Raw genomic sequence first — 99,385 nt, 5'->3', positions numbered from 1 at the left:
GTATTATGATGTGCCAAGGCTTGAATCTCCCGAGTTTTACAGTGTTTGTTCGCACTTCCATTGTACCAACTTGTTGAGATTCAAGCCTTTTTTATGTCTGATTTATGGGACAGCAGTGACCGGGTTTAGTGAATATCGGCCCATCCCCCCTTAATGGGGGAGAGCCGGGTTTTGTGCAAGATGGCCCGCCCGAGAGGATTCGAACCTCTGACCTCTGCCTCCGGAGGGCAGCGCTCTATCCAGCTGAGCTACGGGCGGGGGATGACCTTTTTTGAGGACCGGCATCATACCCCTATGCACCGATGCCGTCTACCCGTCAGCGAGGGCCGGGGAGCGGGCGTGGCGGGGCGCGACGCGCTGCCCTGAGAACTGCTACAGTCCATAGCACAGCAATGAGTGCCCCCCAAAGCGCGACTGTCGACATGTGCCTGTCCCGGCCAGGCGGTTGAGCGGTCCCGGTGGCACAGCAGAAGGCAATCTGGAGGTAATTTGAATGATCAAACTGACCGTGAACGGTGTCTCGCAGCAATTTGATGGGGATGCCTCAATGCCCCTCCTCTGGTATTTGCGCGATGTGTTGCAGTTGACCGGCACCAAGTACGGCTGCGGCATGGCCCAGTGCGGGGCCTGCACGATTCATGTCGACGGCAGGGCCCAGCGCTCCTGTGTGCTGCCGCTCTCGGAAATGGATGGCGCCACCATTACCACCATTGAGGGCTTGCACCCCGAGGGCGAGCATCCCCTGCAGCAGGCCTGGATGGAGAACCGGGTGCCGCAGTGTGGCTACTGCCAGGCCGGGCAGATCATGCAGGCCGCCAGTCTGCTGGATGAGAACCCCTCGCCGGGGGACCAGGAGATTATCGACGCCATGGCGGGCAATCTTTGCCGCTGCGGTACCTACCCCCGCATCCACCAGGCGATCAAGTCAGTGGCCCAAAAAGTGGCTGCGGTCCAGCGGTTCACGCCTGTTGGCGCCGGCAACGGAGGTGAGGCATGAGTCGCTATTTCGATATGGGCCGTCGCCGTTTCCTGCAAAAGAGCGCTACAGCAACGGCGTCGCTGGTTATCGGCACCTGCTTTGTGGGCGCGCCTGCAAGAGCCTCCGCCGGGGTCCTCGACCAGCCGTCCGGCGGCGCCCGGGAGGCTAACCTGTTCGTGGCCCTGCGTGCCAATGGCGACGTGGAGGTTACCTGTCATCGCTCCGAGATGGGCCAGCAGATACGCACCGCGGTGGCCCAGATCGTCGCCGATGAGATGGAGGCCTCCTGGGATCGGGTGCACGTGATCCAGGCCCCCGGTGACCCGCGCTACGGTGACCAGAATACCGATGGCTCGCGCAGTATCCGCTACAACATGCAGCGGCTGCGGGAGATGGGGGCCAGCGTGCGCTACATGTTCGAGCACGCCGCCGCGCGGCGCTGGAATGTGGCGGCCTCCACCTGCCGGGCGGAACAGCACAAGGTCATCCACAGCTCCGGCAAGACCCTGGATTTTGCCGAGCTGATCGACGGCGCGCTGGCGGTGACACCGCCGGAAAAGAGTCAGTTGCCGCTCAAAAGCCGCGAGGATTGGCGCTATATCAACCGGGATATGGCCCATATCGACCTGCGCGATATCGTCACCGGAAAGGCCCATTACGCCGCCGACGTGCGCGTGCCGAAGGCAAAAGTGGCGGTGATCAGGCGTCCTCCGGTGGTGGGCGGCACGGTGAAAAAGCTGGATGACAAGGCGGCAAGAGCGGTTGCGGGGGTCATTGATGTGATCCAGATACCGCCCCCAGAGGGGGCGACCGAATTCAAGCCCAAGGGCGGGGTGGCGGTTATCGCCGAGACTACCTGGGCGGCGATGCAGGCGGGCAAGAAGCTCGAGATCGAGTGGGACGACGGTCCCAACGGCAGCTACAATTCGGCAGCCTTCAAGCAATCCCTGTTGGACACGGTCCGGCAGCCGCAGGCACATGTTCGCAAGATCGGCGATGCCAATGCGGTATTGGCAAAGGCGGATAACACCCACAGCGCCGACTACTACATGCCCCACCTGAGCCAGTCACCGATTGAGCCCCCCTGTGCCACGGCGATGTACCACCAGGATCATGTTGAAGTGTGGGCCGCAACCCAGAATCCCCAGGCGGACATGCAGACGGTCGGGGCCATGGTCGGCATGGATAAATCCCGAATAAAGGTCCATGTCACCCTGCTGGGGGGCGCCTTTGGCCGCAAGTCAAAGCCCGATTTTTCCGCCGAGGCGGCCTACCTGTCGAAGCAGAGCGGGCACCCGATCCGGGTGCAATGGACGCGTGAGGACGACATCCAGCACGGCTTCTACCACGCCGCCTCCGCCCAGCATCTGGCGGCGGCCCTGGATGATAAGGGCCAGATTGATGCCTTTCTCCATCGCACCGCATTCACACCGATCGCCTCATTGTTTGAGCAGAACGCGGATACGCCGGACAGTTTCGAGCTGGACCTGGGCTTCACCGACACGCCTGTCTATACGCCGAACCTCACGCTCGAGCGGGGTGAGGCTGAGGCCATGGCGCGTATCGGCTGGATGCGCTCGGTGTCCAATAACTTCCACGCCTTCGCGGTGCAGTCATTTATCGCAGAACTGGCGGATGCTGCCGGCAGGGACCAGAAAGACTTCCTGCTGCAGGCCATCGGCCCGGCTCGCATCATCGACCTGGGCGAGCAGGAGGCCGTTTATGGCAACTACGGTGGCGATGAGGCGGTCTACCCGCTGGATGTGGGCCGCCTGCGCACGGTGATCGAGAAAGTCGCGGAAATCAGTGGCTGGGGCCGCAGTGTGGGCAAGGGGCGGGGCCTGGGGATTGCCGCCCATCGCAGTTTTCTCACCTATGTCGCTACCGTGGTCGAGGTCGCGGTGTCCGGGGAGGGCGAACTGGACATCATCAAGTCCTGGGTGGCGATTGACGCCGGCACGGTCGTCAATCCCGACACCGTCAGGAACCAGACCGAGGGCGGCTCCATTTTCGGTATCAGCAATGCCATCAGCGGGGGCATTACCTTTGACCAGGGCCGGGTCCAGCAGAGCAATTACCACGACTACAGGGTGGCGCGAATGAGTGAGGTGCCGCTGGATATCGAGGCGGCCATTATTGCCAGCGATGCACCTCCCGCCGGTGTCGGGGAGCCCGCAACACCGGTGTATGCCCCGGCACTGTGCAATGCCATTTTTGCCGCCTGCGGCAAGCGTATTCGGCACCTGCCCATTGGTGATCAGCTCAAAGGCTGACGAGACTTGCATTTCGTCGTCCCGCGCCGGCTACCGCTTGCGCGGGAATGGCTGATGGGCCCCATAGCCAGCATTTCCATTAAAATTATTAATAGAACTATAAATACGTAAGTGGCCGTTTTCTGCAATTTTAAGGGAATATAGGCGCTTTTTTGGCTGACTGGCGGCAAATGCCCTGTCTGCCTCTGGCCATAATGCTTAGTACACTATATAGTTCCGGGCATGACTATCTACCGCAGAGCTGTGCGCGCGCCGAGCATTATGCATCTCCCTGACCCGGTTTCCGCCGGCGGTCGGCGCCCCTGAGTCTGGTTCCCAGCCTCTCACTCGATCAACGCACAGTCTCAATCACACGCTAACCGGAGACCCCTATGGAAAAGAATAGTGACAAGGGCTACATCGCGATACTCGGCTGGAGCCTTGGCGCGATCGAAGCCGCCGAGAATTTCGACCGCCGCTATGTCGTCGTTGCCCCGGCCTGGGCGGAAGACTACGCCCGCGAAAACGGCATTCCCTTCATCCCCTGGAATTTCGAGCGCCTGAACGAGCGCTCGATGGAAATTGCCGAGACCCTGCAGGAACGCGGGGTGGACATCTCGGTGCCACTGTTTGAGGAAACGGTGGAGTGGGCCGGGGCGATCAACTCCGTCCTGCAGAAAAACCCGCGCCTGCACGGCCAGGCCGTGCTGTTCCGTGACAAGTCGCTGATGAAGCGACGCGCCCAGCTGGGGGGGATCCGGGTCGGCATTTTCGAGGAAGCCCACGACCGGGCGGACATCGTGCGCTTTCTCAAGCGCGTCAACCAGACCCTGCTCAAGCTTGAGGGCGACACCAACGACCCGATACACCTGAAAGCCTTCGACAAGGCGGGCTGCCTCGGTCACCGGGTGGTGCGCAATGCCGAGGATGTCGACTCGATCGCCGACGAGGAGTTTCCCATCCTCATGGAGAGCCACCTGGACGGCTGGGAATTCGCCGTCGAGGCCTGGGTGCACGATGGCAAGATCGCCTTCCTGAACATTTCCGAGTACGTCACCCTCGGCTACTCGGTATTCGTTCCGGCGACCCAGGAGCTGGAAAAATGGCGTCCGCGGATCACCGAGGAGGTGGAGAAGCTGATCGAAACCTTCGACATCCAGTTCGGTCAAATCCACCCCGAGTACTTCGTCACCAACGATGGCACGCTGTATTTCGGCGAGGTGGCCTACCGGCCGCCGGGCTTCAAGTGCTTCGAGCTTATTGAGCGCGCCTATGGCTTTAACGCCTACCAGGCGTCCATGTTAGTATTCGATCCGAAGGCGACCGCGGAAGAAGTCAGCGAGTTTTTCCCGGAGCCGGTAACCGGCGCAACGGGGTGCGCAGGCTGCTTCGGGGTGTATCCGCGCCAGCGCGTGGTAAGCGAATTGCAGGTGCCACCGGAGACCCAGCAGCACCCGTACTTCGAGTACCATGAGCTGCCCTCGCCGCTGGAAACCAAGGTCACCAAGCGTACCGCCTTCGGCACGCACTGGGGCCTGGTGTTCTTCTGCGGCGAAAAGCCGGAGGAAATGCGGGACCTGCTCAAAGCGCAGGAGGCCCTCGACTTTTACGTGTAATCGACCGCAGGCAGGCAACAGGACCGTGGAATCAGTATGAACAGCGCGGATATCGCCAGCGCGGCTCCCTGCGCGGAAGTTGAGGCATTCGAGTCGGCGCTGCTGCGCCTGGAGCGGGCGCCGGGTTTCGCCAAGGCCAGCCACGTCAATCGCGCGCTCTACGCCGCGAAACGGCTGTTGCAACAACCGGGGGGCGTGGCGCAGGTAGCCGCCCGTGCCCACCGCTTTGATGCCGCCGGTGTCTTTGTCGGCACCGACTGGGCCGCTCCCGATCGCCTGCAGTCCAAACTGGTGCCGGTGACAATCAAGTCCGCCGCCGAGCTGACGGTTGTTCTCGAATTCCTGAGCCAGCTGCGCCTGCTGGCCTGCGCGCGACAGCAGTGCTTCATCCCTGGAATGAGCGCCGAACTGGCCGAGCACTTTCTCAAGGACGTGCTGGCACTGTGCCTCGAGTACCTCATGGGCCAGCAGACCGAGGAGGCGCGCGCCGCCCGGGAACGTTACCAACTGGCGAGCAACGTGCTCCGCTTCATTGCCGACGAGCTGGGCTACGAGGACCTCATGGCCCAGCTCGTCGACGAGATCTGGCGCCTGTTGCGCCAGCGCCCGGTGCAGGTAGACGGAGCCCGGGAAATGATCACCCGCCTGGCAACGTACTGCTTCCCGTCCGGCGAGCGGGCGGTAGCAGTCCCGGCTGGCGCGGAGAGCCTGATCAGCGCCCTGTTCGGCCCGACCCCCGCGTGTCGCGAGGATCCGGGTCTCGCCGTTTACGAGGAACGTCTCGCGACCATGCACGCCCAGCATCTCGGCGAGGAGGCCAGTGCCGCTGCCCGCTCGATGTGGGATACCGGCCTGGTCTCGGTGTATCACGCGGCGCTGGTCCGCTACCTCGCCCGCCAGCAACCGGACCTTGTCTCGCAGGCCCTGGGGCTGTCAGCGACTGGCCTGGACAGCCTGCTGTCGTATCGCGACCTGGTCTATGCCCTGATCGAGGCGGCAGTGTTTCCGGCAACCAGCCAGAGCGTGTTCGGCCTCGCCTCGACCCTGGAGCGGGCGGTATTGCACCAGCCGGGCGTGGCCCCCTCGCTGTGGCGACAGTTACAGTTGCCCCTGTCGGCGCCTGCGCGCCAGCGCATCCAGCTGGCCTACGGCGAGGCCGTCGCCGCGGAGGCCTACCTCACCGCGGGCGTGCTCTCGGTGCTCGGCCTGCCGCTGGGCATCGGCCAGGGCGATAACCCCACCTGCCAGGCCGCGCGCGCGCTGTCCCTGTGGTCCTGCTCGGACCCCGACTATCTGCTGCAATTGCTGGCCTGGGCGGCTCGCGACGACAACATCCAGATGAAATTCCACGGCCGCGAAATTGACTCCGGCGGCCTGCCCGCGGGCGGTGCCGGCAGCGTCGGGCTGGACCTCGATCCGGTGTCACTGGTGCTGGCACCGCACCTGGACCGGGTCTACGCGGAAATGTCGCGGCTGGCGCAGGGGCAGGGGGAGGACCCCCACGAATACGTCAATCCGGAGTTCCACGGTTGGCGGGTCGGCAAGGGCTTTGCCCTCGCGGTCGATGTGGCGACCGGTCTGTTGCAGTCCCACGAGGAGTTCGTGCGCCTGTTCTACGCCTGTTTCCATCCCGGCTGCAACGGCGGTGTCCCGGTGCTGCATCCGCAGCTCGTCGGTATCGCCGCGACCGACTCTCTCGCCCGTTTCATCGGCTGGCACGCCATCACGGTGATGCGGGTGGCGCTGGACCAGCTGGGAGAGATGCGCGTGTATTTTTACAACCCCAACAACGACAAGGGCCAGGACTGGGGCAACGATGTGGTTGTCTCCACCGAGGGCCACGGCGAGTTCTATGGCGAGTCCTCACTGCCCTTTGCGCACTTCGTCTCGCGCGTGTACCTGTTTCACTACGACTCGGCCGAAGTGGGCGACACCCGTCAGGCGCCCGCAGACGAGGTGGCGGCGGTCGCCGCAATGGCACAGGGGAGTTGGGCCCGGGAGCGCTGCTAGCGTTAACTACAGCCGGGCGGTGACCACCGCGTGGTCAGGAAAGTGTTTCGTACGCGTGTTGGCATCGTCGCCGGGGCCGGTGTCTAGCACCGCCCCCGGCGGGATCCGGCTGTCAGAAGTGGTAGCGCAGGCCAACGTTCCAGATGTCGGTATCGGCGTCATTGGCGCTGGAATAACCGCCGTCAACCGAGAACATGGGGGTGATGAAGTAGCGGGCGCCCACGCTGATGGCGGTGTCGTCCTCGTCTTCGACGTCGGCGTAGCCGAGGAATATGTTGGCCTCAAACTGGGGAGTGATCAGCCAGCGTACGCCGGCGTCGGCGCCCCAGCCATTGCCGTCCTCGGAGGCGCAGAAGGGGCCCACGCAGGCCTCAACATCGGCGCGCAGCCAGGATGCACCAATCACCAGATCGGCGGTGGGGGTAATGGGGGCGTGAAAACCCAATCCCAGTGAGTACTGGTCTGCCTCGGCGTTGATGTCGTCTGCTTCCAGCCGGGAGTAGCTGCCGTCGATGAAGAAGGAGTCACTGATGGCAATGCTGGCATCGAGTGCATAGCCGTCGGCATCCAGGTTGGCCAGATCGCCGTCGAGATAGCTTACGCCGACGTTGGAGTAGGACAGGTCGGAGGCCTGTGCAGCCAGTGACAGTGAGGCCAGGCCCAGTGCGAGCGCGAGTTTTTTCATGATTCTTTCCCTTGAATTCCATTTGTTGAGCCCGGTCTTGCGGAACCGGACAGGGAAAGTATGAAGCCCCCCCGGGTGAATTCCCACGGGTCAGCCTGTTAAATAGTGCCGGGGAAAGCGCTTCACTATGGGCCCGGCACCGGGGCGCGTTAGAGTTTGCGGCCCTGCTTGTTCACCGCGTTGAGCTGGTGGCCGTCCGGGGCCTCCCGGGGTGACGGGATCCACAGCGACAGGCAACTGCGCTTTTCGATGCAGGGGTCGGTGAGGGTCCTGAGGAACGCCACCATCTGGTCGATTTCGACCTCGGTGAAGTCGATCAGGGGGATGCCGTTGGCCACTTCATTGTCTTTCAGGGTTTTGGCGACCGCTTTTGCGGTGTTGCTCTCGGCCTGGGTGTACAGGCCGGCACAGTTGTTCATGTCCTTGAACTGGTCCAGGTTGCACCAGCCGCCGCTGGCAAAGTACTCATCCACCCGTTCATCCAGCAGATCGTAGTGGGCCACCACCCGCCTCAGGCTGCCGTAGGCGCCGGCATGGCCCCAGGGGCCGGTATTGGCCACATTCAGCAGGCTGGGTACCCGGAACCGGTAGTCCTGGGTGTCGCTGCTGTAGAGGTTGCCGCGGCCGCGGTCATCGCCGCTGGCGCCGCCCTTGTCCCCGCGGCCGGGCCCGATCTGGGGAAAGCCGCTGGCCTGGAAATCCTCGTTGGTGAAGCGGTCGCCACTGTGGCAGTCGCTACAGGCAGCGGTGGCATTGATGCCGATAATCGGCTTCTGCTGGAAGAATACCAGTGCGCCCCGCTTGGCCTGGTTGCTGATCGCCTCGTAGTCGCCCTCCAGGAAGGCCTTCCAGGGGGTGTCGACGAAGACCTGGGAACGCTGGTAGGCCGCCAGGGCGAGAGCAATATTGTCGTAGGTGACCAGCTTCTCGGCGGATTGCTTGCTGTTGAAGGCGGTGCGGAATTCGGCCAGCCAGCGGTTATTCTCGATTTCACCCGCGCCGGGCCCGTAATCACCGATGCGCTGGGCGATGCGGGTGCGTATGGCTTCAGTCTCAGCGCCCAGCAGGAAGTCGTGTCCGCGCATTTCCTCCTCGGCCACCACCGGGAACCGCGACTGGGCGGCAATCAGGTCATCGCCCGCCAGCGGGTCGGATTTCCAGGGTGCCTCCGAGTCCGGGGTGGAGATGCCGGAGCTGAGTTGCGACACGCGGCCATCCCAGAACAGCGCTTCCTGGTATACCCAGGCGTTGAAGGTGGAGGGGGAGTTGCGCGGCACCGTGGGCCTGCCGCCCCGGCGCTCGCGGCCCGGTCCCAGCAGGTTTGGCTTGCGGGCTTCCACGCCCACCGGCAGGGAGAGCTTGTCGCCGCCCGCCAGGGTCGGGTGGTGGCAGCTGGCACAGGCGACATCGAAGTCGGCGCTCAGGCTTTTGGAGAAAAACAGCTTCTTGCCCAGTTGCGCCAGCGGATGGCGAATGGAAAACTCATCGCCGCGGCGCGGGTCGCCGTCCAGTTCATCGGCGGACACGGCGCGGAAAACCTGCAGGTCCAGGCCCTCGGGCTCTGGGGTGTTGTCGCGGACAAACACGGCAATGGTGGCCGCGACTTCCAGGCCATCGGGATTTTCCGCGTGGGCCTTGTCGATGCCGCTCTTCGGCACGTCGAATTCGCAGTAGTCCCCCACTGAGTCCTCGGCACAGGGCAGGCCTTCCCAGTGGGAGAATTTCCAGCCGGGCTCGGGAATGGCCTCGTAGGAGACCAGGTAGCGCTCGCCCTTCACATTGTTCTCGGTGCAGCGGATGTCGCCGGCCTGGAATTCCTCCCAGCTGCAGCCGCGCTCGCCGTAGATCCGCTCGACAATGCTGCCCTGGCCCTTGATCTCGAGGGGGTGTTTGCAGGCGAACAAACCCATTACCAGGCACAAGGCCAGTATTACCCTGGGCATCAACGACTCCTCAACACCCCGGTCGGGGCAGTTTGCTGGTTGTTTTAACTTCAAGTTTAGCCACGGCTGGCGAGAGCGCAATAGCAGTCGCTAACGGGCCCCGGGCGCGCTGGTGTATGCTGTCGCAGGGTGGCTGCGTCGGCAGGTGGCCGGAGCTCTCCTAATTCATGGTGGTTTGCCTATCTGAACCACCCGTGCAGGCAAACTGACTCTGCTGGCGTAGTCTTAGGGAGACTAGCGCTGCGCTGTGGTCTCGCGCATTCGCCAGCGTGGTGCCAGTAACTGACAATAATTACAAGTAACAAGGTGGACTCAATATGCGTAAGCCTATGCAACAGCTGCACTCTGTTCTGCTCTCCGGTGCCTGCCTGGCGGCAACGGCCACGGCGGCCTCGCTGGCCAGCCCCGGCCTGGCTGCCCAGGTGCTGGAAGAAGTCATTGTCACCGCGCGCAAACGCACCGAGGCGATGCAGGATGTGCCGGTCTCGGTCACGGCCTTCAGCGGCAACCAGTTGCGCAACGCCGGGGTCACCAACCTCAAGGAACTGGGCCTGCAAACGCCGGGCCTGCAGATCGACCAGACCAGCGCCGCCCAGATCTGGATTCGGGGCATCGGCCAGCGCGATGACGGCTCGCGGGTGGACGCACCGGTGGGGGTGTATATCGACGGCCTGTATATTCCGCGCAAGGACGGCCAGCTACTGGACCTGCTGGACGTACAGAGCGTGCAGGTCTTGCGCGGTCCCCAGGGCACCCTGTTCGGCAAGAACACCACGGCGGGGGCGATTGTGCTGACCACCAACGGCCCGGAGACGGAGTTCGGCGGCTTTGTCGACTCCCGGCTGGGCAACTACGACCGCCAGGACCTCAAGGCCACGGTGAACGTGCCGCTGGTGGGCGACACCCTGCTGTCCAAGCTGACCCTGGGTTCGATCACCCGCGACGGTTACCAGAAAAATGTCACCACCGGCCAGCGCTCGGCCTCGGAGGACCGCAAGTCCGCCGCCCTGCAGCTGCGCTGGCTGCCGGCCGACAACTTCAGCCTGGACGCGCTGGCCTACTACGGCGACACCGACGAGGTGCAGCCGGCCACCAACTGCCGCTTCATGGTGGCCAGCAGTTACCAGGGCGAGGATTCGCTGTTCGGCAACCGGATTTTCCCCGGCGATGTCATCCCGGTGGACGCCTACAACAACGATGCCACCCCGGTGCGCGAGGGCTTTATCGCCCAGAGCAAGGTGTTCGGGGACGCCTGCAACCGCTCCCGGTCGCTGAACGACGATTACCGCACCAGCTCGGAGCACCGGATCAACTTCAAGCTGGACAACCTGCTGCTGGGCCTGACCCTGGAATGGGAGATCAGCGACGCCCTCAGCCTGAAGAGCATTACTGGCTACGGCGACCAGGAGAAGTCCGCCAACTCCGGTAACCCCGACAACGACGTGACCGGGGAAGTGATTTCCTCCCGCTACCGCGCCGGCAATACCGCTAGTGAGCGCAAGCATGTCAGCCAGGAATTGCAGCTCAACGGCACCGCCTTTGATGATCGCTTTACCTACACCGCCGGCCTGTTCGCGATGCAGGAGGATATCGACGATGGCACCGACACCTCCTCCAGTTCGCCCTCCGGCTCCATCCTGTTCGTGCCCAACCCGATCATGCTGTTCAACGACCCCTCCGCCGAGCGCCAGACCTACGAGCTGGAAAACACCACCTTCGCGGCCTTCTTCCAGGGCAGTTACGACCTCACCGACAACCTGGAACTGACCGCGGGTATCCGCTGGACCAGTGAAAAGCGCGAGCAGACCGTGGACCTGGAATTCCTCGATGTCGACGCCTACCGCGACATCGCCTTCGGCGCCATTGCCGGCGTGCCCGGCATCCTCCCCCTGCAGGACCTGGGTATCGGCATTATCACCGACCTCGATGCGCTGATGGCGGCGGATGTGTTTTCGCTGATCGCCGACCAGCTGCCCCGGGACGCCAACGGCCAGTTCGTCTACGACCTGGTGTCGGCACAGCAGCTGGTGCCGGATATCGAGGACGACGCCGAGGAAACCTGGACCAGGGCCACGCCCATGGCCAGCCTGGCCTACCAGCTGCCGGACAGTCTGCTGGCGGATTCCGGTCTCGATTCGGCCATGATCTATTTCAGCTATGGCGAGGGCTTCAAGTCCGGCACCTTCGAGCCTATCGGCGTGGACGGCCAGGCCACGGTGGAGCCGGAGGTGGTGGCCAACTATGAGCTGGGCTTCAAACTCGACCTGCTGGCGGCGCGGATGCGCATCAACGGCGCCGTGTTCCGCACCAACTTCGACGACATGCAGCTGCGCCAGGTATTGCTGGACAGCGGTGGCACCCCGCGGGTGGTGCTGAACAACGCCTCGAAAACCCGGATTATCGGCGGCGAGCTGGAGTGGTCCTGGGCGGCGACCGATAGGCTGCTGTTGCTCGCCACCGCCAGTTACAACGACTACAAGTACCTGGACTTCGAGGAAACCCAGTTCAGCTCGCGGGCCCTGTTTGCCCAGCAGCCGCTGCCGGTGGTGGACCGCAGTGACGAGCCCTTCGCCGAGGTGCCGGAGCTAACCTACACCCTGGGTATCCAGTACACCGTGGACAGCGCCTGGGGCACCTTCATACCGCGGGCCGATTACAGCTATGTGGACGAGATATTCATGGGCCTGGACGCCGGCGCCGGGCAGAACCGGGACCAGTCCACCTTCGATGATTTCGGGCTGTTGAACCTGCGCCTGGGCTGGCGGAGCCCGCAGAGCCGCTTCGAGGGCGCGCTGTATGTCACTAACGCCACCGACGAGTTTTACTACCTGGGCGCGGCGGCGGTGGCGGATTCCACTGGCGCCTTCCAGACCACCTCGGCACCGCCGCGCATGTACGGCCTGGAGTTCCGCTACAATTTTTTCTAGCGCGCCACCCGCTCGATGTCGGCGCCCAGGCCGGCCAGCTTTTCTTCCAGGTGCTCGTAGCCGCGGTCCAGGTGGTAAATGCGGCTGATCTCGGTTTCACCGGCGGCCACCAGGCCGGCCAGCACCAGGCAGGCGCTGGCCCGCAGGTCGGTGGCCATCACCGGGGCGGCGCCCAGCGTGTTGCGTTTGCCGCGCACCACCGCCACCTGGGTCATGGGCGTGATATCGGCCCCCAGGCGCACCAGTTCCTGCACGTGCATGAAGCGGTTCTCGAAAATGTGTTCGGTGACCACCGCGGTGCCCCCGGCCTGGGTCATCAGGGCCATGAACTGGGCCTGCAGGTCGGTGGGAAAACCGGGGTAGGGCGCGGTGGCGATATCCACGCTGCGCCAGTTGTCGGTGGCCTGCACGGTCAACGAGGTTTCGCCGAGGTCGATGCGGAAGCCGGCATCGCGCATTTTTTCCACCAGTGACTGCAGGTGTTCCGGCACGCAGTCGGTCACGGTCACGGTGCCGCCGGTAATCGCGCCGGCAAGCAGCAGGGTGCCCGCCTCGATGCGGTCGGGTACCACCCGGTGACTGGCCGGGGTCAGCTCGTCCACCCCCTCCACGGTAATCACGCTGGTGCCGGCGCCGGTGATGCGCGCGCCCATGGCGATCAGGTAATTGGCCAGGTCCACCACCTCGGGTTCCTTGGCCGCGTTTTCGATCACGGTGGTGCCGCGGGCGAGGCTGGCCGCCATCAGCGCGTTCTCGGTGCCGCCCACGGTCACTTTCTCGAACAGGATGCGGTCGCCCACCAGGCGCTGGGCGCGGGCGATCACGTAACCGCCCTCGCTGGAGATATCCGCGCCCAGGCGGCGCATGGTTTCTATGTGCAGGTCGATGGGCCGGGAGCCGATCGCGCAGCCGCCGGGCAGGCTCACCCTGGCCTCGAGGTAGCGGGCCAGCAGCGGGCCCAGGCAGAGAATGCCGGCGCGCATCTTGCGCACCATCTCGTAGTCGGCCACATGGGCCCCGGGTGAACTGACGTTTACCACCAGGGTATCGCCCTCCCGGTGGCTTTGGGCGCCCAGGGAGGCCAGCAGGGTCTGGGTGGACTCGATGTCACGCAGGTAGGGCACGTTGTCGAAACGGTGTTCCCCGTCCGCCAGCAGCGAGGCGAACAGGATGGGCAGGGCGGCGTTTTTGGAACCGCTGGTGCTGACGGTGCCGTTGAGTCGGTGGCCGCCGCGAACGATGATGGAATCCAAGTGTAGCTCCGGTGTTGGCGCCGGCGCGGGGCCGGTGGTTGTGGCGAGAGGGGATGAAAAGGGCGCTAGGGTAGCAGGTCATCCGGGCGGGATAAACTACCCGCAGACCTCGTGCGAAGGTTCCACTGCCATGCTGCAGCGGGTATGGTTGCCGCAGCAGCGAGTACAGCCCCTGATGGAAGTCCCGATGAACAGCAGCCAGCCCCCCAGCCTGAGACAGTGCATTGCCCTCAAGCTGATGCCCGATATCCGCTTTTACGACAGCGGCGCCGGCCCGGCCCCGGTGCTGGAACTGCCGCCGGCACTGGCCAGCGCTTTGCGGACGCTCAGTCCCGGCGGGCTTATCCTGTTCCGGGAAAATCTGGCTTCGGTGGCGCAAATCCGCCGCCTGACGGCCCAGCTGCGCGACTGCCTGGGGCCCCGGGCGCTGATCGGCGTCGACCAGGAGGGCGGTCGGGTGACCCGTCTGCCGCGAGCGCAGTGCACCAGCTTCAGCGGCAACATGGCGCTGGCCGCCTGCCCCGACGCCGAACAGCTGGCGCGCCAGGTGGGCGCCGCCCAGGCGGCGGAGCTGCGGGCGCTGGGGATCAACCTCAATTTTGTGCCCGCCCTGGACGTCAACAGCAATCCCCATAACCCGGTGATCGGCGCCCGCTCCTTCGGTGATGACCCGGAGCGGGTGGCTGTCCTGGGCGCGGCGCTGCTCGAAGGGCTGCAGGGCGGCGGCGTGGCCGGCTCGCTGAAACACTTTCCCGGCCACGGCGATACCAGCCAGGACAGCCACACCGACCTGCCCTCGGTCAGCCGCGGGGCGGAGCAGGCGTTGGCGATTGACCTGGCACCCTTCGCCCGGGTCATTGGCCAGTCGGCCCCGGCCATGGTGATGACGGCCCATATCCAGTACCCGGCCCTGGATGCCAGCACCATCCCCGGTACCGATGTGGTGCTGCCGGCCACCCTGTCGCGGGCGATACTCACCGGGCTGTTGCGGGAACAGCTGGGCTACCGCGGCGTCATCATCACCGACGCCCTGGACATGCGCGCCATCAGCGCCAGGTTGACCCCGGCCGCGGCGGTTGTCGCCTGCTTCCGGGCGGGGGTGGATATCGCCCTCATGCCCCTGTTGCTGCGCTCGACCGCCAGCTTCGAGGCTTATGAAGCGATTATCGCGGCAGTCACCGCCGCGGTGGCCAGCGGCGAGCTTGACGAGGATGAACTGCGTGCCTCCGCCGCCCGGGTGCAGGCGCTGCAGGCGCAATTCCCCGGCGCCGCCGACGACGGTGCGGCGGCGCAGATTGGTTGCGAGCAGCACCTGGCCCTGGAGCGGCGCATCGCTGCGTCCAGCCTGACCCTGGTGGCGGGCAAGTTGCCGGCGCTGGCCGCCGATGCCGCGGTGCACCTGCTGATGCCGGATGGCGCCAGCGCCGACGCCCTGCGCAGGGCCCTGCTGGCGCAGCAGTCGTCGCTGCGGGTCAGTTGCCAGGGGCTGGACAATTTCGATGTCAGTCGCGAGCGGCAGTGCCTGCAGCAGGCGGACCTGTACCTGGTGGGCGTCAGCGAGCCGGCCAACAGCGCGGTGGTCGCCGGCGGCGCCGAGGACCTGGCCCGGCTGCCGGACCGGAAACCCGCCACCGTGCAACGGGCGATGCTGGCCGCCGCTGCCGGTGTTCCCCGGGTGGCGATTATGCTCAACTCCCCCTATGCCGTGTCCCGCTTCGAGGGCGTCGCGGAGGCGATCCTGGCCAGCTACGATGGCGCCCCCGAGGGCGTCGGCGGCCGGCCGGGGCCGGCCTACCAGGCGCTGGCAGCGCTGCTGTGCGGTCTTGCAGCGGCTCGCGGCACCTTGCCGGTCAGGCTGCCAGCCGCGGCGGGGCCCTGAGTGCGGGCATAAAAAAACCCGGCCGGGGCCGGGTTGCTTGCTGCGCTATTGCCGTTTTCGGGATCGGGCTCAGGGAGGCGGGAAACTGCCCAGCACCCGGGCCGCGGCCTCGTTGATTTCTCCCACCTCGTCTTCATCGCGCTTACCCTTGAGCTTGGACTGGGTCACGCTGCGCCACACGCTCTTTTTCAGCGCGGGGTCGATCATGTCGATAATGAAGGTGCCCTCGGTGTAATTGCTGACCCGGACGTCGGTATTGGTGCAGCTCCAGCAGCTGTACATGCTGTAGCGGTTGTAGCCGCCGTAGTGGCCGTAGCCGACCCCGTAGCTGGGCGTCTGGTAGGTGCGAACGTCAGTCTTGTGCTGGGTGCCCAGGTGCCAGCTGAGCAGCAGGTCGGCGTGCTCCGGGTCATCGACCACGGTCAGGCCGCGCTTTTGCAGTTCCTGCGCCAGGGCATTATCAATGCGGTCTTTCTGGAAATCGCTCAGGGTCATGGGGTCGTCGCCGGTAACCTCACCGGAGTGCTTGTAGAAGCCTATTTTATTGACGCCGCTGAAGTCGTAATCGTGCTTGAAGTCCACGGTGGGGGTGGGAGCGCTGGCGCAGGCGCCCAGCAAGAGGACGGTGGCGAGCAGACCCAGGGTCGTGGTCAGGCGCTTCAGGATAGGGTTCATCGGAATCTCCAGTGTTGAGTCAGGGGCGTAGTGTACGCCAGTTTTTCGACCGGCGGCAGCATCAGGGGTTCCCCTCGCAGCTGGCCAGCAACTGCTGCAAGGCGGTCACGTGCTGCCGGGGCCGCTGGGCGAGGCTTGCCATGGCCTCATCGCGGGTTTGCCGCCACTGGCGGTAGGCCGGGGGCAGGGTAGTGCCCAGCAGTGCCTCCAGGTCCGTCACCGGCGGCAGCAGCTGGTGATAGCGGCGGCCCAGGGCGGCGGCCCGGGTCTGGATGCCGTCAATAAAAAAGCGGCTGATCACATTGGGCAGGATGTCGGCCGCCTGCGGCCGCCGCTTGGGAGGGCACAGCGGGCCCCGCTGCAGTCGCTGCGCCACCGCGGCGTCGGCCTGCGCAAGCCACTGGCCCTGGTGGGCCAGGGCCTGCCACAGCTGGCCGCCGTCGCCCCGGGCCACGGTGCTGAGCTGTAATTCCAGTTCCAGGTTGTCGGCCCTGTAGTCGCCGGCCAGCCAGCGCCGGGCAGCTGCGTTGATGGCTTCCAGCGCGGTAATCACCGCGCTGGAGGTGTTTTGCGGGTACTGCGGCTGCAGGCTGCCAGGGCGCCACAGCGTCGCGTATTCCGCCGAGCCCAGGGTGGCGTTGAACACGATCGCTGGCAGCTGTTGCTGCTTGAGGGCCAGCGCGCTGGCCAGGGTGGCCGCCAGCGCCTGCTCGCCCCCGGCTTCCAGCATGGCGATGCAGTCCGGCGCCAGGCGCAGGTACTCCAGCGCCAGCAGCAGTCTCTGGGAGTCCCGGGCCAGCCGGCCCAGGCTGCTGTTGATCTTGCCAATGGTGGTCTGCAGGGCGCAGCCGCGCAGGTCGAGAAAGTCCAGCGTGCCCAGGCTGTCGCTGGTAATGGCGATGCGCAGCTGTCCCGGGCGCTCAAGGCGCGGCAGGGCGGGGCTGGCGGCGGGCGCGGCGGTGGTCACGTCCAGGGTCCGGCCCAGTCGCTGCAGGTACTGCTCAAAGGGGGCGTCAACGCTGTCGCTGGTGCAGCCGGCCAGCAGCGGCAGCAGCATCAGCAGGATGGGAAATCGCGCAGTCATCCTCTGCTTATACACAAGTCACGGGGCAAAGGGTTCATCATCTGCCTGCGGCGCTGCTGGTCAGAAGTAGAACGCAAGCTGGGCAAACAGCGACGGGCCGCTGGCCAGCTGCAGGTCATCCACCCCGGTGTCGAGGCCGCCGAATTCGGTGCCGCTGGCGCCAAAGGGGATGTTGCCCGCCACTAACAGCTGCCAGTCCTGGGCCAGGTCGTATTGCGCCACCAGCTGCACCAGGCCGGAACTGTCGCCGAGATTGTAGAACAGGTTGGGGGTGGCCATGAACAGGGGGCTGAGCTCGATGCTGACGCCGCCGGCGAGGTAGTGCCGGCCGATAGTGAACAGCTCGCCCCGCGCCAGGCGCGCCACCAGGTCCTGCTGCTGCGGCAGCTGCCGGTAGTCATCCTGGCGCAGGCCCATGCCGTTGAAGAAGTACTCCACCACGCCGCTCATGTTCCTGCCGAAACCGATCCAGGAGTAGCTCAGGTTGATGACTGCGGCAGCGTAGGTATCCAGCTCGGTGTCGGTGAGCAGGACATCGCCGCGGAGGATGGCGCCGCGCATGATGGCGCCGCCCAGGTCGGTCAGCCCGCCGACGCTGACGATGTTGTCCCGGTAGTGGCGGGCGGCCACCAGGTCCAGTTCGCCGGCGCCGACAAAAGCGTGGTACTTGAGGGTCTGGGTGTTGACGTCACTGCCGGTATTGCCGTCTGCATCGCGGCGCCACACCGCCACCAGCTCGATATCGTTGCCGTTGTCCTGCAGGTACTGGCCGTAGAGCATGTCGTCGCCGCTCTTGTATTCCTTGTCGACGGCGGCGGGGTCGAAAGGGTTGAAGAAGTCCACCGGATTGTACATCAGGCCGTTGCCCCAGCTGATCGCCTGGCGGCCAATGCGCAGGACCGCCTGGTCGCCGGTGTAGCCGGCGTGCAGCCGGTCCAGGCGCTGCACCAGGCTGTAGTCGTCACCGTCAGAGATGGTGTCGGTGAGGTCCAGCAGGCGACGGTCGTCAGAGAGCTCGCCGGCGGGGGCGAACAGGGTTCCCTGCAGGGCCCGGTTGAGTTCCAGGCTGTCGCCACTGCGGGCAATCAGCTGGTAGTCCGCCTGCCAGCTGAAGCGCTCCCTGGCGCCGTCGACCAGCAGCCGCAGGTCGCCGTTGACATCGTGGCCGGGGGTGCCGATCAGCTCGCGCAGCAGGCTGTCGTCGGGGTAGCTGCCTGCCTGGTACTGGGCCTTGGCGTGGCCGCTGCGGAACTGCAGCAGCTCCGCGCTGGCGGCGCTGCAGGCGGCCAGCAACAGGGCGCCGCACAGCCGCTTCATGGCGTCGCCGCCAGGGGCTCCCCGGGAATGCCCGATTGCTGTTCATCGCGGATGATCCGGCCGTCCTCCATGCGAATCAGCCGCGGGCAGTAGGCCATGACCCGGGTGTCGTGGGTGGCGATAACAAAGGTGATGCCGCGCTCGGCGTTGAGCCGGCGAAACAGTTCGATCAGCTGGGTGGCACTGGCGGAATCCAGGTTGGCGGTGGGCTCGTCGGCGAGCACCAGGGTGGGCTTGCTGACGATGGCCCGGGCCACCGCCACCCGCTGCTGCTGGCCCCCGGAGAGCTGGGACGGCAGGCGGTCCTGGTGGTCGGCCAGCCCGACCTCCTCGAGTATGGCCATGGCCCTTGCCCGGCGCTCGGCGGCGGGCAGGCCCTGGACCTGCATCACGAATTCGATATTCTCGCGGGCGGTCAGCACCGGGATCAGGTTGTAGGCCTGGAACACGAAGCCGATGTTATGCAGGCGCATGTCCGCCAGCGCGCCCTTGCCCAGCTGGTCGACCCGGTGCTCGCCGACCAGGATCTCGCCGCTGTCGGGCTGGTCCAGCCCGCCCATGGCGTTGAGCAGGGTGGTCTTGCCGGAGCCGGAGGGGCCCGAGAGGCAGACAAAGGAACCTTCCGGGATTTCGATACAGACATCGTCCAGGCCGCGAATCACCTGGTCGCCCTGGGTGAAGGTCTTGTTGAGATGGGTGCAGCGTATGGCAGTCATAAACCGGCTCCGTGTCAGTTCCTGGCCAGCGCCTGGATGGGATTGTAACGGGAGGCGCGCCAGGCGGGTATCAGGCTTGCCAGCAGGCCCAGCACCATGACCACGGCGGTCGACATCAGCATATGCTCCAGTTCCAGCACCGGATACAGGGTCGTCCCCATGCCCGCCATCTCCAGCCCGGCGGCAACGCCGGAGATATCGATGCCCTCTTCCAGCGGTAATATGGTCGCCAGCGCCAGCAGGTTGCCCAGCACCAGCCCCAGGGCCAGCAGTATCAGGCTCTCCAGCAGCACCTGGTACATGATCCAGGCGGGGCGCATGCCCAGGGCCATCATCAGGCCGATTTCCCGCACCCGCTCGAACACCGCCATCACCAGGGTGTTGACCAGGCCGAAGGACAGGGCGAGGAAGATCACCACCATGATGATCAGGTTGTAGCTGGTTTGCAGGTCCATCATTGACTCCAGGTAGCCGTCCAGCTCCATCCAGGGCAGGGTTTCCAGCTGCGGCCCGGCGGCCTCGGCGATGTCGCGCCACCAGCGGTCGACAGCGCGGAAGTTGTCGCCGGTGATGGCGATTTCCGAGACCCGGGTGCCCAGCTGCAGCAGCGCCTGGACCGTCTCCCGGCCGACGTAGACGTTCAGTTCCTCGGTGGCCTGCAGCCGCGCCCGGTAAATGCCCACCACGCGGATGCCGCGGTCGGCGACGTTGTTGTCCGGGTCCTGGGACATGATGACCACCCGCTTGCCCAGCCCTGTTTTCAGCTGTTCCGCCAGCTTGCGGCCGATCACCAGGCCGGTGTCGTCGGGACCCCGGAGGAAGCGTCCCTGGACGATGTCCGCCGGGTCGAAGCCGAGGCTGATTTCCGCGGCCGGGTCCACCCCCAGCAGCTGGATGGCGCGACTGTCGCGTTCACTGGAAATCATCGCCGGTACCCTGACCCGCGAGGCCCAGCCGGTCACCGGCGGCTGCTCCAGCCGGCCCAGCAGGGCACCCGCCGGCGCCTCGATGCTGTTGTTGACGCTGGGATCGTCGCGGTAGTTCAGGTGATGCACCTGGACTTCCCCGGGCAGCGTGCGCAGGCCGCCGCGGACCATTTCATCGACCATGCCGGAGATCAGCGCGCTGAACAGGATCATCGCCCACACCCCGACCACGATGGCGACCAGCATGATGGTGGTGCGGCGGTAGTTGCGCCACAGGTTGCGCCAGGCGAGGGTGAACAGGACGCCCACAGCGCGCCGGGAGGCGGCCATTTACACTGCCCTCATGGCGTCCACCGGCTGCAGGGTGTGCAGGCGCAGGGCCGGGTAAATGGCGGCCAGCATGCCGCCGAGAAAAACCACTAGCGGCCCGCCGAACAGGCTGGCCAGTGACAGCTGGGGATAAATGCGCCCCTCCAGGTTGTAGCGCTCCATCGCTTCCTCCATGCCCTCCAGGGTAAAGCCCACCTGGCCCAGCCAGGCCACCAGGAGGCCCCCCGCCAGGCAGCCCAGCAGCAGGCCCAGCAGCGACATGATGGCGGTTTCCAGCAGTACCAGCCGGGCGAGCTGGCCGGGGCGCACGCCCAGGGCGGTCATCACCCCGAATTCCCGGGTCCGCTCCAGCACCGACATAAGCTGGGTGTTGAGCACGCTGAAGGCCACCAGCACGATCAGTACCGCGTACATCACGAAGGCGCTGAACAGGTCCGCCTGTATGGCCTGGCGCAGGCCGGGTTGCAGCTGGTCCCAGTCCCGCACGGTGGTGCTGGCCGCCGGCAGCAGTCCGGCGATGGCGGTTTTCAGTGGCGCCACGTGGTCGAGGTCATTGACCTTGATCACGAGCGCATGGACATCCGTGTCCATGGCGAAGGTGGCCTGGAAATAGCCCAGCGGGATTTCCGCCACCGAGCGATCCAGTTCGGTCATGCCGGAATCGATAATGCCGACCACGGTGGCAATGCCGGCGGCGAAGGAATCGTCCCGGCCGGAGCCGAGCAGGGTGATTTCATCGCCGACATCAATTTTCAGGTTGCGCGCCAGCACCGCGCCCACCACGATCTCGGCGGCATCGCTGTCATCGAGGTAACGGCCCCGGCTGAGCAGCCCCGGCAGGGTGGACACCCGGTGCTCGTAAGCGGGTTGCACCCCGAGCACCTGGATGCCGAAGGAACGCTCCTCGCTGGAGGCCAGGGCGAAGGCGCTGCCCCGGGCGGCGATGGCTGACACCCCGGTGGCGTGCCGCAGTTGCCGGGCCAGGGCCTCGCCATCGGGCACGGTGTAGCGCATACGCGGCTCGTCCAGAAAGCGCTGGTCCTGCACCTGCAGGTGGCCGGTGAGTACGCTCAGGGTGCCGTCAATCATCAGCGCATAGCTGCCCAGCTGCATGGAAATCATGAACACCAGCAGGGCGTTGCAGAACACCATGCCCGCCACGGTCAGCCAGGTGCGCCGGCCGTGGCGCCACAAATTGCGCCAGGCCAGGCGCTGGGTCACGCTCACTGGCGGGGGTTTCTCAGGTTGGACAGGGTGAACAGGTTGGCGGGCAGGTCGACGTTGAAGCGGGTGCTGTCGACGCGCAGCTCGGTCCATTCATCCGGCTTGTCCACTTCCTGCATGCGCATTTTCGTCGCCACCGTGCGCCCGCCCATGACCGCGATCTCCAGGGTGGTGAAGGTTTTCACCAGTACCCCGTCCTGGTCCCAGAACTGTTGCTCCAGCAGCACGAAGTCATCGCGAATGGTCCAGACTTCCCGGCCCCAGACCACCGCGGCCTCCTCGTGGGGAATGGACTGGATCACCCAGGCCTGGTGGCCGTCCACCTTGCGGCTGTCGAGCAGGGTATGGTCGTACTGGTCGATGATGTCGGTGGATTTGCTGATGTCCTTGTTGGACAGGTCGGAGCCCATCCAGCTCTGGTTCATCATCGACGAGGGCACCTTGATCACCCGGTTGATCTTCGGCGAGTAGGTCCACATGTCGTTGTCCAGCACCAGGGTGCCGTTGCCGGCGTCACGGACCGGTGCGGTGACCCGCACCAGGGAGCGCTTGTCGCCCTCGGTCCAGGCCTCCATGGACATGGAGCGCTCCCAGTCCGGGCGGTGGATGACCATGGTCATCTGGCCGTGGGAGGTAAGGCCGCGCCAGTGATCCATGGCCTGGCGGATGATGTCCTCCGGGGTGATCTCTGCCGCCGGCGCCGCCGCGGACAGGGCCAGCGCCAGCATGGCCGTGATCGTGCTCAGCAGCCGCATGGCATCAGCCGATTTCTCCCCGGGCCCGGGCCAGGTAGGCGTGTAGGTTGGCCAGGTTTTCCGGGGGGGTGCACTTGACCCAGCCGGAGAAGCCGGCGCTGACCACCAGGTCGATGTCGGCAAAAGAGAAGCTGTCGCCGGCAATCCAGGGGCTGTCGGCCAGCCGCTGGTCGAGTTGCTCCCAGGCCCAGGCCAGGCGCTTTTTGCCGCGCTCCGCCAGTGCCGGGATTTGCTCCAGGTCCAGGGGGCCGGGCAGGGCGCGACCCTTGAAGCCGGGGCTGCTGTTGCGCAGGGCCTCGGCGATGGACATGAAGATCATGCTGTAGATTTTCGAGTCCCAGCTGGTGACCAGCCCCTTTTCCAGCGGGCTGCTGCCGAGCAGTGGCCGGTCCGGGTAGAGGGCCTCCAGGTAGTGCACAATGCCGATAACTTCGGTCAAAACGGTGCCATCATCCAGGATCAGGGCCGGTACTGTCTGGTCGGGAACCATTGCCCGGTAGGCCTCGCCCAGGTGCTCCCCCGCCGCCATGTCCACCTGCTCGGTGTCGATTTCAATGCCCTTGCAGCGCATGTACAGGGCCAGGCGCTGGGGGCTGGGAGCGGGGTCGTAGGTGTACAGTTTCATGGTGGGCGGGTCCTCGATAATTGCGGGTTCAGGTGACAATACTAGGTGGAGCGAGCTGTCGCTGCCAGGTTTGGGTCCCGATTTCCCGCCCGCCATGAGTTTTCCCCCACCCGATAAGTGGCTATAATGCGCGCCGGACTGACAGAGGATCCCAATGTGATTATTCGATATGCCCTCGGCCTTGCGGCCGTGATCCTGGCCTTTGGTGCCATCGCCGACAACCTCAGCGATGCCCAGCGGGCCGAAATTGAAGAGCGCCTGAAGCCGGTGGGTGAAGTCTGCCTGCAGGGCGACAGCAGCTGCGGTGGCGCGGCTGCCACCGCCAGCGCCGGCCCCCGTTCCGGCGAGGATGTTTACAACAGCGCCTGCATGGCCTGCCACACCACCGGTGCCGGCGGCGCGCCCATTTACGGTGACGCCGCTGCCTGGGCGGACCGCATCGCCAAGGGCACCGAGGCCCTGTACGCCAGTGGCGTTAACGGCGTACCCGGTACCGGCATGATTGCCAAGGGCGGCTGCATGAGCTGTTCCGACGAGGAAATCCATGCCGCCGTGGACTATATTGTCGCCGGCAGCCAGTAAGCGCCGCGCATCCTTCAAAGGCCGCGCCATGGTTATGGCGCGGCCTTTTTTTGCCCGGCCCGATCACTGGCCGTCAAAGAAACTTGCTAGAGTGATTCTATCGCTTTCGGAGTATGCCCCATGATGCGCATTGTTCTGGCCACTGTGCTCGTTGTTACCCTGGTTGTCGCCTGTGTCGAGGAAGCCCCCGAGCGACCGTTGGTGGAAGTGGTTATCGAGCCCGTGGCGCTCGAGCCCTACCAGCCCGAGCGGGAATATGTCGGCCGCCTGGAGGCCCGGGACGATGTGGCCATCCAGGCCAAGGTAACCGGTTACCTGCTGACCCGGGATTTCCGCGAGGGCGACCGGGTCGAGGCCGGAGATATTCTCTACACCCTGGATGCCTCCGAGTTCCAGGCCGCGCTGGCCCGGGCCGAGGCGGACCTGGCCTCGGCCGTGGCCACCCAGGTGAACGCCGAGCGCAACTACAAACGGGGCCTGGAGCTGCTGCCAAAGGGGGCCATTTCCCAGTCGGAAATGGACTCACTGACCGCCAAGACCCTGGAGGCCAACGCCCGGCTGGAGTCCGCCCAGGCCCAGGTGACCAGCGCCCAGGTCAACCTGAGCTTCACCACCATTACCGCGCCGATTTCAGGGCGCATTGGCCGCAGCCTGGCCAGCGTCGGCGACCTGGTGGGGCCCAACACCGGCAATCTCACCACCCTGGTGTCCATCGACCCCATCGAGGCCCTGTTCTCGGTCAGTGAGGCGACCTACGTGGCGGCCATCAAAACCCGCATGACCGACCGCCTGGACGTGAGCGACCTGCGCTCGCTGGAAGTCACCCTCGAGCTGACCAACGGCGCAATTTACCCGGAAGTGGGGCGCATCGACTATTTTTCCAACCGGGTGGACCAGACCACCGGCACCCTGGAAGCCAGGGCTTCCATACCCAACCCCCATTCCCTGCTGGTGCCAGGGCAGTACGTGCGCGTGCTGCTGCATGACACCAACCTGCTGGAGGGGCTGTTCCTGCCCCAGGCGGCGGTGCAGGCAGACCAGCAGGGCAGCTTTGTCCTGGTGGTGGATGCCGGCTCCACCGTGGTGCGCCGCAACGTCAGCCTCGGCGAGCGCTTCGACGACAAGGTGCTGGTGCTGGATGGCGTCAGCGCGGGCGACATGGTGATAACCCGCGGGTTGCAGCAGGTGAGGCCCGGCATGCCGGTCAGCACCCGCATCCTCACGGACGCTGAATAGGGGGCGGGTCGATGTTCAGTGCCTTTTTTATCGAACGGCCCAAGTTCGCGATGGTGATCGCCATCGTGCTCAGCCTGGCGGGCATGTTGTCTATTTATATGCTGCCGGTGAATGAATACCCGGCCATTTCGCCCCCCAATATCGTGGTGTCGGCGTACTATCCCGGTGCCTCGGCCGAGGTGGTGGAGGCCACCGTGGGTACGCCCATCGAGGATGCGGTGAATGGCGTGGAGGACATGATTTACATGTCCTCCAAGAGCGCCAACGACGGCAGTTACAGCCTGACGGTGACCTTCGAGGTGGGCGCGGACCCGGACATGGCCCTGGTGCGGGTACAGAACCGGGTCAAGCTGGCGGAACCGGCGCTGCCCGCGGAAGTGACCCAGCGCGGCCTGAACATCGACGAGCGCTCTCCGGATATCCTCAAGCTGGTCAGCTTTACCTCGCCGGACGAGTCGCTGGATTACAAATTCATCTCCAACTACGTCAAGATCAACCTGCAGAACGCCATCGCCCGGCTGGAGGGCGTCTCCGAGGCATCGATTCTCGGCGAGGCCGACTATTCCATGCGCCTGTGGCTGAACCCGGACAAGATGGCCGCTTACCGCCTGTCGGTCAACGACGTGTACAGCGCCCTGCGCGAGCAGAACGTGCAGGTGGCCGCGGGCAAGATCGGCGCGCCGCCCTTCGATGGGTCGCTGCAGACCGAGTACTCCCTGCGCACCAAGGGCCGGCTGGAGGATGTGGCCGAGTTTGAGAACATCGTGCTGCGCGCCCAGGCCGATGGCTCCGCGATTTACCTGCGCGATGTCGCCCGGGTGGAACTGGGCCAGTCCAGCTACAACTTCCACGGTGAGACCAATGGCGTACCGGCGGTCAACCTGGCCGTATACCAGATGGCCGACGCCAACGCCCTCGCGGTGGGTGAGGCGGTGGATACACTGGTGGCGCAGCTGGCGGAGCAATTCCCCGAGGGTATGGACTACGTCATCAGTTACGACACCACCCGCTATGTGAGCACCGCCGTGCGCCAGGTGGTGATCTCCCTGCTGCAGGCGGTGGTGCTGGTAATCGCGGTGACCTTCCTGTTCCTGGGCAGCTGGCGGGCGACGCTGGTGCCGGCGATTGCCATACCGGTGTCCCTGCTGGCGGCGTTCGCGGTGCTGATGGCTCTGGGTATGACCATCAACACGGTGACCCTGTTCGCCCTGATCCTGGCCATTGGTATTGTGGTGGACGATGCCATCCTGGTGATCGAAAACTGCGACCGGCATTTGCGCGAGGATCCGCAGATGTCGCCGAAAGAGGCGGCGACCATCACCATGCGGGAAGTGGGCGGCGCCATTATCGCCACCACCCTGGTGTTGCTGGCGGTGTTTGTACCGGTGGCAATGCTGCCCGGTATTACCGGCGTGATGTATCGCCAGTTCGCCGTCACCATTTGCGTGGCGGTGGTGTTTTCCTCGGTCAACGCCCTTACTCTCAGCCCGGCGCTGTGCAGCCTGTTGCTCAAGCGCGGGGCACAGAAGCACGCCCGCTGGTATGCGGCATTCCTGACCGGTTTTGGCCGTTTGACCCGCACCTACGACCGGGGGGTGGGCTTTCTGCTGGCCCGGCTGCGGCTGGTGGCGGTGCTGTTCCTGGTGTGGAGCGGGGCGCTGTTGTTCGGCTTTATCTCTACCCCCACCGGCTTTGTGCCCAGCGAGGACAAGGGCGCCCTGCTGGTCAGCGTGCAGCTGCCGGACGCTTCCTCCCTGAGCCGCACCAAGGCCGCCATGGACAAGATGGCGGCGATTATCGCCGAGGATCCGGCGGTGGAAACGGTCACCGCGATCACCGGATTCTCCGTGCTGACGGGGGCCATGGCCAGCAATGGCGGTACCCTGTTCGTGGTGCTCCGGCACTGGGATGAGCGCAAGGAGGCACAGAATATCGTGTTCAAGGTGGCCGAGCGGATCAACGCCCGGGGCTTTGTGCAGGTGCCCGAGGCCCAGGTATTCGCGCTGACGCCGCCGGCGGTCCCTGGCATGGGCGTGGCCGGCGGCCTTGAGCTGGTGCTGCAGGACACCCTGTCGCGCTCGCCCCAGGAACTGGCGGCGACCCTGAATCACCTGGTGGTTGACGGCAACCAGGCCCCGGGCCTGACCGATGTGTTCAGCTCCTACCGCGCCAACGTGCCCCAGTACTATGTCGATGTGGACCGGATCAAGGCCAAGAACCTCGGCGTCAGCCTGGACGAGATTTTTGCCACCCTGCAGGCCCAGATGGGCTCGCTGTACATCAATGACTTCAACAAGTTTGGCCAGACCTACCGGGTGATCATGCAGGCCGAGTCCGAGTTTCGCGCCGACCTCGGCGACCTGGACCACTTCTACCTGAAATCGGCCAGCGGCAACATGGTGCCGCTGAGCACCCTGGTGACCACCGAGCCGGTGCTCGGCCCCGACGTGTCCAGCCGCTACAACATGTTCCGCTCGGCAACCGTCAGGGCCACCGCCATGCCCGGCTACAGCTCGGGGCAGGCCATGGCCATTTTCGAGGAGCTGGCGGAGCGCAGCCTGCCGGCCGGCTACACCTACGAGTGGACGGGCATGTCCTACCAGGAACGGGAAGCCGGGCAGACCGCAATTTACGCCTACCTGCTGGCGCTGATCTTCGTCTACCTGTTCCTGGTGGCACAGTATGAGAGCTGGTCCATTCCGGCGGCGATCATCCTGGTGGTGCCGATGGCAATTGGCGGCGCGCTGCTCGCCCTGATACTCAGTGATGTCGCCCTCAACCTGTATGCCCAGGTGGGTATTGTGCTGCTGATCGGCATGGCCGCCAAAACCGCCATCCTGGTGGTGGAGTTTGCCCGCCAGCGGCGGGAACAGGGCGGGGAGGACATCCTGGTGGCGGCCCGGGAGGCGGCGCGGCTGCGTTTCCGTGCGGTCTGTATGACCGGGGTGTCGTTTATCCTCGGTATTCTGCCCCTGGCCCTGGCCACCGGTGCCGGTGCTTTCGGCCAGCGCTCACTGGGCCTGACCGTACTGGGTGGCATGCTGGCGGCGATGCTGGTGGGGGTTTACTTCGTGCCCGGCTTCTATGCCATCGTCCAGGGCCTGCGGGAGAAACTCAAGGGCGGGGTCAAACATCAGCGGCCGGAGCAGCCCGACAGCGCCGGCTGAACGGTAGCGAGGCTCAGGCGAACAGTTCCTTGAGGCCCGCCAGGGTGGCCTGGCCGCGGGCCTCGTTGGCCTCGCCGTCGTCCACGCCGGCACCCTGCCAGCTGAGGTCGTCCTGGGGCAGTTCGTCGAGAAAACGGCTGGGTTCGCAGTTGATGGTTTCCCCGAACTGGCGGCGCTTCGCCGCCATGGTCATGGCCAGGGTTTGCTGGGCGCGGGTAATGCCCACATAGGCCAGGCGCCGCTCTTCCTCGATATTGCCGTCTTCCACGCTGGCCCGGTGGGGGAGCAGGTTTTCTTCCATGCCGATAATGAACACGTGGGGAAATTCCAGCCCCTTGGAGGCGTGCATGGTCATCAGCTGCACGTTGTCCGGGCTGGCGTCTTCTTCCTCCTGCTGCTCCATCAGGTCGCGCAGAATCAGCCGGGAAATGGCCTCGTCCAGCGCCACGCCCTCGTCGGTCATTACCCTGTTGAGGCTGTCGATGAGGAAGTGCACGTTGCCCATGCGCCGTTCGGCCACGTCTTCGCTGGAGCTCAGCTGGTTGAGCCACTGCTCGTAATCCATGTCGCGGATCATCTGCCGCACCGCGGAAATGCCCGCGCCGCCCTCGCACTGGCGGCGGATGCGGTCCATCCACAGGCGGAATTCCTGCAGCCGGTGGCGACCGGCCTCCGGCAGTACACCGCTGCCGACCCGGCCGATGGCCTGGCTCAGACTGCAGTGCTGCTCGTTGGCGAAATTGCCCAGCGCTTCCAGGGTGGAGGCGCCCAGCTTGCGCCGCGGCACGTTGGCGATGCGCAGGAAGGCGTTGTCGTCATTCTCGTTAACGATGAGCCGCAGGTAGGCCATGATGTCCTTGACCTCGTTGCGGGCAAAGAAGGAGGTACCGCCGGACAGGTGGTAGGGCACCTGCTGCTGTTGCAGCGCCAGTTCCAGCAGGCGGGACTGGTGGTTGCCGCGGTAGAGAATCGCATAGTCGCCAAAGCGGGTGCGCTTGCGCAGCTTGTGGTCGAGGATTTCCGCCACTACCTGCTCCGCCTCGTGGTTCTCGTCGCTGCAGCGGATCACCCGCAGCGGTTCGCCATAGCCCAGTTCGCTCCACAGCTGCTTTTCAAACACGTGATCGTTATTGGCGATGAGGGTATTGGCTGCCTTGAGGATGCGCGAGGTGGAGCGGTAGTTCTGCTCCAGCTTGACCAGTTTCAGGCCGGGAAAGTCGTCCTGCAGCTGGGCCAGGTTCTCCGGCCGGGCGCCGCGCCAGGCGTAGATTGACTGGTCGTCATCGCCGACCACGGTCAGCGCGCCGCGTACCCCCACCAGCTGTTTCACCAGCAGGTACTGGCTGGAGTTGGTGTCCTGGTACTCGTCGACCAGCAGGTAGTGGATGCTGTTCTGCCACTTTTCGAGGATGTCCGGGTTGTGCTCGAAGAGGATGGTGGGCAGCAGGATCAGGTCGTCGAAGTCGAGGGCGTTGTAGGCTTTCAGGGCCCGCTGGTAGCGACGATAGGCCTGGGCGCAGAGCATCTGGGCCGGCCCTTTGGCAGTGGCCAGGGCCTGCTCCGGCAGGATGCGGTCATTTTTCCAGCTGGATATCTGGTGCCCGATGGTGGCTGCCCGGTCACCGTCGGAGCCATGCTCCTGGATCAGCAGGTCCTTGATCAGGCTCTGGCTGTCCTGGCCGTCGAATATGGAAAAGCCACTCTTCAGGCCCAGCAGCTGGCGCTCGTGGCGGATGATCTTCAGCCCCAACTGGTGGAAGGTGCTCACCGTCAGTCCCTCGGCGGCGTTGCCGCCGAGCAGCTTGCCGACCCGCTCCTTCATTTCCCGCGCGGCCTTGTTGGTAAAGGTCACCGCGGCAATCCGGCTGGCGCGGATACCGCAGGTCTGGACCAGGTAGGCGATCTTGCGGGTGATCACGCTGGTCTTGCCCGAGCCGGCGCCGGCGAGCACCAGCAGGGGGCCGTCTATATAGCGCACGGCCTCGCGCTGTCGGGGGTTTAACTGAGCCACAGAAATTTAACAACCGGGAGGTGTAACAGGCCCTACAGTCTAGCAGAGTGGAGCCGCATCCCGGTATCTGCGCGGGACAAATTCCTCCTCATCCCTGTCCCGAAGCCCCGGTGGGCAGTGTCATTTCTGTCTGGCCGAGCAAGCCGGTCGTTGGGGCGCCGCAGTTTAATTCCGCATACGGCGCCTCTTAATTACCCCGGCAGCGCTTGTGACGGGCCTTTCATCGGGTATGTTAGCCGCTCGCAAAAAACGCAGCACATGGGGAAATTCATGACGCAAGAGGCCTTTATTTACGACGCCATTCGCACACCGCGTGGCAAGGGCAAGCCGGGTGGCGGGCTTTACGAAGTCAAGCCCATCGATCTCATCACCAACCTGTTGGAGGAGATGAAATCCCGCCATGCGCTGGACACCACCCAGGTGGAAGATTTTATTTGCGCCACTGGTGAACCAGTGAACGAACAGGGCCAGAATATCGCCAAGACCGCCCTGGTTTATTCCAGCTGGGATGACATTACCACCGGTGCCCAGCTGCACCGCTACTGCGCAGGTGGACTCGACGCGGTCAACAACATCGCCATGAAGATCATGTCGGGCATGGAGTCCCTGGGCGTGGCCGGTGGCGTGGAGAGCATGTCACGTCTGGGTATCGGGGCCGGCGGTGCAGCGGCCGGTGACGCCTGGGTGGCGATGAAGAGCTACGGAATCTCCCAGGGCCTGGGCGCTGACCTGATGGCGGGCCTGGATGGCTTCAGCCGCGAGGATGTGGATCGCTATGCCTGTGAATCCCAGCGTCGGGCGGCCCATGCCCGCGACAATGGTTACTTCGACAAGTCCCTGGTGCCGGTGAAAGACCTCAACGGCGTTACCGTGCTGGCTCACGATGAACTGATTCGCCCTACGGATATGGAGAAGCTGGCCAAGCTGAACCCCTCCTTCGTCATGTTCAACGACTTTGGACACGGCGATTTCCTCAAGTTCAAGTATCCCCAGGTGGAGAAGGTGGAGTGCATTCACACGCCCGGCAACTCCTCGGGGGTGGTTGACGGCGCCTCCCTGGTACTACTGGGTAACAGGCAGGCCGGCGACGACCAGGGACTCAGGCCCCGTGCCCGCATTCGCGCCATGGCGGTTACCGGCTCCGAGCCCACCATCATGCTCGCGGGGCCCGTCCCCGCTTCACAGAAAGCGCTGAAGATCGCGGGTATGGGTGTGGACGATATAGACCTGTTTGAACTCAACGAGGCCTTTGCTTCCGTGGTGCTGCGCTACCAGCGCCTGATGGGCGTGGCGGACGACAGGATCAACGTCAATGGCGGCGCCATTGCCATGGGGCACCCCATCGGTGCCACCGGGGCCATGGTGCTTGGCACTCTGCTGGATGAACTGGAACGACGCGATCTCAACACCGGCCTGGTCACCCTGTGTGCCGGCGGGGGCATCGGAATTGCCACCATCATCGAACGCGTGTGAGACCAGAGACAGGATTGGAGTAAAACCTATGAGTTACATTCGACTGGAAAAAGATGCCGATGGCATTGTCGACCTGATCTTCGACCAGGACGGCAAAACCGTTAACGTGATGGGCGAGGAGTACGCCGAAGCCATGCCGAAGGCCCTGGACGAACTGGAGGCCATGGGCGATGAGCTCAAGGGCCTGTACATTCGCAGCGGCAAGCCGGGACAGTTTTTCGCCGGCGGCGATATCACCATGATGCTGGAAATGGATCTTGATCCCTCCCAGGAGGAGCGGGAGGAGATGTACCAGGGGCTGCTGGATGCCAAGGAACCTCTGGCGCGCATTGAGCGCCTGGGTGTGCCGGTGGCTGTGGGCATTAACGGCCCCGCCCTGGGTGGCGGTTACGAGATCGCCCTGGCCTGCCACCACCGTATCGCGCTGGACAGTCCCAGGGTGAAGGTGGGTCTCCCCGAGGCCATGCTGGGCCTGTTGCCCGGTGCCGGGGGTATTGTGCGCATGGTGCGCATGCTGGGCATGCAGGAAGCGCTGACCCTGATTTCCCAGGGCAAGCAATTGCTTGCGGAACAAGCCCTGGAGAAAGGCTTGATTCACGAGCTGGCGGCCGATGAGGACGAGATGGCCGCCAGGGCCAGGGCCTGGATCAAGGCCAATCCGGAAGCCAGGCAGCCCTGGGAAGCACCGGGCTACCGTATTCCCGGTGGCGGTCCTGACGACGAGTCCACCCGGGGCCTGACCTACTTCGGCCCGGTCAATGTGATGAACCAGACCAAGGGCAATATGACTGCCCCGCAGGTCATTATCGCCGCGGTGATCGACACGGCCCGAGTGGATTACGACACCGCCCACAGGATCGAGTCGCGCTACTTCCAGCGCCTGCTGCTGGACCAGGTCTCGCGCAACATGATGACCACGTTCTTCGTGCAGATGAACGCCCTGGATGCGGGTGCCTCCCGACCCAGCGGGATCGACAAGACCGACGTGAAAAAGCTGGGCATTCTTGGCGCCGGCGTCATGGGTGCGGGTATTGCCTTTGCCGCGGCCAGGGTCGGTATCGAGGTTGTACTCAAGGACCTCAACCAGGAGAACGCTGACAAGGGCAAGGCCTACGCTGCCTCCGCCTGTGAGAAAAATCGTCGCATCGACGAGGCGCAGGCCAGTGAAATACTGGGCCGGATTCATCCCACCGCTGAGGCTGCCGACCTGGCGGACTGTGAGCTGGTGATTGAGGCGGTATTTGAGAACCGCGAAGTCAAGGCGACTGTTACCCGGGAGACCGAGGCAGTACTGGGTGAGAACGCGATTGTGGCGTCGAATACTTCAGCCCTGCCAATCACCGAACTTGCCGAGGCCTCGGTGCGGCCACAAAACTTTATCGGCATGCACTTTTTCTCCCCGGCGGAAAAGATGCCCCTGGTGGAAATCATCACCGGTGAGCAGACCTCTGACGAGTGCCTGGCCTGGGCTTTCGACCTGGCGCAGAAGCTGGGCAAGAAGCCCATCGTGGTCAAGGACGCCCCCGGCTTCTTCACCACCCGGGTGATTGGCCAGACCATTACCCAGGGCCAGCGTATGCTCGCAGAGGGTGTAAACCCTGCCCTGATCGAGAACGGCGCGTCCTTTAACGGCTCGCCTATGGGGCCGCTGGAAACACTGGATACCATTTCCCTGGAAACCGCCTACCACGCGGCCAACCAGCAGCGCGAAGACGCTGAAGCGCGCGGCGAGACCCCTGAGCCCCGCCCAGAGTCGGAAGTGATTCGGATCATGGTGGAAGAGGCGAAGCGACCAGGGCAGGCCAGGGGCGCAGGGTTCTACGACTACGATGAGAAGGGCAAGAAGGTGAAAACCTGGGCCGGACTGAAGGACTTGTTTGCCGCCGACGGTTATGTGGACATTCCCTACCAGGACGTCAAGGACCGCCTGTTGTTCTCCCAGGTGCTGGAGGCCATTCGTATCATGGAGGAGGGCACTCTGACCTCGGTGGCTGATGGCAACATCGGCTCCATCATGGGTATAGGCTTCCCGCCTCATACCGGCGGTGTATACCAATGCGTGAACGCCTACGGGGTGGCCGCCTTTGCCGAGCGCGCCAGGGAACTGGCGGCCAGCTACGGGGAAAGCTTCGAGCCGCCCCGCTTGCTGCTGGATATGGCGGCGGAAGGGAGAGAGTTCGCCTGACCCGCAGTTGCAGCAGCCCCTGGGGGGGCGACCCGATCGCGGGACATGCCTAGCCCAGGTAGCGTGCTCGCACAGCAGCTTTGTAGGCCTCCACGCCCAAGGGGGCACCGGTGGCCTGTTCAATCAGCTCGTCCGCTGTATACAGGCAGCCCTTGCTGCGGATGTTCTCATCCAGCCAACCATAGAGTGGCTTTAAGTCTCCCTTGCCCAATCCGGGCAGGATCTCTGGCCTTGCCTCGGTGGCAGCGGCAAAAATCTGTGCCGCGGCCAGCGCGCCCAGGGAGTAGGTGGGGAAGTAGCCCAGCAGGCCCTCGGGCCAGTGCACGTCCTGCATTACGCCGTCGCTGTCGGTGGGCGGGATAATGCCCAGGTATTGCTGCATCATGTCGTTCCAGGCACCAGGCAGGTCGCCAACCCTGATCTCGTCGGCGACGATCGCCTTCTCCAGCTGGTAGCGCAGAATAACGTGCAGGGGGTAGGTCACCTCATCGGCATAGACCCGGATCAGCCCCGGTTCCACCTTGCGGTACAGGCGCAGGATATTGTCCGCCTCCCAGGCCGGACCGTCGCCGCCGAGTATTTCCCGGGTGATCGGCGCCAGGTAGCGAATAAATTCCTCCGAGCGGGCGGCCTGCATTTCCAGCAACAGGGACTGGCTCTCGTGCAGGGTCATGCCGCGGCTCTCGCCCACCGGCTGGCCCCGCCACTGGTGCGGACGGCCGTCCTCGTACAGGGCGTGGCCGGTCTCGTGAATCACCGCCATCAGGCTCTTGGTGAAATCGTCCTCGGAATAGCGGGTGGTGATGCGATTGTCGCCCTCGGCACCGCCGGAGAAGGGGTGGGCCGCGGTGTCCAGGCGGCCGCGGTCGAAGGGGAAGTCGAGGATTTCCATGACCGCGCGGCTCAGCTTTTCCTGGTCGGCGACGGGGAACGGGCCTCTGGGCTGTATCACCCCCGGTCCGGCGACCTGCCTGGCCATGACTTCCCGGGTAAAGTCCGGCAGGAATGCCACCAGCTCATCGAACAGCGCATCGACCTGCACTTCACGGCGACCGGGGTCATACTCGTCGAGCAGGGCTTCATAGGGCGTTACGCCCAGGGCCTCGGACTTGATCGTGGCCACCTCGCGCTGCAGCTGGAACAGGGTGTCCAGTTTGGGTGCCAGGCGCTTGAAGTCATTGGCCGCCCGGGCGTCCTTCCAGGTGGTGACCGAGTCGGAGCGGGCGATGACAATTTTTTCCACCAGCTCGGCGGGCGTGGCGTTGGCGTGCAGGTAGAGATGCCTCATCTCCCGCAGGTTGGCGCGCTGCCAGGAATCGAGCTGCTCCTGCTGCGCCTCGGCCTCGGCCAGCAGGTCGGGCAGGCGCTCGTCGGTCTCGATCTCGTGGACCATCAGGCTCAGCTCTGCCAGGTCCCTGGCCCTGCCAGGGGCAACGCCCTCGGGCATCATGGTCTCCTGGTCCCAGTGGAGTATGCCGATGGCGTTGCCGAGTACGGAGACGCGCTTGCGCAGGGCCTCCAGGGATTGGTATGCGGTCATTGTTCACTCCCGGGTATAGGAAGAGTGAATAATAGCCGCTTTGCGCGCCTTTGTGGTGCCGTTCAGGGGGCGCTGGTGGTTTCCGGGTCGAAGGAAATGTGCATCTTCTTCATGGCGTTGACGAAAAAGGAGCGCACATACTCGGGCTGGCCCTTGAAGCGGGGGTTACGCAGCCGGGGCAGGATTTCCTCGAACATGACATTGAGCTCCAGCCGGGCCAGGTGGGTGCCGATACAGAAATGCTGGCCGATGCCGAAGGAGCGCAACTGGTTGTACAGGTCGGGCATGCGCTCCGCACGGGTGACGTCGAAGTCCATGGCGGTGTCGCCGAATACCTGCTCGTCGTGGTTGGCGGTGTGGTAGTGCAGCACCACCTTGTCGCCTTTCTTGATCAGCTGGCCGCCCACTTCCACGTCCTCGGTCGCCGTGCGGCGCATGGCGATGAACGCGGTGTTATACCTGAGGATCTCCTCCACCGCATTGCCGATCTTGTCCGGGTTGTCCACCAGGTACTGCAGCTGTTCGGGGTGCTCCATCAACAGGCGCATGCCCTGGGCGATGACCGTGCGGGTGGACTCATTGCCGCCCACCAGAATCAGGATGAACATCCAGCCGAACATGTCTTCCGATACCGGTTCGCCGTCCAGCTCGGCGTCGAGCAGGGCGCTGGTGATGTTATTCATCGGCTCGGCGCGGTGCTTGTGGGCCAGCTGCATGGCGTAGCCAATGACTTCCATGGCCGCGAGCTGGGCCTCCTCCTCGGAGGTGGCCATGTCCGGGTCGTCGGCGAAGATCATGGTGTTGGTCCAATCGAAGAACTGCTTGCGGTCGGCCAGCGGTACCCCGAGCAGGTCGAGGATGGCGATCAGCGGCAGTTCCGCGGCGACCTCCTCCACGAACTCGCATTTGCCGCGGCCGGCCACGGCATCGACGATGCGTTTGGCGTGCTCGCGGAAATTGGCCTCGTAGGAATCCACCCGCCGGGGGGTAAAGGCATTGCGGACGATGCGCCGCACCTTCTGGTGGCGGGGCGGGTCCATGTTGATGATGGTGTTCTGCTGCATTTCCACGGTGAACTCATCCATTTCCATGGGAAAGGCGGAGCGGGCGGCGGAAGAGAACAGCTGCGGGTGCTTGGACACATAGTCCAGCTCGGCGATCCGGGTGACGGCCCAGTAGGGGATGCCGGTGAGCGGGTCCTCGAGTTTGACAATGGGGCCGGCATCGCGGATCGCCTTTAAAGACTGGTAGGGCATGCCGTCCTTGTAGGTATCCGGGTCCAGCAGGTTGGCGAAAGGGCATTGGCTCATGGGAATCTCCGGGTGTGGCGCAGACCGGGTCTCGCAGACCGGGCCTGGCGTTGGGGTGGACTAATGGCTATTAGTGTTTAGTAAAGTCTGGCACAGGCGGGCGGGCGGTAAAAGTTACGCGGTATTCCCAGTTGGACCGCCGGCGGGGATCTGCCCGGACCGATCCGTCAGTTTTCGCGAAAGGCCAGGGCCTCGGCGATGTCGGCCCCGGAGATTCGCTCCCGGGCCTCCATGTCGGCGATGGTGCGGGCGACCCGCAGGGTGCGGTGCAGGCCGCGCCCGGACAGTTGCAGCCGGGCGGCCAGCTCGCCGAGGTCGGTGCGCTGGCGTCGGTCAAGGGCGCAGATGTCCAGCAGTACATCCGTTGCCAGCCGCGCATTGCAGCAGTGCTGCCGGGCCAGTTGCCGCTGCCGGCAGTGACCCACCCGGCGCCGGACCTCCGCCGAGGCCTCGCCACCGGTGGCGGCCTCCAGCAACAGCCCGGGGGCCTGGCGCGGTACCTGGATATGCAGGTCGATGCGGTCCAGCAGCGGCCCCGACACCCGGTTGCGGTAGCGCTGGATCTGCTCCGGGGTGCAGCGGCAGTGGCGCTGCGGGTCGCCGAGGTAGCCGCAGGGGCAGGGGTTCATGGCGGCGATCAGCTGGAAGGCGGCGGGGTAGGTCTGCTTGTAGCTGGCCCGCGACAGGGTGACCTGGCCGGATTCCAGCGGTTCCCGCAGTACCTCCAGGCAGTGCCGGTTGAACTCCGGCAGCTCGTCCAGAAACAGCACGCCGCCGTGGGCCAGGGAGGCCTCGCCGGGGCGGGGATTCCTGCCGCCGCCGATCAGGGCGGCAGCGCTGGCGCTGTGATGGGGGTTGCGAAAGGGCCGGCGCAGGGCCTCGCCGACCGCGTTCTGGCCCTGGAAGTCGCGCAAGGCAAGGGCGACCAGGGATTCCTCCCGGGACGGCGGTGGCAGGATGCCGGGAAGGCGGCTGGCGAGCATGGTCTTGCCGGTGCCGGGCGGGCCGATGAACAGCAGGTTGTGGCCCCCGCTGGCGGCAATTTCCAGCGCCCGGCGCGCCGCTGCCTGGCCGACAACATCCGCCAGGTCCTCGTAGCGCGGCTCGCCGGGCTCGGCAACGGCGGCAGCGCGTTCCAGCCGGGCGGCGCCGTTGATATGGGCGCACAGGGTGAGCAGGTCGGGGGCCGCCAGTACCCGGGCGTCGGGCACCTGGCTGGCGTTGCTCTCGTTGGGTTTTGGCACCACCAGGGTATTGCCGCAGGCGCTGGCGGCCAGGGCCGCGCAAACCGCTCCCGGAACCGCCTGCAGGCTGCCGTCGAGGGCCAGTTCGCCGAGAAACTCGTGGCTGCCGGCGAGCCGGTTCTCGAGCTGGCCCGAGGCCAGCAGAATCCCCAGGGCGATGGGCAGATCGAAACGGCCGCCTTCCTTGGGCAGGTCCGCCGGCGCCAGGTTGATGGTGATGCGCCGGTCGGGAAACTGGAAGTGGGAGTTGAGCAGGGCGCTGCGCACCCGCTCCCGGCTCTCGCGCACCGCGGTTTCCGGCAGGCCGACGATATTGAAGGCCGGCAGTCCGTTGGACAGGTGGGTTTCCACCCGCACCGGCGGTGCCGACAGGCCGGACAGCGCCCGGCTGTGGACGATCGATAGTTCCATGGCTCTTCCCTGAGCGCAATGCGGGGCCGTCTCCGCGGCCGGCGTCAATCCTGTTGGTCGAGGGCTTCCAGTTCCCGGGTCATGGCTTCCAGTTCGGCTTCCAGGGCGACGACCCGCTCGCGGGTGCGCTTGAGGATTTCCGCCTGGGCGTCGAACTCCTCGCGGCTGACCACGTCGAGCCGGGCGAGGGCGGACTGGGCCAGGGTTCTGACCCCTTTGTCGACCTCGCTCTTGAGGCCGGAGCTGCCAACCAGATCGTTGACCTGCTGTAGGACCTCCCAGGGGGGCGGTGGCGGTTTGATGGCCATGGTGCTGAACCTTTGCATGCGATAACAGGCTCAGGATTCTACTTGGTTTTGCCCGGCTTACCCAGATCAGAAGCGCCCGGCCCGGTCAGTGAGCGGGGCAGGCGGCCACTGCGCACCAAAATGGTGCTGCGCGCTGTTGGGGTGCGCCGCAGGGTGCGTAATTGGTGCGCAGCGCTCTCCGCGACAGCGGCTTTTTCACCCTACCTCTTTGTATTTATTGGAGAAATATTACCTTGGCACAGCCGCTGCAGTATCTCCGGCAGATTTGTATTGCGCACCCAATGTGCCCGTCACGAGATGACGCATACGCATCTGACACACCAGACCAACAAATCACGGAGATTTGAGACATGTTGAAAAAAGTACTTCCCGCCGCGATCGCCGCTTCCCTGCTCGCCGGTGCAACTGCCACCTCAGTGCAGGCCGCCGAGATCAGCGCCAACGTCGCGCTGGTCAGTGACTACCGCTTCCGCGGTATTTCCCAGTCCGACGAGGATATCGCCCTCCAGGGTGGTTTCGACCTGGCGTTTGAAAATGGCATTTACATCGGCACCTGGGGCTCCACGGTCGACTTCGACAGTAATGACGGTTTCGACGGCTCGCTGGAGCTGGATTACTACATCGGCTGGGGCATGGATATTGGCGAGAACTCCGCGATTGACGTCGGCTACCTGTACTACGACTACCCCGGGGATGACGGCGCCGAGGGTGATTACCAGGAGTTGTATGGCAGCTTCTCGTTCCACGATCTGACCCTGGGCATGGCCTACTCCGATGACTACTACGGCGAAACCGACACATTCTTCTATTACTACGCGGACTACAGCTTCGGCCTGGCCGAGAACCTGAGCCTGGACTTCCACGTGGGCTACAACGACCTCACTGATGATGGATGTTTCCTTGACTGCGGGGACGATGGCGTTGCGGAAGATTCCTACACCGACTACTCCGTGGGCCTGACCTGGAGCGTGATGGGCGTTGATCTCGGCGCTACCTATGTCGGTACCAACCTGGACAAGAAAGACGTGTTCGGCACCGACTGGGGTGAAGATACCGTGGTTGTTTCCATCGCCAAGAGTATGTAAGCGCATCCCAGTCTGACCCGGGGCGCCCCCGTGGCGCCCGCAAAAAAACACCAGGAGAGAAACATGAAACTAATCACGGCAATCGTGAAGCCCTTCAAACTGGACGACGTGCGCGAGGCGCTGTCGGAAATTGGTGTGCAGGGCATCACCGTGACTGAAGTCAAGGGTTTTGGTCGCCAGAAAGGCCACACCGAGTTGTATCGCGGTGCCGAGTATGTGGTCGACTTCCTGCCCAAGGTGAAAATCGAGGTGGCGGTGGCAGACAGCCTGGTCGACCAGACAATCGAGGCCGTTACCAAGGCCGCAAACACAGGCAAGATCGGCGACGGCAAGGTATTCGTGTCTCCGTTGGAGCAGGTTATCCGGATCCGTACCGGGGAAACCGGCGAAGAAGCTATCTAATCCTGAACTGAAACAAGAGAGTATTCCAATGGAAGACAATATTTTTCAATTGCAGTACGCACTGGACACCTTCTATTTCCTGGTGTGCGGTGCCCTGGTCATGTGGATGGCCGCCGGCTTCGCCATGCTCGAGGCGGGCCTGGTTCGCTCCAAGAACACCACTGAAATCCTGCTCAAGAACGTGGCCTTGTTCGCCGTGTCCTGCACCATGTACATGATTTGCGGTTACATGATCATGTACGGCGGCGACTGGTTCCTGTCGTCGATCACCGGCGACGGCGTGACCGGTGCCGAGGAGCCCGCGACGTACGCGCCCTCAGCCGACTTCTACTTCCAGGTGGTATTTGTGGCCACGGCGATGTCCATCGTTTCCGGCTCGGTTGCCGAGCGCATGAAACTGTGGGCCTTCCTGGCCTTCGCCGTGGTGATGACCGGCTTCATCTACCCCATGGAGGGTAGCTGGACCTGGGGCGGCAATGCTGTATTCGGCATGTACACCCTCGGCGACCTGGGCTTCTCCGACTTCGCCGGCTCCGGCATCGTCCACATGGCGGGCGCCGCCGCTGCCCTGGCCGGCGTCATCCTGCTCGGCGCACGTAAAGGCAAGTACGGCCCCAACGGACAGGTCAACGCCATTCCCGGTGCCAACCTGCCGCTGGCAACCCTGGGTACCTTCATCCTGTGGATGGGCTGGTTTGGCTTCAACGGCGGCTCGGTGCTGGCGACCGCCAGCGTCGAGAGCGCCAACTCGGTGGCCATCGTGTTCATGAACACCAACGCCGCCGCTGCCGGTGGCCTGATCGCCGCGCTGGTGGTCGCCAAGGTCATGTTCGGCAAGGCCGACCTGACCATGGCCCTCAACGGCGCCCTGGCTGGCCTGGTGGCGATTACCGCCGAGCCCTCCACCCCGACCGCGCTGCAGGCAACCCTGTTCGGCGGCCTGGGCGGCGTGCTGGTGGTGTTCTCCATCGTGTTCCTGGACAAGCTGAAAATCGACGATCCGGTGGGCGCCATCTCGGTACACGGTGTCGTGGGTCTGCTGGGCCTGCTGCTGGTGCCGGTCACCAACGACGGTTCGTCCTTCAGCGGCCAGCTGATCGGTGCCGCCACTATCTTTACCTGGGTGTTTGTCACCAGCTTCATCGTCTGGTTCGTGCTGAAGATGCTGATCGGTATCCGGGTCAGCGAAGAGGAAGAGTACGAAGGCGTCGACCTGGCAGAGTGCGGCATGGAGGCCTACCCCGAGTTCGCCAACCAGTAAGCACCACCGTCTTGCGGGCGCATTGTAGTGATGCGTGTTTTGGGGGGCCTTTCGGCCCCCCTTTTTTTAATCTGCCGCGAGCACCATAATTGCCCCTCGCCCGGGCAGATGATTCTTGACTTATATAAGAGATATCTTATATAAGTAAATTCTTATGTAGGAGTGCGCAGTGCTTGATGTTTCACTGATGCAGCAAAATGCGGGGTCCGCCGCTGAATTGCTCAAGGACCTGTCCCATCCCGGGCGCCTGCTGGTGCTGTGCGCGCTGGTCACCCGGGAACACACCGTGGGTGAACTCGAGGCCCTGACCGGGCTCGGGCAATCGGCGCTGTCACAGCACCTGGCCCGGCTGCGCGATGGCGGGCTGGTGACCACGCGGCGGGAGGCACAGCGCATCTTCTACGCTATCAGTGATGGCAAGGCGCAGATCATGCTGGAGGCGTTGCACCGGATTTACTGCGCCGATGGCGCCGTCACTGCCGATTCTGAACAGGGAGAGTAGCGATGAATATAGACAGACTCGTATTTGCCATTGCCGGCTTGTTTATTCTGGCGAGCCTGGCCTTGAGCCAGCTACATTCGCTGTACTGGCTGTGGTTTACCGCCTTTGTCGGTGCCAACCTGCTGCAGGCGGCGTTTACCGGCTTTTGCCCGCTGGCCCTGATCCTGCGCAAATTTGGCAAGCAACCGGGTTGCGCTTTCCAGTAATCCGTCAGGGAGCAAGCCCCTATGATCCATCCCGTTGATCGGCTGGTCGGCTATTCCCTGGGCGGCGGACTGCCGAAGCTGATCTTCGTCGTCGGCCTGCTGGCCGGCGTGCTCGCGCTGACTTTCACCCCCCGCGAGGAAGAGCCCCAGATTGTGGTGCCGATGGTGGATGTAATTGTCCAGGCGCCCGGTCTCAGCGCGCGCCAGGTTGAGCGTCAGGTAGTTATCCCGCTGGAGAAGCTGCTGGCGCAGATTCCGGGGGTGGAGCATGTGTACTCCACCGCGGCGGCGGGCAGCGCCACCGCCACCCTGCGTTTCCATGTCGGGGAGGACCGCGAGGACTCGCTGCTCAACACCTATAACAAGCTCTATTCCAACCAGCATCGAATGCCGCCGGTGGTCAGCAACTGGATGTTGCGGCCGGTGGAAGTGGACGACGTGCCCATTGTGATGCTGGCGCTGTGGAGCGAGGACCCGCAGCGTTACGACGACTTCGAGCTGCGCCGGCTGGCGGATGAAGTGTCCACCTTCCTGCAGGCCATCCCCGCCACCAGCGAAGTCAACGTGATCGGCGGCCGGCCGCGCACGGTGCGCATCCTGATCGATCCGGAAAGCATGGGTGCCCGCAATACCACCGCCCAGGACGTGGTCATGGCCCTGTCGGTTTCCAATGTGCTGCGTGACGCCGGTGGTTTGACCGTGAGCAATGGCTCGGTGCTGCTGGAGGCCGGCGATGTGATCCGCAGCGTGGGTGAACTGCAGGGCCTGGTGGTGAACGTCGTCGACGGCGCCCCGGTATACCTGCGCGATGTGGCCCGGGTGGTGGACGGTCCCGCCGAGGCGGAGAGCTATACCTGGATCGGCTTCGCACCCCAGCACCCGCGGGGCGCCGCCAGCGACCGGCCGATGGTGGCCATCTCGGTGGCCAAGCAGCGCGGCTCCAACGCGGTGTCGGTGGCCGAGGCCGTGCACCAGGCCATGGGCAGAATGCAGCGTGAACTGCTGCCACCGGAAGTACAGGTGGAAGTGCTGCGCGACTACGGCCAGACCGCCGATGAGAAGGTCAACAACCTCAGTACCAGCCTGGGCTTCGCCATTTTTACCGTGGTGGTGTTTATCGGCGTCTTCCTCGGCTGGCGGCCGGCGCTGGTGGTGGGCCTGGCGGTGCCCATTTGTTATGGCATTACCCTGGCCCTGGACATGGCCCTGGGCTACACCATCAACCGGGTCACCCTGTTTGCCCTGATTCTCTCCCTGGGCCTGCTGGTGGACGACCCCATTACCGGCGTCGATAACATTTCCCGCTTTATGGGCCGTGGCGATCTCTCCGTCGGCGACCGGGTGGTGGCCGCCATGGCGGAAATCCGCATCCCGCTGATCCTGTCCACCGTCACCATTATCTTCGCCTTCCTGCCGCTGGCGGGCATTACCGGCATGATGGGCCCCTACATGGCGCCTATGGCCTTCAACGTGCCCGCCAGCGTGATTACTTCTACCCTGGTGGCCTTCCTGGTGACTCCCTGGCTGGCCAGCCGCCTGCTGCAGGCGCAGCCCGTGGCGCAGGTGACCAGTGTCAGCGAAGGCCCCTATGCCCGGTTCATGGCGCCGCTATTGGATAACCGCAAGCTGGCCAAACTGGTCCTGTGGGCGGTGCTGGGGCTGTTCCTGGTCACCGCCGCGCTACCGGTATTCCGGCTGGTGCCGCTGAAGCTGCTGCCCTTCGACAACAAGAACGAAGTGCAGGTGTTGATCGATATGCCCGAGAGCGCCAGCCTGGAGCAGACCGCGGCCCTGGCGCGCGAGGTGGCCGAGACAGTGACCCGGGTGCCGGAAGTGCAGGCGGTGGCCGCGTTTGTCGGCGTACCCTCGGCGATTGACTTCAACGGCATGGTGCGCCGCTACTACCAGCGCATCGGGCCACACCTGGGCGACCTGCGGATCACCCTGGCCGACAAAACCCGGCGCGAGCACCAGTCCCACGGCCTGGTGCTGCGGCTGCGGCAGTTACTGGAGCCGTTTAACCGCGGCGGGATCAGCGTGAAAGTGGTGGAAGTTCCCCCCGGCCCGCCGGTACTCAGTACCCTGGTGGCAGAAATCTACGCGGATGCCCTCACCCCCTACGAGACCCAGAAAGAGGCCGCCCGCGCGCTGATGGAGCGCCTGGGCCGCGAGGCCCACGTGGTGGAAATCGACTCCACCATGGAAGCCGACCGCGAGCGGCGGCGCTTCGTTACCGACCGGCAGAAGGCGGCGCTGTCCGGAATTGCCGCCGATGATGTGGCGCAAACCCTGGCCATGGCCAATGAGGGCTATGTGGCGGGCTACCTGCAGCTGGAGCGCGAAGCCCGTCCGCTGCCCATGGAGTTGCGCCTGGATCCCCGGCACCGCTTGTCCGAGCATGATTTCAAACGCCTGCTGGTCAGGGGCCGGCAGGGAGTGGCCAAGTCGACCACCGCCCAGGGCCTGGAGGTGGCGCCCCAGCCGCTGGCGGCAATCGGGGAACTGGGCGATTTCGAGCATGGCCCCGCCGACACCATGATCCATCGCAAGGACTTGCGTCCGGTGGTCTACGTGATGGCGGAGCTGAACGGGCGCACACCCGCCGAGATTATTGCCGATGTCCACGCCGACATGGGCGCGGCGCCCGGCGCTGGCGATGACTGGCAGGACCGCACCTTCCTCAGCAGTGGTGCCGGCGACGGCTGGTCGCTGCCCGAGGGTACCGACGTCCAGTGGACCGGGGAGGGTGAGTGGCGCATTACCAAGGACGTGTTCCGCGACATGGGCCTGGGTTACGCTTTTGCGTTGCTGGCCATCTTTTTCGTGCTGCGGGTGCAGACAGCGTCGAGCTCCCTGTCGCTGATTATCATGCTGTCGATTCCGTTGACGGTGATTGGCATCATGCCCGGCTTCTGGTTGATGAACCAGTTTGGCGAGCGCTGGATCGCCGGGGCGCCGGAACCGGTGCTGTTCACGGCCACGGCAATGATCGGCATGATAGCGCTGGCCGGTATTGTGGTGCGCAACTCGCTGATCCTGGTGGAGTTCATCTCCCAGGCCAGGGAGGCCGGCGCCTCAATCCGCGATGCCCTGCTGCAGGCGGGCTCGGTGCGGATGCGGCCGGTGCTGCTGACCGCCGGTACCACCCTGCTCGGCAACCTGATCATTACCCTGGACCCGGTGTTTGCCGGACTGGCGCTGGCGATTATCTTCGGCATCGTCGCCTCCACCGCCTTTACCCTGGTCGTGGTGCCGATTGTCTATCTGCTGGTGTTCGATAAACCTGAGCTGCAGGCGGCGGCCGCAAGCGCGCCGCCAGAGGACGTGTGATCATGAAAAAACTGCTGCTGCCCGTGGTGGCAATCATCGGCCTGCTGTTGCTGGTGGCACTGATGGCGGGGTACTTCGATGACAAGATAGAGCCCGGTATCGCCACACCCGCGGCGGTGGATGACTCCGCCGCGGTCGCTGTCGAACTGGTCCGGGGCGGAGTCAGCGAGAGCCTGCCCGCCTCGGTGGAAGCCCGGGAGGCGACGATTATCTCCTCCCGCCTGCTGGCACGGATTACCCGGATTCATGTTCGCGCCGGTGATTACGTGGAACAGGGCCAGCTGCTGCTGGAGCTGGAAAAAACCGACCTCGAGGCCCGGGCCCGGCAGGCCGCTGACCGGGTACGCTCGGTGGAAGCGCGGTTGCGGGAGGCGAAGCAGAACCTGAAACGGGCCGAGGAACTGCACCAGCGCGGGCTGATCGCGGTTGCCGACCGCGATGCGGCCCGTGCTGACGCCGCGTCACTGCAGGCTGACCTGTCGTCGGCGCGCCAGGCGCTGGAAGAGGCCCAGGCTGCTGTTGGTTTCAGCGAAATCCGCTCGCCGATCGCCGGCAGGGTGGTTGACCGTTTTGCCGAGCCCGGTGATACCGCCTCTCCGGGAAGCAAATTGCTGTCCCTGTACAATCCTTTCTCCCTGTGGGTGGAGGCCCGGGTGCGGGAACAGCTGGCGCTGGCGCTGCAAACGGGGCAGGTGCTGCAGGTGGACGTGCCCTCGGCGCAGAAGTCCTACGCCGCCACCATCGAGGAAATCGTGCCCGCCGCCGATCCCGGCGCCAGGAACTTCCTGATCAAGGCCTCGCTGCCGGCGGGGCGCGACCTGCTGCCCGGCATGTACGCCCGGGTCCAGGTGCCCGCGGGCGAGCGCAGCCGCATGCTGGTGCCCGAGGACCGGGTGGCGGAAGTGGGCCAGCTGAATGTGGTCTGGGTCGCCGCCGAGGCGGGGGTGGTCAGGCGGTTCGTCCGCCTCGGCCAGCCCGACGGGGAGGGCAGGGTAGAAGTGATTTCCGGGGTCGCTCCCGGCGACAGGATAATGCCACCGCAGTGAGCGCCGTGTTTGTGCCGCCATATACTCTTGGTTATGATTAGTCGCCCACTCAAGGAGAGCCCGCACATGAAACTGGTAACCGCCGTCATCAAACCGTTCAAGCTGGACGATGTTCGCGCCGCCCTGTCGCAGATTGGCGTTCAGGGAATCACCGTTACCGAGGTCAAGGGGTTCGGCCGCCAGAAGGGCCACACCGAGCTGTACCGGGGCGCGGAGTACGTGGTTGATTTCCTGCCCAAGGTGAAGCTGGAAATCGCCGTGGCCGACGGCGATGTGGAGAGCGCCATCGAGGCCATCACCAATACCGCCAACAGCGGCAAGATCGGCGATGGCAAAATATTTATTTCCGATCTCGAGCAGGTGATTCGTATCCGCACCGGGGAAACCGGCGAGGACGCCATCTAGGGCCTGGTCACCCGGCCCGCCGGAGCGCTGGCAAACAGCGCGGTGAGGCTCAGGGCAGTGCCTGGATGGCGGTGATAGCGTCCGGCAGCTGCGCCAGCTCGTTGACTTCCTGGTGGGCCTGCGGGCCGCCGGGCCAGGGTTCCCGCTTCAGGTTTATCCACACGGTGTACATGCCGACCTCCAGTGCCCCCCTGATATCGTGCTCGGGGTTGTCGCCGACGTGGACGATCTCGTGGGCGGCGGCCCCGGACCTTGCAATGGCGGCGTGAAACATGTCCGGCGCCGGTTTGCTGGCGCCACATTCCTCCGCCAGAAAGGCGAAGTCGAAATACTCCCCGGCGTCGGTCTTGTAGATATCGGCATTGCCGTTGGTCAGGGCCCCAAGGCTGAACTGGCTGGCCAGTCGCCCCAGTACGTCCAGCGCCTGCTCGTAGAGTTGTACCCGGTGGCGTTCATTGAGAAACACATCGAAGGCCTGCCTGGCCCCGTCCAGTGCCTGGTGCTGCGGGTAGCCGGCAGCCAGCTGCAGTTCCAGCAGCATTTGCCGGCGCATGGCGCTGACATTGTGCAGCAGCTCCGGGTGGCGCTGCCACAGTGACTTCTTGAATTCCCACAGTCCCTGGTGATCGTAGTTCTCAATGGCCCCGGGGCGGTGTTCCAGCAGCCAGCGGCGCTGGGCTTCCTCGGCGCGGATGAGGGCCGGGTCCACATCCCAGAGGGTGTTGTCCAGGTCGAAAGTGATTACCTTGATGGCCATGTCAGCGAATTACCCGGTCAGGAGACTAGTCGCGCTTGCGCCGCCGCGCCCGGGGGTGGGCGGCGTCGTACACCTTGGCCAGGTGCTGGAAGTCAAGGTGGGTGTATATCTGGGTGGTGGAGATATTGGCGTGCCCCAGCAGTTCCTGCACCGCCCGCAGGTCGCCGGAGGATTCCAGCATGTGGCTGGCGAAGGAGTGCCGCAACATGTGCGGGTGCACGTCCTGGTGCATGCCGGATTTACGCCCCTGCAGCTTCAGCCGGGCCTGGATGTTGCGCACACTGATGCGCTGGCCACGGTTGCTGGTGAACAGGGCCCTGGCGGCATCATCACCGTCGCTCGCTGCTTGCGGGCGCACACTGAGCCACTGGTCGATGGCGTCCAGCGCGGCCTTGCCCACGGGTACGGTGCGGGTCTTGTTGCCCTTGCCGGTTACGGTCAGCAGGCGGGCGCTGCGGTCGATATCGTCGATATTGACCGAGCTCAGTTCGGCCAGCCGCAGGCCCGAGGAGTAAAACAGTTCTGCCATGGCCCGGTCCCGCAACGCGGTCGGCCCCTGGTCGGCAAACTGCAGGTAGCGGTCCACCTGGTCGGCGTCCAGGGTGCGCGGCAGTTTCCGGGGTTTGCGCGGGGCCTGTACGCTGGCGGCGGGATTGCGCGGATGGCCATTTACCCGGCCCAGGTAGTTGAAAAAGGAACGCGTCGCCGACAGGCTGCGCTGGATGCTGCTGCCCGCCAGGCCGCGGCGATGCAGCAGGCTGACCCAGGCGCGAATATCCGCCTCGTCGAGGTCGCGGGCGCTGGACCGCTTGTTGCTTTCGCAGTACTGCTGCAGGGAGGCGAGATCGCGCCGGTAGTTGTCCAGCGTGTGCGGCGACAGCTGGCGCACGTCCCGCAGGTAATCGATAAACGCTGCGCAGTCGTCCGCCAGGGGGGTGCTCACACCCGTTTACCGGAGTCGCGGCAGGAGGCGGACAATGACATCGGCGATATGGGTGAGGAACAGGGTGCCCATGGTACTGCTGTAGCGGTTGGCGTCGGCGCTGCCCACCGCAATCAGCCCCAGCGCCGCGCCGTTGGCCAGTGGCATCAGCGCCGCCGAGCCGACCTCGCCGGCATCCGGGAACAGGTAGGCGAGTTCTTCCTTGCGCAGCACGCCGCACACCGGCTTGCGCCCCTGCAGCAGCGCGCCGATCTCGCCCCTGGCCTTTTCCTCGGGCTCGATGCGGCAGGCCTGGCCGGCTTCAGCTGCGCCGAACAGGATCATACTGGCGTAGCCGACCTTGAAATCGCTGTTCATGGCGTCCATGAACGCCGCGTACAGCGCCTCGACGCTGTCGGCGTCCAGCAGCGCCAGCACCAGGCGGCGGGTCTGCTCGTAGAGCAGGTCATTGTCGCGGGCGTTTCTGGTCAGGGTGGCGAGCCGGTGGCGCATGTCGATGTTGCGCTCGCGCAGCACGCTGACCTGCTTTTCCACCAGGGATACGGCGCTGCCGGAGGCATGGGATATGTGCAGGTGATCCAGCATGTCCGGATTGCGCTGCAGGAAGTCACCGTTGTGCTTGAGGTAGTCGCGCACCTGCTCATCGCTGAGTTGCGGCACGGCGGCAAGCGCCTCGGCCTGATCATTAGACATGGTTTTTCTCCCCTGGTCTGCCGGCGGCGTCAGCCGTGCCCGGAAAGAGGCGCTGGCCGCCTCAAATTCTTATCGTGCCCTCGAATACCGATGCGGTGGGGCCGGTCATGATCACGGGCTGGCCCGGGCCGGCCCACGATATGGACAGCTTACCGCCAGGAAGATTAACTGTCACGGTATCGCGCAGCCAGCCGCGGGATAATCCGTACACAACCGCGGCGCAGGCGCCGGTGCCGCAGGCCAGGGTCTCGCCGACGCCGCGCTCGAAGACCCGCAGGTTAATTTCGCTGTCGGACACCAGCTCCATAAAACCGGCGTTGACCCGCTCGGGGAAGCGGGGGTGATTCTCGATCAATGGCCCCAGGTGCCCGATATCCACCGCGGCCACCTCGTCCACCCGGGTAATCGCGTGGGGGTTGCCCATGGAGACGGCGCCGATTTCCAGGTTGTGGTCGCCCACCTCCAGGGAATAGCTCTCTGCCTGCTGCGCCGCGTCGAAGGGAATATCCGCGGGGGTCAGCGCCGGGGCGCCCATGTTGACCTCGACCCGGTGATTGTCGCGCATCCGCAGCTCGATCACGCCGGCGGCGGTTTCCACCGTAATAAGCCGCTTGTTGGTCAGCTTTTTATCGCGCACAAAGCGGGCGAAACAGCGGGCGCCATTACCGCACTGCTCCACTTCGCCGCCATCGGCGTTGTAAATCCGGTAGCGGAAGTCGACATCCGGGCTGCCCGGGGGCTCCACCACCAGCACCTGATCGCAACCCACGCCAAAGTGACGGTCCGCCAGTTTGCGGATGTCGCGGGAACGCAGCTTGCAGCGCTGGCTGATCAGGTCGATGACCACAAAGTCATTGCCCGCGCCGTGCATTTTGGTGAATTTCAGTAGCATGGTCAGTTCGGCAGGCGGTGCTCACCGCGTATGATATCAGCCAGGGACTCCCGCTCCCGCACCAGGTGAACGGCGTCGCCGTCGACCATGACTTCGGCGGCCCGCGGCCGGCTGTTGTAATTGGAACTCATGGTAAAGCCGTAGGCCCCGGCACCCGACAGCGCCAGCAGGTCGCCCTGGCGGAGGGCCAGCTGGCGCTGCTTGCCGAGAAAGTCGCCGGTTTCGCAGACCGGGCCCACCACGTCCCAGCATTCGACCGCCGCGTCGACCTGCTCCTGGGTCGTGCGAATATCCATCCAGGCCTGGTAGAGGGCCGGGCGCAGCATGTCGTTCATGGCGGCGTCCACCAGGGCGAAATTGTGTTCCGGGGTTCTTTTCAGGTACTCCACCCGGGTGAGCAGCAGGCCGGCATTGGCGGCAATCGAGCGTCCGGGTTCAAATACCAGGGTGAGCGGCCGCTCCCCCAGTTCCGCGCGCAGCGCGGCGATGTAGTCGGCGATCGTTGGCGGCTGCTCGTCCTGGTAGCAGACGCCGAGGCCACCGCCGAGGTCCAGGTGACGCAGCGCAATGCCCTCATCCGCCAGGGTGTCCACCAGCGCCAGCAGGCGTTGGAGGGCGTCGATGAAGGGGCTGATCTGGGTCAGCTGGGAGCCAATGTGGCAGTCGACGCCCACCACCTCGATGAACGGCAGTTCCGCGGCCCGCCGGTACACCGCCAGGGCCTCATCCATGGTGACGCCGAACTTGTTCTCCTTGAGCCCGGTGGAGATGTAGGGGTGGGTATTGGCGTCCACGTCGGGGTTCACCCGCACCGACACGCGGGCTGTCTTTGCCAGCTGGGCCGCCACGCCCGCCAGCACCTCCAGTTCCGCCGCCGACTCCAGGTTGAAACAGGCGATATCCAGTTCCAGCGCCCGCGCCATTTCCAGGGGCTTCTTGCCGACCCCGGAAAACACGATTTTGCCGGGGTCGCCACCGGCGGCAACCACCCGTTCCAGTTCACCGAGGGAGACAATGTCGAAGCCGGCACCCAGGCGGGCGAGGGTATCGAGTACCGCCAGGTTGGAGTTGGCTTTCACTGCGTAACAGATCAGGTGATCGCAGCCCGCCAGGGCCTGCTGGTATTCGCGGAAGGCATTTTCCAGGGCGGCTCGGGAATACACGTAGCAGGGCGTGTCAAAGCGCTCGGCAATCGCGCTGACAGGGGTGTTCTCGGCGTGCAGTTCGCCATCCCGATAGGGGAAATATTCCATGCTCTGTCTCATAGGGTTACATGCCCTCGGGCAGGGGCTCCTCGCGGTTGTCGCTGGCGCTGCCGCGGCTGCGGGGCTCGGGCTCCTCGCCGGGCAGGTACAGGGGGCCAGTCTGGCCGCAGCCGCCCAGCAGTACCAGCAGCGTCAAAGTGGCGATATAGCGCATGGGCATTCCAGGGTGCAAAAGCGGGGATTATACCTGCCGGTAGTAAGCCGTGCGAGCAGCCCGTATTATGTGCGCTGGTTACAGGCTGGATGAGTTGACGTGATTTCTGAAGCAGAGTACGGCGAGTTGGTGGACCAGACCTTTGAGGCCATGGAGCTGGCCCTGGATGAGGTCGACAGTGACCTCGACTACGAGACCGGCGGCGGCGTGCTGACGGTCAAGTTCGAGAACGGCAGCACCATGGTGTTCAGCCGCCAGCCGCCGGTGCGCCAGCTCTGGTTCGCCGCCCGTGCCGGTGGTTTCCATTACGAGTACGACCATGCCGCCGCTGACTGGCGCAACACGCGCGATGGCAGCCTGTTCCGCCCTTTTGTGGTGGAGCAGATGAAATCCCAGGGGGAAATCGATTTCCAATGGCTATGAAGTGGTGGTCCGCTGTTGTGCTGGCAGGGTCCCAGGGCGCGCTGGCGGCGGAACCGCTGTATGTGAAGAACCTGAGCCCGGTGGCGGGCCTGCTGGGCCTGCCTTCCCAGCGCAGCGCGGATATAGCTCCCGCCGGGCAGTTCGACCTGGCCCTGCACGGCAGCATCGCCAGCCACTATGTGGCGGAGGCAGCGGCGGGGGAGTATCTCCACCTCGACGGTGAGACCGCCCGCCTGGCGCTGGAGGCCCGTTACGCTGTTGCGGATAACTGGGACCTGCAGCTGGAACTGCCCTGGCTGGAGCACAGCGGCGGTAGTCTGGACTCGGTAATCGACAACTGGCATGACTTCTGGGGCATGTCCGACGGCGGTCGCTCCGATGTCGAACGGGACCTGCTGGATTACCGCTATGCCGGTCCGGACAGTTTTGCCCTGGCGGATGACGGTTCAGGACCGGGCGACGCCAGCCTGGCGCTCAGTTACCGGTTCTTTGCCGAGCGGAATTCGTCCGCGGCGCTGGTGGCCGGCTACAAGTTTGCCACCGGCGACGAGGATGAGTTCCTCGGCTCCGGCGCCGAGGATGCCTACCTGGCGCTGCGCTTCAGTGGCTATCACGGCGCTTCACTGCCCTTGCGCTGGCACGGCCAGCTGGGCTACCTGTACGCCGGCGAGAGCGAGCGGATAGCGACGGTCCAGGAACAGCACCTGTGGTTTGCTGGCCTGGCCGTGGACTGGCGCATCGGCCAGGCCTGGTCCCTGCTGGGCCAGGTAGATGCCCATGCCGCCCCCGCCGACAGCGCGATCAAGGGCATCGGCGAGGCGGCGATCATGCTCAGTGTCGGCGCCCGCTGGCGTTTCGCCGAGCGCTGGGCGCTGGAGCTCAGTCTGGTGGAGGATATCCAGGTGGAAACGGCGCCGGACGTGACCTTCCAGGCCAGCCTGCGCTGGCGCCCCGGGGCTGGCTAGCGGGCCAGCACCAGCGCCCGGGCCCGCTCGGCGGCAGCGGCAACCTGTGCCGGCGCGGTGCCACCGGTGTGGTTGCGCGCACTCACCGAACCCTCCAGGGTAAGCACCTCGAATACATCCTCGCCGATATCGGCGCAGAATCCCTGCAGGGTAGCCAGTGACATCTCGGCCAGGTCGAGGCCCTGTTCAACCCCGTGGGCAACGGCCTTGCCCACCACCTCGTGGGCATCGCGGAAAGGCAGGCCCAGGCCCACCAGGTAATCCGCCAGGTCGGTGGCGGTGGAAAACCCCGAGCGCGCCGCTTCCCGCATCTGTTCCTTGCGGGGCTGGATAGCCGGCACCATGTCGGCGAAGGCGCGCAGGGAGTCCAGCACCGTGTCGACGGTGTCGAACAGCGGTTCCTTGTCCTCCTGGTTGTCCTTGTTGTAGGCCAGGGGCTGGCTTTTCATCAGGGTCAGCAGTGATACCAGGTGACCGTTGACCCGGCCGACCTTGCCGCGCACCAGTTCCGGCACATCCGGGTTCTTTTTCTGCGGCATGATGGAAGAACCGGTACAGAAACGGTCGGGCAGCTCGATAAAGTAGAACTGGGCCGAGGTCCACACCACCAGTTCCTCCGACATGCGCGACAGGTGGGTCATCAGCAGCGCGGCGAAAGCGCTGAATTCGATGGCGAAATCCCGGTCGGAAACCGAATCCAGGGAATTCTCGGTGGGCTTGTCGAAGCCCAGGGCGGCAGCCGTTTGCGCACGGTCGATGGGATAGGTGGTGCCGGCCAGGGCGGCGGCGCCCAGCGGTGACTGGTTCATCCGCGCCCGGCAGTCCATCAGCCGGCCGTAGTCCCGCTGCAGCATTTCGTTCCAGGCCAGCAAATGGTGGCCGAAGGTGACTGGCTGGGCGGTCTGCAGGTGGGTGAAGCCGGGCATGATGGTGTCGCTATTGGCCGCGGCGAGTTCGATGGTGCCGGCCTGCAGCCGGGTCAGCTCGGCGGCGATCAGGTCGATGGCGCCGCGCAGGTAGAGACGGATGTCAGTGGCCACCTGGTCGTTGCGGGAGCGCCCGGTGTGCAGCTTCTTGCCGGTGATGCCGATCAGCTCGGTGAGCCGGGCCTCGATGTTCATGTGCACGTCTTCCAGCTCAATGGACCACTGGAAGCTGCCATCCTCGATTTCCTGGCGAACCCGGGCGAGGCCGTCCTGGATCTGCTGCAGTTCATCGGCACTCAGCACGCCGACCCTGGTCAGCATTTCAGCGTGGGCCAGGGAGCCGGTGATGTCCTCGGCGGCCATGCGCTGGTCAAAGTTCACCGAGGCGGTGAACCGTTGTACAAAGCTGTCAGTGGCTTCACTGAAGCGCCCGCCCCAGAGTTTACTGGTGTCCTGTTGCTCGCTCATTCTCTGTCCTGTTGTGCAAAAGCCGTTCCGGCGTGACTTTTTATCTTGTCCGGGTGAAAAAGGGATGCAAGTATACCAGCTATGTATTCACCAGCGCGCGTCCATGCAGCCTGTGCCGGCTGAGCGGGAACGGAATCCGGGGCCACCGGAGACCGGGGAATTTTTCATTCCCGACCTGTGCGCGCCGCGGGCCGTGTTTGTCATGGTGCTGCTGGCGGAGCTGCTGGTGCTGGTTTACAGCCTCGGCAGCAGCGACCTGCCGCGTTTCAACTGGGACCTGTTCGCCCGCTGTTCGCTGTTCGTGCAGTGGGTGGTACTGGTCTCGGCCCTGTTTTTGTGCTGGAGCCGGAAACCCTTCAGTCGCCTTAGCCTGCCGCTGGCGACCCTGTTCAGCCTGGGGCTGATCCTGGCGGTTACCGCGGCAACCAGCGTCGTCGCCCTGGAGCTGTTCCCACGCCTCGCCGGCACCACCGAGCGAGGCTGGTGGATACTGCGCAACCAGCTGGTGGCGCTGGTCATGGGCGGGATTGTGCTGCGTTATTTTTACCTGCAGCAGCTGTTGCGCCAGCAGGAAAAACTGGAACTGCAGGCGCGGCTGGATTCCCTGCGCTCGCGCATTCGTCCGCATTTTCTGTTCAATACGCTGAATAGCATCGCCAGCCTGATTGCGTCGCGGCCCCAGGCCGCCGAGCAGGCGGTGGAGGACCTGTCTGAGCTGTTCCGCGCCAGCCTGAAGGAAAGCCGGGGCCAGACCACGGTGGCGGATGAGGTTCGCCTGTGCGAGTTATACCTCGGTATCGAGCAGCTGCGGCTGGGTGAGCGGCTGGCAGTGCAGTGGCAGGTGGCGGAGCGGGCGGGCGAACAAGCCATGCCCAGCCTGATCCTGCAGCCGCTGGTGGAAAACGCGGTGTATCACGGTATTGCCCGGCTGCCAGAGGGCGGCTGTATCCGCATTGGCCTGGACTATGATGGTGAGCGGGTGTTCGCGGAGCTGGAAAACCCGGTACCCGATGGCGGCAGGAGGCCCGGCGGTAGTCAGCTGGCACTGGCCAATGTGGAGCAGCGCCTGCAGGCGACCTACGGTGCCGCCGCCAGCCTGCAAACCTTCCCCTCAGAGCAACTGTTCCGGGTGCAGCTCAGTTATCCGCCGGGGAGTCCGCTGTGAAGATACTGGTGGTTGACGACGAACCGCTGGCCCGGGAGCGCCTGCTGCGCCTGGTGGCCCGGATACGGCCACAGGCGACCTGCCTGCAGGCGGCCGACGGTAACGAGGCCCTGGCCCGGGCGGCGAGCGCAGACCCGGACCTGGTGCTGCTGGATATCCGCATGCCGGGCAAGGACGGTATCGAGGTGGCGGCGGAACTGGACCAGCTGGAATCGCCGCCGGCGATTGTGTTCTGCACTGCCTACGACGAATACGCGCTGCAGGCGCTGCAGCACCAGGCTGTGGCCTACCTGCTCAAGCCGGTACGCGAGGCGGAACTGGCGCAGGCGCTGGCCAGTGCCGGCCGGGTCAATCGCGTGCAGCTGGCGGCCCTGCGCAACGATGACGGGCCGCGCAGTTCGGTCAGCAGCCAGACCCACCGTGGCCTGGAGTCGCTGCCGGTGGCGCAGGTGCGCTGTTTTCTCGCCGAACAGAAGTACGTCACTGCCATGACTCCGGAGCGGGAGTTGCTGATTCCCGATACGCTGAAGGACCTGGAGCAGGAGTTTGCCGCCTGCTTCCTGCGCATTCATCGCAATGCGCTGGTGGCCTTGGCGCATATCCAGCGGCTGGCGAAAAATCCCGACGGCACCTGGCAGGTGGTCCTAGAGGGAGTTGACGTCCGGCCCGCCATCAGCCGGCGCCACCTGGCGGAGGTCAAGCAGCGACTCGCCAGACGCTGAACCCCGGCCCCTGCGGTGGTATCATGCGCGGTCAACCTGTCCGCCCCGCAACCGCAAGGAACCCCCCACCCATGTCCACCCGCACGCTGACCATCGCCACCAGGGAAAGCTCGCTTGCCATGTGGCAGGCGGAATTTGTTCGCGACGCCCTCGAGCGCGCCCACCCTGATCTGGGGGTGAGGCTGCTGGGCATGACCTCCCGCGGGGACCAGCTGCTGGATGTGCCGCTGGCGAAAGTCGGCGGCAAGGGCCTGTTCGTCAAGGAACTGGAGACCGCGCTGCTGGACGGCAGCGCCGATATCGCCGTGCACTCGATGAAGGACGTGCCCATGGAATTCCCGCAGGGCCTCGGCCTGGGGGTAATCTGCGAGCGCGAGGATCCCACCGACGCCTTTGTCAGCAATCGCTATGCAAGCATCGACGAATTGCCCGTCGGTGCCGTGGTCGGTACTTCCAGTCTGCGTCGGGAGTGCCAGCTGCGATCGCGCCGGCCCGACCTGCAGGTTAATTTTTTACGCGGTAACGTCAATACCCGCTTGCGAAGGCTGGATGACGGTGAGTACGACGCCATCATCCTGGCCAGCGCGGGCCTGCTGCGGCTGGGCTTCGCCGACCGCATTGCCGCCAGTATTCACCCCGATGATTCCCTGCCCGCGGGCGGGCAGGGCGCGGTCGGTATCGAGTTGCGCAGTGACGATGCCGAGGTTCTGCAGCTGCTGCAACCCCTGCACCATGAGGACAGCGCGCGGCGGGTGCTCGCCGAGCGGGCCCTGAACCAGCGCCTCAATGGCGGCTGCCAGGTGCCCATCGGCTGTTACGCCGAATACCTGCCCGGGGGGCGGCTGCGCCTGCGGGGGCTGGTGGGCAGGCCTGATGGCAGCGAGATCCTGCGCGCCGAAGGTGAGGCCGACCCGGTGGACGCCGAACAGCTCGGCGTGGCGGTGGCCGACGACCTGCTGGCGCAGGGAGCAGAGGCGATTCTGGCCGAAGTCTATGGCCACTAGCGTCCTGGTTACCCGCCCCGCCGGACAGGGCGCAGCGCTGCTGGATGCGCTGGCGGCCGCGGGCTTCGGGCCACTGCATCACTGCCCGCTGCTGGAGCTGGTGCCGCTGCAACAGCTTGCCCCGGCGCAGCGCCAGCAACTGCTGGACCTGGACCGCTACCAGCACGTCATCTTTATCAGCACCAATGCCGTGCGCATTGGCATGGAGCGCATTGACGACTACTGGCCGCAGCTGCCCGACGGTATCCACTGGTACGCCATTGGCGACGCCACCGCGCGGATGCTGCGGGAACGCGGCCTGTCGCCGCTGACCCCGGGCCAGAAAATGGACAGTGAAACCCTGCTGTTGCTGCCTCAGCTGCAGGCGGTGGCGGACCAGCGGGTGCTGATCGTCAAGGGCGAGGGCGGTCGCGCCACCCTGCGCGAGACGCTGGCAAAGCGCGGGGCGCGGGTGGATGAGCTGGCCTGTTATCGGCGCCGCTGTCCGCAACTGGCAGCGGAGCGGCTGCCACAGCTGTTGCGTGACGAGGCCATTGAGGTGGTGCTGATCAGCAGTGGTGAGGGGCTGGCCAACATGCTGGCGTTGCTTAGCGCCGAAGAAACCACTAAGTTTAGGAATATAGGCCTGGTTGTGCCCTCGCCCCGGGTGGCGGCAATGGCGCAACAGGCAGGTTTCGATAACGTGGTAACCGCGGCAAACGCCTCGGACGCAGCCATGCTGCAGGCCCTGCAGCAGTGGCAAGCCGGAGACTAGCGAGTGAGTGAGAACAACAACAAGCAGCAGGCCGATGAATCCCGGGCTGATTCCGATGACAACAGCGGGGGGCAACCAGCGGCGGTAACTGAAGCGGCGGAGCCGGCGCCGACGGCGGCAGCCGCAGCGGCTCCCGAACCTGCCTCTGCGCCCGCTGCCGATTCCGATTCCGGCTCCGGCTCCGGCGGCGGTTCTGCGGCGGTCGGCTGGCTGGCCCTGGTGCTGGTGCTCGCGGTTGGCGGTGGCGCCGGCTGGTCGGTGATGCAGGGGATGGAGCGGGAGCAAACCCTGAAGCGCCGCATTGCCGAACTGGAAACCCGGGCTGCTCCGGCGGCGCCGGTGGAGGTCGACGTTGAGGGTGCCATGCGCTCGCTGGAGCGCACCCTGGATGAACGTCTGCAGACCGCGTTGCAACAGCTTCGGCGTGAAAGTGACAGCCAGTCCGAGCAGCTGGAGCAACTGACCCGGCAGCTGCAGACCCAGGGCGAGCGCCTGGCCTCGTTCAGCGCCAATGACCACCAGAGCTGGCTGCGGGCGGAGGTCCAGTACCTGCTGCGACTGGCAAACCAGCGAGTGATCATGGCCCGGGATACGCAGTCCGCCCTGGTCCTGCTGGCCAGTGCCGACAGTATCCTGCAGCAGCTGGACGACGTGACCATGCACGAGGTGCGCGCTGCCATTGCCGCCGAGCAGGCGGCCCTGCGCGCGGTGCCAAAAGTGGATGTGGAAGGCATATACCTGCGGCTGTCGGCGTTGATAGAGCAGGCTGACAGCCTGGTGATATTCCAGATGCCGGAACAGGAAGACCAGGTCGCAGATGCCGGCCAGGAGGAGGATGACTGGCAGGTGCGGCTGGAGCGAGGCTACGAGGAGGCGGCGCGCAAGCTGTCTGACTATATTGTTATCCGTCGCCGGGATGTGCCTATGCACGCGCTGATGGACCCGCAGTGGGAAGGGCTGGTGCGGCAGAACCTGCGCATGCTGCTGGAGCAGGCCCAGGTGGCGCTGCTGTCCGGCAACCAGACCCTGTACGTGGAAAGCCTGCAGCGCTCCCAGCACTGGGTGGCCCAGTTCTTTGACACCGACGAGGTTGCCGCCCGCGCCATGTCACGGGAAATCGACCAGCTGGAATCGCGCACGGTGCAGGTGGTTATGCCTGACCTGAGCCGCTCCCTGCGGGCTCTGGACGTAGCGGCGAAACAGCGTCGGCAACAGGGAGGCGCCGAGTAAGCCATGCGCCGACTATTTGCCCTGGTCCTGATCGCCCTGCTGCTGGGCGTAGGTATTGTGGCCGTGATCGAAACCGATCCCGGCTATGTGCTCATCGCCTACGGTAACTACACCCTGGAGACCAGCCTCTGGGTGGGTATCGTGCTGCTGGCACTGTTTACCCTGGCGGTTTACCTGCTGCTGAGACTGATCCGGCGGCTGCTGGGCGGCCAGCAATCACTAGCCAGCTGGATCGGTGGCCGCCGGGCCCGGGCCGCCTCCCGGCTGACCACCCGTGGCATGATCAGCTACATAGAGGGCAACTGGAGCCGGGCGCGGCGCCAGCTGCTGCGCGGGGCCAAAAACAGCGAGGCGCCGCTGGTGAACTACCTGATGTCGGCCCGTGCCAGTTACCGCCTCAACGAGCCGGACAAGATGCGGGAGTACCTGGGGGCCGCGGAGGACGCCGAGTCCGAGGCGGGTATCGCCGTGGAGTTGACCCAGGCGGAGCTGCGCCTGCACTCGGGCAAGTTCGAACAGGCGCTGGCCACCCTGGTGCGTGCCCGCCGCAACGCCGGTCGCCATCCCTATGTGCTGGACCTGCTGCACCGCGCCTATTACGGCCTCAGGGACTGGTCCGAGCTGGCCGCCCTGCTGCCGGAACTGAGGAAGTACAAGGTGCTGTCCGCGGACGCCCTGGACGCCCTGGAGCGGGAGATTTACAGCGAAATGCTGGCTGCCAGCGCCTCCGCCGACGACGGCGGCGAGGCACTGCGCCAGGCCTGGCAAAAGATGCCGCCTGCGCTCAGGCAGGACGCTGCAATACTGCACAGTTACGTTGCCCTGCTGGTGCAGGGAGGCAATCACGCGGCTGCGGAGAAGGTCATACCGCGAGCCCTCAAGCAGAGCTGGGACTCCAGGCTGGTACGCGAGTTCGGTTATGTCCGCGGCGAGGACAGCGCCCGGCAGCTGGCCCAGGCGGAAAGCTGGCTGTCGGCCCACCGCGACGACCCCCAGCTGCAGCTGTGCCTGGGCCGGCTGGCGGCGCGGGAAAAACTGTGGGGCAAGGCCCGGGATTATTTCGAGTCCAGTTATCGCCTGGAGCGCAGCGCCGAGGTTTGTGCCGAACTGGGGCGCCTGCTGGTGGCGCTGGGCGAACCCAAGGTAGCGGCGGCCTACTATCGCGAGGGCCTGCAGCTGAAAGAGACCGGGCTGCCCGAGCTGCCGATGCCGGAATCGACCATCCCTGCCGCCCGCCGCCTGGCCGGGAGTTGAGTCGCCCCGGGGGATTGTTCAGTCCGGATCAATCCCCAGCTCGGGCCAGATATCGTCCACTCGCTGCTTGACCGATGCGTCCATGGCAATGGGGACCCCCCACTCGCGATCGGTTTCCCCCGGCCACTTGTTGGTGGCGTCAAAGCCGACCTTGGAACCCAGGCCAGCCACTGGCGAGGCGAAATCCAGGTAGTCGATGGGGGTGTTGTCGATAAACACGCAGTCCCGTTGCGGATCCATGCGCGTGGTCATGGCCCAGATGACATCGTTCCAATCCCTGGCGTTGACGTCCTCGTCAGTGACAATGACAAACTTGGTGTACATGAACTGGCGCAGGAAGGACCATACGCCCAGCATGACCCGCTTGGCATGGCCGGGATACTCCTTGCGCATGGTCACCACCGCCATGCGGTAGGAACAGCCCTCCGGCGGCAGGTAAAAGTCGCTGATTTCCGGAAACTGCTTCTGCAGCAGGGGCACGAATACCTCGTTGAGCGCGACGCCCAGCACCGCGGGTTCGTCCGGTGGCCTGCCGGTATAGGTGCTGTGGTAAATCGGTGACTCGCGGTGGGTTATCGCCGCCACCGTGAATACCGGGAAGCGCTCCACCTCGTTGTAGTAACCGGTGTGGTCGCCGAACGGCCCCTCATCGGCCTCTTCGCCTGGCTCCAGGTAGCCCTCCAGGATGTACTCGGCACTGGCAGGTACCTGCAGGCCGTGCTCCCGGCACAGGCTGGTGTAACACTCCGCCACCTCGGTTTTGCTGCCCCGCAACAGGCCGGCAAAAGCGTACTCGGAGATACCGTCCGGCACTGGCGTGACCGCGCCCAGGGTAGTGGCCGGGTCCGCCCCCAGGGCCACCGCCACCGGGTAGCGCTTGCCCGGGTGCTGCAGCTGCCAGTCGCGGTAGTCCAGGGCACCACCCCGGTGCGACAGCCAGCGCATGATCAGCTTGTTCCTGCCAATCAACTGCATGCGGTAAATGCCCAGGTTCTGCCGTTCTTTTTCCGGGCCGCGGGTAATGACCAGCGGCCAGGTCACCAGCGGCCCGGCGTCGCCGGGCCAGCAGGTCTGGATCGGCAACCGGTAGAGATCAACCTCGGCCCCGGTTTTCGCGTGGTACTGGCAGGGCGGGTTGCGCACCGTGGACGGGCCCATATTCAGTACCTGTTTCAGTAAGGGTGCCTTGTCCACCAGGTCGCGCATGCCCTTCGGGGGATCGGGCTGGCGCAGGTACGCGAGCAGTTCCCCAATCTCGCGCAGGGCGGAGATGTTGTCCTGGCCCATGCCCAGCGCCACCCGCTGCTCGGTGCCGAACAGGTTGGCCAGCACTGGGGTGTCGTAACCTTTGGGGTTCTCAAACAGCAGTGCGGGGCCGCCGGCGCGCAGGGTGCGGTCGGCGATCTCGGTCATCTCGAGATTGGGGTCCACTTCGGTTTGTATCCGCACCAGTTCGCCGCGGCATTCCAGTTCGGCGATGAATTCGCGGAGGTCTTTGTATTTCACGCGCTCTTTGTTCCAGGCCTTGGTGTGGGGTGACACTACACGCTGGTTTTCGTCTTCGCAATGCTGGCCTCGCGCTGAGGGGCTTTACGGCCCGCCACAGGCCAGCTGATCTTTCCTTCCGAGGACCGTCAAAAAGCGTACGTCCATGTACAGACTCGGCTGCGCACGTCCTGTGCGCAGACGCCCCCGGAAGGAAACACCAGCTACCCTGTGGCTCTATCGAGCGAGGGTCAGGGCCAGGAGAGACTTGGTTTATCGTCGTGAACGAAATAGGGCGCTCTGTCGTTTCAGGAGCCCGGTAAGAGTTCGTAACCACCATGAGGCGATGGCGGCGAACAAATACGGAAGCAACTGAACTCACCCTGCCGCAACTTCGATGGTAGCACCCGTGGGGCTGTATATGGGTGGCGGGGACGTCTGCAGCCATGGATGGCTGCAGCCGAGTCTGTACATGGACGTACGCTTTTTGACGGTCACCGACACCCATATACAGCCGCGCGGGTGCGACGATCAAAGCAAAGAACAACCAGGGTTCGATTGAAAAGACTCTGGATCCCCGCTTGCCCCAGGACACCCTCTCTTGCGCTTTCAGCGCAATTCACCTATTACCCCAGGGCACCCTCTCTTGCGCTTTCAGCGCAATTCACCTGGTTCGTCGGGATGACAGAGAGGGGGAGAAGCGCAGTTACTTGCGCTTCATCGACATGAAGAACTCGTCGTTGGTCTTGGTGTCCTTGAGCTTGTCGATGAGGAACTCGATGGCGGGGAGGTCCTCCATGCCGTGGAGCAGCTTGCGCAGGATCCACATGCGCTGCAGTTCCTCTTCCCCGGTGAGCAGTTCCTCGCGGCGGGTCCCGGAAGAGCGGATGTTGATGGCCGGGTAAACGCGTTTTTCCGCGACCTTGCGATCCAGGTGCAGCTCCATGTTGCCGGTGCCCTTGAATTCCTCGTAGATCACCTCGTCCATCTTGGAACCGGTATTGATCAACGCGGTGGCAATGATTGACAGGCTGCCGCCTTCCTCGATGTTACGGGCCGCGCCGAAGAAACGCTTGGGGCGTTCCAGGGCGTGGGCATCGACACCGCCGGTGAGTACCTTGCCGGAGGAGGGGATAACCGTGTTGTAGGCGCGGGCGAGGCGGGTGATGGAGTCCAGCAGGATGACCACGTCTTTCTTGTGTTCCACTAGCCGCTTGGCCTTTTCAATCACCATGTCCGCCACCTGCACATGACGCGAGGGCGGTTCGTCGAAAGTCGAGGCCACGACTTCGGCGCCGCGGGCGCCCACCGAGCGCTGCATCTCGGTGACCTCTTCCGGGCGCTCGTCGATCAACAGCACGATAATGTAGCACTCGGGGCTGTTGCTGATGATGGCCTGGGCGATGTTCTGCATCATGATGGTCTTGCCGGCCTTGGGCGGCGCTACCAGCAGGCCGCGCTGGCCTTTGCCGATGGGAGCCACCAGGTCGATGATACGGCCGGTGAGGTCCTCGGAACTGCCGTTGCCTTTCTCCAGGGTCAGGCGCTCGTCGGGGAATAGCGGGGTGAGGTTTTCAAACAGGATCTTGTGCTTGGCGTTTTCCGGCTTGCTGAAGTTGATCTCGCCGACCTTGAGCAGGGCGAAGTAGCGCTCGCTGTCCTTGGGCGGGCGAATCTTGCCGGAGATGGTATCGCCGGTGCGCAGGTTGAAGCGGCGAATCTGGCTGGGTGAGACGTAAATGTCGTCCGGGCCCGCCAGGTAGGAACTGTCTGCGCTGCGCAGGAATCCGAAACCGTCCTGAAGAATTTCCAGCACCCCGTCACCGTAAATGTCCTCGCCGCTTTTGGCGTGTCGCTTGAGGATGGCGAAGATGATGTCCTGCTTGCGGGAGCGGGCCATGTTGTCCAGGCCCATATCCTTGGCGATGTCGATGAGTTCCTGGGTGGGTTTGGTTTTCAGGTCAGTAAGATTCATAGATTACAGGTGTGCTTTTGACTCGGAGGGAAATGGTTTAAATAAAAAAGCGCGCGGGCGTTGGCCAGCAGAGTGAAGCTTAAACTAATGAGTAGCAGAGTTATTATTGCGGCACGGGATGTGCGAGCAGGGAAAATGTAGCACGCTGTGATGGGGCCGTCTATAGGTTTTTTGAGCGGCTTTGGTGTCAGTGCGAGGTGCCGGAAGTGGCGGGGTCATGGCCCGGCGAGTGGCATGCCCCCGCCGGCGGCTGACTGTCGCGGCCACCCTGTGGCGGCCGGGACAGGGGCTGGAAGCTGTTTCGTTAAACTTACACGACTTCCTGGATGAACTCGGTGAGCTGCGACTTGGACAGCGCGCCGACCTTGGTCGCCTCTGCATTGCCGTTCTTGAACACGATCAGGGTGGGAATGCCGCGAATGCCGAACTTGGGCGGAATTTCGGGGTTGGCGTCTACATCCACCTTGGCAATCTTCAGTTTGCCCTCGTATTCGGCGGCGATTTCGTCCAGCACGGGAGCGATCATCTTGCAGGGGCCGCACCACTCTGCCCAGAAGTCCACCAGTACGGGGATGTCCGAGTTGAGGACTTCGGCGTCAAAGGTGGCGTCGCTGACGTGTACGATCTGATCTGACATGTTGTTCTCCGGTTGATCTGCGGCAGCCATCACCGCGTAGGTTGCAAGTCGGCCATAATACCACCGGCTATTGGGGGTACAAGCAAAGCGCCAGAGTTTTTCGCAATGACCTTAGTGCTCTGTGCTATAACTCAGACCGGCCTGTAGTCCCGGCGCCAGTGGCTGCCGGCGCCGGCTGTTAGCGACAGAGATGGGGACGCATGAACAAAAAACAACTGTTGATTGTCTCGGTTATCGGGCTGGCCCTGCTGGCCTGGTTTGCCCTCGACCTGGGGCAGTACCTGCAACTGGCCGTGGTGCAGGAACGCATGGACGAACTGCGCAGCTGGTACCAGCGCAACCCGCTGCTGGCCGGGGCAGCCTATTTCGCGGTTTACGTGGCGGTGACCGGGCTGTCGGTGCCCGGTGCCGCGGTGATGACCCTGGCCGGGGGCGCCCTGTTCGGCTTCTGGTATGCCCTGTTACTGGTGTCCTTTGGCAGCACGGTGGGCGCGACGCTGGCCTTCCTGGTGTCGCGGACCCTCCTGCGTGACTGGGTGCAGGGCCGGTTCGGGCGCCAGCTGAAGGCCATCAACAGCGGCTTTGCCCGGGATGGATCGTTCTACCTGTTCACCCTGCGCCTGGTGCCGCTGTTTCCGTTTTTTGTCATCAACCTGTTGATGGGTTTGTTGCCGATCGGGGTCTGGCGCTACTACTGGGTCTCCCAGCTGGGCATGTTGCCCGCCACCGCGGTGTACGTGAACGCGGGCACCCAGCTGGGGCAGCTGGAGTCCCTGGCGGGGATTGTCTCCCCCGGGTTGCTCGGTTCCTTTGTGTTGCTGGGCCTGTTTCCGCTGCTGGCCCGCTTCCTGGTAGGCTGGCTGGCGGCGCGCCGCAAGCTCGCTGGCTGGGACCGGCCGGACAGCTTCGACAGCAACCTGATCGTTATTGGCGCTGGCTCCGCCGGACTGGTTTCCGCCCTGATCGCGGCCACGGTAAAAGCAAAAGTTACCCTGGTGGAGCGCGATACAATGGGTGGCGACTGCCTCAATACCGGCTGTGTACCCTCCAAGGCCCTGATCCGCTCCGCGCGCATGGCCCGCTACGCCGGCAGGGCAGAGGAGTTCGGCCTGGCGCCAATGACGGTTAATGTCCGTTTCGGCGCGGTGATGCAGCGGGTACAGCGGGTGATCAAGACCATAGAACCCCACGATTCGGTGGAGCGGTTTACCTCGCTGGGCGTGGACTGCCTGCAGGGGGAGGCCAGGATTGTCTCGCCCTGGGAAGTGGAAGTGGACGGCCGGCGTATCAGCGCCCCGCGCATTGTGCTGGCCAGCGGTGCCCGGCCGCGCATGCCGGACATTCCCGGGCTGGACGGAGTCGACTACCTCACCTCGGACTCGGTGTGGCAACTGCAGCAGTTGCCGTCGAGGCTGCTGGTGCTGGGCGCCGGGCCGATTGGCTGTGAACTGGCCCAGGCCTTTTGCGCCCTGGGCAGTGAGGTTACGCTGGTCACCCATGCCGAACGTATCATGCCCCGGGAGGACCCCGAGGTTTCCGCCCATGTACAGGCGGCTTTTGTCGCCGAGGGCATGCAGGTCATCTGCGCTGCCGAGCCGCTGGCTTTCCACGCGACGCCTGAAAACAGCTGTGTCGTCTCGGTTGGCGGCGAGCAGCGCAGCCTGGGCTTCGACAGGGTGCTGCTGGCGGTGGGACGGACCGCCAACGTCGACAATATGGGCCTGGAATCCGTGGGCGTTGCCTGTAACCCGCAGGGCCAGGTAGTGGTAGACGACTACCTGCGCACAGCCATGCCGACCATTTTCGCCGCCGGGGATGTCGCCGGCCCCTACCAGTTCACCCATATGGCCAGCCACCAGGCCTGGTACGCCACGGTAAACGCGCTGTTCGGTCGTTTCCGCCGATTCCGGGTGGATTACTCGGTCGTGCCCTGGGCTACATTCACCGATCCCGAGGTGGGCCGGGTGGGCCTTAACGAGAAGGAAGCGGCGGAGCGGGGTATTGCCTGTGAGGTAAGCCGTTACGATATCAGCGACCTCGACCGTGCCATTGCCGACGGCGAGGCCGGCGGTTTTGTGAAGGTGCTCACCGCCCCCGGCAGCGACCGCATCCTGGGGGCGACCATTGTCGGTTATCACGCCGGGGAATTGATCAACGAATTCGTCATGGCCATGAAACATGGCCTCGGCCTGAATAAAATTCTTGCCACTATCCACATCTATCCCACCCTGGGCGAGAGCAACAAGTTCCTGGCCGGCGAGTGGCGCAAGGCGCGCAAACCAGAAAAACTGCTGGCGCTGGTAGAGCGCTATCATCGCATGGTCCGCGGCTGAATGGCCGCGGTGGCGGTGTTCGCCGCCGCCCTAATCCATTAGTATTCCTCCCCGATCAGGGTAATTCACCCGGTACCCGCCGGGATTGGCAAAACAGGAGATGCACAATGACGGAAGTGGCAGTGATTCTCGCCGGCTGTGGCGTATACGATGGCGCAGAGGTTAACGAAGCAGTGCTGTCGCTGCTGTGCCTGGAGCAGCAGGGTGCCAGTTACCAGTGCTTTGCCCCGGACCGGGAGCAGCTGCATGTGATCAATCACCTCACCGGCGAGCCGGTCGAGGGCGAGAGCCGCAATGTGCTGGTGGAAGCGGCGCGTATTGCCCGGGGCGAGATCAAGCCCCTGGCCGAGGCGCGGGCGGCTGATTTCGACGCCCTGCTGGTGCCCGGCGGTTTTGGCGCCGCCAAGAACCTGTGCGACTTCGCCGTGGCCGGCGATGGCATGACCGTGCAGGAGGATTTCCTGCAGCTGGCCAGGGATTTCCACCAGGCGGGCAAGCCCATCGGCCTGATCTGCATCGCACCGGTGATGGCTGCCGCCATCTGCGGTGAGGGTACCCGCTGCACCGTGGGCAATGACCCGGACGTCGCCGCTGCCATCAATGCCATGGGCGGCGAACACCTGGAGTGTCCGGTTACCGAGGCCAGGGTCGACGCCGACAAAAAAATGGTCACCACCCCGGCGTATATGCTGGCCGGCAGCGTGTCCGAGGCCTATGCCGGGATCGGCGATTGCGTCAGGGAAGTGCTGGCCCTGGCCTGACCGCCCGTGACCTGCTGGACGATCTATCTGCTGGAGTGTGCGGACGGCACACTCTACACCGGGGTCGCCAGGGATTTGCCGCGGCGACTGCGCCAGCACAACGGCGAGCTGAGCGGCGGCCCCAGGTATACCAGCGGCAGGCGCCCGGTTCGCCTGCTGTGGTCGGAATCCGCCGTTGACCGCAGCCTGGCCCAGGCCCGGGAGGCGGCCATCAAGAAACTCACCCGGGCGCAAAAACTTGCCCTGGCGGGAGCGAGCCCCGGTGAAGCGATTTAACACCCTGTTCCTGCACATTGGCCTGGGCAAGACCGGCACGACCTCCATACAGGGCGATGTACTCAGGCATGCCCGTTGGCTGGAATCAAGCTGCGACCTTCTTTACCCCACGGACTTTCCCCACGAGCGGCAATTCCGCGGCAATCACTCCCTGCCGCTGCGCATCATGTTCGCCAGCCAGGACGATGTGCGCCGGCGTCTCGCCGCTCGCGGCCTGGTCAGCGACGATGCCATCGCAAGCTACAACCGGCAGACCCGGGCCTGTCTCGATAAAAGCTTCGCCGCCAGCAATGCCAGCCGGTTGCTGTTGTCTGCGGAGGGTGTGGGGCATTTTTCCCGTCAGGATATGCAGCGCCTGGCACAGTGGCTGCAGGGCCGCTACCAGCTGGCATTAAAGGCGGACTACCGGGCGCCGGTGGAAGCGCATAACAGTTTCAGCGAGACCAGTATTGAAGCACTGGCCCTGCAACTGGCCGATCACGGGCGCTTTCGTTACCGGATGCTGGCACCGCTGCGCTGGGCGGCGCTGCGTGCCAGGAGGCTGTGGCGTAAACTGACCCCTTAGTGTGAACAGTCCTGGCTGGCCTCCAGTTCCTCGAGCTCTTCCTGCAGCTCAAGCCACTCCTGGTCGAGTTGCTCGGCACTGGTTTTCAGTTCGGCCTCCTGCCGGAGCAGGTCGGCAAGCTCGCTTTTGCGCGCATCGCTGTACAGCTCGGTGTCCGCCAGCTGCGCCTGGACGACCGGCAGCTCGCGCTCCAGTCTGGCCATCTCCCGCTCGGTTTTCTCCAGCTGCTTTTTCAGTGGCCGCAGGCGCTCGCGCCGGGCCGCCGCCTGCTGGCGTTTTTCCCTGCGCGAACTGTCGCTGGCCTCAGTGGCCTGCTCGCCGGGCCTGTCCGCCCGGAAGCTGGACAGTATCCACTTTTCGTAGCCCTCGAGGTCCTGCTGGTATTCGTCGACCCTGCCGTCGTGCACCAGCAACAGCTCTTCCACCGTGTTGCGCAGCATATGGCGGTCGTGGCTGACCAGGATCAACGCGCCCTCATAAGCCTGCAGTGCCAGCTCCATCGCGTGGCGCATTTCCAGGTCCAGGTGGTTGGTGGGTTCGTCCAGCACCAGCAGGTTGGGTTTCTGCCAGACCACCATGGCCAGCGCCAGGCGGGCTTTCTCGCCCCCGGAGAAGGGGCCGACGGGGCTGGTGGCCGCGTCGCCGCGAAAATTGAAACCGCCGAGGAAGTTGAGAATGTCCTGCTCCCGGGCCTGCGGGCTCAGACGCTGGATGTGCAGGTCGGGGCTGGCCGCCATATCCAGCGCTTCCAGCTGCTGCTGGTCGAAGTAGCCGATGCGGCAGTGTTCCCCGGCGCTGATGTCACCGGCCAGCAGCGGTAGCTGTCCCACCAGGGATTTCAGCAGGGTGGACTTGCCGGCGCCATTGCGGCCCAGCAGCCCGTAACGACTGCCGGGGCGCAGCACCAGGTCGACACCCTGCAGCACCGGCGACTGGCCGTAGCCCAGTGCCGCCTCGTCGAGGCGCAGCAGGGGGTCACTGGATTTCTCCGGAGGCAGAAAGCTGAAGTCGAAGGGCGAATCGATGTGCGCCGGCGCCAGGGTTTGCATGCGCTCCAGTTCCTTCAGTCGGCTTTGGGCCTGCCTGGCCTTGGTTGCCTTGTAGCGGAAACGGCGCACGAAGTCATCGATCTCGGCAATGCGGCGCTGCTGCTTCTCGAAGCTGGCCTGCTGGTTGGCCAGGCGCTCTGCCCGCTGGGCCTCAAACTGGGAGTAGTTGCCCTTGTAGGAAATAATCTGCTGGTGCTCGATGTGCAGGATTCGCTCGCAGGTGGCATCGATAAAGTCCCGGTCGTGGGAGATCATCAGCAGGGTGCCCGGGTATTGCTGCAGCCATTGCTGCAGCCAGAGGGTGGCGTCCAGGTCCAGGTGGTTGGTCGGCTCGTCCAGCAGCAACACGTCCGAGGGCGTCATCAGTGCCCGGGCGAGATTGAGGCGAATACGCCAGCCGCCGGAAAAATCACTCACTGGCCGTGTCGCCGCATTCTCGGCGAAGCCCAGGCCCTGCAGCAGCAGCTCGGCGCGCCGCGGCGCACTGTAACCGTCTATCGCTTCCAGCTCGCCGTGGATGGGGGCGGCTTCCTCGTAGGCCTCCCGGGCCTCCAGCGCGGCCAGCTGGTCCATCAACCCGGCCAGGTGGTCGTCACCGCGCCAGACATAGTCGGCCGCCGGCTGGTCGCTGGCGTGAACTTCCTGGGCCATGTGCGACAGGCGCAGATTGTTCATCCCCTGGATCTCGCCAGTGTCGGCCCCGAGGTCGCCCAGCAGCATGGCGAACAGGCTCGACTTGCCGCTGCCGTTGGCGCCGATCAGGGCCAGGTTCTGGCCGGGCTGGATGGTCAGCTGGGCATCCTGGAACAGCAGCTTGCTGCCCCGCCGGAGTTCGATGTCGCGTAAAATAATCATGAGGCGGCGAATTTTACGCTGGCGGCGGGGTCATAACCAGCGCTTCCGGTGTTGCCTGCCGGGGGTAGTAACCCCTCAAGACGAATAGTAAACTGTCGGGCCACTGCAACTCCCTCCAATCCCACGCTGACGACTGCTGGCGGATGCCCGGTCGGAACTGGCCGTTTTAGCGGGACAGGGCGGCTGCAGTCACAAGGGCGTTCCAGATGCCCCCGATAGTTTCAGATAATGGATGAATATATGAAGAAGTACGCACTGCCGCTTGCCCTGGCTGGCCTGGTCAGCCTGCAAGCCTGTAATGAACAGACTGCCAGCACCGAGACTGCCAGCACCGACACGGCCTCCGCGGCCGAAGTCACCCTGGAAAACACCGACCAGCGCCTGAGCTACGGCATCGCCTTTGGCCTTGGCCAGCGCATGGCCGCGGATGGTATGCCCATGGACATTGACGCTTTCGCCGCCGGTTTCCGTGACGGTGCCGAGGGTAAAGAAAGCCGGATGACCCAGGAAGAGATCCAGGCCGAGATGCAGGCCTACCAGGAAAAGATGATGGCCGAGCAACAGGCTGCCCAGGCTGCGCTGGGTGAGGCGAACCTTGCCGCCGCCACCACCTACCTGGAAGAAAACAAGGCTCGCGAAGGCGTTGTCGTCACTGAAAGCGGCCTGCAGTACGAGATTGTCGAAGCGGCAGAAGGCCCCAGGCCCGGCCCGGAAGATACCGTGGAAGTGCACTATCGCGGTACCCTGATAGACGGCACCGAATTCGACTCCTCCTACAAGCGCGGCGAGACTGTCACCTTTGGTGTGGGCCAGGTTATTCCCGGCTGGACCGAGGCGCTGCAGCTGATGCCGGTCGGCTCCAAGTGGAATCTCTACATTCCGCCGGAGCTGGGTTACGGTGCCGGTGGCGCGGGCCAGATGATCGGTCCCAATTCCGCGCTGATCTTTGAGGTCGAGCTGGTTTCCATTCCCAGCCAGGCAGAAGAAGACGCGGCGGAGTAAACGCTGTGTCCGGCGTCAGCCCTGCTGGCGCCGGTGACTGTTGTGGAGGCCGGCGATCAGCTGGTCCTCCAGCAGAAAGCGCGATTCCAGCACTTCCCCCAGGGCCGACAGGTCTCTTTTCAATTTTCCGCTGTCGCAGTTCGCCGAGGTGTACTTCTCCTCGTAGGCGAGGATGACTTCCGTGGTGTCGCCGATAGCGGGCATCAGTTTTTCCGCCAGGCTGCCGCTGCCGTCGCCGAAACTCTCGGCTTCTTCCAGCAGCTCGTGATACACCTCAAAATGACCCGCTGATACATAGTCCACCAGCAGCTCGCAGAGCAGGCGCTGGCGCTTGCCCAGGGCTTCCCGGTCCAGCAGGCCATCCATGCCGACAACGATTTCGGTGTACTTGCCCAGCACCTGGCGGCGCTCCTTGAGCCAGCGGGTCAGCAGGTCTTCGACCGCGTCAAACTGTTGCTGGGGATTCCTGTGGGGCATATCAGCTGTCCTGGGGGTAAGAACGGAAAGTCTGCCACAGGCAGATCAGGGTTGTAACCACAAACAGCAGCAGGGTCTGTTCCGGGATGGACAGACCCAGGAAGGTCCACTGGGTCTCGGCGCAGTTGCCGTCGCCCATCATCATGATGGAAAACGTCTCGCCCAGGGGCAGGGTTTCCAGCATGTACTGCAGACTGGGGCCGCAGGCCGGCACGTCCTCCGGCGGCAGGTACTGCAACCACACATGGCGCGCGGCAACGGCGCCGCCGGTAATGGCCGCCAGGCCGCAGAGGGCGCCGTAGACCCGGTTGCCCAGGCTGCGGGGGTTGTGGATGACCGCCAGCAGCGCGATCGCGCCCCAGGCCACCACGAAAACCCGCTGGGTCATGCACAGCGGGCAGGCCGCGAGGTTGAGGAAGCTTTCCAGGTAGATCATGGCAAAGGCCATGGAGACAACGGCCAGCCCGGCCAGTCCGGCGAAAACCAGGCGGGGAGAAAGGGTTTGCAGCATGCAGCGGGTTCCTTGCAGTGACGGGCGTGCCCCGGAGCGTTCAGGGCGGCTCAATTTCGATAGTCGCTAGCGATTTTAGTTCAACTCCTGCTTGAACCTGAAGCAGAACTCGACCACTTCCGGGTAAAACTCGCGAAACCCCAGTTCCAGCCGCTGGCGCACCGGTTCCAGCTGGTCCCCGGCCTGGAGGAAAGGGTTGCCGCGGCGGAACCGCTCGCCGATGCGGGCGGCGGTCGCGGGTATGGTTTCCCACTCGCCGTAACGGCCGAGCAGGTCATGCTGGCGCATGCGCGCGTACATGCGCTGCGCCGGCGGGCTCAGGTGGTGCCGGTTGCGCTGCAGGCTGGCATACACGCTGCGATGGAAGTCCGCCTGCTGCTGGTCGCTGTAGTCGGTCCAGTGGCGGCTCAGGTAGTGATCAAAGCTGAGATCGATAAGAATGCCGGCGTAGCGGCGCAGCGGGGCTGCAAACTCACGGCGCAGCTGGGCCATCAGCGGGTGCTGGTCAGTGAATGCGTCGATGGCCCGGTGCAGCCTGACACCCTGCTCAATGGCGTCGGGCAGGGCGCCATCCAGCGGGCCCTTGCGGTAGTCACCTTCCAGCGCGCCCACGACCAGGCCCTCCTGCGGCCAGGCGAGCTGGAAGTGGGCCAGATAATTCAAGGGCGCGGCAGGGTCTGGTACTGGTGGTAGAAGTTGGCCAGGTACTGCTCGAAGCTGATCTCCTCGGCCGCCTCCAGCTCGCGCTGGGCCTGCAGTGATTCCTTTGCCTGGCGAGCAAACCGTGCCGCGGTGTCCGGGGCCAGGGTCTGTTGCCGAAAATGCCCGGCCCAGCGCTCGCTGTAGGCCATGGCGAAGCGAAAGAAGGGCTGGCCCTGCTCGCGCATCTCGCGCAGTACCCGCGCCGAGGGCGTCAACTCGGCGTCGGCCACCTTGGCCGCCTGTTCGCGCAGGGATTCGCTGTAGGCACCGCCGCCGTGGGCCGCGTCCAGGGCCTCGGCAATCGGCCCCAGGTCCGCCAGCAGGTCGCCGGCCCAGTCGCTCAGCGTGCGCCCGCCGCCGTGGCAGCGCAGTTGCAGGCCCGGTTCGCGCCCGCGGTTGACTACCGCCGCCATGTTGGCCGCCATGCAATCCTGTTCCTGCTCGTCGCAGGGCGGGCTTTGCTCCAGAAGACAGTACAGCAGGAAGGTGTCGAGGAAGCGGATTTCCACCGCATCCAGGCCCAGCGGCGAGAACGGGCTGACATCCACGCAGCGCACCTCGATGTACTCGATGCCCCGTTCGGTGAGGGCGTGCAGCGGGGTCTCTCCGGAGCGGGTCACGCGCTTGGGGCGGATGGGGCTGTAGAACTCGTTTTCGATCTGCAGCAGCGAGTCATTGAGCTGCTGGTAGTTGCCGTCCTCACCGCTGCTGTAGCTGGCATAAGCGGGGTGGGGCTGCATGATGGCGCTGCGCAGGGTCTCGACATAGTTGGGCAGCGAGTTGTAGCAGATGCGGAGCCCCTTCTGAGCCTCGCTGTTGTACCCCAGGTCGCCCATGCGCAGGGCGGTGCCGTGGGGCAGGTACAGGCTGTGGCCATCGCCAAAGGGCTGCAGCCCGTGGTTGTCGCGATTGCGCAGGAAGCTGCCGCACACGGCGGGCGAGGCGCCAAACAGGTAGATCAGCAGCCACGAGTAGCGGCGGAAGTTGCGGATCAGGCCGAGGTAGCGCTCGCTGATGTAGTCCTGCAGCTCCCCCGGTTTGCCCGCCCCGGCCCAGGCCTGATCCCAGTAGGCCCGGGGCATGGAGAAATTGTAGTGAATGCCGGCAATGGTCTGCATGACCCGACCGTAGCGGTAGCCCAGTCCGTAGCGATAGACGGTCTTCATTTTTGCCACGTTCGAGCTGCCATAGCGGGCCACCGGGATATCCTCATCGTTGCCCAGCTGGCAGGGCATGGAGGTGCACCACAGCAATTCATCGGCGAGCTGGCTGTAGACATAGGTATGAATATCCTCCAGCGTCGCCAGACTGGCCTCGATACTGGTGCTGACCGGGGTGATGAACTCCAGCAGTGCTTCCGAGTAGTCGGTGGTGATGGAATCGTGGGTCAGCGCCGATCCCAGGCCCGGGGGATGCGGCGTTTGCGCCAGCAAGCCTTCAGGGGTGATGCGCAGGCTTTCTTTTTCGATACCACGGCCGATGTCGCGCAACAGCTGCTGCTGGTGGGGGCCGCGCAGGGACTCCAGTTGTTGTAACAGGTGGGAAGCCAAGTAGCGCTCCTTGTCGGTGGCGAAGTAGAAGAGGAGGTGCGATCTCCCGGGCTTTCCGGGAGCCGGCCCAAGTTTAGCCGCACAGTACCTGTGAGTACAGGTATCTCCGCCCGTGCTCAGGGCACCCGCGGCTGCCAGCTACCCGCCGCTTCGGCGGCGATGACCGCGCGCCGGGGAGCCGGGTAGCCCTCGACCGTGCGGCTCGGGTTAGCGGGATCGAGGAAATTGGCCAGCGAGTGGAAGGTCATCCACGGGGTGGCCCGCTGCTCGTCGGGGGTGGTGGTCGCCACATCCAGCACTCGCGGCCGCTCGAAGCCGGTTTTGCGCAGCCAGCCCAGCAGGGTGTCACAGCTGGGCAGGAACCAGACATTGCCCATGCGCGCATAGCGCCCCTCGGGTACCAGGGTGGCGCCCACTCCCCCCTCGATCACCAGGGTTTCCAGTACCAGCTGGCCCCCGGGGCGCAGGCAGTCGCGCAGTTCCAGCAGGTGGTCCATGGGCGAGCGCCGGTGATAGAGCACGCCCATGGAAAAAACGGTGTCGAAGGCCTGCAGTTTTGCCGGCACCTGTTCAATGCCGGCGGGGATAACCCAGGCCTCGGGCCGTTGCAGGTACTTCTGCAGGGCCCAGAACTGGACCACGAACAGGGGCGTGGGGTCGATGCCGATGACTTCCGCCGCGCCGGCGCCGAGCATGCGCCAGCAGTGATAGCCGCTGCCACAGCCGACGTCCAGTACCCGCCGGCCCGAGAGCGGCGCGATGCCGGCCTGCAGCCGCTGCCATTTCCAGTCGGAACGCCATTCGGTATCGATATGAACGCCAAATAATTCGAATGGCCCCTTGCGCCAGGGGTGCAGCCCCATCAGGCTTTGTTCGAGCGCGGCCCGGGTGTGGGGCGGCAGCGGCTGGTGGCCGCCGGCGCCGACCCGGGGGCGGTCGAGGGTGCAGTAGTCCGGGGCAATGTCCGGTAGCGAGTCCAGCACCGCCAGCCAGCGGGCCAGGTCACCGTAACGCTGGTGCGACAGCCCCTGCGCCAGCTGTTGCGGCAGCCGTTGCGCCCAGCGGTCCAGCTCGGTGTCGCGCCAGCGATCGATCAGCGGCTGGTAATCCATCACTTCAGGGCCACCAGGGAAGCGAAGTTGAAGCACTGGAACCAGACATCGCAGGAACTGAATCCGGCAGTGGCGATGCGCTGCTTGTGGGTGGTCAGGGTCTCCGGCAACAGCACGTTTTCGATTGCCGCCCGCTTGCGGGCAATTTCCAGTTCGCTGTAGCCGTTGGCGCGTTTGAACTCGTGGTGCAGGTCGATATTGAGTGCATCCAGGTGCGGGTCCTCGAAGCTCAGTTTTTCCGACAGCAGCATGATGCCCCCGGGGCGCAGGCCGGAATAAATACGCTGGATGACCTCGTCGCGAAGCGCCACGGGGATAAACTGCAGGGTGAAATTGAGCACCACCACCGAGGCATCCTCGATGGCCACGTCTTCCAGGTTCGCGCAGATCAGCTCCACCGGGGTGTCGTGGGTATCGGTGTCGATAATGCTGCGACATCGCTCCAGCATGGCCCGGGAGTTGTCCACGCCGACGATACGGCAGTTGTCACTGCGCAGATTCTGGCGCATGGCGAGGGTGGATGCACCCAGCGAGCAGCCGAGATCGTACAGCCGGCTGCCGGGACTGGCGTAGCGCTGGGCAATGAGGCCGGTCATGGCAACGATGGTGGTGTAGCCTGGTACCGAGCGCTTGATCATGTCCGGGAAAACCCGGGCCACGTTGTCATCGAAGGCGAACAGCCCCGCCTCCCGCAGGGGGTCAGCGTAAATTGTGTCTTTGTTATCGCTCATAGGGGCGGGATTCTAGCATGAAATGTTAAACCAATCGGCGCCATCGGCCCTGTTTCTCTGCCGGGAAAGCCTCCACAATAGGCCAATAACGCTAGCGCCCGCAGGTAAATACTATGAGCACTGTCGCCACCCGGTTCGTCCCCGACCTCCGTCCTCCCAGGCTGCGCCACAGCATCACTGAGCTGGGCCGGGTAGCCCTGGAAGCGGGAGCCTCGGCCCTCTGCAAGCGGGTGTTCAGAACCCTGCCCAGTGGCGATGGCCACACGGTGATGACGATTCCCGGCTTTATGGGCGCCGACGGCTCAACCGCCATGCTGCGCAGCTTTCTCAATGAGCGCGGCTACCGGGCGATACCCTGGGGCTTTGGCCGCAACGCCAGTGAGGCCAGCGCCAGCAGTATCGATGAGTTCATGCAGCACCGGGCACAGATCGAAGAAAGGATCGCCGACCGTATCGCCCACGAGTTCATGACCAGCGGGCAAAAGCTGACCCTGATTGGCTGGAGCCTCGGCGGCCTGTACGCAGTCGCCCTGGCGCACCGCTATCCACAGTGGATTCGCCAGGTCATTACCCTGGGCACGCCCTTCGGCGACCCCCGCGGGACGGCACTTTACAGTGTGATGTCACGCGTCAACCAGCAGCCGCCGGGTGGCGAGTCGGAAGAGGCGCTGCGACGCTGGGTCGATTACACCTACAGCGGCGGTGAATTGCGCGTGCCGGTACTGACCCTGTACAGCGAGTCGGACGGTATTGTCGGCAAGGGCATTGCGCGCTGTGAGGGCGACCCCCGCTACGTAACCAATATGGCGGTGGTGGCCAGCCACGTGGGCTTTCCCTTCAATCCGGTGGTATTCGCGGTAATTGCCAACCACCTGGTGGCGCCGGAGCGGCGCTGGCGGATTTGCCAGAGCCGGCGCATTGGTGTGCTGGCCAGGGTAGCCGACTGAGCCCCTTGTTGCGGGCAGGGGAGTACCCGGGCGGGCCAGCCGCAGGGAAGTGGTTAGCGCGCCCTAGTTGGCGCTGCGAACCAGATAGGAGTCCTCGGCGCCGAACTGGCGACCCACAGGCACGCGCTGGTCAAAGCGGGCGAAATGGCCGCCGCTGGGTGCGTCATTGGCCTGGGAGTTGTGGCGGGCAAACTTGATGCTGGAGAGAAACTCCACCAGGCTCACTTTGCCTTCATCTATCCTTTTCATGTTCTCTTGCCGGTAATTGGATTTACACAGTTCCATTGTAGGACCCCTGAAACGCCTTTGGGCGTAAAAAATGCCGCAAATTTGTGTGAAAAATGACCTGCAAGGCTATAATGCCGGGCCTTCGCAGACCAGGATTTGCCTCGCCATGAAGCCCGAACAGTACCCCCGGCAACCCGCCCATATCTGGGAGCACTTTTACCAGTTCACCCAGATCCCCCGCCCTTCCGCCCGGGAGGCGGCGGTGCGCCAGTATGTGATCGACCTGGCGGAGCAGGCCGGTCACCGGCACCAGCTGGATACCGCGGGCAACCTGGTGATTTATGTGTCGGCCAGCCCCGGCAGGGAGGACAGTCCCACCGTCATTATCCAGAATCACCTCGACATGGTTACGGTGAAAACCGCCGACCGCGAGCACGACTTCGACACCGATCCGCTACGGCTGCAGGTGGAGGATGGCTGGCTGGGCGCCGACCGCACCACCCTGGGGGCCGATAACGGCATTGGTTGCGCTGCCGCCATCGCGGTGATGACCGACCCCGAGGTGAGCCATCCGGCGCTGGAACTGCTGTTCACCGTGGAAGAGGAAACCGGGCTGGGCGGGGCCCTGAACCTCGATCCAGCGCTGCTCAGCGGGACCGTGATGCTCAACCTGGATACCGAGGACTGGAACGAACTTTACATCGGCTGCGCCGGCGGCGCCGGCTGGCAGTTCTCCCGCAGTTTTTCCCGGGAGCCGGTGGCGGCCAGTGCCGACTGCTGGCAACTGACCCTGCGCGGGCTGGCGGGCGGTCATTCCGGCGTGCAGATACACGAGCAGCTGGCCAATGCGGGCAAGCTGCTGGCCGAGGCCCTGCGCGGCGTGCCCGGCCTGCGCCTGGCCGGCATCGACGTCGGTATCGCCCACAACGTGATCCCCCGGGAGGGCACGGTCAGCTTCTGCTGTGAGCCGGGCTCGGAGGCCGGTATCCGCCAGCGCATCGACAGGCTGCGCCAGCAGTGGCTGGCCTACCTGCCGCCGGCGGACCATGGCGTGGAACTGGAGCTTGCGGCGGCCCGCCTCGACACGGCCCTGGACCCGGTGGATTCGCTGCGTGTGCTTGACCTGGTCTCCCTGTTTCCCCACGGCGCCCAGGCCTACAGTCTGGAACAGCCGGCGGACCTGGTCGACCTGAGCATTAACCTGGCGGTGGTGCGCCTGGACGGGGGCGAGCTGTTCATTGAGTCAAGCTACCGTTTCTTCAACCCGGACCAGTCGCTACCGTTGCAGCATTCGGTGCTGGCGCTCGCCCGCGCCTACGACCTGGAAGTCAGCAGCAATGCCGGCTACCCCGGCTGGCAGCCGGACTTCAGCAGCCCCCTGCTGGAGCAGGGCTGCGAGTTGCACCAGCGCATGTTCGGCGAGCGGCCGGCGATCAAGGCCATTCATGCCGGCCTCGAGTGCGGTATTCTCAAGAGCAAGAAGCCTGACGTGGACATACTCTCCTTCGGTCCCACGATCCGCGGCGCCCATTCGCCGAGCGAACGCCTGCGCATAGACACCGTCGAACCTTTCTGGCAATTCCTCAAGCAATTGCTGGCCGAACTCTAAGCCGAGGACCAACTCATGCTGGATCAACTGCAACGCCTGTCCGCCGACCCCATCCTCGGGCTCGCCGCTGTCGCCCGTGCCGATGACAATCCCGACAAGGTGGACCTGACCCTCGGGATCTATATGAACGAGGAGGGTGTTTGCCCGGTGTTCAGGGCGGTGACCGAAGCCCAGGCGGCGCTGGCGGCTGCGGAAGTCAGCAAGGCCTACCTGCCCCCCGAGGGGGTAGCCGGGTTCAACCCGGGCATGCAGGCCCTGGTGCTGGGTGCCGGGCATTCCGCCCTGGTGGAGGGACGGGTCTGCAGTGTGCAGGCGCCCGGCGGCTGTGGCGCGCTGCGCATTGGCGCCGAGATTATTCACGCCGCGGCGCCGGACGCCAGGGTCTGGGTCAGTGATCCCACCTGGCCGGTACACCTGCCCCTGCTAGGCAGTGTCGGCCTGAGTTTCGAGACCTATCGCTACTACGACCCGGCCAGCCACGGGGTCGACTTCGACGGCATGGTGGAGGACCTCAAGCGGGCGCGCCCCGGCGATGTGGTGCTGCTGCACGGCTGCTGTCACAATCCCTGCGGCGCCGACCTGTCGCTGGCGCAGTGGCAGGTGATTGCCGACATGGCCCTGGCCCAGGGTTTCATGCCGTTTATCGACATCGCCTACCAGGGTCTGGGCGACGGCCTGGAAGAGGACGCAGCCGGCCTGCGCCTGCTCGCCGCGCAGCTGCCGGAAATGGTTATTGCCGCCTCCTGCTCGAAGAACATGGGACTGTACCGCGAGCGCACCGGCGCCACCCTGTTCCTGGGCAGGACCCGGGACAGCGCCGAGGCCCTGGTAAGCCAGGCCCTGGTCGCCGCCCGCAGGGTGTACTCAATGCCGCCGGCCCACGGCGCCCTGATAGCCGCCCGTATTCTCAACGATGCCGCCCTGGGCGAGGCCTGGCGCAGTGAACTGCTGGCCATGTGCGGCCGGATCAACCGCCTGCGCAGCAGCCTGCGGGAAAAACTGGAAGCGGCCAGTGGTCGCGACTTCGCCTTTATCGAGCGGGAAAAGGGCATGTTCTCGTTCCTCGGCCTGAGCACCGAGCAGGCGATCCGCCTGCGGCAGGAGCACTCGGTGTATATGCTGGATTCCTCGCGCATCAACGTGGCGGGGGTGAATGCGCGCAATATTGATTATCTCGCCAGTGCGGTGGCCAAAGTGTTGTAACTGACGCCAGGGGGGCGATGCAATTGGGTTAGCCGGTGAAGTTGGGATGACGAAGGCTAACTGTGATAACTCAGAGCCGATCTGACAAACAGTGTCAGAGCGTATCGGGCATTTATGTCCGCTTCCACCTCGATAGAGACAGTATGCAGTCGTTATTCAGGCTGTTTTCGAGGTCCGCTATTGGCCCCATTGCTGCCCCTTGGGATTGTGTCAGATTGAGGGCAGATAACGTCCACAACGCTTCCGCTCATATTGAAAAGGAATTTCGATGCTCACTGGCTTAGTCAAAATAGCTGTTATGTGTATCTCAGGCTTCAGCTAGGCCGAGGTGTTTTACAAAGGGACTGAAATCTTTGTCTGAGAAGAGAAGAGGGAGTTTCTGTTCAATGCAAAATGTCGCAATAATCACGTCCGCAGTTTTGCGTACTGTAATGCCTTTCTTTCTGAGCGCTCTAAAATTATTGGCGCTCTTTATCGCCATGTGGGTGCCGAGCATTTCGAAGATGGTCACGTCTTCGAAAAGCTTTCGGGCAACTTTATAGTCCTTATCATGCCTAAAGCCCTGCAAAACTTCTGTCAGAATCAAATCGCCAATAGCCACAGGTTTAGTGCCAAGCGTATCTTCAAGCCTCTCAGTTTGGGGCGTGTCTGCCCCAGAGAAATAATCAATCCATACGCTAGAGTCGACTATGATCATGAGTTGGTTCGCATATCATCCAGGTCACCTGTCCATTGCAACTTACCCCGGAATTTCTTTATATTTTCCTGTTTATTCAATCTAATCAGAGTCTTAAGTCCAAGTTCAACGGCATCTTTCTTGGTTTTGAGGCCTGTCGCTTTCAAAACCTCGCTCATTAGCTGGTCATCAATCTCTATATTGGTTCGCATCTTTGGGCACTCCATACGCGATAACAACATGTGTATAGAGTATCGTCAATATACACATAACAAGTCAAGGCGCTCGGGCGCCAAAACCTCTGCGCGGTTTCGCCGCCGGTGCTTGAGGTGTTAATGTACGCAAAATAACCTGCCAGGCGAAGCTATGTACCTGCAGCATCGAGAGGGAATTCGGTTCATGCCAGCATCTATTCCGGGCACAGCAACCACTGAACTGGCCACTCAGGCAGCAGACCCTGTCCGTCCACGTTTCTGCGGAAACGTTTCGCCTATCCACGCTGGGCGCAAACTAACAAGTTGCGCCAATTCGCCCCTGGCGGGGCTGGAGGCTGCCGCGCGTCCGCTGCCACAGGCGTTAATGACAGGCAGCTTCTGGCAGCCCCAAACCGGACCTCGAATACAGCCTGAATAAGGTCTGCATAATGACTCCGTCGAGGCGAATGCGGACACCGTCATTCGGGCATTGAATGTCAGGCCCGAACGGTTATAGCTGCGCTTAGCCCTCCAGTTCCGCCCAGCGCTCCAGCGCCTGCTCCAGCTCGGCCTCGATCCGCGCCGCTTCGTCCAGCACCGCCTGCACGACGGTGTGCTCCTGCTGGTAAAAACCGGGGTCCGACATTTGTACTTCCAGCCCGGCCTGCTCCGCTTCCAGTGACTCGATGCGCGCCGGCAGGGCGTCCAGCTCGCGCTGGTCCTTGTAGGACAGTTTGCGTTTGCGGGGTTCGGGCTGCGTCCTGGTGGCAGCGGGTTCTGGTGCCGCCACGGCCGGCGGCCTCTGGTCGGCTGCCTGGCTCGCTGCGTCCTGCAGCCGGCCACCGCGGGCTTCCCAGTCGCTGTAACCGCCGGCCTGCTCCTCTACCTCGCCATTGCCCGTGAGCACCAGCAGGCTGGTCACCACGTTGTCCATGAACTCCCGGTCGTGGGAGACCAGCAGCACCGTGCCCTCGAAGCTGAGCAGGATCTCTTCCAGCAGCTCCAGGGTCTCGATGTCCAGGTCGTTAGTGGGTTCGTCCAGCACCAGCATATTGGCCGGCCTGCTGAACAGGCGGGCGAGAATCGCCCGGTTCTGCTCACCGCCGGACAGGGCCTTGGCCGGGGTGCGCACCCGTTCCGGGCTGAACAGGAAGTCGCCGAGGTAGGAGATGGCGTGACGGCGCTTGCCGTTGATCTCGATAAAGTCCTGGCCACCGCAGACGTTGTCGATCAGGTTTTTCTCCGGGTCGAGCTGGTCCCGGAGCTGGTCCGAGTAGGCGATTTCCAGCTTGCTGCCCAGTTTGACGGTGCCGGCATCGGGTTCCAGCTGCCCCAGCAGGATCCTGACCAGGGTGGATTTGCCGGCCCCGTTGGGGCCGACGATGCCGATGCGGTCACCGCGCTGGATAATGGTGCTGAAGTCGCGCAGGATAACCTTGTCGTCAAAGGCGTGACTGACCCCCTGCAGCTCCGCCACGATCTTGCCCGAGCGGGACGCCTCTTCCACACCGAAATCGGCCCTGCCCTGGCGCTCGCGTCGCTGGCTGCGCTCATCCCGCATGGCCTTCAGTGCCCGTACCCGGCCCTCGTTGCGGGTGCGCCGGGCCTTGATCCCCTGGCGAATCCAGGCTTCCTCCTGGGCCAGCTTTTTGTCGAACAGCTCATTGGCCCGCTCCTCCGCCGCCAACTCCTGTTCGCGGTGGCGCAGGAAGCCGCGGTAATCGCCGCGCCACAGGCTCAGGTGTCCCCGGTCCAGCTCGGCGATGCAGTTGACCACGTTTTGCAGGAAGCGCCGGTCGTGGGTAATGAGGATCAGGCTGCCGCGATAGTTGCGCAGCTGTTCTTCCAGCCAGGCGATGGCCGGGATGTCCAGGTGGTTGGTGGGCTCGTCCAGCAGCAGGATATCGGGTTCGCTGACCAGGGCGCGGGCCAGGGCTACCCGCCGGCGCCAGCCCCCGGACAGGTCGCGCATACTGGCGTCAGCGGGCAGTTGCAGCTGGCTGAGGGTGGTTTCCACCCGCTGCTGCAGGTTCCAGCCATCCACCGCCTCCAGTTTGTGTTGCACCCGGGCCAGGGCGTCCATGTCCTCGCCCTGGACCAGGTGGTGGTACCGGGCCAGCAGCTCGCCGGCTTCTTCCAGGCCGCCGGCGACCACGTCGTAGACCGTCAGGTCGTCGGCCTGGGGCAGGGTTTGCTGCAGCCGGGCGAGTCGGGTGCCGGGACGCAGCCAGCGCTCGCCGCTGTCCAGGGCCTGCTCCCCCGCCAGTACCTTCAGCAGGGTGGTCTTGCCGGCGCCGTTGCGGCCCAGCAGGCCCAGTTTGTCGCCGCGGGTAATGCTCAGTTCCACCTCGTCCAGCAGTACCTGGGTGCCGTAGTGGAGGCTGGCCTTGTCGAGTTTAAGCAGGGGCATGGTCGGGTCGCGGGTCCGGGTTCAGGGGGAGGCGAATTCTACGCCAGTTGCGGCCGCCGCTACAGCCCCGCGCGGAAATGTTGCCGCAGGTGCTGGACCAGGGCCTGGGCCGGGCGCGACAGGCCGTGGCGCCTGCGGGTAAAGATGCCTACCTGGCGCTCAATGGCCGGGCCGTCCAGGGGCTTGCACAGAATGCCCAGCGACTCCATCTGCTGGCGGCACAGCTGGGGGACCACGGCCACCCCCAGCCCCACCGACACCATGCGGCCGATGGTGGCCAGCTGGTGGGCCTCCAACAGCTGCCCGGGGCTGACCCCCACCGCGGCCATCGCCGCCTCGGTGGTCGCCCGCGACCAGGAACCCCGGTTCATGGCGATGAAAGGCTGCTGCACCAGTTGCTGCCAGTCCAGCCGCGGCGCTGCGGCCAGCGCCGAGTCCCGATGGACCAGGGCTATCCAGCGATCGGGGAACAGCGGGGTGAAATCCACGCCATCCAGCTGTTCCGGTTCAAAGGTGATGCCCAGGTCCACCTGGCCGCTGCGTACCGCCTCGATGGTGGCCTCCATGACCACATCCTCGACGCCGATATTGAGGGTGGGGTAGGCGCGCTGGAAAGCGGCCAGGGCCTCGGGAAACTGGTTCATGGCCAAGGAGGGCATGACCGCGACACTGACTTTGCCCTGCTGCAGGCTGAAGCTGCGCCCCAGGTCGTCGAAGGCCTGGTCCCAGTCCGCCAGCAGGCGGCGGGCGGAGGGCAGGAAGCTCCGGCCCTCGGGGCTCAATTCCAGTGAACGGGTGGAGCGGGAAAACAGCTTGCCGCCGGCTTCCTGCTCCATTTTCTTGATGCTCACGCTGAGGGCCGACTGGGACACATGCAGCAGGTCCGCCGCCTCGGCGAAGGAGTGGCTGCGGGCGAGGGTGACAAATGCCCGCAGTTGGCGCAGTGTGATATTCATAAATAAAACAGAATAAATAATCCATATATTCAATTTGATCAATATATGATGATGACGCATATTGCGCAATCAATGCATTGAGTGTGTACCGGCCCCAGGGAGATAAAGTTATGAACCAGCCATTGTGGCAGCCCGATCCGCAACGCATTGCCAGCGCCCTAATCACCCGGTTCCGGGATGAACTCAAGGCCGAGGGATTCGCGGTGGGCGAAACCTACGCCGATCTGCACCGCTGGTCGGTGGACCAGCCGGAACAATTCTGGCAGGCCCTGTGGCGCTTCGGCGAGGTGGTGGCCGAGGGCGACCGTGAGCCGGTGCTGGTAGACGGCGATCGGTTTCCGGGCGCACGCTGGTTCCCCAGTACCCGGCTCAATTTCGCCGAGAACCTGCTGCGTTACCGCGATGAACGCGTCGCCCTGGTATCACTGCTGGAAAATGGCGAGCGCCGGGAGCTGAGCTACCGCGAGCTGTACCGGCAGGTGGCGCAGCTGGCGTCGGCGCTGCGCGCGCTGGGGGTGGAGCCAGGTGACAGGGTGGCGGGCTTTCTGCCCAATATCTCCGAGACCGTGGTCGCCATGCTGGCGGCCACCAGCCTGGGGGCGGTGTGGTCGTCCTGCTCACCGGACTTCGGCATCAACGGGGTGATGGATCGCTTCGGCCAGATCCGGCCGCGGGTGCTGTTCGCCGCCGACGGCTACCTCTACAACGGCAAGCGCTGCGATTCACTGGCGCGGGTGGCGGCGATCCGCGAGCAGATTGACAGCATCGAGCAGGTGGTAGTGGTGCCTCTGCTGGAGGCAGCGCCAGACATCAGCGCCATCGACGGCGCGGTGCTGTTTCCCGCGTTCCTCGACGCCCGGGCGAGCGAACCGGAGTTTGTCCGCCAGCCCTTCGACCATCCGCTGTACATCATGTATTCATCGGGCACCACCGGTGTCCCCAAGTGCATCGTCCACGGTGCCGGCGGCACCTTGCTGCAGCATCTCAAGGAGCATCGCCTGCACGCCGACCTGTCCCGCGACGACGTGTTCTTCTATTTCACCACCTGTGGCTGGATGATGTGGAACTGGCTGGTTTCCGGCCTGGCAAGCGGGGCCACCCTGGTGCTCTACGACGGCTCGCCCTTCGCCGATGACGGGCGGCTGCTGCTGGACGCGATCGACCGGGAGGGGATCAGCGTGTTCGGCACCAGCGCCAAATTTATTGCCGCCCTGGAAAAGGCCGGCCACAAGCCGGCCCGCAGCCACGACCTGGGCACCCTGCGCACCATACTGTCCACCGGATCGCCACTGTCCCACGAGAGCTTCGAGTACGTTTACCGGGACTTCAAGCAGGATGTCTGCCTGTCAAGCATTTCCGGGGGTACCGATATTCTCTCCTGCTTTGTTGGAGGCTGCCCGACGCTGCCGGTTTACACCGGCGAAATCCAGGCGGCGGGACTGGGTATGGCGGTGGAGATCTGGAACGATGAGGGCCAGCCAGTGCGCCAGGAGAAGGGCGAACTGGTCTGCACGCGGCCCTTTCCCTGTGCCCCCATCGGCTTCTGGAACGACCCCGATGGCAGCAAATACCACAGCGCCTACTTCGATACCTACCCCAACGTCTGGGCCCACGGCGACTACGGCGAGATCACCGAACACGGTGGTTTTGTGATCCACGGCCGCTCCGACGCGGTGCTCAATCCCGGTGGGGTGCGTATCGGCACGGCGGAAATCTACCGCCAGGTCGAGCGGGTGGAAGAGGTGGTGGAGAGCATCGTTATTGGCCAGCAGTGGCAGGACGACGTGCGCGTGGTGCTGTTCGTGGTGCTGCGCGAGGGGCTCAGCCTGGACGCGGCGCTGCAGGCCCGGATTCGCCAGTCGATCCGCGACCATACCACCCCGCGCCATGTGCCCGCGGTCATTGTCCAGGTGAGCGATATTCCCCGCACCATCAGCGGCAAGATCGTCGAACTGGCGGTGCGCAACGTGGTCCACAACCGGCCGGTGAAGAACACCGATGCCCTGGCCAACCCCGAGGCCCTGGAACTGTACCGTGATCTGCCCGAGTTACAGGCCTGAGCGGGCCTGTTTTCCCGCGGGGGTTCTGGTAAAGTTGCGTCCGCGTTTTGAGAGTTGTATTGACAGAAAACCCGGAGAGTCTCGATGAGTGAGCGTGAAGTAGTTGTTTTGAGTGGTGTTCGCACCGCTATCGCCGATTTTGGCGGCAGTTTGAAAGATGTGCCCCCAACCGAGCTGGCCGGCCAGGTGGTCGCCGAGGCGGTGAAGCGCTCCGGCCTGCAGGGTGAGGATATCGGTCACTGTGTCATTGGCTCGGTCACCCACAGCGATCGTCGCGACATGTACATGGGCCGGGTTGCCGCGCTCAAGGGCGGCCTGCCCATCGAGACCCCTGCGCTGACGGTCAACCGCCTCTGTGGCTCCGGCCTGCAGGCGGTGATTTCCGCCGCCCAGATGGTGTTGCTCGGCGATTGTGACGCGGTGGTCGCCGGCGGCGCCGAATCCATGACCCGGGTGCCCTACTGGCTGCCCAAAGCCCGCTTCGGCGCCCGCATGGGTGATGCCACCATGGAGGACCCGATGATGGGGGCCCTGACCTGCCCCATGGGCGATACCCACATGGGTATTACCGCCGAAAACCTGGCTGAGAAGTACAGCGTCAGCCGCGAGGAACAGGATGAACTGGCGGCGGAGAGCCACCGCCGGGCCCAGCGCGCTATCGAGGGCGGCTATTTCAGGGAGCAAATCCTGCCCATCGAGATCAAGACCCGTAAAGGCGTCACCGTGTTCGACCAGGACGAGCATGTGCGTATGGATGCCACCCAGGAAAGCATGGCCGGGTTGCGCGCCGCCTTCAAGAAGGACGGTACGGTCACCGCCGGCAACGCCTCCGGTATCAATGACGCCGCCGCGGCACTGGTGATGATGGAAAAAGGCGCTGCCGAGGCGCGTGGCCTCAAGCCCATGGCGCGGCTGGTCGGTTACGCCCTGGCGGGGGTCGACCCGTCGATTATGGGTATTGGCCCGGCACCGGCGGTACGCAAACTGCTGGAGAAGACTGGCGTGGCCCAGGACGAGGTGGATATCTGGGAGTGTAACGAGGCCTTTGCCGCCCAGGCGCTGTCGGTGGTGAAGGAGTTGGGCCTGGACCCGGCGAAAGTGAACCCCAACGGTTCCGGCATTTCCCTGGGCCATCCGATTGGCGCCACCGGCGCGCTTATCACGGTCAAGGCGCTGTATGAACTGGAGCGTACTGGCGGCCGCTATGCGGTATCTACCATGTGCATCGGCGGCGGCCAGGGCATCGCGGCCCTGTTTGAACGCCTGTGATACTGGGGCAGCACCAACAGGCGCTATACGACCGCCAGGTAGCCGCCTGGTTGCTGCTTTGTGCCGCGGTGATTTTCGGCATGATCACGCTGGGCGGGGTGACCCGCCTCACCGGGTCGGGCCTGTCCATGGTGGAGTGGAAGCCGCTGATGGGGGTGATACCCCCCATTGGTGAAGAGGCCTGGCAGGAGACCTTCGACAAGTACAAGCAGTTCCCGGAGTACCAGAAGGTGAACCGCGGCATGGACCTGGACGGTTTCAAGTCCATTTTCATGTACGAGTACCTGCACCGGGTGCTGGGCCGCCTGATTGGCGTACTGTTTTTTGTGCCCATGGTGTTTTTCGCCATGAAAGGCAGGGTGCGGGCCGGCGTCATGCCCAGGCTGTGGATACTGTTTGCGCTCGGCGGCCTGCAGGGGCTGCTCGGCTGGTACATGGTCAAGAGCGGGCTTGTCGATAACCCGCGGGTGAGCCAGTACCGGCTCACCGCTCACCTGGGGCTGGCGGTGATTATCTACGCCTACATGCTGTGGGTGGCTTTCGACCTGTTGTTCCGCAGCCGGTCCGGCGCGCATCCGCGGGCGGGTTTCTCCCGGGTGCTGGTGGTGCTGGTTTACCTGATGATTCTCAGCGGCGGCCTGGTGGCGGGGATCCGCGCCGGCTTTGCCTACAATACCTGGCCACTCATGGGCACCAGTTTCGTGCCGGCGGGCCTGTATGCCATGGAGCCTGCCTGGCTGGCGATGTTCGAGGACATCACCACCGTGCAGTTCAACCACCGGATATTTGCCTACCTGTTGTTTGGCATCATCCACCTGTTCGCCTGGCTGGCCTGGCGCGACGGGCTGGACGGGCGCGGCAGGGTGGCCATGGGGCTGTTACTGGCCGCGCTGTGGTTACAGGTTGTGATGGGAATCAGCACGCTGCTGCTGCACGTGCCGGTGTGGCTGGCCGCGGCCCACCAGGCTGGCGCGGTGGCACTGTTGAGCGCCGCGCTGTTCGCCAGTCACGTGCTGGTGAAGCAAACGCACTGACGTGCCGGGCCTGAATCAAGACAGGAAACGATAGCCGTCCTCGTCATCGTGGCGACGGCCGTGATTCTGGCGGCGGTCGTCCTTGCCCGGTTCAAAGCGCACGTCGGTGCGACGATCCATGCCGGTGCGACGATGTGCGCGCCGGCGCTCCACGCCCATGTACTTTTTGTTGCCGCCAGTGTCCGCGCCGCCCGAAGCGCTGCCAACGTCCCTGACTTCAAATTGTGCTCGTTCTGGCATGGTCAAACCTCGTTTTCTACTGCTACTACCGTTACTACCGTGAATACAGTATAGTCTGGACCAGCCGGTCCTGCATGGCAGTGAAAATTGCCCCGGAATGTGAAGCAGCTCACAGTTCCGGGGTCCATTCCCTCAAAAACCCAGTTTCTCCAGGGTTTCTTCCACGCTGGGGCCCTCCAGGGTAACGTGTTCACGCGCCCTGACCTGGGTTGGCTGGATCTCGTCCACGTTGGTCATGAACTGGCTGTACCACTTGCGTACCAGGTTGATGGGCCCGTCGCCGTCGCACAGCAGCGGGTTGTCGATGATGCACTTGTTGTTCCACACCGCGACATCCTGGTGGAAGGACTCGATATTCCGGGTCATGTACTCCTCGACCATGGCCTGGTTCTGGCTCTCGGAGGCATTCGGGTCCTTTCTCATCATGACCCCGAAGTTGATCACAAACTCGTTCATATCGGTGGGAATGTGGCTGACCAGAAGGTGCACTTCCATCGGCTCGCCGTTCATCATCCCGGTCATGGTTGTGGTCATGTAGGCGGGACCCTCATAGGTGGCCACGGAGGTAATCAGTCCCTCGTCCCCCTCGGTGAGAATCTCGTGACCACCGACCATGTACTGGACGAACTTGTGACCTTCCATGGTGTTGCGGAAGGACTTGACGCTGGAATAGTGGATGGGCCCGAAGTGGGCCATGTCCGCCATGTTGTCCACCAGTTCCCGGCCCAGGGTCTGGATGGGGATGGCCTCCATCTCCCAGTCGGTCCAGTCGTCGGCGTACCAGTCGTCCATGGTGGCGGGCTCCTGCTCGGCGATCGGTGGATTACCCTCCGGGTCCTGCCAGACAAATACCAGGCCATTTTTCTCCAGCACCGGCCAGGACTTGATCACCGCCTTGTCGGGAATCTTTTTGGCGTAGGGAATGTGGTCACAGACGCCATCGGCACCCCAGCTCCACAGGTGGAAGGGGCAGACCACCGAGTCGCCCTTGACCTCGCCGCCGCAAAGATCGCCGCCCATGTGCGGACAGTAGGCGTCGAGGATGTGCACCTGGTTATCCTCCTGGCCGCGATAGGCCACCAGTTTGGTACCGAACACGTTGAGGGCGCGGGGTTGCTGGCTGACGCTGTTGGCGTGGCCGATGACATACCAGCCGCGTGCGTAGCGCTCCTCGCGTTCATCCGCCTTGATCACATAGGGCTCGCGTCGGCTGGCTGTGGTTTTTTGTACTGCTGTCATTCTCATTGCTCCCTAGAGGAAAAAGTCTGTATTGTCTGCGCCCATCATGACGCCACCCACGTTGCGGCCGAACTTGAAGGGATTGTTCGCCACGTGCTGCCTGCCGGCGTTGATGTCCAGCCAGGCGCGGTTGAGGGGGTGGTCGCGGAAGATGCCCTGGGCGCCGCAGGCATTGAACATCAGGTTGATGGCCTCGGTGCACTTGCGCGAGACCAGGGCCGCGTCGAAGCGCATTTTGATGCGTTCCTCAATATCCAGCAGGCTGCCGGCACGGGCCGCAGCCACCATCCGGTCGAAATTGCGGAACATGATGGTCTGGCATTCATCCACCGCGGCAATGCACTCGGCCAGGGCCATTTGCGCATCCGGGTCAGTGGCGACCTTGTTGCCGTCATTCAGCCCGACCCGATCCCGGTTGACCTGCACGTAGCTGTCGATCACGCCTTTGAGACAGCCGATGCTGGAAGAGGACACGGCCCTGACGAAAATCTGGCCGAAGGGCAGGCGGAAAATATAGTGGTCGTTGACCGCGTTGCCCGGGCTGTTGCACTCGAAACCGTGGATAGAGCGGTGGGTACGGTGCTCGGGAACGAAGGCATCCTCGACGGTAATGTCGTGACTGCCGGTACCCTCCAGGCCGGACACTTTCCAGTTGTCGACAATCTGGTAGTCGCTGCGGGGCACCAGGAAGGTGCGATAGTCGGGGGCTTCGCCGGGATTTGCCGGCGGTACCACTGCCCCCAGGAAGGCCCAGTCGCAGTGTTTGGAGCCGGAAGAAAATCCCCAGTGACCCGACAGCCGATAGCCGCCCTCCACCGGAGTGACCTTGCCTACCGGCATATAGGAAGAGGAGATCAGGGTGGAGTCATCCTCACCCCAGACGTCCTGCTGGGCCCGGTCGTCGAACAGGGCCAGCTGCCAGTTGTGGATAGCGACCACGCCCAGTACCCAGGCGGTGGACATGCAGCCCTCGGCCAGGATCATCTGCACCCGGAAAAATACCTCCGGGTCCAGCTCAAAGCCGCCGTAGCGTGCCGGCTGCATGATGCGGAAGAAACCTGCCTGCTGCATGGCGTCGATGGTCGCCTCGGGCAGGTGGCCCAGGGCGGCGGTCTCGGCAGTGCGCGCGCGCAGGGCCGGTACCAGTTCACGGGCGGCAGAGTAGAGCTGCTCTGCCTGGGTTTGTTGCGGGGCGTTCATGGCCATTCCTCGTGTCAGCGTGATTGCTGGCGATCACTATGGGGACAGGATAAGCGACACTCATACCTCATATTGGCTAAAGCGGTCCGCGGCTTGATCTGGGTCAAGATGGCAACAAGGGGCGGTATTTTTAGCTGTACCGGCAGCCTGGCGGGGCAAAATCGGCTGAAAACGATGCTTATGTCCAGAATTGTGACCTGCACCGCACTCTCCGCGTAGTAAATGAATGGCGTCTGCCCTATCCTTTCCATCCCAAATAATTGTTTGGATTCAGCAGCTTAGTTGATGTCACCTGGCGCTTTTGGCCGGCGGTGGCAAGGGCTGACGACAACACTGGAGTGGAAACAAGGGATGACCCGCAGCGAAGACCCACTGCTGCAGTGCCTGCTGGCACTGTGCCGCTATCACGGCAATGCCTCGACGGCAGAGGCGGTGATGGGCGGCCTGCCGGCGGACAGCGGCAGGCTGACGCCGACCCTGTTCGAGCGCGCCGCCAACCGGGTGGGCCTGGCCAGCCGGGTTGTCTATCGCAATCCCCGCGACATTGAACCGGCGCTGCTTCCCGCGGTGCTGTTGCTGGACGGGGAGCGCGCCTGCCTGCTGATGGGCTGGGACGACAGTGGCGAAACTGCCCGGGTGGTCTACCCCGATCTCAATGAAGCGCTTGTCGAGGTACCCGCAGAAGCGCTGCTGTCTGGCAGTATCGATACCGCCATTGTCTGCCGGCCGCGCTTCCGCTTCGACCAGCGTGCCCCGCGCACCGGCACTTCCGAACGTGGCCACTGGTTCTGGGACGCCATGCGCGCCAACATGCCGATCTACCGCGATGTCCTGCTGGCGGCGTTTTTCATCAACGTGTTCGCCCTGGCCTTGCCTCTGTTCACCATGAACGTCTACGACAGGGTGGTGCCCAATTACGCCGTCGAAACCCTGTGGATGCTGGCGGCGGGGGTGATTATCGTGCTCATTGCCGATATCAGCCTGCGCAGCATGCGCGGGTATTTCCTCGACCTCGCCAGCCGGCGGGTGGACATCAAGCTCTCGGCGCTGATTATGGAGCGGGTGCTGGGTATCCGGCTCGAGCACCGGCCCCAGTCGGTGGGCTCCTACGCGGTCAACCTGCGGTCTTTCGAGACGGTGCGTGATTTCATTACTTCCGCCTCGGTGACCACCATTATCGATATTCCCTTCGCCCTGATCTTCATTGCGGTAATCGCCTGGATAGCCTGGCCGATCCTACTGCCGCTGGGCATTGGCCTGCTGGTGGTACTCGGGTTTGCGCTGTCGGTGCAGGGCAAGCTGAAAGAGCTGGCGGAAACCACCTACCGCGCCGGAGCCATGCGCAACTCCACCCTGATCGAGTCGCTGGTGGGGCTGGAGACCATCAAGGCCATGGGCGCGGAATCCCGTATGCAGCGGCGCTGGGAGGACACCACCGCTTTCCTCGCCCATGTCGGGGTGCAGCTGCGACTGCTGTCCAGTTCCGCCATCAATGTTACCCAGTGGTCGCAGCAAATGGTGACCATGTTTGTGATTGTCACCGGGGTTTACCTGATCACCGCCGGCGAGTTGAGCATGGGCGGGCTGATCGCCTGTACCATGCTGTCGGGGCGCATCATGGCGCCCTTTGGGCAGCTGGCGGGCCTGATTACCCAGTATCACAACGCCGAGATTGCCCTCAAGTCACTGGACGAGGTCATGGCCAAACCGGTGGAGCGCCCCGATGGCGCCCAGTTCCTGTCGCGGGACATGTTCAACGGCGAAATCGAATTCAAGAACGTATCCTTTGCCTATCCCGGTGCCGATATAGAGTCCCTCAGCGGGGTCTCCTTCAAGATCAAGCCGGGAGAGCACGTGGCGATCCTGGGTCGTGTCGGCTCCGGCAAGTCGACCCTGGAAAAACTGGCCATGGGACTGTACCAGCCCACCAGCGGTGCCATCATGATCGACGGCATAGACCTGCGCCAGCTGGACCCAAGCGAGCTGCGCTCGCGGGTCGGTTATGTGCCCCAGGATGTCACCCTGTTTTATGGCAGCCTGCGGGACAACCTGACCCTGTCAGACCCGCAGGTACCCGACGTCGCCCTGGTGCGGGCGGTGGAGATCGCCAATCTCGCGGACTTCGTCAACCGCCACCCGCAGGGTTTTGACATGATGGTGGGCGAGCGGGGTGAATCCCTCTCCGGCGGCCAGCGCAAGTCGGTGGCCCTGGCGCGGGGAGTGATCAACGAACCGCCCATCCTGCTGATGGACGAGCCCACCGGCTCCATGGACCATTCCACCGAAACCGCGGTCAAGCAACAGTTACAGGAGTTTGTGCAGGGCCGCACCTGGCTGGTGGTCACGCACCGCAATTCGCTGCTGGAAATGGTCGACCGCATCATCGTCATCGACAATGGCCGGCTGGTGGCCGATGGCCCGCGTGACAGTGTGATCCAGGCGCTGCAGCAGGGCAAGATAGGTAAGGCCCAATGAGTGAACAGCAGCAAGCCGGCCCGGCGCCGGAAAACGCCACGGTGAAGCGCGGGCCCGGCCGCCGCCTGATCGACTGGCTGTTCTCGCCGTGGATGAAGGACGTCAATACGGCGCCCTACGACTGGCAGCAGGACGCCCACCGGGCCTTTGTGGAACAGCAGCCCCTGCGGGCGCGTGCGTTGTTGTATATGGTGGCGGTGATCGTCGTGGGGCTGGTGGTCTGGGCGGCGCTGGCGGAGATCGATGAGGTCACCCGCGGCCAGGGCAAGGTGATTCCCTCCCGCCAGGTGCAGGTGATCCAGTCGCAGGATGGCGGTGTGGTGACCGAGATCCTGGTCCGCGAGGGCGACGAGGTACAGCAGGGGCAGTTGCTGGTGCGGCTGGACCAGACCCGCTCGCAGTCCTCCTTCCGGGAGAACCGGGCGGAATACCAGGCCCTGGCGGTAAAACTTGCCCGCCTGCAGGCGGTGGTGGACAAGGCCGAGTTCCAGCCCGACCCCTCCCTGGTGGAGGCGGTGCCGGGGATTGTCAGCCAGGAACTGGCATTGTTCGCATCCAGCCAGGGTGAACTGGACCTGGAAAAACAGATAGCCGGGGAGCAATTGCTGCAGCGGCGCGAGGAGCTTATCGAGGTCACCGCCCGCGAGCGGCAGGCGGCGCGCTCGCTGGAGCTCACCGAACAGGAATTGCGCCTGACCCGGCCAATGGTGGCCTCCGGCGCGGTTTCGGAGGTGGAGATCCTGCGGCTGGAGCGCGAGGTCAACCAGCTCAGCGGTGAGCGCGAACAGGCCGCCGCCCAGATCAGCCGGATCAAGTCGTCGATCAAGGAGGCCGAGCGCAAGGTCGCCACCGTTGAGCTTGAGTTCGTCAACGAGGTGCGTGAGGAAATGGCCGATACCATTACCCGCATGAACGCCCTGCGCGAAGCGGGGCTGGGCCTTTCAGACCGGGTCAAGCAGACCGAAGTCCGGTCACCGGTAAACGGCACCGTGAAACAGCTGTACTACCACACTATTGGCGGGGTAGTCATGGCCGGCAAGGAAATTATCGAGGTGGTCCCTGCGGACGACACCCTGCTGCTGGAGGTCCGCATCCGGCCGAAAGATATCGCTTTCCTGGTACCGGGCCAGGAAGCGCTGGTGAAATTCACCGCCTATGATTTTGTCGTCTACGGTGGCCTGGACGGCGTGGTCGAGCATATTGGCGCGGACACGGTCATGGACGAAGAGGGCAATCCCTTTTACGAGGTGCTGGTTCGCACCCGGGAATCCGGGCTGGCGGAAGACAAGCCCATTATCCCCGGCATGACGGTGGAGGTGGATATCCTCACCGGTAAGAAGACCATCCTCGCCTACCTGATGAAGCCGGTATTGCGAGCCAAGCAATACGCGATGACGGAGCGCTGATGGAGCACCTGTTTATTAGCACCGCAGGCAAGCTGCGCGAGCGCTGGCAGCAGGCGTTCCCGCGGGCCTCTGCCGCAGTCGATGTGGAAGAAATTGGCCCGGTGATATCCGGCCCCCGGGGTATAGTCTGGCTGGACATCGCCGCCCTCGCGTCCGGCGAGCGCCCCGCGCAAGTGCGCGCCGCCACCGCCCTGGGCTGGCCTGTGGTGGTGATGGCAGCAACGCCCGGTGAATCCGAGGCCTTTCAGTTGCTCAACCAGGGCGCCATGGGGTACTGCCATGTGAAAGCAGCTCCGCAACAACTGCGGGAAATCGCCCTGGTGGTGGAGCACGGCGGCTTGTGGATGCCCCCGGAACTGATGCAGCGTTTCCTGGCGCTCTCCGCCCGGGTAGTGCCCACCCGGGCGCCTGTCGAGCCCGAGCTCAACGAGTTGACCTCCCGGGAACTGATGGTGGCGGAGCAGGTAGCCCGCGGCGCCAGTAACCGGGAAATCGCCGGGACGCTCGATATTTCCGAACGTACGGTAAAGGCCCATCTGTCCGCCATTTTCGAAAAACTGGGCGTGCGCGACCGGGTGCAACTGGCCCTGGCGATGAACAATATTCCCACCTATAGCACGGTGAACTGAACCGCTGTCATTCATTCAGCTCATCGGTATCTCCTTTGTGCCGTCATACCCGCGCAGGCGGGAGTCCAGAGTCTGTTAACCTCGACGCCCATCGCCCCCAGCCTGATAATGAGACCGGCGTCACACTCGCAAATCCGGCCAGGATCACGCGAATGTGATCCGCATCACAGTCCTGGAAACCCGTCCGCCTACCTGCCCAAAAGTACAATGTTTCGCTATCTCGCGGGGCGTAGTATCGGTGATCCTGAGTCCCGGTAGCGGCAGTTCTGGACCGTGGCCAGCAAGAACCACCAAGGAGAAAAAAGAGATGGAACCTGTAGCGATTGCGACTGTAGTAGCAGTAACCGGCAAAGCTTATGCAAGGAATGCAGACGGGGAGTTACGCGAAATTCGCCCGGGTGATGTATTGATGGAAGGCGAGACCGTAGTCACCCCGGATGGGGCGACCGTTGAACTTTCCCTTTCCGACGGCAGCCCTATCGTGATTGCCGACATGCCGGAACTGACCCTGACTCCCGACCTGGTGGCAGAGACCGCGCCCGGTGCTGACGAAAGCGCGGTCCAGGACGAGACGGTGGAGCAGGTACTGGCCGCCCTGGAAAGCGGCGAGGACCTGGGTGATGTACTGGATGCCACCGCGGCCGGCCCGGGTGCTGCCAGCGGTCCCGGCAGCGAGGGCCACAGTTTCATTCGCCTGGGCCGTATTGTCGAGGAAACCAGCGAGTTCAGTGGCATCGCGGGTACTGTAGCCACCGAAGACGAGGCGCCCATTGATGATAACTTCGCCCCGGTCGACGCGATCGATGATTTCGAGACTACCAACGAGGGTGAACCCGTAACCGTTTTCATTGAAAGCAACGACATTTTTGTCGAGGGTGAGGATGTTATCTCGATCACCCAGCCGCAGAACGGCGTTGCGGTGCTGAACGACGACGACACGGTGACCTACACGCCGAATGAGGGCTTCAGCGGTACAGACACCTTTACCTATACCGCTATCAATCCGAACGGCACCCAGGGTGATACCGCGGTGGTTACCATCGAAGTGTTAGCTGACCCCGAGCCTCCCGCACCTGAGCTTCCTGTTATCAACATCGGCGACGATGTGGTAATCGAGGGCAATACTGCCGAAGTGACTATCGCTCTGGACAAGACCTGGAGTGAAGCTGTCCAGGTCGACTTCGTGACCTCCGATGGTACTGCGGTTGCCAGCGTCGACGGCGGCGACTATGACCCCAAGTCGGGCATGGTCACTATCCCCGCCGGTTCCACCTCTGTTGTAGTCACCTTCGTGACCAACGAGGACAACCTGCGCGAACCCACCGAGTTCTTTAACGTCACCCTCAACAACGCGGTCAACGCGGTAATTGGCGACGGTGACGGTATTGTCGAAATTATCGATATATACGAAGAGCCCACCATCAGCATTGGCGACCAGACTGTGGTTGAAGGTCAAACCGCAGAAGTGCTTGTCAGCCTGTCCCGGGCAGCGGAGGAACCGGTAACCGTGGACTTCGTCAGCGCCGATGGCACCGCTATCGAAGTCAATGGTGACTACCTGGGCACATCCGGCACGCTGATCTTTGCGCCGGGCCAGACAGAGCTGACCATCAACGTGATTACGCTGGATGACTCTCTCGAGGAGCCGACGGAGAATATGTTGCTCAACCTGAGCAATGCCAGCAATGCGGTAATTGCCGACCCGCAGGGCGTGGTGACCATCGTTGATAACGATGAACCGGATACGCCCCCTCCGCCGCCCCCACCCCCGCCGCCGGAGCCGGGCGAAGTGGCCATTGAGGGTGGCGTCGCCGAGGGTGACGAGCAGTTCCTGCCAGACGGGCGATCCACGCTGCCTCCGGCGGACAAGAGCGACAGCCTGTCCAGGGACGGTTCATTTACGCTCACCGCGGAAGATGGCCTGGATTTTGTCACCATTCAGCCCGGCGCTATTGTGGCTGGCGAGTTGATTGTTGGTGCCCCCGTCACCATCGCTGATGACGGCGCTCTTACCGGCGCAGTGGTCAATATCGGGCCCATTGAAATAACCTTCACCGGCCTGTCAGGGCCGACGGCCTCGGGTGAATACACCGTCAACTACACGGCGACGCTTACCGGTACGCTGGGGAATATTGTCACCACCAGTGGTGAGCCTGCCGACGTGGCGGCGCTGGATACCGTGGTTGTCGGGGTGGAGATCGTTGTCGGTGATGTCCAGGGCGATACTGCCTCGGCGATCCAGACAGTTTCCATTGTCGATGACGTGCCTGACTCACAGCTCAGTGCGCTGGGAGAGGCGATCGCCAATAGCGAGGCCTTCGAGGGTGAAATTCCGACGCTGATTGTCGATGAAACAGTTGCCCAGCAGGACGATCCGGAAGATACCGATGCGGACCGCCAGTCCAGTGCTGATTTCAGCGCCTTCTTCAAGAGCGATACCAGCGGCTCCACCGCCACGACCGATGACGATGTGGTATTCGGTGCCGATGGCCCCGGCAGTGTCCAGTACTTGATTACACTGTCCAGTGGTGACGCGGTCCTGCCCGATGACGGCAGTGTGGGTGTTCAATCCGGCGTCTTTGCCGCTTCCGGCGACGGTGCTGGTGAGCAGATCATGCTCCACAACAACGCGGGTGTAATTGAGGGCCGCGCCGGTGGCTCCGTGTACTTCACTATCGAAATTGACGGGAACAGCGGTGTCGTAACCCTGACCCAGACTGACGCCGGTTCAATCGCCCATCCGGACGCCCCGGACAATCACGACGAGATAGTATCCCTCACCGGCGAAGGTCTCCTCGACGAGGGAGGCTCGGTATCCTATGCGATCGAGTTGACCCAGACTGTATTCGATTCCGAAGGCGACAACGATAGCGAGACTGTCGAGCTGACCGGTGATTTGTCTGGCGGCGCGACCGAACAAGGGGTCTTTGCCTTTAACTTCAGTGACGACGGCCCGATCGCCAACGACGACGGCGCCACCGATGACCGTATGGAGATTGCGGAGGATTCCGCTGCGGTACTGATCGATGTGCTGGCCAATGACGACGCCTTTGGCGCGGATGGCCCGGCGGCGG

At 64.1% G+C, this 99,385-nt stretch carries 83 protein-coding genes and 1 tRNA gene; 42 read left to right on the top strand and 42 right to left on the bottom strand.

The genetic code is table 11. The annotated features are described in order from the left end of the window. Nucleotides 1-181: 181 nt before the first annotated feature. A tRNA-Arg gene (locus DWB85_RS14995) sits at nucleotides 182-258 on the bottom strand. Between the two features lie 235 nt (nucleotides 259-493). On the opposite strand from DWB85_RS14995, the gene DWB85_RS14990 reads away from it, so the two are divergent. The 4 genes from DWB85_RS14990 to DWB85_RS14975 all read left to right on the top strand — a co-directional run bounded on the left by DWB85_RS14990 (nucleotide 494) and on the right by DWB85_RS14975 (nucleotide 6,857). Next, nucleotides 494-997 (top strand): (2Fe-2S)-binding protein, encoded by a 504-nt coding sequence (locus DWB85_RS14990; protein WP_117956253.1) that lies wholly within the window; start codon nucleotides 494-496, stop codon nucleotides 995-997. After that, nucleotides 994-3,252, top strand: a complete 2,259-nt coding sequence (locus tag DWB85_RS14985) for a xanthine dehydrogenase family protein molybdopterin-binding subunit (RefSeq protein WP_117956251.1) — start codon at nucleotides 994-996, stop codon at nucleotides 3,250-3,252. The genes DWB85_RS14990 and DWB85_RS14985 overlap by 4 nt, the downstream gene beginning before the upstream one ends. A gap of 371 nt (nucleotides 3,253-3,623) precedes the next feature. Continuing rightward, nucleotides 3,624-4,847, top strand: a complete 1,224-nt coding sequence (locus DWB85_RS14980; protein WP_117956248.1) for an ATP-grasp domain-containing protein — start codon at nucleotides 3,624-3,626, stop codon at nucleotides 4,845-4,847. Between the two features lie 36 nt (nucleotides 4,848-4,883). Further along, nucleotides 4,884-6,857: a hypothetical protein gene (locus DWB85_RS14975; RefSeq protein WP_117956246.1), complete on the top strand. Its 1,974-nt coding sequence runs from the start codon at nucleotides 4,884-4,886 to the stop codon at nucleotides 6,855-6,857. Nucleotides 6,858-6,969: 112 nt separating this feature from the next. Here DWB85_RS14975 and DWB85_RS14970 read toward each other — a convergent pair whose 3' ends face one another. Further along, nucleotides 6,970-7,542 (bottom strand): outer membrane beta-barrel protein, encoded by a 573-nt coding sequence (locus tag DWB85_RS14970; protein ID WP_117956244.1) that lies wholly within the window; start codon nucleotides 7,540-7,542, stop codon nucleotides 6,970-6,972. 149 nt (nucleotides 7,543-7,691) lie between these two features. Beyond that, a complete protein-coding gene (locus DWB85_RS14965; RefSeq protein WP_117956242.1) occupies nucleotides 7,692-9,485 on the bottom strand; it encodes a cytochrome-c peroxidase in 1,794 nt (597 codons plus the stop codon). Nucleotides 9,486-9,802: 317 nt separating this feature from the next. On the opposite strand from DWB85_RS14965, the gene DWB85_RS14960 reads away from it, so the two are divergent. After that, nucleotides 9,803-12,412 carry a TonB-dependent receptor gene (locus DWB85_RS14960; protein WP_117956240.1) on the top strand — a complete coding sequence of 870 codons (2,610 nt, stop codon included), beginning with the start codon at nucleotides 9,803-9,805 and terminating at the stop codon, nucleotides 12,410-12,412. Here DWB85_RS14960 and murA read toward each other — a convergent pair. Next, nucleotides 12,409-13,665, bottom strand: a complete 1,257-nt coding sequence (gene murA / locus DWB85_RS14955; protein ID WP_117956238.1) for a UDP-N-acetylglucosamine 1-carboxyvinyltransferase — start codon at nucleotides 13,663-13,665, stop codon at nucleotides 12,409-12,411. The genes DWB85_RS14960 and murA overlap by 4 nt on opposite strands. Nucleotides 13,666-13,795: 130 nt before the next feature. Here murA and DWB85_RS14950 point away from each other — a divergent pair, with 130 nt between their 5' ends. Further along, nucleotides 13,796-15,544, top strand: a complete 1,749-nt coding sequence (locus DWB85_RS14950) for a glycoside hydrolase family 3 protein (RefSeq protein WP_162846146.1) — start codon at nucleotides 13,796-13,798, stop codon at nucleotides 15,542-15,544. Between the two features lie 69 nt (nucleotides 15,545-15,613). On the opposite strand, the gene DWB85_RS14945 is transcribed toward DWB85_RS14950, so the two are convergent. The 8 genes from DWB85_RS14945 to DWB85_RS14910 form a co-directional block, all read right to left on the bottom strand. Next, complete coding sequence (locus tag DWB85_RS14945; protein WP_117956234.1) at nucleotides 15,614-16,219, bottom strand: DUF4136 domain-containing protein; 606 nt, start codon at nucleotides 16,217-16,219, stop codon at nucleotides 15,614-15,616. 61 nt (nucleotides 16,220-16,280) lie between these two features. Beyond that, nucleotides 16,281-17,303: a DUF3080 family protein gene (locus tag DWB85_RS14940; protein ID WP_239017344.1), complete on the bottom strand. Its 1,023-nt coding sequence runs from the start codon at nucleotides 17,301-17,303 to the stop codon at nucleotides 16,281-16,283. 60 nt (nucleotides 17,304-17,363) lie between these two features. After that, nucleotides 17,364-18,620 carry a hypothetical protein gene (locus tag DWB85_RS14935; RefSeq protein ID WP_117956232.1) on the bottom strand — a complete coding sequence of 419 codons (1,257 nt, stop codon included), beginning with the start codon at nucleotides 18,618-18,620 and terminating at the stop codon, nucleotides 17,364-17,366. After that, nucleotides 18,617-19,336, bottom strand: coding sequence for an ABC transporter ATP-binding protein (locus tag DWB85_RS14930; protein WP_117956230.1), 720 nt, complete (start codon nucleotides 19,334-19,336; stop codon nucleotides 18,617-18,619). Before DWB85_RS14930 ends, DWB85_RS14935 begins: the two co-directional genes overlap by 4 nt. A 14-nt stretch (nucleotides 19,337-19,350) precedes the next feature. Next, nucleotides 19,351-20,592, bottom strand: coding sequence for an ABC transporter permease (locus DWB85_RS14925; protein ID WP_117956228.1), 1,242 nt, complete (start codon nucleotides 20,590-20,592; stop codon nucleotides 19,351-19,353). After that, a complete protein-coding gene (locus DWB85_RS14920) occupies nucleotides 20,593-21,819 on the bottom strand; it encodes an ABC transporter permease (RefSeq protein WP_117956225.1) in 1,227 nt (408 codons plus the stop codon). It lies immediately after the preceding gene. Then, a complete protein-coding gene (locus DWB85_RS14915; RefSeq protein ID WP_117956223.1) occupies nucleotides 21,816-22,571 on the bottom strand; it encodes an outer membrane lipoprotein-sorting protein in 756 nt (251 codons plus the stop codon). Before DWB85_RS14915 ends, DWB85_RS14920 begins: the two co-directional genes overlap by 4 nt. 4 nt (nucleotides 22,572-22,575) lie before the next feature. Beyond that, entirely contained in the window at nucleotides 22,576-23,196 is a 621-nt protein-coding gene (locus DWB85_RS14910) for a glutathione S-transferase family protein (protein WP_117956221.1), read from the bottom strand. A gap of 156 nt (nucleotides 23,197-23,352) precedes the next feature. Here DWB85_RS14910 and DWB85_RS14905 point away from each other — a divergent pair, with 156 nt between their 5' ends. The 3 genes from DWB85_RS14905 (at nucleotide 23,353) to DWB85_RS14895 (ending at nucleotide 28,181) form a co-directional block, all read left to right on the top strand. Continuing rightward, complete coding sequence (locus tag DWB85_RS14905; RefSeq protein WP_338055641.1) at nucleotides 23,353-23,778, top strand: c-type cytochrome; 426 nt, start codon at nucleotides 23,353-23,355, stop codon at nucleotides 23,776-23,778. A gap of 120 nt (nucleotides 23,779-23,898) precedes the next feature. After that, nucleotides 23,899-25,014, top strand: a complete 1,116-nt coding sequence (locus DWB85_RS14900) for an efflux RND transporter periplasmic adaptor subunit (protein ID WP_117956217.1) — start codon at nucleotides 23,899-23,901, stop codon at nucleotides 25,012-25,014. Nucleotides 25,015-25,025: 11 nt separating this feature from the next. Further along, nucleotides 25,026-28,181, top strand: a complete 3,156-nt coding sequence (locus tag DWB85_RS14895) for an efflux RND transporter permease subunit (RefSeq protein ID WP_117956214.1) — start codon at nucleotides 25,026-25,028, stop codon at nucleotides 28,179-28,181. Nucleotides 28,182-28,194: 13 nt separating this feature from the next. On the opposite strand, the gene rep is transcribed toward DWB85_RS14895, so the two are convergent. Beyond that, on the bottom strand, nucleotides 28,195-30,192 hold the full coding sequence (rep, locus tag DWB85_RS14890; protein WP_117956212.1) for a DNA helicase Rep: 1,998 nt from the start codon (nucleotides 30,190-30,192) through the stop codon (nucleotides 28,195-28,197). A 270-nt stretch (nucleotides 30,193-30,462) separates the two neighbouring features. Here rep and DWB85_RS14885 point away from each other — a divergent pair, with 270 nt between their 5' ends. Next, the gene (locus DWB85_RS14885; protein ID WP_117956210.1) at nucleotides 30,463-31,665 is read left to right on the top strand and encodes an acetyl-CoA C-acetyltransferase; all 1,203 of its coding nucleotides are present in this window, start codon (nucleotides 30,463-30,465) and stop codon (nucleotides 31,663-31,665) included. Nucleotides 31,666-31,693: 28 nt separating this feature from the next. After that, complete coding sequence (locus DWB85_RS14880; RefSeq protein ID WP_117956208.1) at nucleotides 31,694-33,850, top strand: 3-hydroxyacyl-CoA dehydrogenase NAD-binding domain-containing protein; 2,157 nt, start codon at nucleotides 31,694-31,696, stop codon at nucleotides 33,848-33,850. A gap of 49 nt (nucleotides 33,851-33,899) precedes the next feature. On the opposite strand, the gene DWB85_RS14875 is transcribed toward DWB85_RS14880, so the two are convergent. From DWB85_RS14875 to DWB85_RS14860, 4 genes are all read right to left on the bottom strand, one after another. Further along, nucleotides 33,900-35,390, bottom strand: a complete 1,491-nt coding sequence (locus DWB85_RS14875) for a carboxypeptidase M32 (RefSeq protein WP_117956206.1) — start codon at nucleotides 35,388-35,390, stop codon at nucleotides 33,900-33,902. Between the two features lie 62 nt (nucleotides 35,391-35,452). Next, entirely contained in the window at nucleotides 35,453-36,700 is a 1,248-nt protein-coding gene (locus DWB85_RS14870) for a cytochrome P450 (protein WP_117956204.1), read from the bottom strand. Nucleotides 36,701-36,867: 167 nt separating this feature from the next. After that, nucleotides 36,868-38,355, bottom strand: a complete 1,488-nt coding sequence (locus DWB85_RS14865; protein WP_117956202.1) for a YifB family Mg chelatase-like AAA ATPase — start codon at nucleotides 38,353-38,355, stop codon at nucleotides 36,868-36,870. 44 nt (nucleotides 38,356-38,399) lie between these two features. Continuing rightward, nucleotides 38,400-38,681, bottom strand: a complete 282-nt coding sequence (locus DWB85_RS14860) for an accessory factor UbiK family protein (protein ID WP_239017343.1) — start codon at nucleotides 38,679-38,681, stop codon at nucleotides 38,400-38,402. A 332-nt stretch (nucleotides 38,682-39,013) separates the two neighbouring features. On the opposite strand from DWB85_RS14860, the gene DWB85_RS14855 reads away from it, so the two are divergent. From DWB85_RS14855 to DWB85_RS14820, 8 genes are all read left to right on the top strand, one after another. Then, nucleotides 39,014-39,748, top strand: coding sequence for a TorF family putative porin (locus tag DWB85_RS14855; protein ID WP_117956198.1), 735 nt, complete (start codon nucleotides 39,014-39,016; stop codon nucleotides 39,746-39,748). Between the two features lie 63 nt (nucleotides 39,749-39,811). Next, a complete protein-coding gene (gene glnK, locus DWB85_RS14850; protein ID WP_117956195.1) occupies nucleotides 39,812-40,150 on the top strand; it encodes a P-II family nitrogen regulator in 339 nt (112 codons plus the stop codon). A 28-nt stretch (nucleotides 40,151-40,178) separates the two neighbouring features. Further along, a complete protein-coding gene (locus DWB85_RS14845) occupies nucleotides 40,179-41,411 on the top strand; it encodes an ammonium transporter (RefSeq protein WP_117956193.1) in 1,233 nt (410 codons plus the stop codon). A gap of 169 nt (nucleotides 41,412-41,580) precedes the next feature. Further along, a complete protein-coding gene (locus DWB85_RS14840) occupies nucleotides 41,581-41,913 on the top strand; it encodes an ArsR/SmtB family transcription factor (protein ID WP_205422754.1) in 333 nt (110 codons plus the stop codon). Nucleotides 41,914-41,915: 2 nt separating this feature from the next. Next, on the top strand, nucleotides 41,916-42,119 hold the full coding sequence (locus tag DWB85_RS14835) for a YgaP family membrane protein (protein WP_117956191.1): 204 nt from the start codon (nucleotides 41,916-41,918) through the stop codon (nucleotides 42,117-42,119). Nucleotides 42,120-42,140: 21 nt separating this feature from the next. After that, a complete protein-coding gene (locus tag DWB85_RS14830) occupies nucleotides 42,141-45,449 on the top strand; it encodes an efflux RND transporter permease subunit (RefSeq protein WP_205422753.1) in 3,309 nt (1,102 codons plus the stop codon). A 2-nt stretch (nucleotides 45,450-45,451) separates the two neighbouring features. Beyond that, a complete protein-coding gene (locus tag DWB85_RS14825; protein WP_117956279.1) occupies nucleotides 45,452-46,495 on the top strand; it encodes an efflux RND transporter periplasmic adaptor subunit in 1,044 nt (347 codons plus the stop codon). Nucleotides 46,496-46,561: 66 nt separating this feature from the next. Continuing rightward, on the top strand, nucleotides 46,562-46,900 hold the full coding sequence (locus DWB85_RS14820; RefSeq protein ID WP_117956189.1) for a P-II family nitrogen regulator: 339 nt from the start codon (nucleotides 46,562-46,564) through the stop codon (nucleotides 46,898-46,900). A 49-nt stretch (nucleotides 46,901-46,949) separates the two neighbouring features. Here DWB85_RS14820 and DWB85_RS14815 read toward each other — a convergent pair whose 3' ends face one another. The 6 genes from DWB85_RS14815 to lptM all read right to left on the bottom strand — a co-directional run bounded on the left by DWB85_RS14815 (nucleotide 46,950) and on the right by lptM (nucleotide 51,604). Continuing rightward, nucleotides 46,950-47,657, bottom strand: coding sequence for an HAD family hydrolase (locus DWB85_RS14815; RefSeq protein ID WP_117956187.1), 708 nt, complete (start codon nucleotides 47,655-47,657; stop codon nucleotides 46,950-46,952). 25 nt (nucleotides 47,658-47,682) lie between these two features. Further along, complete coding sequence (gene xerC, locus DWB85_RS14810; protein WP_117956185.1) at nucleotides 47,683-48,600, bottom strand: tyrosine recombinase XerC; 918 nt, start codon at nucleotides 48,598-48,600, stop codon at nucleotides 47,683-47,685. A 6-nt stretch (nucleotides 48,601-48,606) separates the two neighbouring features. Continuing rightward, complete coding sequence (locus DWB85_RS14805) at nucleotides 48,607-49,293, bottom strand: DUF484 family protein (RefSeq protein WP_117956183.1); 687 nt, start codon at nucleotides 49,291-49,293, stop codon at nucleotides 48,607-48,609. Nucleotides 49,294-49,354: 61 nt separating this feature from the next. Next, a complete protein-coding gene (gene dapF, locus DWB85_RS14800) occupies nucleotides 49,355-50,185 on the bottom strand; it encodes a diaminopimelate epimerase (RefSeq protein WP_117956180.1) in 831 nt (276 codons plus the stop codon). Nucleotides 50,186-50,187: 2 nt separating this feature from the next. Beyond that, nucleotides 50,188-51,438, bottom strand: coding sequence for a diaminopimelate decarboxylase (lysA, locus tag DWB85_RS14795; RefSeq protein WP_117956278.1), 1,251 nt, complete (start codon nucleotides 51,436-51,438; stop codon nucleotides 50,188-50,190). A 16-nt stretch (nucleotides 51,439-51,454) separates the two neighbouring features. After that, nucleotides 51,455-51,604: an LPS translocon maturation chaperone LptM gene (gene lptM / locus DWB85_RS14790; RefSeq protein WP_117956178.1), complete on the bottom strand. Its 150-nt coding sequence runs from the start codon at nucleotides 51,602-51,604 to the stop codon at nucleotides 51,455-51,457. 99 nt (nucleotides 51,605-51,703) lie between these two features. On the opposite strand from lptM, the gene cyaY reads away from it, so the two are divergent. Together cyaY and DWB85_RS14780 are read left to right on the top strand one after the other, a co-directional pair. Then, nucleotides 51,704-52,027 carry an iron donor protein CyaY gene (gene cyaY, locus DWB85_RS14785; protein ID WP_117956175.1) on the top strand — a complete coding sequence of 108 codons (324 nt, stop codon included), beginning with the start codon at nucleotides 51,704-51,706 and terminating at the stop codon, nucleotides 52,025-52,027. Then, a complete protein-coding gene (locus tag DWB85_RS14780; RefSeq protein ID WP_117956173.1) occupies nucleotides 52,018-52,992 on the top strand; it encodes a DUF3187 family protein in 975 nt (324 codons plus the stop codon). Before cyaY ends, DWB85_RS14780 begins: the two co-directional genes overlap by 10 nt. Here DWB85_RS14780 and argH read toward each other — a convergent pair. Then, nucleotides 52,989-54,386 carry an argininosuccinate lyase gene (gene argH, locus DWB85_RS14775; protein WP_117956171.1) on the bottom strand — a complete coding sequence of 466 codons (1,398 nt, stop codon included), beginning with the start codon at nucleotides 54,384-54,386 and terminating at the stop codon, nucleotides 52,989-52,991. The two genes, DWB85_RS14780 and argH, sit on opposite strands and share 4 nt — an antisense overlap. A 64-nt stretch (nucleotides 54,387-54,450) precedes the next feature. Here argH and DWB85_RS14770 point away from each other — a divergent pair, with 64 nt between their 5' ends. The 6 genes from DWB85_RS14770 to DWB85_RS14745 all read left to right on the top strand — a co-directional run bounded on the left by DWB85_RS14770 (nucleotide 54,451) and on the right by DWB85_RS14745 (nucleotide 60,515). Beyond that, a complete protein-coding gene (locus DWB85_RS14770; RefSeq protein ID WP_162846145.1) occupies nucleotides 54,451-55,551 on the top strand; it encodes a sensor histidine kinase in 1,101 nt (366 codons plus the stop codon). After that, nucleotides 55,548-56,273, top strand: coding sequence for a LytR/AlgR family response regulator transcription factor (locus DWB85_RS14765; RefSeq protein ID WP_117956169.1), 726 nt, complete (start codon nucleotides 55,548-55,550; stop codon nucleotides 56,271-56,273). Before DWB85_RS14770 ends, DWB85_RS14765 begins: the two co-directional genes overlap by 4 nt. 71 nt (nucleotides 56,274-56,344) lie before the next feature. After that, a complete protein-coding gene (gene hemC / locus DWB85_RS14760) occupies nucleotides 56,345-57,277 on the top strand; it encodes a hydroxymethylbilane synthase (protein WP_117956166.1) in 933 nt (310 codons plus the stop codon). After that, complete coding sequence (locus tag DWB85_RS14755) at nucleotides 57,267-58,031, top strand: uroporphyrinogen-III synthase (protein WP_117956164.1); 765 nt, start codon at nucleotides 57,267-57,269, stop codon at nucleotides 58,029-58,031. Before hemC ends, DWB85_RS14755 begins: the two co-directional genes overlap by 11 nt. A gap of 3 nt (nucleotides 58,032-58,034) precedes the next feature. Beyond that, nucleotides 58,035-59,261: a uroporphyrinogen-III C-methyltransferase gene (locus DWB85_RS14750; protein WP_117956162.1), complete on the top strand. Its 1,227-nt coding sequence runs from the start codon at nucleotides 58,035-58,037 to the stop codon at nucleotides 59,259-59,261. A gap of 3 nt (nucleotides 59,262-59,264) precedes the next feature. Further along, nucleotides 59,265-60,515 (top strand): heme biosynthesis HemY N-terminal domain-containing protein, encoded by a 1,251-nt coding sequence (locus DWB85_RS14745; RefSeq protein WP_117956160.1) that lies wholly within the window; start codon nucleotides 59,265-59,267, stop codon nucleotides 60,513-60,515. Between the two features lie 18 nt (nucleotides 60,516-60,533). Here DWB85_RS14745 and ubiD read toward each other — a convergent pair whose 3' ends face one another. The 3 genes from ubiD to trxA all read right to left on the bottom strand — a co-directional run bounded on the left by ubiD (nucleotide 60,534) and on the right by trxA (nucleotide 64,612). Further along, nucleotides 60,534-62,021, bottom strand: a complete 1,488-nt coding sequence (ubiD, locus tag DWB85_RS14740; RefSeq protein WP_117956158.1) for a 4-hydroxy-3-polyprenylbenzoate decarboxylase — start codon at nucleotides 62,019-62,021, stop codon at nucleotides 60,534-60,536. Between the two features lie 685 nt (nucleotides 62,022-62,706). After that, the gene (rho, locus tag DWB85_RS14735; protein WP_117956156.1) at nucleotides 62,707-63,975 is read right to left on the bottom strand and encodes a transcription termination factor Rho; all 1,269 of its coding nucleotides are present in this window, start codon (nucleotides 63,973-63,975) and stop codon (nucleotides 62,707-62,709) included. Between the two features lie 310 nt (nucleotides 63,976-64,285). Further along, nucleotides 64,286-64,612, bottom strand: coding sequence for a thioredoxin TrxA (trxA, locus tag DWB85_RS14730; RefSeq protein ID WP_117956153.1), 327 nt, complete (start codon nucleotides 64,610-64,612; stop codon nucleotides 64,286-64,288). 200 nt (nucleotides 64,613-64,812) lie between these two features. Between trxA and DWB85_RS14725 the strand changes: the two genes are divergently transcribed. The 4 genes from DWB85_RS14725 (at nucleotide 64,813) to DWB85_RS14710 (ending at nucleotide 68,547) form a co-directional block, all read left to right on the top strand. Further along, a complete protein-coding gene (locus tag DWB85_RS14725; protein WP_117956151.1) occupies nucleotides 64,813-66,945 on the top strand; it encodes an FAD-dependent oxidoreductase in 2,133 nt (710 codons plus the stop codon). 107 nt (nucleotides 66,946-67,052) lie between these two features. Then, complete coding sequence (gene elbB, locus DWB85_RS14720; protein ID WP_117956149.1) at nucleotides 67,053-67,706, top strand: isoprenoid biosynthesis glyoxalase ElbB; 654 nt, start codon at nucleotides 67,053-67,055, stop codon at nucleotides 67,704-67,706. Between the two features lie 6 nt (nucleotides 67,707-67,712). Continuing rightward, nucleotides 67,713-67,982, top strand: coding sequence for a GIY-YIG nuclease family protein (locus DWB85_RS14715; protein ID WP_239017342.1), 270 nt, complete (start codon nucleotides 67,713-67,715; stop codon nucleotides 67,980-67,982). Then, nucleotides 67,969-68,547: a hypothetical protein gene (locus DWB85_RS14710; RefSeq protein WP_117956147.1), complete on the top strand. Its 579-nt coding sequence runs from the start codon at nucleotides 67,969-67,971 to the stop codon at nucleotides 68,545-68,547. The genes DWB85_RS14715 and DWB85_RS14710 overlap by 14 nt, the downstream gene beginning before the upstream one ends. On the opposite strand, the gene DWB85_RS14705 is transcribed toward DWB85_RS14710, so the two are convergent. Continuing rightward, complete coding sequence (locus tag DWB85_RS14705) at nucleotides 68,544-70,451, bottom strand: ABC-F family ATP-binding cassette domain-containing protein (protein WP_117956144.1); 1,908 nt, start codon at nucleotides 70,449-70,451, stop codon at nucleotides 68,544-68,546. The genes DWB85_RS14710 and DWB85_RS14705 overlap by 4 nt on opposite strands. 240 nt (nucleotides 70,452-70,691) lie before the next feature. Here DWB85_RS14705 and DWB85_RS14700 point away from each other — a divergent pair, with 240 nt between their 5' ends. Then, on the top strand, nucleotides 70,692-71,453 hold the full coding sequence (locus DWB85_RS14700; RefSeq protein WP_162846144.1) for a BamJ family beta-barrel-assembly machinery protein: 762 nt from the start codon (nucleotides 70,692-70,694) through the stop codon (nucleotides 71,451-71,453). A gap of 15 nt (nucleotides 71,454-71,468) precedes the next feature. Here the strand turns inward: DWB85_RS14700 and DWB85_RS14695 are convergent, their stop codons facing one another. The 6 genes from DWB85_RS14695 to cmoA all read right to left on the bottom strand — a co-directional run bounded on the left by DWB85_RS14695 (nucleotide 71,469) and on the right by cmoA (nucleotide 76,536). Beyond that, entirely contained in the window at nucleotides 71,469-71,930 is a 462-nt protein-coding gene (locus DWB85_RS14695) for a sigma D regulator (protein ID WP_117956140.1), read from the bottom strand. 1 nt (nucleotide 71,931) lies between these two features. Beyond that, nucleotides 71,932-72,441 (bottom strand): disulfide bond formation protein B, encoded by a 510-nt coding sequence (locus tag DWB85_RS14690; protein WP_117956137.1) that lies wholly within the window; start codon nucleotides 72,439-72,441, stop codon nucleotides 71,932-71,934. 75 nt (nucleotides 72,442-72,516) lie between these two features. Further along, entirely contained in the window at nucleotides 72,517-73,104 is a 588-nt protein-coding gene (locus DWB85_RS14685) for an acyl carrier protein phosphodiesterase (protein ID WP_117956135.1), read from the bottom strand. Further along, nucleotides 73,101-74,693: a glutamate--cysteine ligase gene (gene gshA / locus DWB85_RS14680; protein WP_239017341.1), complete on the bottom strand. Its 1,593-nt coding sequence runs from the start codon at nucleotides 74,691-74,693 to the stop codon at nucleotides 73,101-73,103. The genes DWB85_RS14685 and gshA overlap by 4 nt, the downstream gene beginning before the upstream one ends. A gap of 116 nt (nucleotides 74,694-74,809) precedes the next feature. Further along, on the bottom strand, nucleotides 74,810-75,805 hold the full coding sequence (gene cmoB, locus DWB85_RS14675) for a tRNA 5-methoxyuridine(34)/uridine 5-oxyacetic acid(34) synthase CmoB (protein ID WP_117956133.1): 996 nt from the start codon (nucleotides 75,803-75,805) through the stop codon (nucleotides 74,810-74,812). After that, a complete protein-coding gene (cmoA, locus tag DWB85_RS14670; RefSeq protein ID WP_117956131.1) occupies nucleotides 75,805-76,536 on the bottom strand; it encodes a carboxy-S-adenosyl-L-methionine synthase CmoA in 732 nt (243 codons plus the stop codon). The genes cmoB and cmoA overlap by 1 nt, the downstream gene beginning before the upstream one ends. Before the next feature lie 113 nt (nucleotides 76,537-76,649). Here cmoA and DWB85_RS14665 point away from each other — a divergent pair, with 113 nt between their 5' ends. Then, entirely contained in the window at nucleotides 76,650-77,483 is an 834-nt protein-coding gene (locus tag DWB85_RS14665; protein WP_117956129.1) for an esterase/lipase family protein, read from the top strand. A gap of 63 nt (nucleotides 77,484-77,546) precedes the next feature. On the opposite strand, the gene DWB85_RS14660 is transcribed toward DWB85_RS14665, so the two are convergent. After that, the gene (locus tag DWB85_RS14660; RefSeq protein ID WP_133300631.1) at nucleotides 77,547-77,732 is read right to left on the bottom strand and encodes a hypothetical protein; all 186 of its coding nucleotides are present in this window, start codon (nucleotides 77,730-77,732) and stop codon (nucleotides 77,547-77,549) included. 145 nt (nucleotides 77,733-77,877) lie between these two features. Here DWB85_RS14660 and pepD point away from each other — a divergent pair, with 145 nt between their 5' ends. Both pepD and DWB85_RS14650 read left to right on the top strand, forming a co-directional pair. Then, nucleotides 77,878-79,320, top strand: a complete 1,443-nt coding sequence (gene pepD, locus DWB85_RS14655; protein ID WP_117956125.1) for a beta-Ala-His dipeptidase — start codon at nucleotides 77,878-77,880, stop codon at nucleotides 79,318-79,320. A 15-nt stretch (nucleotides 79,321-79,335) separates the two neighbouring features. Further along, on the top strand, nucleotides 79,336-80,523 hold the full coding sequence (locus DWB85_RS14650) for an amino acid aminotransferase (RefSeq protein WP_117956123.1): 1,188 nt from the start codon (nucleotides 79,336-79,338) through the stop codon (nucleotides 80,521-80,523). A gap of 307 nt (nucleotides 80,524-80,830) precedes the next feature. Here DWB85_RS14650 and vapC read toward each other — a convergent pair whose 3' ends face one another. The 4 genes from vapC to DWB85_RS14630 all read right to left on the bottom strand — a co-directional run bounded on the left by vapC (nucleotide 80,831) and on the right by DWB85_RS14630 (nucleotide 84,759). Beyond that, nucleotides 80,831-81,220: a type II toxin-antitoxin system VapC family toxin gene (gene vapC, locus DWB85_RS14645; RefSeq protein ID WP_117956121.1), complete on the bottom strand. Its 390-nt coding sequence runs from the start codon at nucleotides 81,218-81,220 to the stop codon at nucleotides 80,831-80,833. Continuing rightward, nucleotides 81,217-81,411, bottom strand: coding sequence for a type II toxin-antitoxin system VapB family antitoxin (locus tag DWB85_RS14640; RefSeq protein WP_117956119.1), 195 nt, complete (start codon nucleotides 81,409-81,411; stop codon nucleotides 81,217-81,219). Before DWB85_RS14640 ends, vapC begins: the two co-directional genes overlap by 4 nt. 505 nt (nucleotides 81,412-81,916) lie before the next feature. Further along, nucleotides 81,917-83,803, bottom strand: a complete 1,887-nt coding sequence (locus DWB85_RS14635; RefSeq protein WP_117956117.1) for an ATP-binding cassette domain-containing protein — start codon at nucleotides 83,801-83,803, stop codon at nucleotides 81,917-81,919. 59 nt (nucleotides 83,804-83,862) lie between these two features. Then, the gene (locus DWB85_RS14630) at nucleotides 83,863-84,759 is read right to left on the bottom strand and encodes a LysR family transcriptional regulator (protein WP_205422752.1); all 897 of its coding nucleotides are present in this window, start codon (nucleotides 84,757-84,759) and stop codon (nucleotides 83,863-83,865) included. Nucleotides 84,760-84,869: 110 nt separating this feature from the next. On the opposite strand from DWB85_RS14630, the gene DWB85_RS14625 reads away from it, so the two are divergent. The 3 genes from DWB85_RS14625 to DWB85_RS14615 all read left to right on the top strand — a co-directional run bounded on the left by DWB85_RS14625 (nucleotide 84,870) and on the right by DWB85_RS14615 (nucleotide 89,122). Further along, entirely contained in the window at nucleotides 84,870-86,819 is a 1,950-nt protein-coding gene (locus tag DWB85_RS14625) for an acetoacetate--CoA ligase (RefSeq protein WP_117956113.1), read from the top strand. 84 nt (nucleotides 86,820-86,903) lie between these two features. Continuing rightward, nucleotides 86,904-88,088 (top strand): acetyl-CoA C-acyltransferase family protein, encoded by a 1,185-nt coding sequence (locus DWB85_RS14620; RefSeq protein WP_117956111.1) that lies wholly within the window; start codon nucleotides 86,904-86,906, stop codon nucleotides 88,086-88,088. Next, a complete protein-coding gene (locus DWB85_RS14615; RefSeq protein WP_239017340.1) occupies nucleotides 88,085-89,122 on the top strand; it encodes a COX15/CtaA family protein in 1,038 nt (345 codons plus the stop codon). Before DWB85_RS14620 ends, DWB85_RS14615 begins: the two co-directional genes overlap by 4 nt. Before the next feature lie 15 nt (nucleotides 89,123-89,137). Here DWB85_RS14615 and DWB85_RS14610 read toward each other — a convergent pair whose 3' ends face one another. The 3 genes from DWB85_RS14610 to DWB85_RS14600 form a co-directional block, all read right to left on the bottom strand. Beyond that, nucleotides 89,138-89,362: a hypothetical protein gene (locus tag DWB85_RS14610; RefSeq protein WP_133300630.1), complete on the bottom strand. Its 225-nt coding sequence runs from the start codon at nucleotides 89,360-89,362 to the stop codon at nucleotides 89,138-89,140. Nucleotides 89,363-89,494: 132 nt separating this feature from the next. Then, a complete protein-coding gene (locus DWB85_RS14605) occupies nucleotides 89,495-90,601 on the bottom strand; it encodes a 3-ketosteroid-9-alpha-monooxygenase, oxygenase component (RefSeq protein WP_117956107.1) in 1,107 nt (368 codons plus the stop codon). Between the two features lie 12 nt (nucleotides 90,602-90,613). Continuing rightward, a complete protein-coding gene (locus DWB85_RS14600; RefSeq protein ID WP_117956255.1) occupies nucleotides 90,614-91,801 on the bottom strand; it encodes a flavin-dependent monooxygenase in 1,188 nt (395 codons plus the stop codon). A gap of 351 nt (nucleotides 91,802-92,152) precedes the next feature. Between DWB85_RS14600 and DWB85_RS14595 the strand changes: the two genes are divergently transcribed. The 4 genes from DWB85_RS14595 to DWB85_RS14580 form a co-directional block, all read left to right on the top strand. After that, nucleotides 92,153-94,276, top strand: a complete 2,124-nt coding sequence (locus tag DWB85_RS14595) for a type I secretion system permease/ATPase (protein ID WP_117956104.1) — start codon at nucleotides 92,153-92,155, stop codon at nucleotides 94,274-94,276. Beyond that, nucleotides 94,273-95,682 carry an HlyD family type I secretion periplasmic adaptor subunit gene (locus DWB85_RS14590; protein ID WP_117956101.1) on the top strand — a complete coding sequence of 470 codons (1,410 nt, stop codon included), beginning with the start codon at nucleotides 94,273-94,275 and terminating at the stop codon, nucleotides 95,680-95,682. Before DWB85_RS14595 ends, DWB85_RS14590 begins: the two co-directional genes overlap by 4 nt. Continuing rightward, on the top strand, nucleotides 95,682-96,311 hold the full coding sequence (locus DWB85_RS14585) for a response regulator transcription factor (RefSeq protein ID WP_117956098.1): 630 nt from the start codon (nucleotides 95,682-95,684) through the stop codon (nucleotides 96,309-96,311). Before DWB85_RS14590 ends, DWB85_RS14585 begins: the two co-directional genes overlap by 1 nt. Nucleotides 96,312-96,618: 307 nt before the next feature. After that, nucleotides 96,619-99,385, top strand: a 2,767-nt coding sequence (locus DWB85_RS14580) for a retention module-containing protein (RefSeq protein ID WP_133300629.1), incomplete at its 3' end; no start/stop codon positions are given.

It is taken from the genome of Seongchinamella sediminis (assembly GCF_003457605.1).
Lineage (GTDB): Bacteria > Pseudomonadota > Gammaproteobacteria > Pseudomonadales > Halieaceae > Halioglobus > Halioglobus sediminis.
The sequence above is the reverse complement of the archived record's forward strand: the minus strand, read 5'-3'. Positions and strand labels throughout refer to the sequence as shown.

Bases quoted from the DNA above. Each gene is read 5' to 3' on its own strand.
- DWB85_RS14990 (WP_117956253.1), top strand. From the start codon at position 494: ATGATCAAACTGACCGTGAACGGTGTCTCGCAGCAATTTGATGGGGAT.
- DWB85_RS14985 (WP_117956251.1), top strand. From the start codon at position 994: ATGAGTCGCTATTTCGATATGGGCCGTCGCCGTTTCCTGCAAAAGAGC.
- DWB85_RS14980 (WP_117956248.1), top strand. From the start codon at position 3,624: ATGGAAAAGAATAGTGACAAGGGCTACATCGCGATACTCGGCTGGAGC.
- DWB85_RS14975 (WP_117956246.1), top strand. From the start codon at position 4,884: ATGAACAGCGCGGATATCGCCAGCGCGGCTCCCTGCGCGGAAGTTGAG.
- DWB85_RS14970 (WP_117956244.1), bottom strand. From the start codon at position 7,542: ATGAAAAAACTCGCGCTCGCACTGGGCCTGGCCTCACTGTCACTGGCT.
- DWB85_RS14965 (WP_117956242.1), bottom strand. From the start codon at position 9,485: ATGCCCAGGGTAATACTGGCCTTGTGCCTGGTAATGGGTTTGTTCGCC.
- DWB85_RS14960 (WP_117956240.1), top strand. From the start codon at position 9,803: ATGCGTAAGCCTATGCAACAGCTGCACTCTGTTCTGCTCTCCGGTGCC.
- DWB85_RS14950 (WP_162846146.1), top strand. From the start codon at position 13,796: ATGCTGCAGCGGGTATGGTTGCCGCAGCAGCGAGTACAGCCCCTGATG.
- DWB85_RS14945 (WP_117956234.1), bottom strand. From the start codon at position 16,219: ATGAACCCTATCCTGAAGCGCCTGACCACGACCCTGGGTCTGCTCGCC.
- DWB85_RS14940 (WP_239017344.1), bottom strand. From the start codon at position 17,303: ATGACTGCGCGATTTCCCATCCTGCTGATGCTGCTGCCGCTGCTGGCC.
- DWB85_RS14935 (WP_117956232.1), bottom strand. From the start codon at position 18,620: ATGAAGCGGCTGTGCGGCGCCCTGTTGCTGGCCGCCTGCAGCGCCGCC.
- DWB85_RS14930 (WP_117956230.1), bottom strand. From the start codon at position 19,336: ATGACTGCCATACGCTGCACCCATCTCAACAAGACCTTCACCCAGGGC.
- DWB85_RS14925 (WP_117956228.1), bottom strand. From the start codon at position 20,592: ATGGCCGCCTCCCGGCGCGCTGTGGGCGTCCTGTTCACCCTCGCCTGG.
- DWB85_RS14915 (WP_117956223.1), bottom strand. From the start codon at position 22,571: ATGCGGCTGCTGAGCACGATCACGGCCATGCTGGCGCTGGCCCTGTCC.
- DWB85_RS14910 (WP_117956221.1), bottom strand. From the start codon at position 23,196: ATGAAACTGTACACCTACGACCCCGCTCCCAGCCCCCAGCGCCTGGCC.
- DWB85_RS14900 (WP_117956217.1), top strand. From the start codon at position 23,899: ATGATGCGCATTGTTCTGGCCACTGTGCTCGTTGTTACCCTGGTTGTC.
- DWB85_RS14895 (WP_117956214.1), top strand. From the start codon at position 25,026: ATGTTCAGTGCCTTTTTTATCGAACGGCCCAAGTTCGCGATGGTGATC.
- DWB85_RS14885 (WP_117956210.1), top strand. From the start codon at position 30,463: ATGACGCAAGAGGCCTTTATTTACGACGCCATTCGCACACCGCGTGGC.
- DWB85_RS14880 (WP_117956208.1), top strand. From the start codon at position 31,694: ATGAGTTACATTCGACTGGAAAAAGATGCCGATGGCATTGTCGACCTG.
- DWB85_RS14875 (WP_117956206.1), bottom strand. From the start codon at position 35,390: ATGACCGCATACCAATCCCTGGAGGCCCTGCGCAAGCGCGTCTCCGTA.
- DWB85_RS14870 (WP_117956204.1), bottom strand. From the start codon at position 36,700: ATGAGCCAATGCCCTTTCGCCAACCTGCTGGACCCGGATACCTACAAG.
- DWB85_RS14865 (WP_117956202.1), bottom strand. From the start codon at position 38,355: ATGGAACTATCGATCGTCCACAGCCGGGCGCTGTCCGGCCTGTCGGCA.
- DWB85_RS14860 (WP_239017343.1), bottom strand. From the start codon at position 38,681: ATGCAAAGGTTCAGCACCATGGCCATCAAACCGCCACCGCCCCCCTGG.
- DWB85_RS14855 (WP_117956198.1), top strand. From the start codon at position 39,014: ATGTTGAAAAAAGTACTTCCCGCCGCGATCGCCGCTTCCCTGCTCGCC.
- glnK (WP_117956195.1), top strand. From the start codon at position 39,812: ATGAAACTAATCACGGCAATCGTGAAGCCCTTCAAACTGGACGACGTG.
- DWB85_RS14845 (WP_117956193.1), top strand. From the start codon at position 40,179: ATGGAAGACAATATTTTTCAATTGCAGTACGCACTGGACACCTTCTAT.
- DWB85_RS14835 (WP_117956191.1), top strand. From the start codon at position 41,916: ATGAATATAGACAGACTCGTATTTGCCATTGCCGGCTTGTTTATTCTG.
- DWB85_RS14830 (WP_205422753.1), top strand. From the start codon at position 42,141: ATGATCCATCCCGTTGATCGGCTGGTCGGCTATTCCCTGGGCGGCGGA.
- DWB85_RS14825 (WP_117956279.1), top strand. From the start codon at position 45,452: ATGAAAAAACTGCTGCTGCCCGTGGTGGCAATCATCGGCCTGCTGTTG.
- DWB85_RS14820 (WP_117956189.1), top strand. From the start codon at position 46,562: ATGAAACTGGTAACCGCCGTCATCAAACCGTTCAAGCTGGACGATGTT.
- DWB85_RS14815 (WP_117956187.1), bottom strand. From the start codon at position 47,657: ATGGCCATCAAGGTAATCACTTTCGACCTGGACAACACCCTCTGGGAT.
- DWB85_RS14805 (WP_117956183.1), bottom strand. From the start codon at position 49,293: ATGTCTAATGATCAGGCCGAGGCGCTTGCCGCCGTGCCGCAACTCAGC.
- dapF (WP_117956180.1), bottom strand. From the start codon at position 50,185: ATGCTACTGAAATTCACCAAAATGCACGGCGCGGGCAATGACTTTGTG.
- lysA (WP_117956278.1), bottom strand. From the start codon at position 51,438: ATGGAATATTTCCCCTATCGGGATGGCGAACTGCACGCCGAGAACACC.
- lptM (WP_117956178.1), bottom strand. From the start codon at position 51,604: ATGCGCTATATCGCCACTTTGACGCTGCTGGTACTGCTGGGCGGCTGC.
- DWB85_RS14780 (WP_117956173.1), top strand. From the start codon at position 52,018: ATGGCTATGAAGTGGTGGTCCGCTGTTGTGCTGGCAGGGTCCCAGGGC.
- argH (WP_117956171.1), bottom strand. From the start codon at position 54,386: ATGAGCGAGCAACAGGACACCAGTAAACTCTGGGGCGGGCGCTTCAGT.
- DWB85_RS14770 (WP_162846145.1), top strand. From the start codon at position 54,451: ATGCAAGTATACCAGCTATGTATTCACCAGCGCGCGTCCATGCAGCCT.
- hemC (WP_117956166.1), top strand. From the start codon at position 56,345: ATGTCCACCCGCACGCTGACCATCGCCACCAGGGAAAGCTCGCTTGCC.
- DWB85_RS14755 (WP_117956164.1), top strand. From the start codon at position 57,267: ATGGCCACTAGCGTCCTGGTTACCCGCCCCGCCGGACAGGGCGCAGCG.
- DWB85_RS14745 (WP_117956160.1), top strand. From the start codon at position 59,265: ATGCGCCGACTATTTGCCCTGGTCCTGATCGCCCTGCTGCTGGGCGTA.
- rho (WP_117956156.1), bottom strand. From the start codon at position 63,975: ATGAATCTTACTGACCTGAAAACCAAACCCACCCAGGAACTCATCGAC.
- trxA (WP_117956153.1), bottom strand. From the start codon at position 64,612: ATGTCAGATCAGATCGTACACGTCAGCGACGCCACCTTTGACGCCGAA.
- DWB85_RS14725 (WP_117956151.1), top strand. From the start codon at position 64,813: ATGAACAAAAAACAACTGTTGATTGTCTCGGTTATCGGGCTGGCCCTG.
- elbB (WP_117956149.1), top strand. From the start codon at position 67,053: ATGACGGAAGTGGCAGTGATTCTCGCCGGCTGTGGCGTATACGATGGC.
- DWB85_RS14705 (WP_117956144.1), bottom strand. From the start codon at position 70,451: ATGATTATTTTACGCGACATCGAACTCCGGCGGGGCAGCAAGCTGCTG.
- DWB85_RS14700 (WP_162846144.1), top strand. From the start codon at position 70,692: ATGAAGAAGTACGCACTGCCGCTTGCCCTGGCTGGCCTGGTCAGCCTG.
- DWB85_RS14695 (WP_117956140.1), bottom strand. From the start codon at position 71,930: ATGCCCCACAGGAATCCCCAGCAACAGTTTGACGCGGTCGAAGACCTG.
- DWB85_RS14690 (WP_117956137.1), bottom strand. From the start codon at position 72,441: ATGCTGCAAACCCTTTCTCCCCGCCTGGTTTTCGCCGGACTGGCCGGG.
- cmoB (WP_117956133.1), bottom strand. From the start codon at position 75,805: ATGGATTACCAGCCGCTGATCGATCGCTGGCGCGACACCGAGCTGGAC.
- cmoA (WP_117956131.1), bottom strand. From the start codon at position 76,536: ATGAGCGATAACAAAGACACAATTTACGCTGACCCCCTGCGGGAGGCG.
- DWB85_RS14665 (WP_117956129.1), top strand. From the start codon at position 76,650: ATGAGCACTGTCGCCACCCGGTTCGTCCCCGACCTCCGTCCTCCCAGG.
- DWB85_RS14660 (WP_133300631.1), bottom strand. From the start codon at position 77,732: ATGAAAAGGATAGATGAAGGCAAAGTGAGCCTGGTGGAGTTTCTCTCC.
- pepD (WP_117956125.1), top strand. From the start codon at position 77,878: ATGAAGCCCGAACAGTACCCCCGGCAACCCGCCCATATCTGGGAGCAC.
- DWB85_RS14650 (WP_117956123.1), top strand. From the start codon at position 79,336: ATGCTGGATCAACTGCAACGCCTGTCCGCCGACCCCATCCTCGGGCTC.
- vapC (WP_117956121.1), bottom strand. From the start codon at position 81,220: ATGATCATAGTCGACTCTAGCGTATGGATTGATTATTTCTCTGGGGCA.
- DWB85_RS14640 (WP_117956119.1), bottom strand. From the start codon at position 81,411: ATGCGAACCAATATAGAGATTGATGACCAGCTAATGAGCGAGGTTTTG.
- DWB85_RS14635 (WP_117956117.1), bottom strand. From the start codon at position 83,803: ATGCCCCTGCTTAAACTCGACAAGGCCAGCCTCCACTACGGCACCCAG.
- DWB85_RS14630 (WP_205422752.1), bottom strand. From the start codon at position 84,759: ATGAATATCACACTGCGCCAACTGCGGGCATTTGTCACCCTCGCCCGC.
- DWB85_RS14625 (WP_117956113.1), top strand. From the start codon at position 84,870: ATGAACCAGCCATTGTGGCAGCCCGATCCGCAACGCATTGCCAGCGCC.
- DWB85_RS14620 (WP_117956111.1), top strand. From the start codon at position 86,904: ATGAGTGAGCGTGAAGTAGTTGTTTTGAGTGGTGTTCGCACCGCTATC.
- DWB85_RS14610 (WP_133300630.1), bottom strand. From the start codon at position 89,362: ATGCCAGAACGAGCACAATTTGAAGTCAGGGACGTTGGCAGCGCTTCG.
- DWB85_RS14605 (WP_117956107.1), bottom strand. From the start codon at position 90,601: ATGACAGCAGTACAAAAAACCACAGCCAGCCGACGCGAGCCCTATGTG.
- DWB85_RS14600 (WP_117956255.1), bottom strand. From the start codon at position 91,801: ATGAACGCCCCGCAACAAACCCAGGCAGAGCAGCTCTACTCTGCCGCC.
- DWB85_RS14595 (WP_117956104.1), top strand. From the start codon at position 92,153: ATGACCCGCAGCGAAGACCCACTGCTGCAGTGCCTGCTGGCACTGTGC.
- DWB85_RS14590 (WP_117956101.1), top strand. From the start codon at position 94,273: ATGAGTGAACAGCAGCAAGCCGGCCCGGCGCCGGAAAACGCCACGGTG.
- DWB85_RS14585 (WP_117956098.1), top strand. From the start codon at position 95,682: ATGGAGCACCTGTTTATTAGCACCGCAGGCAAGCTGCGCGAGCGCTGG.